The organism is Virgibacillus dokdonensis (genome assembly GCF_900166595.1).
Classification (GTDB): Bacteria; Bacillota; Bacilli; order Bacillales; family Amphibacillaceae; genus Virgibacillus; species Virgibacillus dokdonensis.
Map to the genome: position 1 here is coordinate 865,073 of NZ_LT745763.1, position 115,343 is coordinate 980,415.

General features: G+C 34.6%; 90 protein-coding genes, 3 pseudogenes and 2 riboswitches (1 of these 95 cut by a window edge). Of the genes and pseudogenes, 70 read left to right on the plus strand and 23 right to left on the minus strand.

Translation table 11 applies throughout. The features are described from left to right. The first annotated feature begins 157 nt into the window (after positions 1-157). The 11 genes and pseudogenes from B2C77_RS05825 to drmC all read left to right on the plus strand — a co-directional run bounded on the left by B2C77_RS05825 (position 158) and on the right by drmC (position 19,259). Positions 158-352: a hypothetical protein gene (locus tag B2C77_RS05825; RefSeq protein ID WP_077702781.1), complete on the plus strand. Its 195-nt coding sequence runs from the start codon at positions 158-160 to the stop codon at positions 350-352. After that, positions 349-702 (plus strand): IS66 family insertion sequence element accessory protein TnpB, encoded by a 354-nt coding sequence (gene tnpB / locus B2C77_RS05830; protein ID WP_077702782.1) that lies wholly within the window; start codon positions 349-351, stop codon positions 700-702. Before B2C77_RS05825 ends, tnpB (B2C77_RS05830) begins: the two co-directional genes overlap by 4 nt. Before the next feature lie 81 nt (positions 703-783). Next, positions 784-2,359: pseudogene (tnpC, locus tag B2C77_RS22635) on the plus strand (IS66 family transposase). A gap of 39 nt (positions 2,360-2,398) precedes the next feature. After that, on the plus strand, positions 2,399-3,058 hold the full coding sequence (locus B2C77_RS05840) for a hypothetical protein (protein ID WP_141130689.1): 660 nt from the start codon (positions 2,399-2,401) through the stop codon (positions 3,056-3,058). 26 nt (positions 3,059-3,084) lie between these two features. Beyond that, complete coding sequence (locus B2C77_RS05845; RefSeq protein ID WP_077702784.1) at positions 3,085-3,630, plus strand: PDDEXK family nuclease; 546 nt, start codon at positions 3,085-3,087, stop codon at positions 3,628-3,630. 688 nt (positions 3,631-4,318) lie between these two features. Further along, positions 4,319-5,452, plus strand: a complete 1,134-nt coding sequence (locus B2C77_RS05850; protein ID WP_254843940.1) for a DNA cytosine methyltransferase — start codon at positions 4,319-4,321, stop codon at positions 5,450-5,452. Next, complete coding sequence (gene drmD / locus B2C77_RS05855) at positions 5,445-8,612, plus strand: DISARM system SNF2-like helicase DrmD (RefSeq protein WP_077702785.1); 3,168 nt, start codon at positions 5,445-5,447, stop codon at positions 8,610-8,612. Before B2C77_RS05850 ends, drmD begins: the two co-directional genes overlap by 8 nt. Further along, a complete protein-coding gene (locus B2C77_RS05860) occupies positions 8,609-12,637 on the plus strand; it encodes an Eco57I restriction-modification methylase domain-containing protein (protein WP_077702786.1) in 4,029 nt (1,342 codons plus the stop codon). Before drmD ends, B2C77_RS05860 begins: the two co-directional genes overlap by 4 nt. Positions 12,638-12,724: 87 nt before the next feature. Beyond that, on the plus strand, positions 12,725-16,660 hold the full coding sequence (gene drmA / locus B2C77_RS05865) for a DISARM system helicase DrmA (protein ID WP_176087280.1): 3,936 nt from the start codon (positions 12,725-12,727) through the stop codon (positions 16,658-16,660). Beyond that, the gene (gene drmB / locus B2C77_RS05870) at positions 16,647-18,482 is read left to right on the plus strand and encodes a DUF1998 domain-containing protein (RefSeq protein ID WP_077702787.1); all 1,836 of its coding nucleotides are present in this window, start codon (positions 16,647-16,649) and stop codon (positions 18,480-18,482) included. The genes drmA and drmB overlap by 14 nt, the downstream gene beginning before the upstream one ends. Then, the gene (drmC, locus tag B2C77_RS05875) at positions 18,483-19,259 is read left to right on the plus strand and encodes a DISARM system phospholipase D-like protein DrmC (protein WP_077702788.1); all 777 of its coding nucleotides are present in this window, start codon (positions 18,483-18,485) and stop codon (positions 19,257-19,259) included. It abuts the gene before it with no gap. Positions 19,260-19,490: 231 nt separating this feature from the next. Here drmC and B2C77_RS21350 read toward each other — a convergent pair. The 5 genes and pseudogenes from B2C77_RS21350 to B2C77_RS05900 all read right to left on the minus strand — a co-directional run. Then, positions 19,491-19,895: pseudogene (locus B2C77_RS21350) on the minus strand (IS66 family transposase); the annotation flags it as partial. Positions 19,896-19,978: 83 nt separating this feature from the next. Further along, positions 19,979-21,547 (minus strand): IS66 family transposase, encoded by a 1,569-nt coding sequence (tnpC, locus tag B2C77_RS05885; protein ID WP_077702790.1) that lies wholly within the window; start codon positions 21,545-21,547, stop codon positions 19,979-19,981. Positions 21,548-21,628: 81 nt separating this feature from the next. Continuing rightward, complete coding sequence (gene tnpB, locus B2C77_RS05890; RefSeq protein WP_077702791.1) at positions 21,629-21,982, minus strand: IS66 family insertion sequence element accessory protein TnpB; 354 nt, start codon at positions 21,980-21,982, stop codon at positions 21,629-21,631. Continuing rightward, a complete protein-coding gene (locus B2C77_RS05895; protein ID WP_077702792.1) occupies positions 21,979-22,173 on the minus strand; it encodes a hypothetical protein in 195 nt (64 codons plus the stop codon). Before B2C77_RS05895 ends, tnpB (B2C77_RS05890) begins: the two co-directional genes overlap by 4 nt. Before the next feature lie 198 nt (positions 22,174-22,371). Continuing rightward, positions 22,372-22,632: a hypothetical protein gene (locus B2C77_RS05900; RefSeq protein ID WP_077702793.1), complete on the minus strand. Its 261-nt coding sequence runs from the start codon at positions 22,630-22,632 to the stop codon at positions 22,372-22,374. A 1,318-nt stretch (positions 22,633-23,950) separates the two neighbouring features. On the opposite strand from B2C77_RS05900, the gene B2C77_RS05910 reads away from it, so the two are divergent. The 8 genes from B2C77_RS05910 (at position 23,951) to B2C77_RS05945 (ending at position 31,310) form a co-directional block, all read left to right on the plus strand. Continuing rightward, entirely contained in the window at positions 23,951-24,583 is a 633-nt protein-coding gene (locus B2C77_RS05910) for a helix-turn-helix domain-containing protein (RefSeq protein WP_176087281.1), read from the plus strand. A gap of 59 nt (positions 24,584-24,642) precedes the next feature. Next, a complete protein-coding gene (locus B2C77_RS05915) occupies positions 24,643-25,389 on the plus strand; it encodes a class I SAM-dependent methyltransferase (RefSeq protein ID WP_176087282.1) in 747 nt (248 codons plus the stop codon). 118 nt (positions 25,390-25,507) lie between these two features. Continuing rightward, positions 25,508-26,029 (plus strand): hypothetical protein, encoded by a 522-nt coding sequence (locus tag B2C77_RS05920; RefSeq protein ID WP_077702797.1) that lies wholly within the window; start codon positions 25,508-25,510, stop codon positions 26,027-26,029. Between the two features lie 57 nt (positions 26,030-26,086). After that, a complete protein-coding gene (locus tag B2C77_RS05925) occupies positions 26,087-27,271 on the plus strand; it encodes an NAD(P)/FAD-dependent oxidoreductase (RefSeq protein WP_077702798.1) in 1,185 nt (394 codons plus the stop codon). Positions 27,272-27,288: 17 nt separating this feature from the next. Next, positions 27,289-28,152, plus strand: coding sequence for a PDZ domain-containing protein (locus tag B2C77_RS05930; RefSeq protein ID WP_077702799.1), 864 nt, complete (start codon positions 27,289-27,291; stop codon positions 28,150-28,152). 61 nt (positions 28,153-28,213) lie between these two features. Continuing rightward, positions 28,214-29,413, plus strand: coding sequence for an MFS transporter (locus B2C77_RS05935; RefSeq protein WP_176087283.1), 1,200 nt, complete (start codon positions 28,214-28,216; stop codon positions 29,411-29,413). A 35-nt stretch (positions 29,414-29,448) separates the two neighbouring features. Beyond that, a complete protein-coding gene (locus B2C77_RS05940) occupies positions 29,449-29,799 on the plus strand; it encodes a VOC family protein (protein ID WP_141130691.1) in 351 nt (116 codons plus the stop codon). A gap of 227 nt (positions 29,800-30,026) precedes the next feature. Continuing rightward, positions 30,027-31,310: an aminotransferase family protein gene (locus B2C77_RS05945; protein ID WP_077702802.1), complete on the plus strand. Its 1,284-nt coding sequence runs from the start codon at positions 30,027-30,029 to the stop codon at positions 31,308-31,310. Positions 31,311-31,502: 192 nt separating this feature from the next. Here B2C77_RS05945 and B2C77_RS05950 read toward each other — a convergent pair whose 3' ends face one another. From B2C77_RS05950 to B2C77_RS21355, 3 genes are all read right to left on the minus strand, one after another. Next, the gene (locus B2C77_RS05950) at positions 31,503-31,862 is read right to left on the minus strand and encodes an IS66 family transposase (RefSeq protein ID WP_077702803.1); all 360 of its coding nucleotides are present in this window, start codon (positions 31,860-31,862) and stop codon (positions 31,503-31,505) included. A gap of 120 nt (positions 31,863-31,982) precedes the next feature. Continuing rightward, positions 31,983-32,210, minus strand: coding sequence for an IS66 family insertion sequence element accessory protein TnpB (tnpB, locus tag B2C77_RS05955; RefSeq protein WP_077702804.1), 228 nt, complete (start codon positions 32,208-32,210; stop codon positions 31,983-31,985). Next, positions 32,200-32,409, minus strand: a complete 210-nt coding sequence (locus B2C77_RS21355) for a hypothetical protein (RefSeq protein WP_141130692.1) — start codon at positions 32,407-32,409, stop codon at positions 32,200-32,202. The genes tnpB (B2C77_RS05955) and B2C77_RS21355 overlap by 11 nt, the downstream gene beginning before the upstream one ends. Before the next feature lie 252 nt (positions 32,410-32,661). Between B2C77_RS21355 and B2C77_RS21840 the strand changes: the two genes are divergently transcribed. From B2C77_RS21840 to B2C77_RS21850, 3 genes are all read left to right on the plus strand, one after another. Further along, the gene (locus tag B2C77_RS21840; protein WP_217697376.1) at positions 32,662-33,042 is read left to right on the plus strand and encodes an IS110 family transposase; all 381 of its coding nucleotides are present in this window, start codon (positions 32,662-32,664) and stop codon (positions 33,040-33,042) included. Between the two features lie 99 nt (positions 33,043-33,141). Further along, on the plus strand, positions 33,142-33,318 hold the full coding sequence (locus B2C77_RS21845) for a hypothetical protein (RefSeq protein ID WP_217697377.1): 177 nt from the start codon (positions 33,142-33,144) through the stop codon (positions 33,316-33,318). Between the two features lie 81 nt (positions 33,319-33,399). Beyond that, complete coding sequence (locus B2C77_RS21850) at positions 33,400-33,942, plus strand: transposase (RefSeq protein WP_217697378.1); 543 nt, start codon at positions 33,400-33,402, stop codon at positions 33,940-33,942. A gap of 248 nt (positions 33,943-34,190) precedes the next feature. Here the strand turns inward: B2C77_RS21850 and B2C77_RS05965 are convergent, their stop codons facing one another. Continuing rightward, positions 34,191-34,523: a cupin domain-containing protein gene (locus tag B2C77_RS05965; RefSeq protein WP_077702805.1), complete on the minus strand. Its 333-nt coding sequence runs from the start codon at positions 34,521-34,523 to the stop codon at positions 34,191-34,193. Between the two features lie 220 nt (positions 34,524-34,743). Here B2C77_RS05965 and B2C77_RS05970 point away from each other — a divergent pair, with 220 nt between their 5' ends. The 3 genes from B2C77_RS05970 to B2C77_RS05980 are packed head-to-tail and all read left to right on the plus strand — an operon-like array spanning position 34,744 to position 36,650. Continuing rightward, entirely contained in the window at positions 34,744-35,382 is a 639-nt protein-coding gene (locus B2C77_RS05970) for a helix-turn-helix domain-containing protein (RefSeq protein WP_176087284.1), read from the plus strand. 30 nt (positions 35,383-35,412) lie between these two features. Further along, positions 35,413-35,646: an acyl carrier protein gene (locus tag B2C77_RS05975; protein WP_077702807.1), complete on the plus strand. Its 234-nt coding sequence runs from the start codon at positions 35,413-35,415 to the stop codon at positions 35,644-35,646. Between the two features lie 14 nt (positions 35,647-35,660). Further along, the gene (locus B2C77_RS05980; protein ID WP_077702808.1) at positions 35,661-36,650 is read left to right on the plus strand and encodes a DUF1702 family protein; all 990 of its coding nucleotides are present in this window, start codon (positions 35,661-35,663) and stop codon (positions 36,648-36,650) included. 702 nt (positions 36,651-37,352) lie between these two features. On the opposite strand, the gene B2C77_RS21855 is transcribed toward B2C77_RS05980, so the two are convergent. Continuing rightward, the gene (locus B2C77_RS21855; protein ID WP_217697379.1) at positions 37,353-37,805 is read right to left on the minus strand and encodes a transposase; all 453 of its coding nucleotides are present in this window, start codon (positions 37,803-37,805) and stop codon (positions 37,353-37,355) included. Beyond that, positions 37,793-38,029 (minus strand): IS110 family transposase, encoded by a 237-nt coding sequence (locus tag B2C77_RS22475; protein WP_217697380.1) that lies wholly within the window; start codon positions 38,027-38,029, stop codon positions 37,793-37,795. Before B2C77_RS22475 ends, B2C77_RS21855 begins: the two co-directional genes overlap by 13 nt. A gap of 794 nt (positions 38,030-38,823) precedes the next feature. On the opposite strand from B2C77_RS22475, the gene B2C77_RS05990 reads away from it, so the two are divergent. The 9 genes from B2C77_RS05990 to B2C77_RS06030 all read left to right on the plus strand — a co-directional run bounded on the left by B2C77_RS05990 (position 38,824) and on the right by B2C77_RS06030 (position 48,226). Continuing rightward, positions 38,824-39,396 carry an NADPH-dependent FMN reductase gene (locus B2C77_RS05990; RefSeq protein WP_077702809.1) on the plus strand — a complete coding sequence of 191 codons (573 nt, stop codon included), beginning with the start codon at positions 38,824-38,826 and terminating at the stop codon, positions 39,394-39,396. A 357-nt stretch (positions 39,397-39,753) separates the two neighbouring features. Then, positions 39,754-40,578, plus strand: a complete 825-nt coding sequence (locus tag B2C77_RS05995) for a hypothetical protein (RefSeq protein WP_077702810.1) — start codon at positions 39,754-39,756, stop codon at positions 40,576-40,578. After that, the gene (locus B2C77_RS06000; protein WP_077702811.1) at positions 40,566-41,747 is read left to right on the plus strand and encodes a beta-ketoacyl-[acyl-carrier-protein] synthase family protein; all 1,182 of its coding nucleotides are present in this window, start codon (positions 40,566-40,568) and stop codon (positions 41,745-41,747) included. The genes B2C77_RS05995 and B2C77_RS06000 overlap by 13 nt, the downstream gene beginning before the upstream one ends. A gap of 5 nt (positions 41,748-41,752) precedes the next feature. Further along, complete coding sequence (locus B2C77_RS06005) at positions 41,753-42,574, plus strand: RnfABCDGE type electron transport complex subunit D (protein WP_077702812.1); 822 nt, start codon at positions 41,753-41,755, stop codon at positions 42,572-42,574. A 2-nt stretch (positions 42,575-42,576) separates the two neighbouring features. Further along, positions 42,577-43,272 (plus strand): beta-ketoacyl synthase N-terminal-like domain-containing protein, encoded by a 696-nt coding sequence (locus B2C77_RS06010; RefSeq protein ID WP_077702813.1) that lies wholly within the window; start codon positions 42,577-42,579, stop codon positions 43,270-43,272. Positions 43,273-43,285: 13 nt separating this feature from the next. After that, positions 43,286-44,530, plus strand: coding sequence for a beta-ketoacyl synthase N-terminal-like domain-containing protein (locus B2C77_RS06015; RefSeq protein ID WP_077702814.1), 1,245 nt, complete (start codon positions 43,286-43,288; stop codon positions 44,528-44,530). Between the two features lie 12 nt (positions 44,531-44,542). After that, positions 44,543-45,286: an SDR family NAD(P)-dependent oxidoreductase gene (locus tag B2C77_RS06020; protein WP_077702815.1), complete on the plus strand. Its 744-nt coding sequence runs from the start codon at positions 44,543-44,545 to the stop codon at positions 45,284-45,286. Between the two features lie 24 nt (positions 45,287-45,310). Beyond that, on the plus strand, positions 45,311-47,074 hold the full coding sequence (locus B2C77_RS06025; protein ID WP_077702816.1) for a CRTAC1 family protein: 1,764 nt from the start codon (positions 45,311-45,313) through the stop codon (positions 47,072-47,074). A gap of 117 nt (positions 47,075-47,191) precedes the next feature. After that, positions 47,192-48,226: a class I SAM-dependent methyltransferase gene (locus B2C77_RS06030; protein WP_077702817.1), complete on the plus strand. Its 1,035-nt coding sequence runs from the start codon at positions 47,192-47,194 to the stop codon at positions 48,224-48,226. 1,530 nt (positions 48,227-49,756) lie between these two features. On the opposite strand, the gene tnpC (B2C77_RS06035) is transcribed toward B2C77_RS06030, so the two are convergent. From tnpC (B2C77_RS06035) to B2C77_RS06045, 3 genes are all read right to left on the minus strand, one after another. Then, on the minus strand, positions 49,757-51,313 hold the full coding sequence (gene tnpC, locus B2C77_RS06035) for an IS66 family transposase (protein ID WP_077706840.1): 1,557 nt from the start codon (positions 51,311-51,313) through the stop codon (positions 49,757-49,759). Between the two features lie 67 nt (positions 51,314-51,380). Then, positions 51,381-51,731 (minus strand): IS66 family insertion sequence element accessory protein TnpB, encoded by a 351-nt coding sequence (tnpB, locus tag B2C77_RS06040; protein WP_077303229.1) that lies wholly within the window; start codon positions 51,729-51,731, stop codon positions 51,381-51,383. 8 nt (positions 51,732-51,739) lie between these two features. Then, positions 51,740-51,997, minus strand: coding sequence for an IS66 family insertion sequence element accessory protein TnpB (locus B2C77_RS06045; RefSeq protein WP_254843941.1), 258 nt, complete (start codon positions 51,995-51,997; stop codon positions 51,740-51,742). A gap of 120 nt (positions 51,998-52,117) precedes the next feature. On the opposite strand from B2C77_RS06045, the gene B2C77_RS06050 reads away from it, so the two are divergent. The 9 genes and pseudogenes from B2C77_RS06050 (at position 52,118) to B2C77_RS06090 (ending at position 60,068) form a co-directional block, all read left to right on the plus strand. Then, positions 52,118-52,450, plus strand: coding sequence for a hypothetical protein (locus B2C77_RS06050; RefSeq protein ID WP_077702818.1), 333 nt, complete (start codon positions 52,118-52,120; stop codon positions 52,448-52,450). A gap of 371 nt (positions 52,451-52,821) precedes the next feature. Next, positions 52,822-53,318, plus strand: a pseudogene (locus B2C77_RS06055) (P-loop nucleotide/nucleoside kinase family protein). Positions 53,319-53,440: 122 nt separating this feature from the next. After that, positions 53,441-53,986 carry a GNAT family N-acetyltransferase gene (locus tag B2C77_RS06060; protein ID WP_073012978.1) on the plus strand — a complete coding sequence of 182 codons (546 nt, stop codon included), beginning with the start codon at positions 53,441-53,443 and terminating at the stop codon, positions 53,984-53,986. A gap of 249 nt (positions 53,987-54,235) precedes the next feature. Beyond that, the gene (locus B2C77_RS21990) at positions 54,236-54,478 is read left to right on the plus strand and encodes a GNAT family N-acetyltransferase (protein WP_367946659.1); all 243 of its coding nucleotides are present in this window, start codon (positions 54,236-54,238) and stop codon (positions 54,476-54,478) included. Between the two features lie 132 nt (positions 54,479-54,610). Then, positions 54,611-54,913 carry a metallophosphoesterase gene (locus B2C77_RS22325; protein WP_141130693.1) on the plus strand — a complete coding sequence of 101 codons (303 nt, stop codon included), beginning with the start codon at positions 54,611-54,613 and terminating at the stop codon, positions 54,911-54,913. 179 nt (positions 54,914-55,092) lie between these two features. Continuing rightward, on the plus strand, positions 55,093-55,719 hold the full coding sequence (plsY, locus tag B2C77_RS06075) for a glycerol-3-phosphate 1-O-acyltransferase PlsY (RefSeq protein WP_077702819.1): 627 nt from the start codon (positions 55,093-55,095) through the stop codon (positions 55,717-55,719). Between the two features lie 624 nt (positions 55,720-56,343). Further along, positions 56,344-56,700: a DUF4372 domain-containing protein gene (locus B2C77_RS06080; protein WP_077702820.1), complete on the plus strand. Its 357-nt coding sequence runs from the start codon at positions 56,344-56,346 to the stop codon at positions 56,698-56,700. A gap of 281 nt (positions 56,701-56,981) precedes the next feature. Further along, entirely contained in the window at positions 56,982-58,598 is a 1,617-nt protein-coding gene (locus tag B2C77_RS06085; protein WP_077702821.1) for an amidohydrolase, read from the plus strand. A 30-nt stretch (positions 58,599-58,628) separates the two neighbouring features. Then, a complete protein-coding gene (locus B2C77_RS06090; protein WP_077702822.1) occupies positions 58,629-60,068 on the plus strand; it encodes a sodium:solute symporter family protein in 1,440 nt (479 codons plus the stop codon). Positions 60,069-60,781: 713 nt separating this feature from the next. On the opposite strand, the gene B2C77_RS06095 is transcribed toward B2C77_RS06090, so the two are convergent. Together B2C77_RS06095 and B2C77_RS06100 are read right to left on the minus strand one after the other, a co-directional pair. Then, a complete protein-coding gene (locus B2C77_RS06095; RefSeq protein WP_077702823.1) occupies positions 60,782-62,023 on the minus strand; it encodes an MFS transporter in 1,242 nt (413 codons plus the stop codon). Positions 62,024-62,316: 293 nt separating this feature from the next. Next, on the minus strand, positions 62,317-64,071 hold the full coding sequence (locus B2C77_RS06100) for an ABC transporter substrate-binding protein (RefSeq protein ID WP_164085472.1): 1,755 nt from the start codon (positions 64,069-64,071) through the stop codon (positions 62,317-62,319). Between the two features lie 222 nt (positions 64,072-64,293). On the opposite strand from B2C77_RS06100, the gene B2C77_RS06105 reads away from it, so the two are divergent. The 11 genes from B2C77_RS06105 to B2C77_RS06155 all read left to right on the plus strand — a co-directional run bounded on the left by B2C77_RS06105 (position 64,294) and on the right by B2C77_RS06155 (position 92,784). Beyond that, on the plus strand, positions 64,294-64,980 hold the full coding sequence (locus B2C77_RS06105) for a 4'-phosphopantetheinyl transferase family protein (RefSeq protein ID WP_077702825.1): 687 nt from the start codon (positions 64,294-64,296) through the stop codon (positions 64,978-64,980). A gap of 17 nt (positions 64,981-64,997) precedes the next feature. Continuing rightward, on the plus strand, positions 64,998-72,398 hold the full coding sequence (locus tag B2C77_RS06110; RefSeq protein WP_077702826.1) for a condensation domain-containing protein: 7,401 nt from the start codon (positions 64,998-65,000) through the stop codon (positions 72,396-72,398). Between the two features lie 434 nt (positions 72,399-72,832). Continuing rightward, on the plus strand, positions 72,833-74,020 hold the full coding sequence (locus B2C77_RS06115) for an IS256 family transposase (RefSeq protein WP_077701816.1): 1,188 nt from the start codon (positions 72,833-72,835) through the stop codon (positions 74,018-74,020). Between the two features lie 318 nt (positions 74,021-74,338). Then, positions 74,339-78,190: a beta-ketoacyl synthase N-terminal-like domain-containing protein gene (locus B2C77_RS06120; protein ID WP_254843942.1), complete on the plus strand. Its 3,852-nt coding sequence runs from the start codon at positions 74,339-74,341 to the stop codon at positions 78,188-78,190. Between the two features lie 14 nt (positions 78,191-78,204). Beyond that, positions 78,205-79,449: an ACP S-malonyltransferase gene (locus B2C77_RS06125; protein WP_254843943.1), complete on the plus strand. Its 1,245-nt coding sequence runs from the start codon at positions 78,205-78,207 to the stop codon at positions 79,447-79,449. Between the two features lie 14 nt (positions 79,450-79,463). Continuing rightward, positions 79,464-84,299, plus strand: coding sequence for a non-ribosomal peptide synthetase (locus B2C77_RS06130; RefSeq protein ID WP_077702827.1), 4,836 nt, complete (start codon positions 79,464-79,466; stop codon positions 84,297-84,299). A gap of 19 nt (positions 84,300-84,318) precedes the next feature. Then, a complete protein-coding gene (locus tag B2C77_RS06135) occupies positions 84,319-87,504 on the plus strand; it encodes a condensation domain-containing protein (RefSeq protein WP_077702828.1) in 3,186 nt (1,061 codons plus the stop codon). Between the two features lie 2 nt (positions 87,505-87,506). Beyond that, positions 87,507-88,280 (plus strand): thioesterase II family protein, encoded by a 774-nt coding sequence (locus B2C77_RS06140; protein ID WP_077706843.1) that lies wholly within the window; start codon positions 87,507-87,509, stop codon positions 88,278-88,280. A 50-nt stretch (positions 88,281-88,330) separates the two neighbouring features. Then, the gene (gene kamA, locus B2C77_RS06145) at positions 88,331-89,731 is read left to right on the plus strand and encodes a lysine 2,3-aminomutase (RefSeq protein ID WP_077702829.1); all 1,401 of its coding nucleotides are present in this window, start codon (positions 88,331-88,333) and stop codon (positions 89,729-89,731) included. Between the two features lie 368 nt (positions 89,732-90,099). Beyond that, positions 90,100-90,855 (plus strand): methyltransferase domain-containing protein, encoded by a 756-nt coding sequence (locus B2C77_RS06150; protein ID WP_077702830.1) that lies wholly within the window; start codon positions 90,100-90,102, stop codon positions 90,853-90,855. 384 nt (positions 90,856-91,239) lie between these two features. Beyond that, positions 91,240-92,784, plus strand: coding sequence for an acyl-CoA carboxylase subunit beta (locus B2C77_RS06155; protein ID WP_077702831.1), 1,545 nt, complete (start codon positions 91,240-91,242; stop codon positions 92,782-92,784). Positions 92,785-93,106: 322 nt separating this feature from the next. On the opposite strand, the gene B2C77_RS06160 is transcribed toward B2C77_RS06155, so the two are convergent. The 3 genes from B2C77_RS06160 to B2C77_RS22480 all read right to left on the minus strand — a co-directional run bounded on the left by B2C77_RS06160 (position 93,107) and on the right by B2C77_RS22480 (position 94,362). Then, positions 93,107-93,460, minus strand: a complete 354-nt coding sequence (locus tag B2C77_RS06160) for a DUF3147 family protein (RefSeq protein WP_077702832.1) — start codon at positions 93,458-93,460, stop codon at positions 93,107-93,109. Beyond that, positions 93,451-93,864 carry a MarR family winged helix-turn-helix transcriptional regulator gene (locus B2C77_RS06165; protein ID WP_077702833.1) on the minus strand — a complete coding sequence of 138 codons (414 nt, stop codon included), beginning with the start codon at positions 93,862-93,864 and terminating at the stop codon, positions 93,451-93,453. The genes B2C77_RS06160 and B2C77_RS06165 overlap by 10 nt, the downstream gene beginning before the upstream one ends. A 369-nt stretch (positions 93,865-94,233) precedes the next feature. Continuing rightward, positions 94,234-94,362 (minus strand): PH domain-containing protein, encoded by a 129-nt coding sequence (locus B2C77_RS22480; RefSeq protein WP_123059368.1) that lies wholly within the window; start codon positions 94,360-94,362, stop codon positions 94,234-94,236. A gap of 441 nt (positions 94,363-94,803) precedes the next feature. Here B2C77_RS22480 and B2C77_RS06170 point away from each other — a divergent pair, with 441 nt between their 5' ends. From B2C77_RS06170 to B2C77_RS06185, 4 genes are all read left to right on the plus strand, one after another. Beyond that, positions 94,804-96,027 (plus strand): YecA family protein, encoded by a 1,224-nt coding sequence (locus B2C77_RS06170; RefSeq protein ID WP_077702834.1) that lies wholly within the window; start codon positions 94,804-94,806, stop codon positions 96,025-96,027. Between the two features lie 206 nt (positions 96,028-96,233). Beyond that, positions 96,234-97,430 carry a DUF4317 domain-containing protein gene (locus B2C77_RS06175; RefSeq protein WP_077702835.1) on the plus strand — a complete coding sequence of 399 codons (1,197 nt, stop codon included), beginning with the start codon at positions 96,234-96,236 and terminating at the stop codon, positions 97,428-97,430. A 427-nt stretch (positions 97,431-97,857) separates the two neighbouring features. After that, on the plus strand, positions 97,858-98,730 hold the full coding sequence (locus B2C77_RS06180; protein ID WP_254843944.1) for a metallophosphoesterase: 873 nt from the start codon (positions 97,858-97,860) through the stop codon (positions 98,728-98,730). Between the two features lie 46 nt (positions 98,731-98,776). Continuing rightward, a complete protein-coding gene (locus tag B2C77_RS06185) occupies positions 98,777-98,953 on the plus strand; it encodes a hypothetical protein (protein ID WP_176087285.1) in 177 nt (58 codons plus the stop codon). A 561-nt stretch (positions 98,954-99,514) separates the two neighbouring features. On the opposite strand, the gene B2C77_RS06190 is transcribed toward B2C77_RS06185, so the two are convergent. After that, positions 99,515-100,420, minus strand: coding sequence for a PhzF family isomerase (locus B2C77_RS06190; RefSeq protein ID WP_077702837.1), 906 nt, complete (start codon positions 100,418-100,420; stop codon positions 99,515-99,517). Positions 100,421-100,912: 492 nt separating this feature from the next. On the opposite strand from B2C77_RS06190, the gene B2C77_RS06195 reads away from it, so the two are divergent. The 6 genes from B2C77_RS06195 to B2C77_RS22330 all read left to right on the plus strand — a co-directional run bounded on the left by B2C77_RS06195 (position 100,913) and on the right by B2C77_RS22330 (position 107,421). Beyond that, on the plus strand, positions 100,913-101,713 hold the full coding sequence (locus B2C77_RS06195) for a GNAT family N-acetyltransferase (protein ID WP_077702838.1): 801 nt from the start codon (positions 100,913-100,915) through the stop codon (positions 101,711-101,713). Positions 101,714-102,167: 454 nt separating this feature from the next. Next, a complete protein-coding gene (gene codB, locus B2C77_RS06200) occupies positions 102,168-103,436 on the plus strand; it encodes a cytosine permease (RefSeq protein WP_077702839.1) in 1,269 nt (422 codons plus the stop codon). Between the two features lie 2 nt (positions 103,437-103,438). Then, positions 103,439-104,707: a cytosine deaminase gene (locus B2C77_RS06205; protein WP_077702840.1), complete on the plus strand. Its 1,269-nt coding sequence runs from the start codon at positions 103,439-103,441 to the stop codon at positions 104,705-104,707. Positions 104,708-104,829: 122 nt separating this feature from the next. Next, positions 104,830-104,940, plus strand: a riboswitch (TPP riboswitch). 337 nt (positions 104,941-105,277) lie between these two features. After that, entirely contained in the window at positions 105,278-106,627 is a 1,350-nt protein-coding gene (locus B2C77_RS06210; RefSeq protein WP_077702841.1) for a PTS galactitol transporter subunit IIC, read from the plus strand. A gap of 1 nt (position 106,628) precedes the next feature. Next, complete coding sequence (locus tag B2C77_RS06215) at positions 106,629-106,913, plus strand: PTS sugar transporter subunit IIB (protein WP_077702842.1); 285 nt, start codon at positions 106,629-106,631, stop codon at positions 106,911-106,913. Positions 106,914-107,295: 382 nt separating this feature from the next. Continuing rightward, the gene (locus B2C77_RS22330) at positions 107,296-107,421 is read left to right on the plus strand and encodes a hypothetical protein (RefSeq protein ID WP_296362231.1); all 126 of its coding nucleotides are present in this window, start codon (positions 107,296-107,298) and stop codon (positions 107,419-107,421) included. Between the two features lie 218 nt (positions 107,422-107,639). Here B2C77_RS22330 and B2C77_RS06220 read toward each other — a convergent pair whose 3' ends face one another. Further along, entirely contained in the window at positions 107,640-108,227 is a 588-nt protein-coding gene (locus B2C77_RS06220; protein ID WP_438272955.1) for an SCO family protein, read from the minus strand. A gap of 460 nt (positions 108,228-108,687) precedes the next feature. Further along, a complete protein-coding gene (locus tag B2C77_RS06225; RefSeq protein WP_077702844.1) occupies positions 108,688-109,353 on the minus strand; it encodes an HAD family hydrolase in 666 nt (221 codons plus the stop codon). A 285-nt stretch (positions 109,354-109,638) separates the two neighbouring features. Here B2C77_RS06225 and B2C77_RS06230 point away from each other — a divergent pair, with 285 nt between their 5' ends. After that, the gene (locus B2C77_RS06230) at positions 109,639-110,538 is read left to right on the plus strand and encodes an acetamidase/formamidase family protein (protein ID WP_077702845.1); all 900 of its coding nucleotides are present in this window, start codon (positions 109,639-109,641) and stop codon (positions 110,536-110,538) included. A 130-nt stretch (positions 110,539-110,668) separates the two neighbouring features. Here the strand turns inward: B2C77_RS06230 and B2C77_RS06235 are convergent, their stop codons facing one another. After that, complete coding sequence (locus B2C77_RS06235) at positions 110,669-111,130, minus strand: DinB family protein (protein ID WP_077702846.1); 462 nt, start codon at positions 111,128-111,130, stop codon at positions 110,669-110,671. Positions 111,131-111,440: 310 nt separating this feature from the next. Continuing rightward, positions 111,441-111,551: riboswitch (TPP riboswitch) on the plus strand. Between the two features lie 181 nt (positions 111,552-111,732). Between B2C77_RS06235 and B2C77_RS06240 the strand changes: the two genes are divergently transcribed. The 5 genes from B2C77_RS06240 to B2C77_RS06260 form a co-directional block, all read left to right on the plus strand. Further along, positions 111,733-112,344: a thiamine phosphate synthase gene (locus B2C77_RS06240; RefSeq protein WP_176087286.1), complete on the plus strand. Its 612-nt coding sequence runs from the start codon at positions 111,733-111,735 to the stop codon at positions 112,342-112,344. After that, on the plus strand, positions 112,328-113,437 hold the full coding sequence (gene thiO / locus B2C77_RS06245; protein ID WP_077702848.1) for a glycine oxidase ThiO: 1,110 nt from the start codon (positions 112,328-112,330) through the stop codon (positions 113,435-113,437). Before B2C77_RS06240 ends, thiO begins: the two co-directional genes overlap by 17 nt. A gap of 166 nt (positions 113,438-113,603) precedes the next feature. Continuing rightward, complete coding sequence (gene thiS, locus B2C77_RS06250; RefSeq protein WP_077702849.1) at positions 113,604-113,807, plus strand: sulfur carrier protein ThiS; 204 nt, start codon at positions 113,604-113,606, stop codon at positions 113,805-113,807. Positions 113,808-113,810: 3 nt separating this feature from the next. After that, complete coding sequence (locus tag B2C77_RS06255; RefSeq protein ID WP_077702850.1) at positions 113,811-114,575, plus strand: thiazole synthase; 765 nt, start codon at positions 113,811-113,813, stop codon at positions 114,573-114,575. Beyond that, a protein-coding gene (locus B2C77_RS06260; protein ID WP_077702851.1) for a ThiF family adenylyltransferase crosses the window boundary here: on the plus strand, positions 114,572-115,343 show its 5' portion. 248 nt of this gene lie beyond the right edge of the window; only the first 772 of its 1,020 coding nucleotides appear in the window; it begins with the start codon at positions 114,572-114,574; its stop codon lies off the right edge, out of view. Before B2C77_RS06255 ends, B2C77_RS06260 begins: the two co-directional genes overlap by 4 nt.

The window sequence follows — 115,343 nt, forward strand, 5'->3', positions numbered from 1 at the left end:
CTATGCATAGAAGGATATATTAAATGAAGGTGGAATTTTAAATGAATTTTAAAGAGTTTATTAAAGATTCTTTGTAAACCCCCATCCAAACCACGCATATAAATTCCCAGCACCCCCTTGGTAAGATATAGAGATCAATAAAAGGAGGTGCTTTTATATGCCTGAACAAAAACTTACCATTGTCCCCGTTACATTACATTCCAAAAATGAAAATAGTACTGCATCCTATCTAGAGGATTCCTCTTCCTATTCAGCTTGCACAATCAAAATAGACAAAGTTGATATTTCCTTCCCTAACGGCGTAGATGAGCACATCATTCAAACCATTATGAGGGAGTTGAAAAACCTATGAAATACGATTATACAAATGTCAAAAATATTTATATCATCTGTGGTAAGACAGATATGAGAAAGGGTATTGATGGACTAGCGACATTGGTTCAGGATTTTTTTGGCCTTGACCCTTACGGAGATTCTATCTTCTTATTTTCCGGCTGGAGTAAGGACCGATATAAATGTTTATATTTTGATGGCAATGGCTTTGCCATGCTGTATAAACGTTTAGATAACGGAAAACTTCAATGGCCCAAAAACGAAAATGAGATGCGAAATCTATCGCAACAAGAACTTCGATGGTTACTCGAAGGTTTATCCATGCAGCAGCCAAAGGCGATTCAACAATCACCAAAAAGTTTGTTCTAAAATTACTACAAATGCTTCACTCTTACGTTCAACATGGTATACTATAACTACCTTAAATTCGAACGGAAAGTGGTGAACTGGATGGTTAATACTTCTTCTAATCATGAGAATCCATCCGATAAATTAATTCGGCTTCTTGAAGAACAATTGGATCTTTCTAATCAACAAAACAAAGAATTATCGGAACAGGTTAAAGTGTTAACCGAGCAAGTTCGCCATTTAACAAAGCTTTTATATGGAGCTAAAACAGAGAAATCGAAATATAATGCGCCTGATGGGCAGACCTCCTTATTTGATGATGATTCAACTTTTACCGATTCTGAGCAGACAGAAGAACAAAGCCAACAGACGATTTCTTATACTGTTGTACGAAAGGTTCAAAAAAAACGAAATGATTCATTACGTGCTGATGTCGAGGTAGAAGTGATCCACCATCATCCAAAAAATACAAACTGTACGTGTTGCAATCGTCAAATGGTTGAGATTGACGGCACCATGGTGCGTGAAGAAGCAACCTTTATTCCTGCGAAAATGAGGAAAGTGCAACACGTAGAACATGCCTATGAATGTAAAAACTGTAAAGGTGATGCATTCCAGCCAGCGCAAATTGAACGTGGCAAAGCACCGCAACCAGTCATTCAGCGAAGTATCGCTAGTCCCAGCGTTCTAGCCAAAGTCATCTATGATAAATTCATGCAATACGTACCCCTTTACCGGCAAGTAAAAGAATGGGAACGTTACGGCCTGAATACAAATGATAAAAATCTTTCTAATTGGGTTATCCGAACATCGCATGATTGGCTATTGCCTATTTATGATCATATGAAGCATAAGATGATGTCTAAATCGATTTTACATGTCGATGAAACGCATGGACGGACAAATCATCAACAGATCCGATGGAAAATCCGGTCAATCCAACGCTTACAATTGGGTTTATCGAACAGTCCCTTGTCAAGGGCCAACCATCGTTTTGTTTCAAAGTGCATTATCACGCGCACGATCTGTTCTTAAAAGCTTCATTGAAGATTATTCAGGGACCATTGTGTGCGATGGTTATTCTGCCTATGACAAAATCGAAGGGGTGACCTTCGCAAATTGTTGGGCACATGTTCGCCGCTATTGGCTAAAAGCAGACAGTGAAAATGGGCGAATTGGTGTAACATATTGTGATGATTTATACCAATTGGAGAGGCAGTTTAAGCACTTATCACCGAGTGAACGGAGAAAAAGACGGAACAAATTCTCAAGACCCATTGTAGATAAGTTTCTGGACTGGGTTTGATAAATCACCATTCTATGGGAAAAGCGCACTCGCCAAAGCTGCCGATTACACGCTAAACCGGATAAATGGACTAAAAGCATTTTTGAAAGATGGTCGTATTGAAATGGATAATAATCCAGCGGAAAACGCCATCCGTCCAAGTGTAATCGGGCGAAAAAATTGGCTTTTTTCCGTGAGTGAGGCTGGCGCCAAAGCCAATGCGATCTGTTTATAAGTATCGCAGAAACGGCTAAGGTAAATGGTATAGATTTCTATCGCTATCTGGTGAAATTACTAACGGATTTGCCAAATTTACATATACATAGAAATCCAGAGGTTTTAAATGAATATATGCCTTGGTCAAAAATGATTCAAGCCGAATGTAGTAAATAACCGTAAATTTGATTTAAAAAATCAAGATTATACGGTTATTTGTCATGCGTACCAACAAGGTGCGTATTTTTTATTTCGGGCTTACTTAAATACAGTCAATACACGGATTTAGATGAGTTAGAAAAAGTGTTCTTTGAAGAATTAGTAGACATTGCCAAGATGAAAACTATAGATGATATTGATGGTTTCAATAAAAGTTTGGGAGCCACTGTAGACAATCATACTAATTATCCAACTAGTAAACAGATAGAAGAATGGCAAGTTCTGTCTCCTACCAAATTTATTGGAGCTGGAAGTTACTATTTGAATAATCAAATTCACCAAAAGTATCGTCAAGACATTGTGGAGAATTGGAAAAAATATATATGGACAAAGCACAGCCCTCAATCTGTTCAAAATATTATATACGGAGATAAAGTCATCTCTAATGTTAATGGTGAAAAGGAATACTGGGATGGTTTAACGGGGAAAGCATATATTGCAAATGGTGAAATTGGCATTATGGTTGATTACCCAGGCCACTATGGCAAAAACGATAGGAATTCTAGTTGGTACAAATTCCGTTTTGGCTCGTTTGAAGGTAAAGTATTCTCCTATACGAAAGCGGATTTTGGTGGTGATAATAGTGACTCTAAGTTAGAACTTGCATATGCTCTTACGTTCACAAATCACAGGGATATAGCTTTGGAAAAACCATAGTAGTCATTAATGGTAAAAGTTCCTTTGTGACGAAAGAACTTTTGTATACTGCATATTCTCGTCAAAAAGAAAAACTAATTATATTAAGTGACTTATCTATTCATGAATTGGTTCAGTATTCGAATGACTGGTATTTGGATACGAAACAACGATATACGGACTTATTTGAAGTTCCAAATATTATTGAAATAGAGTCGAATAAACAAAAACGGTACTTCGAAGAAAAATTGATCCATAAAACGATTCGTGGAGAAATGGTACGATCAAAGTCCGAAGTAATTGTGGCCAATATACTCGATAAGTTGAAAATGGAGTATACCTATGAAGAAAGTTTAAATGTAAATGGTAAAACCTATATTCCTGATTTCACACTCCGCTACAAAGGGAAAACGGCTTATTTAGAGCATCTTGGAATGCTAGGGAAAAAATCATATGAAAAGGATTGGGAGAAGAAAAAAGCAAATTATGAAAGTGTGGATATTTCAGAAGCGCTTGGAAATTTGATAATTACAGAGGATGGATTAGACGGAAGTTTGGATGCAACGTTAATAGAACGTAAGATTCAAACATAAATTGAAAATAGTTGATTCATTCCTACAATCAACATAGTAAAATAGATGAATCCCTCATACCTGTAATCTAATTCATCACCTCATTCTATTGTTGAGCGGTTGGAGTTAGCTTAATGATTTACGAACGGATTTCTAATAGAGGAGTTCGTTTTTTCTTTATTGAGAAACCGATATTAAAGAACTTTAGTAGATTATTCATTTTAAAAAAGCAAGTTTAAAAGTCGGTAATAGAGCCGGTGAACTATGCAATGAGTGCCTGACCCAAATGTGCTAAAGCTTTAGCACATTTGAGTCAGCCCCACTTTCATAGAGGAAAATTGTGAATATTAACATACTTCCTGTTGATTGTCTAGTTAGACAAAAACTTATTTAACGACAAAAAGCACCATATCTAGTAAAATATATAATAGAATTGACATAGAACGGAAAGTTATTTAAGTTATAAGGTTGTGTTAACGTTGATATGTGATTGTGTGGAGAAAATAGAATCTAGCACATATCAATGGATATATCATAGAAAAATGTACTTAATTATATTCGTATTTGTGATGTCGAACGTCTAGAATGTGGCAACGTTTATTATAGTCAGCCTTATGATAGTGGAAGCAAATCTAATGTTGTACGTCAATTAGGAGAGACAGAAGACAATTTAAAGGTGAAGTTTTTTGGAAAATTAGGAGGTCTAATAATGGCAGTAAAAGAATCAAGTCTAAACACAATAATGGGAAGTAGTATGACTCCTAAACGTAAAATTTATGCAATTGATTTGTTCTCTGGGGCAGGTGGATTAACTCATGGACTTGAAAGAGTAGGTGTTGAAGTAAGATTAGGAATTGATATCGATCCTGCGTGTGAATTTCCATATACTCAAAATAATAAGGCAGAATTTCTTTTAAAGTCAGTCGAAGATCTAAAAGGTAGTGAAATTGCTTCTTATTATAGGAAGAATAGTATCAAATTATTGGCAGGTTGTGCGCCATGTCAAACCTTCTCTACATATAATCAAAAAGCAACTCAAGATGATAAACGATGGTGGCTTCTAAAAGAGTTCTCAAGGATTGTTAGAGAGGTTAATCCTGAATTGATAACTATGGAGAATGTATCAAATTTAGAAGGACAAAATGTATTTGAAGAATTTTTAGATGAACTAAAATCCCTAAATTACCATGTTAGTTTCGGGATTGTGAATTGTGCTGTTTATGGGGTACCTCAGCATCGTAATAGGTTAGTTTTACTAGCCTCTAAATTTGCTCCAATCAATTTACTACCGCCAGAGGTATTTTCTAATGGAGTAAAAACTGTACGTGATGCTATTTATGAATTACCACCTATAAAAGCAGGAGAGATTTATAAGGATGATCCGTTACACCAAAGCTCTGAATTAAATGAGCTCAACTTAAGACGGATTAAATCTTCAAGACCGGGTGGCACTTGGAGGGATTGGGATGAAGATTTAATAGCAGATTGTCATAAAAAAGATTCCGGAAAAACTTATCCTAGTGTATACGGTAGAATGTCTTGGGAGTCTCCGGCACCAACTATGACAACACAATTTTTTGGTTTTGGGAATGGGAGGTTTGGACATCCTGAACAAGATAGAGCGATTTCATTAAGAGAAGGAGCAATCTTTCAAAGCTTTCCAAGTGACTATGAATTTGTACCAAAAGGAGAGCCGGTTATTAGAAAGTCCATTGGTAGACTAATTGGTAATGCAGTTCCAGTTAAACTAGGTGAAGTGATTGGATTAAGTTTCCATAAGCATGTAAGAGATAATATTAGAACTATACAGCATTATTTTAGAGGTGAGAAGATAAATGGCTAAGGCTAATAAGGTAAGTGAAGAATTTTATATCCGTTCCGTACCAAAGCCAGGCCAACTTGTAGAAGTTAGAAGACGGCAATGGGTAGTTACACAGGTACAAGGGTCGTTGCTAGAACCTTCTAAAGAGCAACACCTTGTAACGTTAACTTCTATTGATGAGGATTCACATGATGAAGAATTACAAGTTATATGGCAACTAGAACCTGGTGCACAAATCATTGAAAAAGCAGGTCTTCCCAATATATCTGGATGGGATACTTCAGAACAGATAGAAGCATTTCTTGATGCAATTCGTTGGGGCGCATCAACAAATGCAGATAGATCTTTATTGCAATCTCCTTTCCGAAGTGGAATTACGATTGAAGATTATCAGCTGGATCCAGTAGTACGTGCTATAGATATGGCTCGAGTAAATTTATTAATAGCGGATGATGTTGGTCTTGGTAAAACAATTGAAGCGGGATTAGTAATTCAGGAACTTTTAGTTAGACATAGAGCCCGTACTGTTCTAGTGATTTGTCCCTCGTCACTTCAGTTGAAGTGGCAAACTGAGATGCAAGAAAAATTCGGTCTAGATTTTCGCATTGTCGATACGAATTATGTTAAACAACTTAGGAGAGAACGAGGAATACATGCAAATCCATGGACATCATTCCCTCGATTAATTACTTCTATGGATTGGATGAAAAATGGAGAAGGGCTTAGACAAATCAAAGAAATCTTACCACCGCATGTAACCTATCCAAGGAAATTTGATATTTTGGTGTTGGATGAGGCACATAACGTTGCTCCTTCTGCAACATCTAACTATGCAATTGAAAGTCAGAGAACTAAGTTAATTCGTATGCTTTCCCCACATTTTAATCACCGTTTATTCTTGAGTGCTACCCCACATAATGGGTATCAAGAATCTTTCACTTCCTTACTTGAATTACTTGATGACCAACGATTTGCAAGGACCGTAATGCCTGATGACAAAAAACTGCAGCAAGTAATGGTTCGACGTTTAAAAAATGAGATTGTAGATGAGAAGGGGCTACCTGTTTTTCCAGTAAGGAAACTTAAAGCATTAGAAGTGGACTATTCAAAAAAGGAAATTGAAGTATATAGTTTATTACAAAACTATATTGAAATTAGAAATAGAAATTTAGACAACAATCAAGGAAATTACGGGGAAGATTTTATTCATATTTTATTAAAGAAAAGACTATTCTCTTCACCTATGGCATTTGCAGGTACCCTTGCGAAATATCGTACTGGTATAGAAAGTGGACGGAAATCCAAGTTGGATAAAAGCAAATTGGGTAATCGTATACTACGTAATGCAATAATGCGTATCAATGACGATTACTCAGATGATGAATTATTTGAAGAAGAGTTACATGATGCTTTAGATTTAGCTACTAATACCTCTACTCCACTTAGTAAGAAAGAACGTGAAATACTAGATAAGATTTCACAATGGGCAGAGGATGCAAAGGTTAAAATGGATTCGAAAGCGATTGCAATTATAGAGTGGTTAAAAAGTCATCTGAAAAATGGTGGGGAATGGAATAATAAAAGGGTTGTTTTGTTTACAGAGTATCGTGCAACACATACTTGGTTACATCAAATTTTAGCAAGTCATGGCTTTGGTGGTGACCGTTTAATGTTTTTACATGGAAGTATGTTACCAGAAGAGCGTGAGCAAGTAAAAGCAGCATTTCAAACAGATCCAAATGTTTCCCCCGTTCGTATCTTGCTAGCAACTGATGCAGCATCAGAGGGAATAGATTTACAAAATCATTGTAATTATCTAATTCATGTTGAAATACCATGGAATCCCAATGTAATGGAGCAAAGGAATGGACGAATAGATAGGCACGGGCAAAAGGGAAAATGTGTATATATTTGGCACCCGGTTGGTAAAGGGTTTAATCAAGATAATACTACTCAAAATGTAACAAAGGTTATGGGAGATCATGTATTTTTAATGCGTGCAGCTTTGAAGGTTGATCTAATTCGAGAGGATTTAGGAAGTGTTGGTTCAGTTATTGCACATCAAATTGAGGAAGCCATGTTAGGTAATCGAAAAAAGTTAGATACCAGTCTTGCTGAAACAAAGGCTGAAAAGAGTCGTAGGTTGATCCGAGTTGATAGGCAATTAAGGGAAAAGATCAGTAGGTTACATGATCGACTTTTGGATGCTAAGGATAGTTTTCGCCTAGCTCCAGAAAATATTTATAGAGCAGTAAAAGTAGCTTTGGAGTTAGCTGAGAAGCCTGGGTTAAAACCAATAAATTTCTTAGGAATACCTTTTGGAAAAGTATTTGAGGTTCCAATTTTGCCGGGGTCATGGGGACAAGCAACAGTGGGTCTTGAGCACCCTCACACTGGTAAACGCCGTCCGATAACCTTTGACCATGATATAGCCAAAGGGAGAGATGATGTTGTTCTTGTTCACTTAAATCACAAATTAGTTCAAATGAGTTTAAGGCTTTTAAGGGAAGAAATATGGAAATTGGACGATACAAAAAAATTAAATCGTATATCTGTAAGGGTTGTCCCAGATGACATGTTAGATGGTTGTGCACTTATTATCCAATCACGATTAATTGTAACCGGAGGTGACCATCATCGTATACATGAAGAGTTAACATTAGCAGGTGGCTTACTTAAAGATAGAGGATTCTCGAGAATACCCCAGGTTTCTAAGGTTGAATCTCTTATGGAGTCTTCGTTACCAGTTGAGCCTAATCACGATGTATTTTCAGAACTAAAAAATCGGTTTTACATGAGTGAAGAAGCAATACTTGCTACAGTTGAAGCACGATCTCGAGATCGTCTTAAATATCTAGAAAATACAATAGATCGTCGAAGGGAAAGTGAGATAAAGGATATATCTACTTTATTGGATGATTTAAAAAACATTATTGAAAGAGAACTTAAGGATCAACAAACTGAACAGTTACAGTTGTTTGAATGGCCAGAGGATCAACAAAATCAACTTCGTCGAGACTTAAACGCTTTGCGAGATAGGTTATCAAGGTTACCAGCAGAAAAAAAATTAGAAATTGAAACTATTAATAGAAGATATTCTAATTTAACAGACAGAACATTTCCGGTAGCGGTTGTGTTTCTAATGCCTAAGTCTCAATTGTCAGGAGGTGAAAACTATTGAATAATATTTCCAGTCATTATGAATGGCTTTCCTTGATAGAGATATCAGGATCTTTTCTATCTATTCCAGTGTTAGAAAGGGCTTTCCCTCAAGGATTAGATGTTGTTAATTCGTCTATGCGTAAGAACGTTCGTTCAGCTTACGAAGAGTGGCTAGATGCCAAAGATAATGAAGATCCTGACTTCAATGAACTACACAAAGAGTGGATAAGACTTGTACTAACTGAGGTTCTCGATTACGATGATGAGGTTTTGTATCTAAACAATAAAGCTGCTTATATTGTAGAGGGCCAAAATGGATTATCTAGTTTTTCACCAGAATTTATAATTAGAAATAATGAAAACGAGAAACCTCGTTTATTTATATCAATACAAGACCCTCAAACTGATTTATTTTCAAAAGAAAATAAGGATGGTTGGCCAGTATCAGCTTTGGATCGTATGACTATGTTGTTTAAAAATACAGGTGTAAACCTCGGATTACTAACTAATGGTGAGCAATGGATGTTAGTTCATAAATCAATAGATGGTGTCTATGGACATGCAACATGGTACTCTCGTTTATGGTTCCAAGAACCAATTACTCTTAGGGCATTTCAGTCTTTATTAGGTGTTCGTCGAAGTTTTGGCCCTAAAGAAGACAATATTGAGTCATTATTAGCTGAGTCATTAGAGTATCAAGATGATGTTACTGAGACTTTAGGTGAGCAGGTTCGTCGGGCAGTTGAGGTACTCGTTCAGTCATTAGATAGAGCTGATGAAGACAGAAATCGAGAGTTGTTAGAAGGTGTCCCACCTGAAGAACTTTATGAAGCGGGACTAACTGTAATGATGCGACTTGTTTTTTTACTTTGTGCAGAAGAACGAGGACTGCTATTGTTGGGAGACCCAGTCTACGATCAATTTTATTCGATTACGCATTTACGTGGTCAATTGTCAGAGGATTCAAATCAATATGGTCCTGAAGTTTTAGAAAGACGTCATGATGCATGGTCTAGGTTATTAACTTTATTTCGTGCAGTTTATGGAGGGGTTGAACATGAGTCTCTACGACTTCCGGCATTAGGTGGAACTTTATTTGATCCAGACCGTTACCCATTTCTAGAAGGAAGATCAAAAGATACAAGTTGGATTGAAGATATTTCAAACCCGTTACCTATTGATAATCGAGCAGTATTACTGTTATTAGACTCATTGCAGGTACTTGAGCAACGGGGAGGTGCAGTCTTTCTTTCATATAAAGGACTAGACGTTGAACAAATTGGACATGTTTATGAGGGTTTACTCGAATACTCAGTTGTCCGTGTGCCTGAGGTAACAATAGGTTTAATAGGCTCTCAAAAAGCCCAAAACCCGAGTATTTCATTATCTGAACTAGAATTAACTAGAGCTAAAAATGAGGACCTTATGATAGACAAAATTCAGAAGGTAACTGAGAGATCTGAGTCAGCAATTCGAAATGCACTCTCCTCTTCAGGAAACGAAAATGAGTTTTCGGATATTTTAAGAGTTTGTGGAGGAAATATTGAATTAGCAAAACGGATAGCGCCTTTTGGTAAAATGCTAAGAAAAGATGCATGGGGTTCTCCAATTGTATATCAAGAAAAAGCGTTTATAGTAACGTTGGGAACAGGTCGAAGAAAAACCGGAACACATTATACACCAAAAGTTCTTACTGAAAAAATTGTAAAGAACACATTAGAACCTTTAGTTTTTAATGGAATAAAAGATGGTAAGCAAGAAAAGGAATGGGAACTCAAGTCATCTGAGGAATTACTTAATTTAAAATTATGTGATGCAGCTATGGGTTCCGGAGCTTTTTTGGTTCAAGCATGTCGTTGGCTTTCAGAAAAAGTAGTTGAGGCTTGGGCTATTGAAGAATCGAATGGTAATGTTATTACAGTTAACGGGCAAGTTATGAATAATACTTCTAATGAACTTTTGCCAAAACAGGCTGACGATAGATTGCTTATTGCTAGAAGACTTGTAGCAGAGCGTTGTCTTTACGGAGTAGATTTAAATCCGGTAGCAGTGGAATTAGCTAAGCTCTCGATTTGGTTAATAACATTGGCAAAAAATCGACCATTTGGATTTCTTGATCATAATCTTCGTTATGGGGATTCACTAATTGGCATTAGCCACATAAATCAAATAAATAATTTAGATATGGATATGGTTGAGGCTTCAAGCCAAACGCGCTTATTTGGTCAGAACATAGAAAAATCGGTCTTAGATGCATTGAAACTTCGAGGCGACATAAGAACAATAGCGATACGCGATATTAAAGATATAGAGTATGTACAGAGCCTAAACAAAAGGGCTAAAAATAGACTGGAATCAATACATTTGATTGCCGATGCCCTTGTTGCTGAACATCTACAGTATAGTGGAAATAAAACTAAACTTGGACCGGTGCTTAATACACTGGCACAAATTGCAGGAGAATTTTTAAGTGGAAGTACTGACTTGGGTGATAGTATAAGGAGACGAGCAACCAAAATATTTAATTCCTGTTTTATAGATAAAGGTATCAAAAGAAAAACATTTCACTGGCCATTAGAATTCCCAGAGGTGTTTTCTACTGAAAATAGTGGATTTGATGCTATTATTGGCAACCCTCCGTTTCTTTGGGGAAATAGAATTAGTTCAAATCTTGGAGAGAAATACAGAGATTGGTTATTAAACTTGCATCGTGATACACACGGAAATGCTGATCTTAGTGCTCATTTTTTTAGAAAAACTTACGATCTACTTAAAGATGGTGGAAGTTTTGGATTGATTGCGACTAATTCGATAAGTCAGACGGATAATAGAGTATCAGCATTAGTTCCTATTATAAATGATGGAGGTATAATTTATTGGGCTCTTCCAGATATGGAATGGCCAGGGAAAGCTGCCATTTATATATCTGTTGTTGCTATTCATAAAGGTCCTTATGATGGTAGGATACAACTGAATGAAAAAGAAGTTGAAGGAATTTCCAGTTATTTAAATGAAGATCAATTCAAACCGGATCCATTTCGCTTATCTTTTCATAAGAAAAAAAGCTTTAAAGGGGTAGATACTGGTGGACTAGGTTTTGTTCTTACTGATTCTGAAATAGATGAAATTAAGCATTTTGAACCAAGTTCTATGGAAAAAATATGGCCGATGATTAATGGAGATGATTTATTAAGAGACCCTCAACAGAAACCAGCTCGTTTGATAATCAACTTTTCAGGAATGCTAGAAGAAGAAGCGAGACAACACCCAATTTTAATGAGGATAGTTGAAGATAGGGTGTTACCGTACCGTAAAGAAGTAAAAGATAAAGCGAGTCGTGAAAAGTGGTGGCTATATAATAGACCACGACCAGCTCTCTATAGTTCAATTTCTGAGCTTGATAAAGTTTTAGTGAATTGTGTTGTTTCTAAACATATTTGTTTTAGTTTTATGCCTAAAAGAGTTGTTTTTACAAATGCTATTAATGTTTTTGCTTTAAACGAATTTGAGGATTTTGGTCTCTTGCAAAGCACGATCCATGAATCTTGGGCTCGTTATTATGCATCATCACTAAAAACAGATAATCGCTATAATCCAACTGATTGCTTTGAAACATTTCCATTTCCTAAATGTACGAAAAGGTTAGGGGAAGTAGGGAAACAGTATTATGATTTTCGCCAATCAATTATGAAGAATATGGAAATAGGATTGACAGAAACTTATAATATGTTTCATAACCAAGATGTGACTGATAAAGAAATTGTTGAGTTACGGCAAATGCATGCAAATTTAGACGATAAAGTTATTTCTGCTTATGGTTGGGATGACATTAGTCTTAATCATGGTTTTTATGAAACAAAGAATGGAATAAGATACACTATAAGTGATGCTGCACGAACAGATATACTTAATCGTCTTCTTGAACTTAACCATAAACTTTATTTAGAAGAAACTAATAAATCATCAGGTAAGAAAAAGGGGAAAACTAAAAAGAAACTTAGCCAAATGCAAGAAAAATTATCTGGTCAGATGGAACTTTTTTAATATAATAATTGCTAGGCAACTATAAAAATTCTATTGCAATTCATCTAATTTAGTATATGAAAATAGTCTTAGGATGGAGGGGTAAATTTGAGTGAGGAAAGTAGGAAACGCTTTGCCTTAGAAATAAGGGATCCTGAGAAACCAGAAGGAAAAAATGCCTGGTTAGTAAGGGTTGAAAATAAAGAACAAGTGCTTAATTTTTCCTTAATCTTAGATATTCCAGGATCTGAGTGTAAAGGAGTTCATGAAGGTGATCCTTTTTTAATCTTTTGTGAAATGAATAAAAGTCCGGTTCTTATCGCTTTTGCGAGACTATATCGTAAACGCTCCACCTTAACCCAAACAACCTTTTATTTTGATGGTTATTTACCTGTTGAAAATCACAATACACTTGATCTGAAAATTACTAGTAGTGTCCAATCACCAATTAAACGTATTGATTGGGAATTTTTTGAAGAGAAATTTAACGGAATTAATGGTTTTGACTTTTCTTCTTTTCCAATTTTAACTGGGGAATTTTCAAATGAGCAAGCGTATGTTCGTAGTTTGCTTGAAAATGCAGTTATAGATGATTTACTTGGTCCGGCCGATGGTCCTTTTGAAGAGATTATTGGTATGAGTGTTAGAGATCGTTACCTTGTTGGAAGACTTGCTCCAAAAGAAACCATAAAGGAAGAATTTGATGATCCAGTGTTAGCTAAAACAAACGTAAATTCTTCTGGAGCTAGTGGAAGAACAGATGATGAGGAAAACACTGGTGGAACGGACACTTCCACGAACCAATCTCTCGTACCTTCTTCTGTTGGAATTACTTTTTGTGTAGATGGTTCAGTAAAAAAGTTGGAAATCCTAGCTAGTTGGGGACGATATATACGAGGGAAAAGTGATAAAGAGGATAAGAACGGAAAACCATTCCGTGCTTGGAAAAGAGTGCCTTCAGGTGGTAAAAAAGAAATAGTATTAACTGAAGGTAAAATCACCCCTTTTTCTATTGATGGTGAATGCCCTGAAGTCCTTATTCAAGGAACAGTATATCCACGACTTGAAAATGGAGATAGACTAGTTACTCTTTTTCTAGTCAACACTCAATTAAAACCAGAGCAAAACCAAGATACAGCATGGGTTTTCCAGCCAGAACTAGTATTAAGAGACCCTGAGGGGAAGGATATTTTTAGACGTAGACCTATGCTTAAAAATGATGAGGAATCAGATATAGAGCGTAAATCACTTGAGATGGTATATAGAAACCAAGTTGAATTTGCAGTAGGTCATGGTATATCAGTTCATGCTAAAACTACTAAAGATAATAGTAGTCACTCAACAGAAGTTCGAACGAGCGTATTACCAAGTTATGAAATTCCTGTAACTGAGACACCAGGTTCAGAGCCAGAAGATCGTCCAACCATGCAACAAATGGTTGAAAAAGGTTTTCTTGATATGGATAATTTAGCATCTATGGAACAAGATGAACTTTGTGATGCATTGTCAGTATTAACAAACGATTATCAAGACTGGATACAAGAACAACGGGAGAGAATCGGGAATTCAATTAAAGGTTTTGATAATGTTGCACATAATGCTATGGATAGATGTGAGGAAATATTAAGAAGACTTCGTGAAGGAATAACGGTACTTGGTACTGATGTTGATGCCTTAGCTTCATTTAGGTTTGCTAATAAAGCAATGGCTTATCAACGAATTCGGAGTATATACTCATTAAAACGAAGACGTGGAGTAAAAGTAGACTATGAAAGCCTTGATATACGTAAAAATCGATCTTGGCGACCTTTTCAGTTAGCCTTTATGCTCCTATCAATACCATCACTAACAGATCCGGCACATAAGGATAGAACTGATAAAATCGAAGCATATGCTGATTTATTATGGTTTCCGACTGGTGGAGGGAAAACGGAAGCCTATCTAGGAGTAGCTGCTTTTACAATGGCAATTCGAAGACGGCAAGGGAAACTAGGAGGGTTAGATGCTAGTCGTGGGTTATCTGTTGTTATGAGATATACATTGAGGCTATTGACTCTGCAACAATTTCAACGAGCCACTACTCTCCTCTGCTCAATGGAAATTCTAAGGAAAAATAATACTAAAGAGTGGGGGAACAATCCTTTTACAATAGGTTTATGGGTTGGGAAAAAAGTCACTCCTAATACTACTGAACAAAGTCATGAAGCAATTGAAAGTGAACGAGATGGGAAACGTGGGAGTGGCTCTACTCCAGCACAGCTTACGAGCTGTCCATGGTGTGGTAGTGAAATATCACCAGGTCGTGATATACAAATAGATAAAGTTATGGGTAAGACATTTATTTTTTGTGGAGATAAATATGGTCGTTGTGAGTTTAGTCGAGCAAAATCAAGAGAACAAGGACTGCCAGTTCTTGTTGTTGATGAAGAAATTTATCGCAATCCTCCTTCAATGCTAATTGCAACTGTTGATAAATTTGCATTAATGGCCTGGCGTGGTGAAATTAAGACTCTGTTTGGATATGTTACACATGAATGCCCGAGACATGGATTGATATGGTCGGATTCAGATTGTTCAGGACAACATCCCAAAAAAGGGAAGTACCCAGTTACTAATGCACAGCAAGTAGAACGTCTACGACCACCTGATCTAATTATTCAAGATGAGTTTCATTTAATAAGTGGACCTCTAGGAACTATGGTAGGCTTATATGAAACCGCAGTTGATTCTCTTTCAACATGGAGTTACAAAGGGAAAGATGTTAAGCCCAAAGTAATTGCTTCCACCGCAACAGTTAAAAAGGCAGAAGAACAGGTTACGAATGTTTTTTTACGTCATGTGTCAATTTTTCCTCCTCAAGGACTTGATATTGAAGACAATTTCTTTTCAGTTCAGAGGTCCAAAGAACAAAAGCCAGGTCGTCGATATGTTGGTATTTGTTCACCGGGAAGTTCACGGCCTGCTGTATTAATACGAGTATATGTAGCATTACTTACTGCAGCTCAATCATTATATAATCATTTCGGCCAGGTAGCAGATCCTTATATGACCCTTGTAGGATATTTTAATTCTTTACGTGAGTTAGGAGGTATGCGCCGATTAGCAGAAGATGATGTTCAAACACGTTCATATAGAGTTCAAATGAGTGAGATAGATAGACCTGGTTTAAGTCAACGTAAAGTTCAAAATATAGATGAACTCACTTCTAGAACATCAAGTAGGGAAATACCAAAAATCCTTGATAAATTAGAGCTTAATTTTAAACCGAAATGGGGTCAAGGAGAACCACAAGCAATTGATATTGCTCTAGCAACTAACATGCTTTCGGTAGGGGTAGATGTTAACCGTTTAGGGTTGATGGTTGTAAATGGACAACCGAAAGGTACTGCAGAATATATTCAATCCACAAGTCGTGTAGGGCGTTCTTCTCCAGGATTAGTATTTTCTGTTTTGACTTGGTCTAGACCAAGAGACATTTCACATTATGAAACTTTCGAACACTACCATTCAAGTTTTTATAAACATGTAGAAGCACAGTCAGTTACACCATTTGCACCAAGAGCACTAGATAGGGGGCTGACTGGAACAATAGTGAGTCACATAAGACTTAAAAATGATGGTTTAAACCCTAATGTTGGGGCACAGAACTTAGACGATACATCTAATACAGTAGCTGAAATTGTAAGACAAGTAGTTACAAATAGAGCTTGGAATATTAAGAATGATAGGTCAATCGCAGAGAAAGTTGAAGAAATGATAAAAGTTCGAATTGATTCGTGGGTTAAAGAATCAATTAAACCAGGGAGAAAACTTGGGTATGAAGCAGAACGGAAAAAAGGAGACCTTGCTCCATTATTACAAAAACCGGGTATAGTATCTTGGGATAAATTTACTGTACCAATGTCAATGCGAGAAGTTGAGCCAGGTGTTCAATTGATCATGGATGTAGACAAACTTCCAGATGCACCAGAGTGGCAATTAAGGAAAAAGAAAGAGCAGGAAAGAAATAATGACGAGACGGGTGATTTAAATGAGTACACATAAAGTCGGTGATGTCCGTCCTACACAGCTACTTTGGACTTATGGACCAGGTGCACTTATAGACCTTCCGAACCTTTCTGTTATTACTATGGGATTAGAGCGGTGGGATGAAGAACAATGTTCACCTATAGAGGAAGCTAGGTTGTTAGCTGCTGTGAGGAAAAGACTTGGTCCACAAGTTGAAAGGCTTCGAGTTGCTCCTTTTTTAAGAGATGAGAATGCTAGTCCTTTATCAGCAGAAGGAAAGATTGGAGTACCCGTTCGACCATTTCCTAGATGGCTTAGATGCGTTCGGTGTGGTTTATTGGCCGAATATGATTCAGGATTATTTAATGTTAAGGCAAATGCCTTCCGCCCTGAAAAGACACATTTTGTTCACGAAAATTGTGAAAAGGGAGCTAAATCAGAGGCAGTACCTGCTCGCTTTTTACTAGCTTGTAAAAATGGCCACATAGATGATTTTCCCTGGCATTGGTTTGTGCACGGAGGACAAGATGACTGTAGAGGTACTTTACGTTTTTTTGAAAGTGGTGCTTCTTTACAAACACAAAATCTTTGGGTTAAGTGTGATTCTTGTAATAAAAGTAAATCACTTGTACATGCTTTTGGTAAAGATGGACAAGATAATTTACCAGCCTGTCGTGGGCGACATCCACACTTGGATAGTTATGATTCTTCATGTGACCAAGACCCTAGAGCTGTTTTATTGGGAGCTACGAACAGTTGGTTTCCGATTACAATTTCCGCGTTAGCAATTCCTATGGAAAAAAATCCACTGATTCAACTAATAATGGATGGATGGCATTACTTTGAAGATATTGATTCAGAATTGGAGGTTAAGCTGACTATCAAAGCATTATCCAAGAGTGGAGCACTACCTGGAATAGGACAGTATAATGAAAAAGACGTGTGGAAAGCAATTCAAGATAAAAGAGAAGGAGCTTCACAGGAGGAGATTGTTAGTGAAGTAGATATAAAAATACCCGAGTGGGAAGTTCTTACTTCATCTTCTCCACCTAGAGACTGGCCACATTTCCTTAGTAGAACAGTAGAACCTCCAGCTAATTTTGAATCTGAAATTGATAATGTACTACTTCTTGAGCGGCTAAGGGAAGTAAATGCTTTAATAGGCTATACAAGGGTAGAGGCAATTGAAGAGTTTATGGATGATGAAGAACGACCTACAATGGCAAAACTCACCAAAAGGAGTACTAAATGGGTTCCAGCTAGTGAGGTTCATGGTGAAGGAATATTTATTCAATTTAAGGAAGAGGAAATTAAAAAATGGGAAAGAATCTCTGCAGTTAAGGAACGAAATAAAATGCTTGAGAACGGGCATCATGGTTGGCGAAATGCACGTAAATTGGATCCAAGTGAAGGGTATCCAGGAATAAGGTTTACTATGTTACACACATTTGCACATTTATTAATTCGCGAGTTAGCTTTAGAATGTGGGTATAATGAAGCAAGTATTCGAGAACGGATATATGCTAATGATGAAGCATCAATGGCCGGAGTTTTACTTTATACTGCGGCAGCTGATTCTGATGGTACACTCGGTGGTCTGGTAGAGCTGGGTAATCCTCAAAATCTAGGTAGGTTAATTGAACAGGCACTTTCAAGAGCTGCTATCTGTTCTTCAGATCCTATGTGCTCAGAACACGATCCTAGTGAGGATAGGTCACTTCATGCTGCATCTTGTCATGCGTGTTCTTTCGTTGCGGAAACATCGTGTGAAAGAGGAAATCGCTATTTGGATAGGGCCCTCTTAGTAAATACATTAGAAAACAAAGATACGGCATTTTTTTCACGGGACTTATGTTAGATGAAAAATCTTTGGGAAGTTATTGCTAATATATGGATTGAATTGCACCCAGATAGAATTGAATATATGGCGAAGAAAATCATGAAAATTAATACTGCTCAAGATCTAATAAGTACATCATTCAAACAAGGATTGAATGTTAAAAATGAGTTGCTTCTTAAGTTAAAGAATGCTTGGGAAGATGAACCTAAGATATCGCCAAATGAAATAGCAGCTGCTTTAAGAACAGCAAGTATAACCTCATATAATTCAATAAAGCGTCAGGGGTTAATTGAATTAGTATGGTCTGGACCTTCTACTGACTTAGTATCCATAAGACATACAGAACAAGTTCTTAAAGAAGTAATAGATTCAGCACGAAAACGCCTTTTTATAGTAAGCTTTGTTGCTTATGAATTGCCTTCTATAGTTAGCTCGTTAAATAATGCAATAAGTAGAAAGGTGAAAATAGATATACTTTTAGAAGTTTCACATGAACAAGGTGGAAGAGTAAACAATGATTCCATTAAAGTTATGAAGGAAATAATTCCCTCTCTAAATATATACGTGTGGGATCAATATGAGAATAAACCAACTGATCAATTCTTAGGGGCAGTACACCCAAAGTGTGCAGTTTCTGATGGAGAAGTTGCTTTTATTATTAGTGCGAATTTAACCAAAGCTGCTATGGAACAGAATATGGAATTGGGTGTACTTATTAAAGATGGAAAAGTTCCCGAAAAACTAGACCTGCATTTAGATGCGCTAATAACGATTGGTATCATTAAAAAAGTATGAGTGATTAAACGTTAGAGAAGAGTAATGTAAACCTGAAATTGCGGTTACTTTACTCTTTTTTAGGTGCGCCCTGCATGGGCGAAAACTTGGTGGTGAAAGTCCACTACAGGCATGGCAGTAGGAACTGTTAGCGAAAGACAAGGTGGCTATCGCGAGGTAGTGGCTGAAGGAAGTCGGACGCAAACTCCTGAACTGACGAACAGAAACTAGATAGAAGGCTGAATTAGGTCNACTCACGGAAAAAAGCCAATTTTTTCGCCCGATTACACTTGGGCGGATGGCGTTTTCCGCTGGATTATTATCCATTTCAATACGACCATCTTTCAAAAATGCTTTTAGTCCATTTATCCGGTTTAGCGTGTAATCGGCAGCTTTGGCGAGTGCGCTTTTCCCATAGAATGGTGATTTATCAACCCAGTCCAGAAACTTATCTACAATGGGTCTTGAGAATTTGTTCCGTCTTTTTCTCCGTTCACTCGGTGATAAGTGCTTAAACTGCCTCTCCAATTGGTATAAATCATCACAATATGTTACACCAATTCGCCCATTTTTACTGTCTGCTTTTAGCCAATAGCGGCGAACATGTGCCCAACAATTTGCGAAGGTCACCCCTTCGATTTTGTCATAGGCAGAATANAGCCCGAAATAAAAAATGCGCACCTTTTTGGTACGCATGACAAATAACCGTATAATCTTGATTTTTTAAATCAAATTTACGGTTATTTACTACATTCGGCTTGAATCATTTTTGACCAAGGCATATATTCATTTAAAACCTCTGGATTTCTATGTATATGTAAATTTGGCAAATCCGTTAGTAATTTCACCAGATAGCGATAGAAATCTATACCATTTACCTTAGCCGTTTCTGCGATACTTAAACAGATCGCATTGGCTTTGGCGCCAGCCTCACTCACGGAAAAAAGCCAATTTTTTCGCCCGATTACACTTGGGCGGATGGCGTTTTCCGCTGGATTATTATCCATTTCAATACGACCATCTTTCAAAAATGCTTTTAGTCCATTTATCCGGTTTAGCGTGTAATCGGCAGCTTTGGCGAGTGCGCTTTTCCCATAGAATGGTGATTTATCAACCCAGTCCAGAAACTTATCTACAATGGGTCTTGAGAATTTGTTCCGTCTTTTTCTCCGTTCACTCGGTGATAAGTGCTTAAACTGCCTCTCCAATTGGTATAAATCATCACAATATGTTACACCAATTCGCCCATTTTTACTGTCTGCTTTTAGCCAATAGCGGCGAACATGTGCCCAACAATTTGCGAAGGTCACCCCTTCGATTTTGTCATAGGCAGAATAACCATCGCACACAATGGTCCCTGAATAATCTTCAATGAAGCTTTTAAGAACAGATCGTGCGCGTGATAATGCACTTTGAAACAAAACGATGGTTGGCCCTTGACAAGGGACTGTTCGATAAACCCAATTGTAAGCGTTGGATTGACCGGATTTTCCATCGGATCGGTTGATGATTTGTCCATGCGTTTCATCGACATGTAAAATCGATTTAGACATCATCTTATGCTTCATATGGTCATAAATAAGCAATAGCCAATCATGCGATGTTCGGATAACCCAATTAGAAAGATTTTTATCATTTGTATTCAGGCCGTAACGTTCCCATTCTTTTACTTGCCGGTAAAGGGGTACGTATTGCATGAATTTATCATAGATGACTTTGGCTAGAACGCTGGGACTAGCGATACTTCGCTGAATGACTGGTTGCGGTGCTTTGCCACGTTCAATTTGCGCTGGCTGGAATGCATCACCTTTACAGTTTTTACATTCATAGGCATGTTCTACGTGTTGCACTTTCCTCATTTTCGCAGGAATAAAGGTTGCTTCTTCACGCACCATGGTGCCGTCAATCTCAACCATTTGACGATTGCAACACGTACAGTTTGTATTTTTTGGATGATGGTGGATCACTTCTACCTCGACATCAGCACGTAATGAATCATTTCGTTTTTTTTGAACCTTTCGTACAACAGTATAAGAAATCGTCTGTTGGCTTTGTTCTTCTGTCTGCTCAGAATCGGTAAAAGTTGAATCATCATCAAATAAGGAGGTCTGCCCATCAGGCGCATTATATTTCGATTTCTCTGTTTTAGCTCCATATAAAAGCTTTGTTAAATGGCGAACTTGCTCGGTTAACACTTTAACCTGTTCCGATAATTCTTTGTTTTGTTGATTAGAAAGATCCAATTGTTCTTCAAGAAGCCGAATTAATTTATCGGATGGATTCTCATGATTAGAAGAAGTATTAACCATCCAGTTCACCACTTTCCGTTCGAATTTAAGGTAGTTATAGTATACCATGTTGAACGTAAGAGTGAAGCATTTGTAGTAATTTTAGAACAAACTTTTTGGTGATTGTTGAATCGCCTTTGGCTGCTGCATGGATAAACCTTCGAGTAACCATCGAAGTTCTTGTTGCGATAGATTTCGCATCTCATTTTCGTTTTTGGGCCATTGAAGTTTTCCGTTATCTAAACGTTTATACAGCATGGCAAAGCCATTGCCATCAAAATATAAACATTTATATCGGTCCTTACTCCAGCCGGAAAATAAGAAGATAGAATCTCCGTAAGGGTCAAGGTCAAAAGAATCCTGAACCAACGTCGCTAGTCCATCAATGCCCTTTCTCATATCTGTCTTACCACAGATGATGTAAATATTTTTGACATTTGTATAATCGTATTTCATAGGTTTTTCAACTCCCTCATAATGGTTTGAATGATGTGCTCATCTACGCCGTTAGAGAAGGAAATATCAACTTTGCCCATTTTGATTGTGCAAGTTGAATAGAAAGAGGGCCCCTCTGGATAGGATGCCGTACTATTTTCATTTTTGGAATGTAATGTAACGGGGACAATGGTAAGTTTTTGTTCAGGCATATAAAAGCACCTCCTTTTATTGATATCTATATCTTACCAAGGAGGTGCTGGGATTTTATATGCGTGGTTTGAATGGGGGTTTACTTCATAAAAGAATACTTCCATCTTTTCTTGATGTTCACCCTATATGAAGATGTAATACGTTGAAATACATCGTGATAACCCTCCTGCAGATGAGCAATCGCTTGATTTGATTTTTCAATAGTTATCATACGTTTGTTGTACTTGCGTCATTTGTTGTGTGATTTTTTGTAATGCTAGCCCTTTCTTTTGCTCCATCAACTGTTCCCTCCCAACCATAATATATTGGGAAGATGTCATAAGCTTACTAATTTCTTGATCGGCAGCTTCGAATTCTTCAGCTGCAAGTTGGAGATTCTCTCCAGAATGACGAATGACTTCAACAATATTTTTGACGAGCATGTAATGCTGTGTCAATTGCTTCATATGCCGATTCATTCCCAGCCACCGTTGTGCCTATATACTTCGTTACGATACCATTTTCATAGACTTAGAAATAGTATAGGAGTTTGATATAAATCATAAATCAGTTAATTCTCTTGACTTGTTGGAGCGCCTTCAAATGATAATAACTCTAAATACATATTGTTCAATAAAAAAGCATTATTTCTCACAATAAAATCCCAGTAATTAGATTCCTTCTATTTTATAATTTTTGTAATGAAAAAGTAATAAGGAGGGATAGCGCTATAGTAGTGGTTATTTCACATGAATAAGTCCATGGATTCACAAGAAGAGGTCTTCTAGTATTCAATTGGGGTTCATTAATCCTCAATCAAAGTCCACTTATGACAATAATGATTTATATTACTGGAGTATGACTATTTTTAACCACAGTTTTAACTGCTTGTTCTTTACCGTCGTGTCAATTTTTGGTGATCGTTGGAAGAAAGGAGACTCTCGCCAGTAGAGCTTAGAATGGATTGTCCGTAGTACACTATTAATGCGGATAAAGCCATAAAAGTCTTCTTTTTTCTATTTGAGTACGGCGAATGATTTTTACCACTTGTGCGGTCTTTTTTACCACCTTTTGCGAAGAAATGTACCACCCATTGCGGAGCTTTTTACCATCTGTACAGAGTTTAGACATGGGAGCTAATCTAGTAGTTTCATTCTTGATATAGCAACAATCCCACCACCCTTGACCTTGTTTGTGTCTGTGGTGATAGTGAACTTTGTAGCGGATAGCAAAAAAGAAGCCTTTTATGGCTCCATCCGCATCAATAGCGTACCACGGACAATCACTTCTAAGTTCCGCTGGCGGGGCCCCGACCCCTTCCAACGATCACTAAGAAGTGGCATGGCGGTAAAGGGCAAGCAGTTAACACTGTGGTTAATAAGTGCTTATTCTTCAGTGGTAAAGCTTTCCGCAATAGGTGGTAAAATCCCCCGCATTTAGTGGTAAAAAAGATTGCAAGGCTGGTACATATTGAATGCCATACTCATTCTATTCGCTAAAAAATTCACTATCACGGACACAAACAAGGTCAAGGATGGTGGGGTATTGCTCTATTTCTAAGCTGAAACAACGAGCTAATTTTATCTCAGTTTTTTGGTGGACTTGAACTATGAAACAGTGGACTCTATGTGCATATTCAATTTTAGTACAAACGAACCTTATTGGAAAACACGATGGACTCGATATGGATATTGGTGGATCTGTTTATGTGAAATAATCAATTAGCTTCAGAAAAGTAAATGATATGAAAAATTGATGTGTGTTTTCGATAATAGTTGTTTTTCGAGGAGGTTAACAATGAAAATAGTAACCTTTTTATATGATCCATCAAATAGTATAAGAATTAAACAAGATTTTATATTAAAGTTAAAAGAGGTTAAAGATGTAGATTTTATTAAAAATACAGAAATGATAATAGTTTTCTCCGAAGAAAAAGAAATTCCAAATATTTATTTAAATTTTCTTTCCAAAATTAAGATACCGATTATTTATTTCTTGGGGATTGAGAAGTTAACAGAATCTAGTATTAAGCACATGGTGGATTTTGTGGAGTCAGGTAATATATTTTCTATATTTATTGAAAGTAATAGTAATATATTCAAAGACTCACTAACATTTATACATGAAAATATGTTTAACTATGATTTTAAAATTACAGATGTTGGTAATGAGTTTCACATTTCTCCAACATATTATTCTAAATTATTTAAAGAAAATGTGGGAATGGGATTTAAATTATATGTAACAAAAAAAAGAATTGAACAAGCTAGGCTTCTTTTAGAAAAAGATTATTCTGTAACTGAAGTTAGTAACGAGGTTGGTTATTCAAATCTATCTCACTTTATAAAGATATTTAAAAAGAGAGTTGGACTTACACCTACTCAATATAAAAAGAAAACAATCATTAATGGTTTTACAAATAATTTATAAGTTGCTTTTTTGGTGATAAGAAATTTATTTTAAATAAAAAATGTAATGAGGTGACTATATTGAAAGAAGAATATCCCTGGAAAACGTTCTTTGGAGAAAAATATTTGAATTTTTCTCCTTATATACTTAATAAGACAAGAACAGTTGAGGAAATTGAAGGAATAAAAAAATTATTATGTATGTCAGAGAAATCGGTCATATTAGATTTAGGATCTGGAAATGGAAGAATAGCAATGCCATTAGCTAAAGAAGGGCATAATTTATTCTGTTTAGATGGTTCTAAAACAGCAATTGAGTCAGGAAAGACAATATCAGCTCAGCAAAACATGAATAATATTAACTGGATATTATCTGAAATGGCTGATATGTCATTTAATAATGATATGTTTGATTTTATTATTAATATTTCAACTGCTCTTGGTTATGTTTCTGAATATGAAGATAGAATTGCTTTAAAAAAGGTATTCAAATATTTAAAACAAGGAGGAAAATTATTAATAGAAACTGAGAATAGAGATTATAAAATCAAAAATTTCAATCCTAAGTTGTGGAACTTTATGGGAGATCAGCCTGTATTCTCCACAAGACATTTTAATTCTGTTAGTGGAAGATGGAAAGAAGTCACCATGTGGTATGAGAAAGATAAAATGGAGGAAGCTGTACTTGACATAAGATTATATACAGCTACTGAATTAAGAGGCATTTTACAAAGTATAGGTTTTAAGAATATAGAAATATATGGAGGATGGAATAATGAGAAACTGACAATCGATTCCCCTAGAATGTTAATAATTGCAGATAAATAAGCAGAATAATATAAAAACAGTAATTTTAATTATAAAAAAACAAGGATTATACTAAAAAATACGATAAATTTAAAGTATCTTGATCAAGATATCTTAATTTTAAAGGAGGAGCAAGCTTATGATTAAAAGTTTAGTAAGAAGTGTTGAGATGACATTGCCTAATTCAAAAAGTAGCACAATTTTAGAGTTAGAAAATGGTAAAACAGAAGAATTATTCTTTACCCAAGTCGAGCCGACTAAATTTAAAGTTTTAGATGCAGACTACTCTAGAAAAAGTGGGATTTCAGTAGATATTGATATAGATAATGTTTATCTGAAAACCACGTCAAAAGTATTATGGCCAGGAGAATCAATTATTGTTCGAGGAGGGCTTCGAGCAAATGAAGAGCCAATGAGGGCGTCCTTTAATATTCCAAAAGGAAAAAAACTAAAGGACGGAGTACCAGGGGAAAGCTGGTTGTACTGGTCTATTGAAACACCTGCAGGGACTTTCAAAAATTTAGTTCCTATTCATATGAAAGGAACTATTACTAGCTTACCACCAAAAGATACTACTTTTACAAGCGCAGTTGCAGTAGATCTATATGATTTAGAAGGAAAACAAAAAGCAAAAATTTATAACTGTGCACAGACTAATTAAAAGTTGGAGAGGGCAAAAATATTTTTGCCCTCTTTATTAAAAGAAAGGAAAATATGAATGTTTGATGTAATCATTATTGGGTCAAGATGTGCAGGAAGTTCTCTTGCTGTAAGATTAGCTAAATTGGATTGTAGAATATTGATAATTGATAAGGCTGATTTTCCTAGTGATACAAATTCAACACATATTTTTGGTGAGACAGATTTTTTTCTTGAAAACAACTTGGTAAGTTCCTTTAATCAAATAAATTCTCCTCAAATAAAACGAATGCGTATTAATATCAATAGGTCATCATTTGAATCGAATATAACTATGACTGAAAGATTATCTGCAATGGATAGATATAGTCTAGATAATTTACTTATAAATAAATTAGATGATTATCACAACGTAATATTCAGAAAAAAAAGTAAACTGGTAAGTGTTCAAGAAAATGATGATGGCTATACAGTAAGATATCAGTATGAAGATAAAATTCATATTGTTTCATGTAAAGTATTAATTGGTGCCGATGGTAAAAACTCTACAGTTGCAAGAAAAGTAAAAGCGTCTATGGCTAAGGAGACTGATAAAACGTATCCATGCTTGTACGGGTATTTTGAAAATGTATTCCCATTGATGCCACATTGCCTTGAATGGCATTATAACTCGGGTGATATCATAATCTGTGCTCCAACAAACGATAAGCTGCATGTAGTCTTATTAATACCAATGGATAATAGGGAGTTAACTAAATATAACAAAGTAGAAGCCTTCATAAATAGAATCACTTCATTTCCCTGTATTGAAGACAGATTTAAAAATGCTAATTTAGTTGGAAAATTAAAAGGGATTGGTGATCAGAATATGTTTATTAGAAAGCCATTTGGAAAAAGGTGGGCACTGGTAGGTGATGCATGCAGTTGGGTTCATCCAATATCTGGAAGTGGTATTGATGATGCATTTGAAGGTTCAAGGCTATTAGCGAAATATTTAGAAGGTTATTTAAAAGGAGAAGAAAGCTGGGAAAGTTCTATGAACAAGTATTCTATTGCAATAGAGGGTTATATGGAAAATCAAATTAGTAGAGTATTATCAACTTTTGATAATTTCAATGTAGACTTACCTAATTATAATGAAGAAATATTACAGCTTTTTTGTACATTTCCAAGTTTAATATATAGTTTTGCATTTAAAGCAGAGCAAATATTAAAAGAATTTGATGGAAATCATTTGAATTTTTTAAAAACTATAGTAAAATAGATAAGGAGATATCACTTATGCAAAATAAATATATTCTTAAAACAGTTAATAAAATATATATTGAGGCCCCTATTGATGAAGTATGGTGGTTGATAGTTAGTCCAGAAGGTTCAAATTTATATCAAAGTGATTTTTGTGAGTCTACAGGTGACCCAATTAATCCTAAAGAAGGAGATAGGTATCATTATTTATATGGTGATATAGAAAACCACGCAGTTGTGCTGGAATCAATCAAAAATGAAATGTTCTTATTGAAAGACGAATACAAGTCTCTTTTACCTGATGGAAAGGAAATCGTTTACAATCTTCAAACTTCCTATTTCTTAGAAAAAATAGATAATCAATTTATTAAATTAACTATTGAAATAAGAGGATATGAAAATAATCCTCTCGGTTTATGGATTAAAGATTGTATGGAGCACAGCTGGAGAAGAGCTATGATGAATATAAAAACTGTACTTGAATTAGGACAAGATTTACAAAAAAAATTCTTCACTTATCCAAAAATTGGAGCTACTATTGCAACAAATAATGCATTATATAGTAATAATGTAGATGGAGGTGTTGTAATTAGAGAATGTTTCAAAGAAGGACCAGCGTACAAAGCTGGATTACGAGAAGGGGATGTTATTTTAAAACTATCTGAAACAGAAGTTAATAGTTATGAAGAATTTGTTAAAACAATTTGCTTACTTCAATCAAAAGGTGAAAATCAAGCTACAATTGGATTCAATAATGGAACACTTAATAAAGAAGTTACTATTTCATTTTCATACGATTCCTTATTTACTGGGATAGTAAATGTCGATTCACCCGAGTCATATGAATTATTAAGAAGGAAGCGAAAAAAGTCTAGACAAAGTACTCATAATAATGAATGATTCATATGCATTATTTTGTTATGCTGCTTAGTTGTAAATTAGAAAGGAGATTTAATGTATAGTGAATAAAAAAATAATATCATTATATGTTACTGGTATTGGTTTTTCAGAGATAGGTAAGTGGGTTTTTTTGGTTGCAATAAATTTAAAAGTCTTAGCAATATCAAATTCTCCTTTCTCTATAGCAATACTTTATTCTTTAACACCACTAAGTAGTTTATTAACAAACATATGGAGTGGAAGAGTTATAGATAGAATTGATAAAAAAATCATTCTCATGACAATTAATGTTTTGAGATCAATATTAATAATTATGGTGTTTTTCACAGATAATATTTATTTAATTTATTTATTCGTTTTTTTTGTAGGAGTGGCGGGCGCGTTTTTTGGGCCGACATCTAATGTTTTCATCACAAATAACGTTCCTCAAGATTTTAGAAAGAAATTTAACAGTATACTCTCCAGTGTAACTACTGGAGCTTTAATGACAGGACCCGCTTTGGCAGGAATTATTATAGCTGGTTACAATATTGACTTTGCAATATTTATAACTAGCTTATTATTTTTAGTTTGTTCATTCTTTATATTTTTAATTCCAAACAATGAATCAAGGAAGGAAATAGAAAGAGTAGCATCAAGTAAACTAGCAATTTTGTTAAGTGATTTTAGGACAGTAAGAGGGTATTTTATTGAAAACAAATATTTATTAAAAATTATTGTTTTGTTCAATGTGTCAATGGTATTAATTTTCTCCTTAGATTCTCAAGAGGCCACTTATATAAAGAATAATTTGCTTGCTACTGAAAGAGATTATGGATTATTGATGAGTTTAGCTGGAATAGGATCAGTAGTCGGATCGATTGTTAGTACCTATACACCAAATAGTATAAGTATTAAACATTACTTAGGGATAGGTAGTATGCTAGGCTCTATAGGATATATATTATTTTACAGCTCCCCTAATATTATAATAGCTGGAATCAGTTTTGTTGTTTTAGGTTTCTTTTTAGCATATGCTTCAATTGGATATATGACCTTCTTTCAAAATAATATTCCTAAAGAAGTAATGGGAAGAGTAGGAAGTGTTATTGCAATGATACAAGGAGCTTTTCAAATAATTATTACATTTATTATTGGTGTATTTTCTACGTTGATTTCTTTAAAGGTAACTACAGTTTTATTTTCATTAGTTGCATTAATTATAGCTATTAAACTATATTCTATTATCATGAATAGAAGTAATAAAGGTGTTATTTTTTGAATATAAATAAGAAAAATCAAAAGGGAGTGTATTTAATGAATCCACTAGTAAAAAAAATTGATACAGTATTTATTCAAGTAGATAATTTGGAAAATTCATTGAACTGGTACGAAAAAATTTTTAATCTTGAAATCGATTTTAGAGAAGATTACTATCTAGCATTAAAAGTTGGCGAAACTCCACTTACATTAATCGAAACAGAAAACGTTACAACAAACAAATTAGATCATGCAATACTATACTTTTATTCGAAAAATATAGAAGACATATTTGATATTATAAAAAAGAATACGGAACATTATACGGAAATTAAATTTGAAGACGGAGTTTCTTTTTTTGAATTTAAAGATAACAGTGGTAATCCCTTGGGAATATGCTCATATTAGTGGTTTCATTTTTTTCTAGCTTACTGATAGTTACAATTAATTTTTGCTTTTTAATTAGGCGAGATTAATTGTAACTATCAGTATTTTTTTTGAGTATGAAATTATACTTTTTTGAGTGGATTAAGAATACCAAGAAATTACTGATATTAATCAAAAAAACAATATAATATATTGTTTGATTAACCTATAATTGATTTAAATATAATTAAAAGGAGAAGGTGATTTTTTTGGATTATCATGTTTTACATCCATTTACATTGATGCCTGATATAACTAATTTAAGCGAGAAGGAAATAAATAACAAATTAATAATATCAGAATCTTCAACTAGTTCGTGGATAAAGGATAAGAAAGGGGAGTTTTATTATAATATCAGTAATGCTGCTTTATCTTTAGGTTCTGGACAGGAAGATATAATAAATGCTGCTATTAAACAGTATAAAAAACTGTCAACAGGTACTTTATTTGCGCAAGGACATGATAAGGCTAATGAATTAGCAAGAAAATTAGTAGAAAAAATGCCAGATTATAATATGGCATTTTATTCAATTGATGGTACAGGAACAACTGAAACGGCTTTAAAAATTGCTAGGCAACATTTTTTATCCAAAGGTAAAACAAGAAAGAAAAAATATATTAGTCTAAATGGGGGATTTCATGGGAATAGCTATGGAAGTTTATCAGTAACAAATGTTGGACTCCATGATCTATTTGGGCCAATCCTTAAAGGGATGCTTTCAGTTAACCCGCCAGTTTTTAATAGTGACGAGCAAGATTTAGAAATCGAGAAAAAGTGTAAAGAGTTACAAGACTTAATAGAGGATGAGAATTCAGAAACAATTGCAGCTATGATAATAGAACCGATTCAAGGTGTATCAGGTGTTCAAGTAATTCCAAAAAAATATCTACAAAAAGTTAGGGAACTAACAAAAAAACACGATATTTTATTAATTGTTGATGAAGTAACAACTGGTATTGGTAGGTTAGGGGATTGGAGCGCGAATGAATTAATGAATATTAATGGGGATATCGTAACGTTCTCAAAGAGTTTAACATCTGGATATTTTCCATTAGGAGTTACAATGATGAAACAAAATATTGCTGAGTCTTTTCTAGGTGAAAAAAATGGTGGCTTTCCTCATGGGTCTACTTTAAGTGGACATCCAGTAGGATGTGCAATAGGATTAGCAGTTATCAATAAGATTGATGAGGAAAATCTGTTAGACAATGTACTCAAATATGAATACATTCTTAAATCAGAGTTGAAAAATAAGTTGGCACAAACTTCAAGTTTTAAAGAAATTAGAGGAAAAGGGCTAATGATAGGAATTGAGTTTTTTTCTGATAGTACTTTTTCTGAAAAATTTGTAAAGAATCTTTTAAATGAAGGATTATTAGGAACTTATGGTAATGGTACATTAATTATTTATCCCCCATTTAACTTAACTGAATTAGATGCTGAATTTATTATTGACTCAATTACGAAAGCAGCAATATCAGCAAGTAATTGATATCATAGTAAATCTATAATTGATTGCTATTATATTAATAACCTTTAACTTTGCAATTTTCAAAAGTAAGCGGGAAATAATATGACGCCATGACAAATAGCCCTAAAAGGAGTAAACTTTTCGTAAAGATGCTCTATTAGGGCTATTATGCTCGTTTTATATATTTTGAAAGTGGCTTCACCTTGGCAATAATCACTGGCTTTCCAGCTGGCGTTGTTGTAACCGTTCCTTTGGAGATAAAGTTTTCCATTTTCTTTCCAGCTTAAAAAGCTGGTCACAGTAATGGACGCCAACGGCGCCTTGTCTGTTTGGATCATTGGTCTCTAAAAACTTTCTCCGAACATGTTCCCAACACGTTTGAAGCTGCCCTTTAAGAAAGGTTTCTGCTATTTCAAACCGGCGTGTCTCGGAAGAATGATAAAGAGTAATGGGATGTTTTGCGGTTGCTGCTGTGCGAAATAACCATATTCTTTCATCGGTTATAGCTAGCTTTTTGTCTACCCGGCGTAATTTTGTAGGTCGTTTCATCAGCTTCTTTTCCAATTCTGTCAACGCATTAACCCCAGTGTCTAAACAATTTCTTTTATCGTACTACATTTTATTAAAAAGGGAAGAAAAATAAAAAAAGATTTCTCTCCTCCATGATTAAGTGAGGACACCTAATTTGGCAGGTTAAATTTTTTGTTTTTGATAGATGTAGAATCCATCGAATAGCCACTCGATTTGTTTTGATGTCAGTTTTTCAACTCTTCTCCCGCAGAATAAGAAAACAGATTCGTCTAAAAGATCCAATTGAAATTGACTGGTGATTACGGAAGCCAGACCATCAATGCCTTTGCGAAGATCTGTATAGCCACAGACTAAATAACAATTTTTCATCTGGGAGAAGTCAACGAGCATGGCGGCACACCTCCTTTATCAAGGCTACTGCCAAAGATTCCTGACAACCTTCCAAAATCGTTACATGCAGAGCGTGGCAAGAAACTTCTGCCACAGGATTTGCAGGTATAGAAGAAGGTGTTGTTGGGATTGTTACGAGAACAATCGGGTTTTCCTTCATAAAAACCTCCATCTCGACTCGCTCCGCTCCTCGAGTCAAATAGTAATGAAAACGAATGCGGATTTTCGTTTATAATAGAGTTAGGAGAGGCACACTACAAAGCACGGTGAGGTGAGTTGTAAGAAACCTCGAATGTTTGAACCAGCATAAAAACCAGTGTAAGGTTGGGGCTCTCAAGCGCAAATGAGTGGATTAGAGTCCGCACACTAATCATTGTTTTAACAAATCCTGTTAAATGCTGCCCCGATCAGTCACTGCCTCTTCGCTACCTATAGAAAGGAGCGAAGTCCCATGAAAGTCGTGTATCCCGTTTGTTGTGGTATTGATGTGCACAAACGCTTCTTAATTGCGACCATCATTACCACCAAAGCTGATGAGTTAACACCACACTATCAAAGGAAACGATTTTCAACGTTTAATAACCAGATTCTAGCATTGAAAAACTGGTTATTGGAACACAACTGTTACGATGTCTGTATGGAAAGTACCGGGAAATATTGGGTCCCCGTTTCCAATTTACTTGAAGGTGAGATGAATATTACCATTGCGAATCCAAAATGGGTTCGTGCAGTAAAAGGAAATAAAGATGATAAAAAGGACTCCAAATGGATTGCCGAACTTTTCCGTATGGGTTTAGTCAGAGGCAGCTTTATTCCCACGAAAGATATTTGAGTATTTCGAGAATTTACACGCTACCGCACTCGCTTAATTAGCCATCGTTCCAGTGAGAAGAATCGACTCCAAAACGCATTTACCGTTGGGAATGTTGCGATGGACTCCGTCGTTTCTGATATGTTTGGTGTTAGCTCGAAGAAAGTCCGAGATTACCTCATTTCAACCGATAAATTTAATCCTGATCACGTCCTTTCTTTACTTCACAGTCGTATGCAATCAAAAGGACAAGAATTAATTGAATCCATTGAGGGTTACAGCTTTACACCAGAATAAATTATACGGATTCAACTCATCGAAAGACACAAAACATATCTCGATTATTCCATTGAGCTTCTAGATTATCAGCTGGATGAGATGATTAAACCATATAACCCAGCTGTTCAGCTTTTAGAAACGATCCCAGGAATTCGTCGTCAATCAGCGATTCAGATTATCTCAGAAATCGGTGTGGACATGTCGCAATTTTCCTCTTCCAAAAGACTCTGTTCTTGGGCTGGACTTGCCCCAAGCAGTAATGAATCGGCTGGAAAAAAGAAATCAGTCAAAATTTCACGAGCAGGTGTTTATCTCAAACCAGCACTTGTCCAGTGTGCTCATGCGGCAGTTAAATCAACGGAAAACCAGCCATATTACCGCAAGAAATATGAACGCATCTACAAACGGCGTGGGAAGAAACGTGCCATTATTGCGATTGCCCGTATGATACTCACGGCAATCTACCATATGCTTTCCACAGGTGAAATATGGAATCCAACTGATTTGTACAAAATGGATATGCCAGTCAATTTAGTGCAGAAACAGAAGGAAAAAGCAATCAAACAGGCGACAAGACTATTAATTGTAGAAGGGTTCTTACCTAAAGATTTTGCCAAGGAAGAACAGTCATCTACAGGTTAATAAACAGATAATCACCATAAAAAGTGCATTTTTTTTATGGTTTATTTGGTGTGCCTTCTGAAATATTTTACATAGAAGTTTCCACTGATTTTGTTTTCACACTAAAACTACCTCTTGTTACTGGGTAACTCCAAGTATAGAGGTAGTTCCGTTATAATAAAATTCGGTCTATTATTTTCCTGCTTACTTATTAAAAGGCGATTCTCAAAAAAAGAATCGCCTTTTACAAATAATACATCTATTTAATTTTAATCTTCACCAATTATTTCAATATCATTTTCTATAATACTTAAGAAAGTTACCCCTGTTTTAGTTGATACAGTGTGTATTTCTCCTGAACCAGCAGTTAGAAAGTCTCCTTTTACTAATTTTTTACCATCTACAATCATTTCCCCTTCTAACACATAAGCGTATTCTCGTCCTGGATGATCATGTTTAGGAATATAACCGTTAGGACCGAAACGTACAATAATAGCTTGTTTATGGGTGGATTCAGTTTTTTCATTCCAAAGAAATCTATATTCCGAGTTTTTGAAACCTCCTTCTTTCCATTCTGTGTCCTCTTTATGAATAATTGGCATTTATCATATCCTCCAATCTAAATTTTATAAAACAATTTTATAATTATTTCGCCTATTAAACTCGGGTAATATTGATTTATTTTGACAATTTTATACGAATTATTCAAAAAAATAAAAAAAAGCATAGGATATGTAAATAAAACCCGTAGTCATATTTATATGTAGATTTATACTTATTATATAAATAAAAAATCTTAAAATGTGCTTGAGGAGGATGTTTATGGATATTCTGGTTGGTATTCATCAGTATAGTTCCACTACTTATGCTAATGATTTAATGCATGAGGACATTCCAGATAACGCTAAAACGAAGAAAATAAGTGATTTTAAAACTCTTCTTATGTACACAAAAGAAAAGGTATACGATTTAATTGTAATTCTTACTAAGCAAGCCTCTTTACCTTGTAATTGGAATTTAGAAAAAATACATCCAGAATCTCCACCCTCAATTATGATTATAACTAATTTCAATTGTAATAGTTCAATTCTCATTGAATCTTTTCTACAATCCATTTTTGGTTTTGGATTTATAGAAGAAAAAAACTCAATAGTAAAAGACTCATTGAAGTATATATCTGAGAACTTATGTGAAAGTGAACTATCATTAGAAAAAGTAGCAAGTAAATTTTATTTAAATAAATCTCATTACTCAAGAGTATTTAAAGAGAAAGTAGGGGTAGGTTTTAAAACTTATGTAATTCAAAAAAGGATTGAGAAGGCTAAAATACTATTACAACATAATTATTCAGTAACAGATGTTTGTTTTACAATTGGGTATAATGATCTTACACATTTTTCTAGAACATTTAAAAAAATTGTAGGAATTAGTCCGTCAGAATATCGACGTAGAGCCAGATAAACTAAAATGATATAGTGGGAGGAATAACTAATGGTAATGGAAAATAAAAAGAACGCAATCGTTAGTTTAGTACAGGAGTTTGTGGAGTTTCGAATTGAAGAAAGTCATTTTAATGAACCTTTTGATAGTTTAGGTGTTGATTCATTGATGATGTTAGAAGTAGCGGTGGATATTGAGAGAGATTTTGACATTCATATTTCTGATGAAGATTTATCAGAAATTTCTACTCTATCTGATTTGATAGAGATAATAAATAAAGGATAAACCTTATATAAATTATGGTAAAAAAACTATTATTTTATAAAATCATTATTTTGACAATTATATTTTCAATTTTTTATTTTATTTCAAGAGGAGGAAGATTAAAACTTCGCTATTTATTTTTAATTCGATATTGGAAAATACTTTATTCATTCTTTTCTGGAGTTGTATTAACTTTGAAAGTAAAAGACATGAATAAACTAAATGTAAAGTTGAATACAAAATTCTCTCCATTTTATAGAGGGTTCGCCTTTGAAGGAGCTGGTCTTGGAATAGCAATTCTTGCATTTAGTTTGGAGAAAGGAAAAAGCTTTGAAGAAATGACTAAACAGCTCTCTAAAAAGTCAATATATCAGTATTATGTAGGATTAGGATGGTTTTTATGGTTTCTATATGGAAGAAAAAAAGGGAAATATGAATTATGGTTAAAACAAATAGATTTAAGACATGGAATAATTCTATTTGATGGAGTTGGTTTTAGTTCTTGTTTTAAATTATATAAAAGTAATCCTCAAGTTATCAACAACTTTAAAAACTTTAATAATAATCAACAAAGGGTTTGTTACCAAGGTTTTGGTAGAAGTTTATGGTTTATTTCAAGATTTGATATCATTTATGTTAATAAAGAAATTGAAAAAGTAGATTTACAGTTTCAAGAAGATGTTTATAGCGGAGTTGGAATTGCAGTAGCTTATAGTTGGTTTGATAGAATTGAACAAGCTTTTATGCTGTTAGATAAAGTTCCGGAAGAATTTAAAGGTCCTTTTTGTCAAGGTATGGCTTTTGGATATGAGGCAAGAAGATTACAAGATGAAGCGCTATGGAATAAGCACATAAAAGCAATAAATAAGTCGACTAGACAAACAATCTTAAAATGGCTTTTTGTTTTAAAACATACTGAAATAACTGTTGCTAATGAAAAAGAAAAAGATAATTTCTATCTAGAATGGGTAGATCTTTTAAGAGAAAATATATATATAAAAAGATTCAATAGTAAGAAAAATTGAGATATTGAATGGGAACGTTAGAGTGAGCAGCTGCAGTAAGGAGAGCTGTGATTATTTTCCTATTATCCAGAGTAAATATCTTGGTCTGCACCATTGAATCTCTAGATTTTTTATTAACTTCTGGATTGATAGATCAATTTATTTGCATAAATAGAAAAGTATTGGATATGGAGAAATAGGTATGGTTTAGAATTTCATATTAGTATTAGTGATGTTTAATTTTAATACCTAGTTGAAGTCGTTATTTGAAGTTTTAAAAAATTGGTAGCTTATAGAGAAAATCTAATTACACTCTATAAGCTTTTTTGCTGATAAGTACCTTAAGAAGAGTAGCGGTATAATGTCAAGCACTGATAAAAAAACTTGCTGCCTTAGCTTCAATACAGTTAAAAAAGACAATAGAAAACTAAACCCACCCTAATTAGTTTATATTTAATTCCATTTAAACTAATTAATAAGTGAAGAGAAAGCGTGATAAAAATCTATTTATGATTTTGTGGCATCCCTCCTTCTGGTTGATAAATTTGGTTGTTCTTCAGCAGATAAAAAATCAACCTCATAAGTTTTCGAGCTGTAAGCGCAAGGGCAAACTCTTTCGGTTCTGCCCGCTTTTTGGCATAGTACTGGGCAAAAACAGGGGCGTGCCCCCCGAACACTGCTTGCGGCCTCAAAGAGATAGTACTTGAGATAGCGGTTTACCGATTAAATTAGCCGGGTTCGCTTGGCAGTAAAGTCACCGGATTGATCCTGATTCCAGGCAATCCCTCCGAATTGAGCCAGCTGCTGCTGTTTTTGAAATTGATGAATGTCTACTTCAGCCAGAATACCGGATGTGAAGATGGGACCAATGCTAGGAACGGAATCCAACGTTTGTGGAATGGTTTCTAAATGATTCATAATCGCTTTTTTCAGGACTTTTAATTCCTGTTGAATGGTGCGAATCACCTGAATACTGGAAGCCATCGCCAAGTTTACGGAATCTGCCATGGAATCAGATAGACGGTAAGAAGATCGTGCTGCCTTTTTTAAGGAACGGGCAGCAGCTTCGGTATTATCAAAACGATTTTTGCCATGGTACATTAGGAAGTCAATGAGCTCGTCCAAAGACACATCAACCACCTCTTCGACAGATGCAAATTCTTCTATGACTGCCATGGATGTCGCACCGAGCTTGTTTTTTGAAATTGTCCGGTGATGGTATATTCGCTGAACTTTAAATATAAGTTGGTCAGGAGAAAGTTACTCTCTTGTGTTAAATCCTGCACCAAGTGATACCGTGCACGTGTAAGCCGTTGTAAAGCCATTTGTGGTTCACTCCACGTATAAGGATGCGGTAAATTGGCTGCACGGAGTTTCGCAGCGATATACCGGGCATCCACCCGGTCATTCTTGGGAGCATAGAGAAAATTAGCTTTTTAAATTCTTTGATGAGGCCGGGCTCAATGCATAAACCAGTTTATCCGATACGCCAAAATCCAGGTGCTGCCGAAGATAGATTGCCGTGTGTGTCGAGTAACTTCCGGTGTGTTCCAGACCGAATAAAACCTGTTCAAACCCATGTTTTTTGACGAGTTTGGAGATGAGGTCTTTCAACTCTTGAATTCCGGGACGATTGTTGGTAATAGTAAATGGGCTCAGAGCTCGTTTCGCTTTGTCCCGGGTTAAGTAACAGACGACGTTATGCACGTCAATTCCGACGAACAAGGAGAAGTCATGGTTTGGTGTAAGGAAATAGCGCCTACGATGCTGAGGTGCCCCTGGGAAACCTATGAACGACAGCCTTGCGAGCTATTGGAATATACCAGGAGTCAGTCAACGTGTAGGTCTATAACATAGGGCCAGGGCAACACTCTTTTTTTGGAAGACACTCAAGTGTTTGCTTGGGGCAACGAGAGGAATTGGAACAATCCCTTGGTAGGAAAGCTACCTATGGCTATTTTCCCAAAGACAGATCAGCATTGTAAACACTTTTGTTTGAGGGCTACCGCGCTGGTGCTTACTTCTTTCTAATTCGCGGTATACTTGTCTTGGCAAGCATACGCTCATTACGAAGCTGCGCCCTCCAACAATGAATAAAGTAACTAACTATTATTATTTCATTTTTAAGGTACAAGTGAATGCCTAAAATCTATTTATTATTAGGCTTAAACATAATATACAAGGAGGATTAGTAATGAGAGTTCTTGGTATTATAGGAACAACAACTGGAACAAAAACTAAGCTTACAATGAATTATATAAATAATCTATTATTAAAGCAGTTTTCAAAATCCAATATAGAGATTATAGATTTAAGTGAGTTAAATATATCGTATAGTGATGGAAGAAATTATATAGATTATGTAGGAGATACCAGGTATGTTGCAGAATTAATCATGTCTGCAGACATAATTATTATTGGAACTTCTATATTCCAAGCTTCTATACCCGGAGTTTTAAAAAATGTTTTTGATTTACTACCTTCAAATGCTTTTTATGGAAAAATTGTTGGAACTTATATAACTGCAGGTACTAGTAAACATTTTCTAGTGATTGAACAACAACTAAAACCTATCTTATCTTTTATGCAAGCTGCAATTGTACCAACTTACGTTTTTATAGAAAATCAAGACTTCTTTAATAATAAAATTATAAGTTCAGATGTATTAACACGATTAGATAAGATGGTCGAAGAAATTGCTCAGATTATTAAATATCAATATGCTTTCGACGATGATAATAAAAAAAGGGTTGTACACAAGGATTAGATATGAAAAGGGCTAATTTTGGGGGTTAATTTTTTCCTTGAACCTTAAAGACCAATAAATGATTTGCTGGAATATCAGTCTTGAACTGAATCTATTCCAGCATTTTTATTATTTGTTTTAGAAGAAAAATTACAAGTTTTAAAATATAAAATGAAAATTAAGTTCTATAATTTTATATCTTCAAAATTCAAAAGCACATATAACTGTTGGATTCTCCAATAAATAAAATCAGTCACATATAATCTTTTGATAATTAATTAAAAAAGATTATAAAAACCAACTATAGTAATCAAAAAAAGCAGAGTTAGTTTTTTAACTAAAGTACATAATTAGGATTAAGAAAGGAAGGAGATAATAATGAGTATTAAGAAAGTAATGATATTTGGAAGTATAATAATAGCTTTACTAATATTATTTTACTGTATTTGGTTCTTTTTCATCAATATTAAGTATGAATTACCAGAAATTGATTCATCTTTGACAGAAGAAGAATTAGGAATTAATTTTAGCGAAGAAATTTCTACCAGTATTAGTAATAATACTGAAAATGAATTAAAACAATTAGTCGAAAGTAGCCCTAAAAATATGAAATATTTAAATGATCTTCGTTTGGTAATGAAAGATGAATTGGATGAGTATATTAACTATCTGGAAGAATTAGAAATTAATAATGAGGAAATTCATTTACAAAAAGCGTTAGCTTACGTAGACAAATTACAAGATCCACAATTAGGAACAGGGAGATTAGGACAGATATCTAATTTATCAATTAATGAATTACAGGAAGTACTAAGTATTAATGAAAATAATTGGTTTGCTTACTATGCTAGGGGCCTAAATAATCTATATTGGCCAATTGGGTTAAAAAGAATTGATAATGCTATCCAAGAACTTGCATTCTGTGTGTCAATTTCAATTGAATATAACCATATTGACAATCCCCTATGGCCAGATGCGTATGTGGCTTATGGTGATGCGTTAATTAAGAAAGGAGAAATTGAAGAAGGTATTCAAGTCTGGAAAGATGGTTTAAATAGATTTCCAAATCATGAAGAATTGCTGAATAGAGAAAATTTAGATAGTGATCAAGCTTACTCTTTAGTGAAATCAGAAAGAGGAATAGATTCTTTCCAAAGGCCAAAAGAGCATATTACAGATTTAGGGATACTATGGGGAAATTAGGAGGAGATGAAATGAGAGAAATAGCTATATCAGGTCTTGGTTTAATTTCATCAATAGGTACTGATTTGAATAGTAGCTGGAACAATATTTTGGAAGGAGCCAGTGGTGCTGATAAGGTGAAAAAATTTTCAGAAACCCCTTTTCATAATTATAATGCTTGCGAAATTAAAAAGTTGACATCAATAGTTAGTAAGAATAGCTACATGGGGAGTGCAACGTCCCTTTTTTTTGAAACAGTGAAACAAGCTTTAGAAGACGCCTCTCTTTCTATAAATAATACAATGAGTGTAGGAATATCTATTGGTACAACTATGGGAGAGATTGATAGTCTAGAAAATCATTTATTAAATAATTCAAAGTGGAAAGGAAAAGCGGGACCCAATGTAATTGCTGATCAAATATACGAAAAGTTGAATTTACAAGGACCTAAATGGACTATAACAAACGCTTGTGCTGCTGGTAATATTGCTATTTCAAGAGCTATGGAAGACATAATAAAAGGAAATGCGGATGTGATGATAGCTGGTGGAGTTGATATTCTTTCTTGGGTGGCACTTTCTGGATTTAATAGTTTAAAAGCGTTGAGTCCGGACCAATGTAGACCCTTTGATAAGAACAGAAGAGGACTATTATTAGGAGAAGGTTCCGGTGTTGTGATTTTAGAAAGTAAAGAACATTTAAGAAAAAGGGCTAAAAAAAGAAAGGCTCTTCTTGTAGGATATGGATTAAGTTCAGATGCTCATCATATTACTCAACCAGATCCAGAGGGAGATGGGGCATCATTGGCAATGAAAAAAGCTATTGAGATGGGGAATATATCTAAAGAGGATATTGGTTATATCAGTGCACATGGTACTGGTACAGTAGCAAATGATTTAATGGAAAATGTAGCAATTAAAAAAGTTTTTGGAACTAATAATCCTTTAGTAAGCTCAATAAAGGGACATATTGGTCATACTTTAGGAGCTGCAAGTGCTATCGAGGCGATTATATCAGTGAAAATCTTGAATACAGGAATGATTCCTCATACACTAAATTTAAAAAAAGTTGATCCAAATATAAATTTAAATTTAGTAAAAGGGGCTCCATTTAAAAAAAGTATAGACTATGTTTTGTCGAATTCTTATGCCTTTGGAGGCGTAAATTCCTCATTATTAATTAGGAGGTAAAGTAAGTGACAAAATTTAAAGCAGTTATAGACTGGGGAGATTATAAAATTGACCCCAGATATTGCATAATATTATTTTTAGGTGCTTTTATTATTGCTGGACAAACATATTTAAACTTTCAACAAGGAATTCCTCAAGTTATTGCATCAATTGTTACAACAGTAACCACAGAGATTATTTTAGGGAAACTCATTTTGAAAAAATGGATATATCCATTAAGTCCTTTAATAACAGGTATGGGATTAAGTTTATTATTAAGTTCTAATTTAATTTGGCCATATATATTAGCAGGATTTCTTTCAATTGTTTTTAAATATGTACTAAGGTTTAAGGGGAGTCATATATTTAATCCTAATAATATAGCAGTTGTTTTCATGATTACCCTTCTACCATCGTATGTGTTAATTTCACCTAAACAGTGGTCAAATGGTTATTTGATGATGTTTATTATTCTTATATTAGGAATAATCGTAGTAATTATAGCTAAAAGATTAGCGATCACTCTAACATTTATAATTTCTTTCATGATTATTGGTATTTTAAGGCACTTTATTTTTGGAGCACCTTTATTGGTAGCATTAGGACCAATTATGGGAGCATCAATGCAATTGTTCTTTTTCTTCATGGTGACAGATCCAAAAACTACTCCAAATTCTAGAAAAGATCAAATATATTTTGGAATAGTTGTGGCAATTTTAGATGGAGTGCTTCGTTTATATAGAATACCTTTTGCTCCTTTCTATGCTTTATTTTTAACTAGCATTGTGTTCATGATTCCATATCGTTATTTGATTAATCGAAGAGTGTTAAAAGAAGGAGAGATATAATTATGCAACCAATAACTATAAGTGGATATGATGTGATGACACCTTATGGTGATGTTAAATCATTACCAGGTAAGACCGTTTATGATTTTATAGATTCTAATAAAATCTATATCACACCTAACTCTATCGTTGAAATAGCTAAATTAAGAAGAGTACCCAAGGAAATTAGATTACCATGTATTTCAATGTATAAAGCATTGAAAAAGGCAAAGGTAAAGATTGAAGAAACCGAAAAAAATCCCAATATTAGTATTGTAGTAGGATCTTCTTTTTCAAACTTACAAGCAATTTCAGAACTTTATTTAGACGCTGAAAAATACGGACATGATAAGTTGAATCCCAAATTTTTCCCTAATACTGTTCTAAATTCAATCAGTGGGTATGCTTCAATTGTTTTGAATTGTGTTGGAGCAAACATTACTATTTCACAGGGGCGTGAATCGGGGAAGAAAGCATTAGAATTTGCAACAGATTTACTTGAAGGGAACAAAACTCACAAAGTTGTATTATGTGAAGTGAATTTGAACGTTCCTGATGCTTTTCAAGATGTTATAGATAGTGATATTAAACCTGAAAGTATAAGCAGTTTGGTATTAGAATTGGGTGGGAATGGAGACAAATTAGCCTCTCTAACTAGTCAACAATTTTATACATTGCTTGATTTAATTTATCAATTAAAAACAATAAATAGTATATAGAGTGGTGATTTATATGAAAACGTTAATTACTGGGTCAAGTATATTATGTTCAGCTGGAATCAGTATGGAGGAAGCTTGGTCATCTTTTTTAAATCAAAAAAATACTATGAGTAGGCGCTATTATAATTTAGGAACAGAATACACTCAAAATTTTCCTGTATACCCAATTAGAGAATTAGATTTATCGACTTGGTTTAGTAGTAAAGAATTAAATTTAATAAAGAAAATTCCTTTTTTTAACGACAAAGACTTTCAATTCTTATTAGTAGCAATTAAACAATTAATAATTGAATCAAATTTAGAAGTTAGCAATAATAACAGAATTAGTTTAGTTATTGCTCATGAAAATCCAGGTGTGAATAATTTAACTGATTCATTACTGAAAGAAGATTTTTATAATAAGAATCTAAAAGAATCATTTCAAAATTATCAAGAGGATTTTTTCCATATACAAACCTTTCCGCATATATTTTATTTAGCAAAAATTTTTGGGTTTAAAGGTCAAAATTATATTGTTAATAATGCCTGTGCATCTGGAAGTTACGGATTAGATTTAGCTAATTCATTAATTAAAAGCAAAAAATCTGATATAGCTATTGTAGTTTCATCTGATTATGCACATCCAACTGAATTTCTTTGGTTGAATAAAAAAGGTTTTTGTTCTAATAAAGAGACAATATTGCCATTTTCACTTTCGGGAGATGGAACCGTTCTAGGTGATGGTGCATCAGCAATTTTGTTAGAGTCAGAAGAACACGCTTTTAATCGAACAGCTAATGTAAAGTGTGAATACGTAGGGGGGGCTTTCCAGCAAGAGACATGGAGAATGACATTGCCAAATGTAAAGGAAAATTCTTATTCACAAGTTATTGATCAAGTTATTAAGGATTCTAAGGTAAATACTATTGATTTAATTATCCCCCATGGAACGGGTAATTACCTTTGGGATAAATATGAGATGAAGGAAATTATAAAATCTTTCAGTGGAAAACAACAACCATTTATAAGTGGATTTAAACAGTATATAGGGCATACTTTGGGAGCAAGCAGTTTATTAGAAATTACAATTTTAATAGAATGTTTGTGTAAAAATATTATTTTACCAATTCATTATAAAGTAAGAGATGAGAGTTCTCCAAAATTCATGACAAAGAATATTATAAAGCAAAAAGTTAGACAAGAAAATTTAAAAACAGTAATGAAAACAGTTTCTGCGTATGGAGGTTTTACATCAGCTTCCATTTTCAAAAAAGTTTAGGAGGAGGTTATAATGAATGATTTTTCATTTGATTTTAAAGGTAAAACAGCATTGGTTACTGGAGGAACAAGAGGTATAGGTGAGCAATTAGTATATGATTTGGTTGAATCAGGATGTAATGTGATATTCACTTATTCGCAAAGCAAAAGTAAAGCAATAGAAATGGTTCTAGAATTAACCAAAACTACAGCAGTATCTATTAGATGTTTAAAAGTTGATTTTACGAAAAATACAGAAATTGACGAGCTAATGATTTTTTTGAAAAGTATAGATAAAATTGATTTTCTTGTTAATAATGTTGGGGTTATACATGACAAACCTCTCATGTATCTTTCTAATTCAGATTGGAATAATGTTCTTGCTGTAAATTTAACGATTCCATTTATTCTAAGTAGAGAGTTAAGTAGAAAATTAGCAGTTAATAAAGGCGCCATTGTCAATTTATCATCTATTTCTGGAGTAATGGGTAAAGAAGGTCAATCTAATTATGCAGCTTCAAAAGCTGGAATAATTGGTTTTACCAAAAGCATTAGCAAAGAGTTGGGACCGATGGGTGTACGAGTAAATTCAGTAGCTCCGGGATATATTTTAACTGAGATGACAGAAGATAAAATTAAAGATCGTGTAATTAAAGAAATTTCTCTTAGGAGAATAGGACATACTCATGAAATATCATCTATTATAATGTTTTTGTTATCCAGTGCATCGTCTTATATAACAGGCAAAGTAATAGTCCCTGATGGGGGAATTATTTAAGCTAGTAAAGGAGAGTGAGTAAGCATGAAATTTAGATATATATTGATTGTTTTAGTAGTATTATGTGTTGGCTGCAGTAGTAATGAAAAATCGAACACATTAGGAAAATCTGATACAAAAAATAAGCACGATATCTCTTTTAAATATGCAGATATAACAGAAGAAGCAGGTGTTAAATTTCAGCACACAAAACCTCAGTTTGATTCTAAGGTAGATAATATTATGCCATGGATAGCTTCAATTGGGTCATCTGTTGCTGTTGTTGATTACAACCAAGATGGGTATTATGATTTATATTTTACTAATTCTGAAATTGGAACTGAGAATGCTTTATTTGAAAATGATGGGAATGGTAGTTTTAAAAAGGTTGAGAGTGAAATAAATAATATTAATCAAGATGGTATTTCTACTACTGCTCTATTTTTTGATTATGATAATGATGGATTTCCAGATTTATTTGTTGGTAGCTGGGGACATAGTAAGTTATTTAAAAACAATGGAGATGGATCATTTACCGATGTAACCGAGGAATCAGGTATTAATGAATTTGGGTATCCAGCTAAAGCTATTGCTATAGATTATAATCAAGATGGTTATTTGGATATATATGTTGGCAACTATTTCAGAAGTGAAAATAACTTATGGGATCTTGATACAACAAAAATAATGCATGATGATTTTGAGACAGCTTTGAATGGCGGAGATAATTATCTTTATAGAAATAATGGAGATGGTACATTCACTGAAGTAGCTAATGAAATGAGTGTAGATGATACTGGTTGGACTTTAGCTACGGGGTCAGTTGATTTAAATGGTGATGGGTATCCAGATATATATAATGCTAATGACTTTGGTCCGGACTCAATATATATTAATCAGGAAGGGGAAGGATTTGAAAAAATTACTCAATCAAATAACTTTGGAAATGATACTCACAAAGGAATGAATGTTGATTTTGCCGATATTTTTCATGAAGGGGAATATGGAATATATGTAAGTAATGTTAGCAAAGAGTCTTATATAATTGAAGGAAATGATTTTTGGTATCCCAAAGAAAATGGAGAGTATGAAAACATAGCAGATAAGCTTAATATTAACTATGCTGGTTTTTCATGGGGAGCGAAATTTTTTGATGTAGACAATTCTGGAGAATTTAGTTTAATAGTCACAAATGGATTCATAACTGGTGAGAGTAGTGAAGATTATTGGTTTGATTTAGGAACTCTTGTAACTACGCCAGGAAATGTAGTAGAGGATACTAAAAATTGGCCTACTATTGGAGATAAAGATTTGTCAGGAGATGAAAGCAAATTTTTATTTTTAAATCAAGGAGATAATAAAGAATTTATAGATGTTGCAGAGGAAGCAGGGATTAATTTTACTTATGATGGTAGAGGAGTATCCCCAATAGATATAGACAACTCAGGAGAATTAGATTTGGTTTTCGCTAATCAAAATGCTCCAGCAAAGGTTTATAAAAATGAAATTAGTAATGATAATAATTGGATAAATATTGAACTCGAAGGTAGTTTTCCAAGTAACATAGATGCAATTGGAGCAAAAGTAACTATCACTACTGAAAATAAAGAAACTCTAATTGAAAAGGATGGTGGAAATGGTTTTGGAGGACAAAGTGATCCACGTATTCATTTTGGAACAGGGTCTGAAGAAATAATTAATGAGATAAAAATAGAATGGCCAAGCGGTAGAACACAATCATTAGAAGATGTAAAAACAAATCAATTTCTTTATATTAAAGAAGACTCTTCTCTCACTTTAAAGAATTAAGTATTCAATAAATATGATATAAGTAATTTATCGGGTATTGGGTAATTTACTTATATCATTAATTTGTAAGTCAAGAATAAATTATTGGATTATATAGAAAGGAAGTGTTGAATTAAAGTGGCAGAAAATACTCTCTTTTCACAAGAATACCATCAAGCATATAAATATGCATCATACTATACAGGAAAAAAGATAATGAAGATTTTCAATCAATTGGGTTTATTTACTAAAACAAATGATTGGATTACTATTAACGAAGTATTAAATAGAATAAATTGTGATTATTCTTTTGTGCCCAGTGTTAAGTGGGCATTAGAATTCGTAGTTCAAGAAGGTTTTATTAGAAAAAATAAAATAGAATACTCGTTGATTAACAATAAGACATCTATTAAAAAACCTACAAATTTTAATTTAAAGGTATCTCTAAATACAATAGATTTTATTAGCAAGAACTGGTTAGATGTTGTGAGAGGAAATATTTCTCCATTACATTTACTTTTCAGAAATAATAATGGTGAAATCTGGAGAACATATTTTGGGCAAAGTAATTCTTTATATAAAGTTCATAATGAATGGATAGCAAATTATCTCTCTGGACAGAAACTGGCAAGCAATATGACTATTTTAGAGCTGGGTGCTGGTTATGGTTCTGGGACAAGAGAAGCTATTAATAAAATATTAGATAAAAAAATAAACTATCTTGCTTCTGATTTAAGTAATGCTATGTGTAAATTTATCAAAGATAAAACTTCGTATGATTATCTAGATACTTTAATTGTTAATTTTGATAAAGATATAGCTCTGCAAGTTAATAATCGAGAGTTTGATTACATTTTAGCTATAAATGCTTTGCATTGTTCTAAAGATATTTTAGCTACTTTGAATAGCATTAAAAAATCTTTGAAAAAAGGTGGGTCACTTATTTTATCAGAATGTATAAGGGACTTTCGTTCACCATTAATGCATCAAGAGTTTATTTTTAATTTATTACCAGGGTACACTCAAAAACGAAATAATGAATACTTTATTCAAGGTTTTTATTATGAGGATGATTGGATTAATGTTCTAAAAGATGCTGGATTTATAGATATTAATATTGATTTGAATTCCGGCCCCAAAAAACTAGGAGCTATTATTAAGGGGACTATATAATTTTGTAAAAGTTCTATGTGGTTTTTATGATATGATAAACTATACTATTACAATCAGTATAATCTTTAGTATAGTAAAAAAGACAGTCAAATAATTTGTATAATTTATGCTGAATGCGTTTAAAACATGCTCATTCAAATAATCTTAAAAAGAAATTGATTCACGGAATAGTGGCTTTTTGTAAGTGACAAATTTAAAAAATGTATTTGATTATAATTTTCTATCGATATGATTCTATCAGGAATCATTAGTAATACATGCTGATAGTGAGTGACCTGCGGCAAGCTTAATTCTATCAATGTAATCAATCTGCTGTTTAGTCAACAGGATGGGATTATAACAATGGATAAAAAGAAATTCTTAAAGAATATTTATTACAAACATTTCAAAAAATACGCTATTATCAATACAGTAACCGTAGCCTGCATTCACGCTGCAGTTTAATATTGTTTATTTCCTATCTATTATTTGGCTATTCTTGAATTCATTTAAAAATCAAAAAATATATAATTTTCAACTGTTTACTACTACTTTTGATTACGACATTCAATATGTACCAGCTTTCAATCTTTTTTACTACCTGTTGTGGTGCGGAAGGCTTTACCATTGAAGGAGAAGCATTTATCAACCACGGTTTTAACTGCTCGCTCTTTACCGCCATGTCAATTCTTAGTGAATGCTGGGAGGGTAAGAGGCCCCGCCAGCAGAGCTTAGAATGGATTGTCCGTGGTACGTTATTGATGCGGATAGAGCCATAAAAGTCTTCTTTTTTCTATTCGCTAAAAAATTCACTATCACGGACACAAACAAGGTTAAGGATGGTGGGGTATTGCTCTATTTCTAAGCTGAAACAACGAGCTAATTTTATCTCAGTTTTTTGGTGGACTTGAACTATGAAACAGTGGACTCTATGTGCATATTCAATTTTAGTACAGACGAACCTTATTGGAAAACACGATAGACTCGATATGGATATTGGTGGATCTGTTTATGTGATATAATCACTTGGCCGTAATTTTTAGTATTAATTGTATTTTTCTTTATACTTTCAGTAAAACGACATATTGATTTGATTCAATCATTTTCTTTTCACTCTACAAAGATATTATTTTACAATATTACATTTAGATTTCTGATGGGTATTTGATAAAACTAATTGTTTGAAAATTACTTGACATTTACGGGTCATTTGTTACTATGAAGATATATTTATCTAATTTATTAGTTGCTTTCTAAGCAGAAGTCGTTACACCTTCATCTACTAGAAGGAGATTCGACATAAAGAGTTATTACCCTTGTATTCCTTAAAAAGGTTATGTTGGGTGGACGTCATGTCACAAAAGGGCAGTCATGCCTATTATATAGTATATTTAAAGCCAATTTATCTCATAATTATGGGGTTAGTTGGCTTTTTATTTGAAATTTAAATAGTTATTTTAAAAGGCAATAGCTTATCAGATTAAAATGGTGCTGCTATGTAAGCGTTAAACAGCCCACACCTATTATGTAGATGTGGGCCTATGTTAAGATTTACTTAGATTTCGTAGGAACGCGACACTCTTGAGGCATCGTGGTTGACCACGGTAAGAGTTGGGCTAGTTGTTCCCTATCTGTTGTATCTATATTGGGAAGTCGTTCAAATAAGTAGCTAAGATAATGGAATGGATTTAATCCGTTTTCCTTGGCTGTTTCCACTATGCTATAAACAGTGGCGCTGGATGTAGCTCCTTTGGCGGTATTACTAAAAAGCCAAGCTTTTCTTCCGATCACAAAAGGCTTGATCGACCGCTCTGCGCAGTTGTTGTCTATCTCCAATCTTCCATCCTTTAAAAATCCTTCTAAGCGATCCCATTGTTTACGGCAATAGGTAACAGCTTTGCCTAGTTTACTCTTCGGAAGAACACGCGGCGTTTGCTGTTTTAGCCATGCTGAAAAAGCATCCAGCACGGGCTGACTGCGCTCCAAACGTTGTTCATAACGTTCCTGTGGGCTAACGCTCTTTAGGTCGCGTTCGATATCGAATAATTGATTACAAAAGTCTAAGCCTTCTTTCGCTTTTACCGCTGTAGTGGTCGAAGATTCGGGAAGCGATTGTAATGCTTCTGTGAATTTACGACGTGCATGCGCCCAGCAACCAATCAGAACGACATTCTTTATTCCATTATAACCAGGGTAACCGTCTACTGTTAAGTAGCCCTGATATCCCTGTAGGAATCGTCGTGGATGTTTGGATGCTCTTGTTTGCTGGTACTCATACAAAATGATTGGCACATCCGTGTGTCCAGAGCGATACAGCCACATATACGAATTGGAAGTAGCTTTTCTACCTGGTTCAGATAAAACTTGTACAACTGTTTCATCTGCATGTATGGTATCCAATTCTAATAGGGCGGTATGCATCTCTTTGTAAATGAGTGTAAGCCAAGTGGTCGCACCATATATGACCCAATTAGCTAGTGTTTGACGTGGAATAAAGACGCCAAATCGTTCGAATTGCTTCTCTTGGCGATACAACGGCATTCCTTCCACGTATTTTTGCGACATCGTATAGGCCATGGCGGAAGGAGAGGCTAAACTCCCTGGAAACACAGGCGCTGGCATTTTAGCTGTTTGAATAGGCGTTTGTATCTCATGTTGTTCACAATGGCGACAGCTATAGACGTACTGGACATGTTCCACCACTTTCACCTGCGCAGGAATAACCTTTAATTCTTTACGCACTTGCGTGCTCATTTCATGCAGTTCACCAGCGCAACACGAACACACCTGTTCCTCAGCAGGTAAACGGTATTCTACCGTTTCCGTAGGCAGGTTGTCTAATTGCTTCTTGCGTTTATATGTAATCGTCTCCACCGTAGGCTCTTCATGGTTGGAATCCGAAGTGTCCTCTACCTCGTTAAAAAGAGACAGTTGGTCAGAATTGGTCTTCTCGCTAGAAGAGCCGAATTTTTGTTGTTGAAGCAATCTAAATTGTTCTTCATACCATTTTAATTTTGCTTCTAGCTCTTCTTTTTCCAACTCTAGCTTTTCGTTGAGCTCTTGATAATATTCCATTGTGTTCTTGTTTGTTTCCGCTGTTTTATCCATAAAATTAGTATACGAAAAAGAACCCGACTTGCCTAGTCGAATTCCCGTATTTCTATATTTCAATTTTTTATAGAATGGTGCGCGCTAGTACTTCTCTGTGTGCTTGGTGCTGGTTCATCGACATACCATCCAACAACCAGCGAAATTGACGTGGGCTAATAGATATAGGCGTTGTGTCTTTATCGGATGGCCATTGAAATGTTCCTTTTTCAAGCCGACGATAATACAGCCAAAATCCGTTGACTTCCCATTGCAGTATTTTTAACTTATCACGCTTTCGGTTACAAAATACAAACAGGCAAGGAGAAAAAGGGTCTAAATCGAAGCATTCTATCACAATGGCAGCAAGTCCATCAATCGATTTACGCATATCTGTGCTACCGCAAGCTAAATACACTTTTTCAAATGTCATATTCATGAACGTGATTACTTCCCTAAAACATGAATAATATCCGAGAGTAAGTTCATATCCGTTCCTGATCGCACTTCAATGGAGGTAGAACCAACGTGAATAAAGATCGGTTCTTTCTCGTGAGGTGGTACAAGTGGAGAATCACCCATTTGAACGGTTAGCCATTGTGTTTCCCTGGATGTGCTTTTCTTTATGGAGGTTTTGTCGTGCTCACGAAATTGTTGCACCCAATAATACATCTGATGCGTTTTAATTCTTTCCCCCGGTACCATTCAGATATACTTTGTCCGCTTTCCTTCCAGGCATCATACCGCGCTTTCCATTCTATTCGCTTGTCTTTTAGGGTCATCGCATAATCTCCTAATTTATTTTCTAAGAAGATTATCACATAGATGCCCTGTGATTGTTATGTGTATTTTATTTTACGCTTACCTTTAGAAGAGCAAAGAACATATTTTCTTGAGGCGTTAAAATACGGATTTGCTGCTAAGGAAGAATTGCTATTATTTTTAGAAGAACCTGAACAATATGGGTTAAAACTTGAAGAAGACTCTTACATTTATGAGTTTCTAGATGGGGTAATTAATAATATTAATCATAATCTAGAATATGATGCTAATGATATTGATTTTAGTATAGATATATCAAGTGGAGAAGATGATGATGTAGATTATTACTTGTATTCAGTAGTTGAAAAAGTTAATAAGAGGTTAAATGAAAAGTAATTTGCATCTCGTTGATTTTAATAAATTAGTATTTTTTAGTGATAATACATTAAAGAATCATTGATTATTTATTGAAAAGATTAATATATTCGGTAGTTAGGCAATAACTTTACATTGGAAACTCAATGGTTATTCATTTCCGGGTAAATAATTCTATATCAGCCATAATCTATTTTTATCATGTAACAAAAATAGGTTATGGCTTTAATTATAAGTTATTTATTTAGAATAAAGTTTATTGCAATAATTGCGAAATATTATGATATAATAAGATTGATAAGAGTATTATGAAACAATTCAACAATCGGGCCATATTGTAGAATGACATATCTGGGCAACAAGGCCTAAACTAAACTTGTGGGGTTAAAAATATGAAACAAAGTGGGAATTTATACTTTTTCTGCGGAAAAATGGGTGCAGGAAAATCAACTAAATCAAAAGAAATAGCAGTAATAAAAATGCGGTACTGTTATCTGAGGATAAATGGCTTTCATCCCTTTATCCCAATCAAATCGAATCATTTGAGGATTATCTAAAATTTTCGGCACAGATCAAGCCGTTGGTAAAAAAGCATGTCCAAAACATATTAAGTGTCGGTACAGATGTAGTAATGGATTTTCCAGCTAATACTCAAGGGCAGCGAAAATGGTTTTTGGAATTAGCTTTAGATGTCAATTCAAGCCATCAACTAATTTACCTTAATTTAACTAACGAGTAATGCTTACGTCAAATTGCATAAAGACTAATAGAACAACCCGAAAGAGCAGAGTTTGACACGGAAGAGATGTTTACTCATGTTACTAACTTTTTTGAAGCACCTGAAGTATCAGAGGGTTTAAATATTTTAGAGTTCAGTGGAAAAGAATAACAAGGAGTTCGACATAAAAATGTCGCATCTTCATCAATCGGGCGCAGTTGTGGAGGAAGCACTGTGCTTGTATCGGGCGAGATTGTTTAAATAAATAAAACAAATAAAGGATGGGGGAACGGATGAGAATTGATCAGCAAGAATTTATTGTAAGCGATACAACCTATGTAATTAGATCTGCTAAAAATATAGACGCAAAGGAATTGTCTGAAATCAGATTGCAAATCGATGGAGAGACTGAAAACCTTGACAGAGAAAAAGGTGAAGCATTTATAGACATTCAAGGTTTTGAAGAACTAATTAAAACAGATACAGAAAATAAGAAGAACCTTTTTTTAGTTGCTGTAATTCATGACAAGATTGTCGGCTTTTCAAGATGCGAAGGCAATCGTTTGAAAAGGTTTGCACACAAAGTAGAGTTTGGGGTTTGTATCCTAAAAGATTATTGGGGTTATGGAATTGGTAAGAATCTACTAAAAGAATCAATTGCCTGGGCTGACTCAAACGGAATAAAAAAAATAACCTTAAATGTTCTTGAGACAAATGAGAAAGCAATAAATCTCTATGAGAATTTCGGCTTCAAAACCGAAGGGATTTTGAAAAATGACAAACTTTTATCGGATAAAGAATACTACAATACCATTGTAATGGGAAGATTTAATGGATGATGCCTATGCGCTGTTCCGTAAAAGGAAGCAGTTGTAGAAGAAGCATTGAGCTTGAATTAGGCCATTTTGTGGAAAAACACTTGGAGTGAGCAGTGTATGCGGGGATAGGAGATAAGAAAAATTATTAATCTGTTTTTAAATTTTAGACACTTTAGTAGAGCAAAGCAAAGAAGAAGGTTTTCCTTTGTAGAACGGTTATTGAATGATTAAAAAAATGGTATTAATACGTTTAGCCATTTTGGAGAAGGGATCTTTGGTGTATTTAATGAAAAAGGTTTAGTTATCTCTATTGGCAAACTAAACAAGGACCCGTTTTCTAATGAACAACATATAGGCAGACTGAAAAGGTTTTATGTTGATATGGATTATAGAAGGAATGGCATCGGTAGTATTCTTGTAACAAATATAATTAACGAAGCCAGAAAGCATTATAAAATTTTAGTGCTTCATACAGATACAAAGCAAGCGGATAAATTTTACAACTCAATCTAAAAGGGCGATATTTATCCAAAACCAAGTCACTTTATGGAGCTTTAAAGCAAAAGTATTTATTAAGCTGTCGAAGATATTTAAGGTTGAGTTTCATCAAATAGGCCATTCAGTTGAACATTGGAAGGAGAAGTTATGTCTAAGAATATTGCTGTACTAACGGATATACATGGGAACAGTTCTGCACTTAATGCCGTACTTAAAGATATAGATGAACAAGGAAATATAGAGCATATCTATTGCTTAGGAGATTTGATTGCCATTGGACATGAGATGTTCACCGTTGAAGACATTGACGAAATGGTGGCCAAACTTACTAAGTATGGTGCCCAGCTCGTAGGCGAAGTGGTTCAGTACGAGAACTCGTATCGGCTCTGTTACATTCGTGGAACCGAAGGACTTTTAATCGGTTTGGCGGAACAACTCGGTAACAAATAAGTGAGTGACGTTTTATAAGTATACTGAAATGTTATATGCCAATTCGTCTCGATTTGAAAAAAATTCTTATTCAATAAAAGGGCGCAAATCTAGAATAAAATCATTTTTGAATCAGAAAATCACTTTGGAAATTAAAGGAGCATTTGGAAGATATTTTAATTATATAGAGGGAGGAAGTAATGACTAATATCATACTGCTATTTTCTTCTTTAGCCTCTAGTTATTTTTTAGGTAGCCTTAACTCTGCTGTCATTGTTGGTAAATTATATGGGAAGGACATAAGGAACTGTGGAAGTAGAAGCGCGGGGCTAACCAATACGTTGAGGGTATTAGGTAAAACCGCTGCGGTATTTGTTCTTGTCGGAGATGTATTAAAAGGGATAATTGCTTGTTTTATAGGTCTAATTTTCTTTGAAGTTTACTTCTATACGGGAGATGCTCAAGATAGTTTAAGCCTTTTAGTCGCAGGTTTAGGAGCAGTTATTGGGCATAACTGGCCTTTATTTTTTAAATTTAGAGGGGGGAAGGGAGCATTAACAGCAGTGTCTGTGCTGTTTATGGTTAATTGGATTCTGGCTCTTTTATGCATTGCTTTTTTTATATTAATTGTAGCTATGACACGGTATGTATCTTTAGGAACAATTAGTGCTACTGGACTTATTCCAGTTGTCTCATTTATTTCTGTTTTTGGACATACCTTTTATTTTAATATATTTGCTTGTTTAATGGCTGCCATTATTATTATTAAACACAGAGAAAATATACAAAGGTTACTTTCAGGCACAGAAAATAAACTTATATTTTGATTTTAATGGTAGTGGATTTACCATTAAGGTTATAGTTTTGGGTGAGTGCTATTGGGAGTTGAAATACATGTAACGTAACGAAATGTGCATGCTTTTCGAGAAAGAACTTCGCAACCTTTAAAGATTCTATTGGAATTGTTTTATAAGTTGATAAAATTTTAAACATGGATATTACGTTTTGGTGGGCTAAAATAAAGGCGTACTGCTGGTGGCATCCCATTAAGTGATAAAAGTAGGGATAATGTAAATATTTAAATGATACAGAAATAGGTTGACTAAAGAAAGAATATTTGTTAAATTATAAAAAATTCAACATTTTAGAGCTGCTTAATCTAATAGACTCTATTCCAGAAATAGAGCATTCCTTAGATAAAACCAGTAATAAAAATGGAGGTATATTATTTTATACTCCTTTTTATTACTGGTTTTAATTTTTATTAGAGAAGGTAGCGATTCCATAACTAAGATTTTAATTATAAGAGGTCACTAGCATTGCATTAAATAAACCTGATGATTCAAAATACTGAAAATGTTCAATAATTACGTGTTCATGAAACAAAAAAATCCTTTACAATGGAAGTACAGGTGGTTCCTGCCCAAATCCAAAAGTAAAGGATAATCCGTATGGACAAGAATACACTAAAATCATCATTTGGTAAATGGGTTTCACCTATAAATACGAAAAAACTATTTGAACAAGTAGAAGAAAATAAACAAGATTACTACACAAAAAAGCTAACAACTGCAGCGTATATAAAGCTTATGTTACTTGCCCAACTGCAAGGATTCGAGAGCTTGGAAGAAATGAGCGATGCCCTAATAGATGATGGACTTCAAAAAGCACTGGGGTTTGAATCGATTAGTACATCTCAGCTATCAAGGAAGAATAATGAAATGAATCCAATGATCCTTTCCCATTTATTCTTGGACGAGGTAAAAGTTTTACAAAATAAAACATTTCATTTTCTTAATCAGCAGTAAATCAGCTTTTCTCCTTGTTGGTAAATACATACAAAGTAAGCAGAATCGCGTAGAATATGATTTACGAAAATCTATGTATTATCGTGGTACATCACCATCTAACAACGATACAACAGACTTATTGGAAACTTACTTGTCCTTGGCAGTTAAGATGTTATTGAGCTTATTCAAATTATTAACAAACGTTTTCTTCAGATCAAATGTGCCATCCACGGGCGCTAAATGAGTGCACGTAACGCCTATATAGTTTTAGTATATATTAAACGAAAGGAAGAAATAAAATGAGATATTATTTGGAAGCGGATACAATTATTATGAATGCGAGAGTTTTTACCATGGATGACCTGCAACCGAGAGCTGAGGCAATAGCAATTAAAGATGGAAACATTGCCTACGTTGGATCTGAGGAAGAGGCTTTTTCTTGGAAAGGTGAGAATACTCAAATTGTAGATGTGAATGGAAAAACGGTATTACCAGGATTTATTGAAAGTCATACACATCCGGTTGAATACGGATTAAATTTACTTAAATTAGACTGTCGCCCTAACGAAACTCCATCCATAGGAGCTATCCTAAAAAAAGTTAAAGAAAAAGCGGATCGATTGCCAGAAGGTGAATGGATTAGAGGGTGGGGGTGGGATGACAGTAGAATGAAAGAAAAGCGAAATCCAACACGACGGGATTTAGATAAAGTTGCTCCAAACCATCCGGTTATTTTAGAGAGAACCTGTAAACATATGGCTGTATGTAATTCAAAAGCGCTAGAAATTAGTGGTGTTTCTGAAAATACTTCAAGTCCTGATGGTGGGCATATAGAACGTGAAAAAGATACTGGGAAATTAACAGGCCTGGTTCAAGAAAAAGCTCAAGGAATGATAGCTGTCCCTCAATACAAAGTGAAAGATATCATAAAAGGAATGAAATTAGCGCAAAAAGATTTTGCTAAATGGGGAATAACAACCGCCCATGAAATGGGTACACAGGCTAACTACTTTAGGGCTTATCAGGAAATGGATATGAATAAAGACTTACAAGTAAGAATTAGGCCATGGTTTTGGGCGATCGATCAAAATGGATTTCAAGGTTATTTTGATGAAGTTTTAGCCTTGGGTATTCAAAGTGGTTTGGGTGACGATATGATAAAAGTTCAAGGCATGAAGTTCATGCTTGATGGTAGTGTAGGGGGGAAAACGGCAGCAGTAGAAATGCCCTATGAAAATGAAGAGAACCGCGGCATCCTGTATGATAATGCAGATCACTTTTCCCCTTTTGTGAAACAAGCCTTAGAAGCTGGATTAAGAGTGGCGATACATGGAATTGGAGAAAGAGCAATAGAAGTAGCTATTACTGCGTTTGAACGAGCAAGTACATCTGTTGATATCAAGAAAATGAAAAATCGTATTGAACATTGTGGTCTTCCAACTCATGATCATTTAAGGAGGATGAATAATCTTGAATTAATAGCTGCTTCCTCCATAGGTTTTGTTTATTATTTGGGTGATAGTTATTTGAAAAACCTTGGAGAAGAAAGAGTAAAACGGGTTTATCCTCATCGTTACTTTAAGGAGTATAACATTGTTGCACCAGGAAATTCAGACTTGCCTGTTACTGGTGGCAATCCATGGACGGGGATTTATGCAGCGGTAAACAGAAAAACAATATCTGGTCAAGTACTTGATGAAACGCAAAACATTACTATACACGATGCGATTAAAGCATACACAGCCGATGCAGCATATAGTTCAGGGGAAGAACATTTAATTGGTGTAATTAGACCTTCCGCAAAAGCAGATATTATTGTTGTTTCTGAGAATCCGTACGAAATAGATGTAGAGAACCTAATAGATATCAATGTGGAATATACGTTTTTAAATGGAAAATTAATCTACAATCAATAAAAAATAAACAATAGAAGGGTAGGACCATGAATGTTCCCGGAAGAACAAAAAATGGTATTAGGTTCCATAGTGATTCTTTATTTCTTCTTTTTATTCGCCCTTTCTGTTTACATTAATAAAAGTTCGATTAAAACATATGATGATTACAATTTGGCAAGCAGAAATGTATCATTATTTCCTATTATCCTAACTTTTGTTGGGACTGCTGTTGGGGGATCGACATTACTCGGTTTTATGGAAAATGGAAATGTTTTAGGGATGGGACAGCAATGGTTGAACATTAGCTTATTAGTAGTGGGAATACTTATGGCCTTCTTTCTAGTAAAAAAGATTAGAAAGATAGGAAGTAAACATAGAATGGTTACCATTGGTGACTTTACAGCACTTCGATACGGTGAATCCGCACGTATTCCTACTGTTATAAGTATATTGATTGCCTATTGCGCAATTACAGGTATGCAATTTACTGCTATTGCCACTATATTAAATTTGACGATTGGCCTTAGCATGACCACAGGGGTTGTAATTAGTTGGGTTCTATTAACCATCAAGACATATTACGGGGGATTAAAATCTGTTATATGGCAGGATGCTGTTCATGGGACTATACAGACAGTTGGTGTATTCTTACTATTCTTTGCCACTTTAATTGTTGCAGGAGATTTTAGTACTATTTCACAAAATGCTCAGGCAATAAACGAAGGAAGCCACTTAAATGTTTTTGGAATACCGACAACAGAAGTTTTAATATATACTGTTACAATTGGAGGTTATCAGTTTGTTCGGCAAGATTTATGGCAAAGGTATTGGGCAGCCAGTAGTGATAGAGTAGCTCTTCGTGGATACTGGGCTTCCATCATCCTTGGTTGTTTAATTGGAGCATTTGTAATTGCTATTGGAGTCTTGGGAAAATATGGTTTACAACTTAATATGGAAAATTCAGCGTTAATTTATTATGAAGTTATTACAAACGTTTTTCATTTCCCAATAATTATAATCATGATTACCGCGTTAATGGCAACCGTTATTTCAACTGCTGATTCCTTTTTTATGGCAAGTTCTTCTTCCGTTATCAATGATTTAATTAAACCTAGAATGAAGAATAGGGATGATACAAAGTTATTGAAATACAGTCGCTTATCCGTAATTTTAGTTTCAGTCTTTGCATTATTGCTTTCCCTGTATATTCCACAATTAGTAAATCTATGGGTAACTGGTACAGCCATGTTGGTATCGGGCTTATTGGCACCTGTTGTTTTTGGGCTATTTTGGAAAGGTGCAACTAAACAAGCAGGTATTTCATCCATGTGGTTAGGGCTCGTTGTTGCGGTTACATGGCAAATTTCAGGTCATCCTTTTGGAGTACATCCGGTATTTCTCGGATTGCCTATTTCTATTCTAACGTTGCTTATTGTTTCATTCCTGACAAAGGACAAGGAGCAAGATAACTCTATAGATATAGCAAATTAATTATTATTGGGAGGCGGTGATCACTTTGTTTTTGAAAATAACGAAAGATAGTAATACGAATTAGATAAAAAACATATCCGAATACTTGTCGTAAATCTTCTATAATTTACATAAATGAAGTATGTCCTAAAACATATTTGCTTCCTCGCTTTTAGTTTTCGTCTAATGTTTCATACTGCTGTCTATATTAAACCTTCAGCTTATAGTGGTTGTTATCGTACGGGAGAGCGTCCGAAAGTCAATGCTTCAAAACTAGTTGCAGATCGTATCAATGCCAATTAAAATTCTTAAGTCATTGTATTTGTTTAAGAGTAATTAAGAACCACTTAACAGTTTATTTTAAAAGATAAGAAAGTATAAAATTTGATGCTATGGCGTAACCAAATAACCGAATGGGCCCCGTCCGGCTCCAGCACCAACAACTAGGCGACTTCACTCCATTGCCCTACGATAAGTCATCATCGGTTCGGTCTAAATAGGAAGGCCGGCTAAAGACGGGCTTGCCGGAGGGCGCCGGCACACTCCTGTTGCAGGAGCATGATTCCTAAAACTTTAGTTGATTCGTTCTAGTCGCTACGTTGCTAAACGGGCGCTTGCGCCTTTGTTCATAGTTTTCAGTATGTTCAAGCTTATTTCATTTTAATTAGCTAAGAGGCAGAAAATAATATAAAAACACTTTTTGTATATGTCAATTTGTACTAGTCTTTAAAGTTCTACGCAATATCTTTTTTTGTTTTTAATCTATAATCCTGAACGGTCCATAAGAAACCCAGTATCCCAAGGCCGCCTATCAACAAAAACAGAGCTGTCATCATAGCATTCGATAATAAAGCACTAATCATTAGGCCTAAACTACCTAATATTTGTCCTGCATCCATGGATAATCCGCTCACTGCTATATAAGAGCCTCTTGCATCTTTATTTGCTAATTGTGCTACATAGGTTGAACGAATAGGCTGGAAAAGAATTTCTCCTACAGTAGCTACTGCGATTGCAACTGTCAACAGGACTATCACGTTATTCCATGCTAAGAAGCTGTAACCCAATACGTACATAAACAAGCCTACGAACAAAGTAGTATTCATATTTATTTTCTGAGCTATGTTTCCAACTATACCCGATGCTAAAATTACAATCATCGTATTAGTAACAATTAGAATGCTTAACATTTTGGGACCATCAATGATGATTCCGAAAATCGAAGTATGAATATCTTCATTTAGACGAACAGCGATAAAGCCATATAGCTGAAATTCTAACGATAGAATGAGTAGTGTTGATACGCAAAGGACCATGAAACGAGCGTCTTTTAATACTTTTATATAATCGGAAATAAAGCCTAAAATAACACCATTCTTCTTATCATTTTTTGGCACATAATCATCTTGAATCCATCCCACTGTTAACAAGAATGTAAAGATTGAGAGGATGGCAAATCCTAAAAATAGCTCAAATTTATGAGTTTGGAAGAATAATCCACCGAGGATGATCCCCATTGAGAATGCAAGATTGCTAGACCAATAGACAAATCGATACATCAAGGGCTGTTCTTCCTCTGAACTAACGTCTATTAGGAGTGCTTCTGAGGCAGGATCGATAAATCTGCTGGTAATACTTAATAGAAAAAACATAAAAAAAGTAAGCCAGACAGATTCAAACCATGGAGAATTAGCAAGAGCAATAATGACAAATGAAATTGTTTGAATTATACTTCCTGCTACCATGACTTTTTTTCTTCCAAACCGATCTGCAAAAGAACCTCCATACATACCAAAGATGATCGATACAACGGTTGTCAATGTTAAAATTGCTCCAGCCCAAGCCATTCCTAGATTACTGGAAAAATAAATGGCCATAAAGGGAAATATACTCATTTCCGCTATATCCGAAACAAATGAAACAACCATGCGAATTTTAATATTCAAATGAAATTGTTTAAAATCAGATAAATTCATTGCTTTTCTTCTCCTTCCCCAATTAATATTGTATATTGGAAATTAAGAAGGAAAAAGTGCAATGTATGTTTTTATATTTCACATTTTTTAGAGAATTTGTTTTTCTAAATGAGAAAAGTCCAACAGTAAAAAATAAAGCAGTCCATATTCTAACCTACTAGCTATAATTATTATTAAAGGGTTATCATATATTAATTATACAATTTCTTCTTTAACTCTACCTTAATTTATATAACTTCTTTCAAAAAAACTCTTCTGAAAATCATTTTATTAGCTATTTATAAAGTATAAACTTATTCTTTTTTTAACCATAACTTCCGAAATATTGGCCAGCCATATCCACTTATATGAATTCCTTGTAAATTTGATTGGAAGGTATCCTGTTCAGATGCATGAACGGTAAAAATAATGGTGCCATCTTCTTTTAATTTTTCTTCAACTGCTTGAAATGCTAGAAGAAACCCCTCATAATGGGGCTGTTTTATTATGGCATTGAAACCTTTGTCTAATTCGTCAAGTTGAGAAGGACTAAGAAATCTACGAATTCCATATTCATTGCGAAGGAGTATTAGAATCGCTAACTCTATATTATCTTCAAAACCTTCTCCTGTGTAAACGGCATCAAAAGATAACATGAAGTCTTCATTGTAGATATCCGCCAACTCAATTGGGTGAACCTTAACCTTAATGCCGATCTCCTTTAGTTTGTGTGCCATCCAATTGGCATCCTCTAAAAAATCTTCAAAACGTAATGCAGCTAAATGGATAATTTCACCTTTGTATTTCGATTTATTAAGAAGTTGTTTTGCCTTCATAGTCGAATGCTTCATGTTCTTGTAATTGCTCTTACTTGGAATAAAACTTGTGGAAGGTGCTTCTCTTGCTCCCCCCAAGTCCTGTACCATTTTTCGAGAATCAATCATTTCACTCACTGCTTGTTTAAAGAAACAACTTTGGTGGGCACCTGACTTTTTCATGTTAAATATTAAGTAATTACTTCCATTATCATAAATGGTATAAGTTAAGCCTTTCGTTTTATCTTTTCCTAGATTATCATGGGTAAAAAAATTCAATGGATTAAGGTTAGTTTCAGGTAGTTTCCACATTTGAATTTGGTCTAAAAAAGGTCTTCCTTGAAAATGATATTCAAAAGCCTTTAAAACAATTTTTTTATCATTAACAAAGTCAATTTTGAAAGGTCCGGTTCCTATAAGAATGGAGTTATTAATATCATATCCTATAGGGATAATGGATGTGAAAATAGCACTTAAAAAATTGGAAAATACACGATTCCCATCTTTTAAGTGAAATGAGATGATGTATTTGTTTTGAATCGTAATATCTTGTATCCCCTCCAACAACCATTTATTTGGAATATCTATGCCACTATTTATAAGTGATTGAAATGTCCATTGAACGTCTTTACTAGTTAAAGTTTTTCCATCATGAAATCGAACCCCTTTGCGAATATAAAAGGTCCAAATGGAGTAGTCCTCGTTAACTTCCCATCCATGTGCAAGATGGGGTTCGATCGTTTTGCTAACAGCATTATAACGAACCAGTGTGTCAAAGACCTCATTAAGGATATGAGCCTCTGTAGCAATTGTTACAAAAAAAGGGTTCATATTATACATACTGTGTTGGAATGGCATATGTAAAATATCATTCATTTCCTCTTGTTTTTCTATATGTTGAATACCAAATGCATTTTTTATGGTAGATAAAAGATTCTCTTTTAGGCTAGAGGAAAAATTACTTTGTATTGCAAAGTTTACTGCTTCTTTCACTTTCTCCTTTTTAACCAAATTTTCAACATGAAGAAGTGCTGCTTCGTCGAAAGACTTTAAAAATGTTAAGGTTGATTTTTTGCCACGACCACGTTGACCTTTCCAAGCAACATACCCTTTTTCAATCCATTTTTGCAATATATAGTGAGCATTTCTAGAAGAACAGAAAAGAATATCTGCTATTTCTTGTTTGGATATAAGTATTTTGTCCGCCTGTTGATATTTAAATTTTAAATCAATATAATACTCTAAAACCTCCATTTGAAAACAAACTCCTTCAAAATATGAAAAATAAAATTTCATATTTCACTTTTTTCTTATTATTTTCCAATATACAATAAAACATAGATAATGAAAAGGAAAAAAATTACTTTCATAGCATGATTATACTATAATATAGGAAATTACAAATTTTTTATAGTTCTATTATATTAAGGGATTGATTTTAGTTTTTAATAGTTATTAAAAAGTAGGGTGTGATATATGTTAGATATTTATCTAATAAAGTTGCCGAAAAAAATACATAATTTTTCTCGTTTATTAAATATTATTGATTTAGATAAAAAAGAAAAAATTAGATCTTTTGCTAGAATATCCGATTCTTATAGAACATTGATTTCTGATTTGTTAGTTAGATATATATTGTCAAAAAGGTTACATGTCAGCTACAATGATTTAACTTTTGGGTTAGGGGAATTTGGTAAACCTTTTTGTTCTTCTCACCATGTTCATTATAATGTTTCACACTCCGGTGATTGGGTAGTTATGGCAGTTGGAGAATACGGGATAGGAATTGATATAGAAAAAGTGAATAGATGTGATTTTGACGATATAGTACTAACATTTTTTTCAAGCATGGAGATACAATATTATCTTCGAACGCCTGCTGCAGAGAGGAAAGAAACTTTTTTTGAAATATGGACATTGAAGGAATCTTTTGTTAAAAATATGGGACTAGGGTTAAATTTGCCTTTAGATCGGTTTTCAATATGGAAATACAAGGAAGATATATATATTAAACAAGATTTTGATGATAATCAGTACTATTTTAAACAATATGATGCTGTAGCTAACTATAAATTATCAGTTTGTTATAGAGATGATTCTTTTCCAAAAGAGTGCCAACTAAACGAAGTTAATATAGGCTTGCTAGAAAATTTTTTTGTTTAATGATAGGAGGTCATTGAATGAGCAAATTAAAACCGTTAATCTTAAATCTTCTGAAAGAGAAAGAAATTTCAAAGAATGCTGCTAAAGAAATTATTCAATCTGTAAATGAAATATCGGAAACAACCGTTCAAAATGTAGACAGGAAGGTTGCAATTATTGGAATCTCATCTGAATTACCAGGAGCGAAAACATTTGATGATTTTTGGGAAGTTTTAATGAATCAGGACGATAAAATAACGGAATTAAACGATTCAAGAAAGTCCCTATGTAATAATTTCATTAAGAATAATCAGGAAAGATTAGAAATCTCTTCCGCAAAACCTTTTTGGGATGCAGCTTGGTTAGATGATATAGAAAAATTTGAACCTGAATTTTTTGGTATCTCAGAAGCTGAGGCAAAAGTTATGGATCCTCAACAAAGAAGGTTTCTTCAAATTGCTTACAACTGTTTTGAAGATGCAGGGTATGCTGGTGATAGAATGAAGGGATCTAATACTGGAGTGTATTTGTCTGCGGCAATGACGAATTACGCTGAATCCTTCCTAGAATATACGCCACTTAGTGTTCCTGGAAATGTCCCTGCATTTATTGCATCTCGATTATCCTATATTTTTGATTTAAAAGGACCTTCTTATGTTATAAATTCTACATGTGCTTCTTCTATGTTGGCAATTCACGAAGCGTGCGTTGGATTGATGAATAATGATTGTGACACAGCTTTAGTTGGAGGAGTAAATATATTTCCTTTTCCAATTAATAGCAACAAACTATTTATGAATGCAGCGGGTATTATGTCCGAACAACAAAAGAGCAAGCCTTTTGATAATTCAGCTAATGGAATCGGGAGAGGGGAAGGAGTTATATCACTTCTGTTAAAGCCTTTAGATAAAGCGTTAGATGATCGGGATCATATTCATGCTGTTATCTCTGCATCGAAAGTAAACAATGATGGAACTTCAGCTGGGATTACAGCACCTAACCCAAAAGCACATGCTGATTTATTGCAAGAAGCTTGGAAGTTAGCAGGGATAACTCCAGAACAACTTGACTATATTGAAACACATGGTACCGGTACATATCTTGGAGACCCAATTGAAATAAAAGGTATCGAAGAAGTAATTGAGCGGTATACAGATCGTAAACAATTTATTCCTATTGGATCAGTTAAAGGTAATATTGGGCACTTATTAGATGGTGCGGCTGGCCTATCCGGCATTATAAAAGCTATTCACGTTATGAAAAGAGGTGTGGTTCCTCCAACAGTTAATATGCTGGAACCAAATGAACATATTGATTTTGTTGATTCCCCAGTTTTTATTCCTACGACACCCTACTATCTGAGAGAAAATAAATATGATGAAGCTCCAATTAGAACTGGAATAAGTTGTTTTGGTTTTAATGGTACAAATGTTCATATTGTTTTAGAGGAGCCACCTAACATAGATTATAACATCCAACAAATAACAGAAGGGCATAAAAAATATGTATTACCAATTTCCGCAAAAACGACCGAGTCATTAGAAAAGATTATTAATCGTTACGCGTTTATAGATGAATCTGAGTATTATTTACAGAACATTGCTTTTACATTATGTACAGGTAGAGAACACCATGTTCATCGATTAGCTATTATTGCAAGCAATACAAAAGAATTTGTGAAAATTTGTAAAGATTTATCAACTACCAACTTTGAAAATTGGACAAAAATTATATGTGAGGTAAACGTAGAAGATGATTTACTTCAACTAGCAAAGTCCTATGTAGACGGAGGTAAATGTAGTTGGCATAAACAATTTGGTAACATTACAATAAATAAGGTTTCATTACCGACCTATTCTTTTTATGAAAAATCTTATTGGACAAATAATTTAATAAATCATAAACACGATCATGATACTCACCAAAGGTCTAATCTGGAAGAAATTATTCATGTAGCTGAAAATATTTTGGAAATTACACATATCAAAAAAGAAGATAGTTTCATATCTGTAGGAGGGAACTCCCTATCAGGATTACAATTTATTTCCCGATTAAAATCTAAGTTTAATAGTGAAGTAGAAATGGAAGATTTATTTACTTCTTTTGCAGAAATAGAGAAGAAAATCTTTAAAACAGATGTTATATCCATGAAAGATATTCCCAAAGTGATGGTGAATGAGGATAAATTATTCCCTGTGTCTTATGGTCAAAAAAGGTTAAGTATTATTGATCAAATAACAGAACAGAAAATGGTGTATAATACGCCATTTGTCTTTAAAGTAGCTGGTCCTATTAACAATAATAAGTTAAAGAAAACTTTCGATTTATTATCAATAAGGCACGAAATGCTAAGAACTATTTTTGTAAGAAGTGAATCGGAAACAAAACAGAAGGTATTGGACAAACCAAATTATTTATATGAGTTTAAAGACTTTGCATTATATAACGATGCGGAAGCAAATGCTTTTGCTCAAATTGATAAGTGGAAAGAAACTCCTTATGACTTGGAAAAGGGTCCACTAATTAGAGTATTAGTCTATAAAATTTCAGATACTGAAACCATTTTCTCACTTATGATGCACCATATCATTATGGATGGGTGGTCGCTAGCTATATTATCAGATGAATTATTCACTTTATATAATAGTGATAATAAAATAATGGATGAACTACAGAAAATAGAATACACATATATTGATTACACGATATGGCAACATCAACTTTTAGCAAGTGAGACCTTTGAAGAGCATGAAAAATATTGGTTAAATAAATTTACTGATGATCTTCCCGTTACAGAAATTGTAGGGGATAAAATCAGACCGAATATTTTTGAATTTACTGGAAAAATAAAAAAGTTCTCTTTTAGTTCTAGTCAGGCAAGAAGATTACGAGAGTATGCTAGTAAAGAAGAAAGCACACTCTATATGCTATTGGTTTCTAGTATATTTAAGTTAATTAATAGTATGACAGGACAAGAGGATATGGTGATTGGTTCTCCAATTTCTGGTAGATTTAACGAAGCTTTGGAGAAAATAGTTGGTCTATTTACAAATACAATTCCGGTAAGGGTTAACTATAATTCTAAAGATGATTTTTGTACGCTTTTATCAAGCGTAAAAGAAGTTTTACTAGAGGATTTTCAGCACCAGGATTATCCATTTAATTTATTAGTTGAAAAACTACAGTTACCAAGAGATGCAAGTCGATCGCCAATTTTTAATATAAATGTCGCACTACAGAACTTTAAATTCAAGAATACGGAAACCCATCTTAATAGTTATGAATTAACACCAATACTGACAGCACACAAAACAACGAAATGGGATTTAGAATTTGAATTTGTAGAAATGCCAGATGGTGAATTGATTTGTAATATAGAATATTACGATAAAATATATTCTGATGAATTTATCGATACATTAATTAACAATTATCATACTATATTGGATGATATTCTAAATGGAGAGCAAATAATAGACCATAACATTGTGGATAATGGAAACAGTATAATTGGAGAAACGGTTCATACAAAATATTCCTTTATTGAAATGATTCAAGAGAGTGCTAACAAATATCCAAATCATGTTGCAATTGAAGATGAGAATGGTACCGTATCTTATCAAGAACTTTTACATATAAGTATGGGAATAGCTAGCGAACTTCAAAACATGGATTATCCTATTACTAGTACTTTGATCATAACTGATAATAATCGTTACACAATAATGAGCATTTTAGCAAGTTTGTTAGCTAATGTTACCTTTGTACCTATTTCTCCTAATACCCCTAAATCTAAAATTGAATCGATTGTTGAGCAAACAAATGCAGAATGTATTTTAACAGTGGAAAATTTCTACTCTCTAACTAACAAAATTTTATATGAAAGTAAAGATATAAGAGTAGTGAAGGTCCTTGACTCAGATAAGCTAGAAGAATCCGCTATAGGTGAAAAAAGTGAATTGATGGACGAGTCACTATGGAACTTTTTTGCCGAGGAACAAAAGACCGATATAGGGGCAAGTGGCTGGAATAGTAGTTATACAGGGGAACCATTTAGTGATTTAGAAATGGATGAATACGTGACTAACGCAGTGAGTAAAATACTTGATCTCTTACCAAATCATTCAAAGGTACTTGAAATTGGCTGTGGTTCAGGGTTGACAACATTTTCGTTAGCTGCACATGTAGATTCATATATAGCAACAGATTTATCCCCTTCTATTATTAATAGAAATAAGAATAAAGCAAAAGAAGAGGATATTAATCATATAGATTTTCGAGTAGCTAAAGCACACGAAATTAATTATAAAGGCAAGGATTTAGACGCTGTTATTATCAATAGTGTTGTACATTGTTTTCCAAATTATGATTACTTGAAAATAGTATTAAAAAATGCAGTAGAGTCCTTAAAAGAAGGTGGGTTTGTTTTTTTAGGAGATCTACTACATTTAGATAAAAATAAGGATTTCCTAAGTTCATTAAGAACATATAAAGAAAATCATCCAAATAGGAACACAAAGCTAGATTGGGAAACAGATTTATTTGTAAATGATTTTATATTAGAAAATATCGTAAAAGATATTGAAGCAGATGTGGAATTAATAAGTTCAAATAAAACTTACACAATTCCAAATGAACTTAATCAGTATAGATTTGATGTGATCATAAAGATTAGAAAGAAAAATACTGGCGTAAAGGGAAATTCCTTAAATAGAATGTTAGGAAAAACCTCTGTACTAGAAAGTAATGCTAGTAGTTTGGATAAGACAGTAAGTGGCAAACCAGCGTATGTATTATTTACATCCGGAAGCACTGGGATACCTAAAGGGGTAGTAATCTCAAGGAAAAATCTCAATAACTACCTTACTTGGGCAAAACGTTATTATTCTAATGAAAGACTATTAAATATGCCACTCTTTACATCTATTTCGGTTGATTTAACGATAACATCGATGTTTTTACCATTACTTACTGGCGGAAAAATAATATCTTGTGAAGGTGAGATTGACCAAAAGTTTGAAAAGCTCACGAATATTAGGGAAAAGATATCGATTAAAGGAACGCCTAAGCAAATAAAACTTCTAATAGAGAATAAAAAGGAATTACCAGATATACAGAACTTTATTCTTGGAGGAGAAGCATTAGATGTATCCTTATGCAGAGAAATATATTCTAGATTTCCCAATTCCAGAATATTTAATGAATATGGCCCCACTGAAGCCACGGTGGGTACGATTATTCGTGAAGTAACTAAAGAGGATTTCGTCTCTAGTTACATTCCAATCGGGATTCCAATCCAGAATACATCTATTTATATCGTTGATAATCAGGGTAATCTAGCTCCACCTCATGCAATTGGAGAGATCGTGTTATCTGGGGAAAGTGTAGCGTTAGGTTACTTAGGTAACAGAAATTTAACTAGAGAAAAATTTGTTCCAAATACAATAGAGTACTTGCAACCTGGTTATATCTATAAAACAGGCGATATAGGCCAAATCTTGCCAAATGGTGAAGTGGTTTGTTTTGGGCGAAAAGATAATATGGTCAAGCTACGCGGACATCGAGTGGAATTAGAGGAAATAGAGAGGTACTTACGTGATTTACCAACGGTTCAAGATGCTGCTGTTCGTCTTCATACGAATAGCAATCAAGACGAAAGGTTATGTGCTTATCTTGTAACGAATAGAGAGATCAATCAAACAGAGATTGATAAACTACTTCTACAAAATATACCAGAAACCTTGTTGCCATCTCATTATGAAAGATTGGATTCGATTCCAGTTACTACAAGCGGAAAAGTTGACAGAGCTTCGTTACCTAAACCTAGAATAAAGAAGTTTTCCGATGATACTGAATATGATTTAGAGTTAACGAATTTGGAAAAAGAATTGTTAGAAATTATGAAAAGTATTTTGGGAGATGAAGAGGTTGGTGTTAATTCCGATTTCTTTAGAGTTGGTGGGGACTCCATAAAAGCACTAAGACTAATATCAAGGGCTAAAGAAAGAAATATCCCTATTCGAATTAACCAAATCTTCAACTTAAGGACTGTTCGAAAAATTGCGAAGGAGTCTAGCAAGCAGTATCTTCAATCCGAGAACAGACATATAGAAGCTAAAGAGATTCATCTAGCGCCAATGCAGAAATGGTTCTTTGAACAATCCTTTATACACCCACACTATTGGAACTTACTAATGACAGTAGAATTACCAAAGGATGTTAATCTAGAAACTTTACAAAACGCTTTTAGATGGATCATTTCTAAAAATGAAAGTTTAGTTACGTGGTTCGACCTGACTGATCATGAACCTAGAGCATTTGTAGAACCTGATCTTGCTAACAATTTTCAATTAGTTTTGAAGGATTTTAGAACAATATCCAAGGAGAAGTTGAATAAAGAGATGGAGAAGGTGCAATTCACTTTACAACATGAATTCAAATTTGGAAAGGAATTACCTATAAAAGGACTCGTTTCATTAACAAATTCTCAGCCATTATTAACTTTATTCGTACATCACTTAGTTGTAGATGGTATTTCTTGGAGGGTATTAATGGACGAATTAGAGAGAACATACTCCGATATGCTTGCTGGAAAAGAAATCAATCGTGTATTCGTAGAGCCTTTTTCTGGTTGGGTTAATCGCCTAAGGAATATAAACGTAAGCAAAGAAGATACGGCCTATTGGGATAACCTGAACATTGATCATGTGCACCCTCTATGCGTTACTCCAGTGAGAGAGGATTATATTTTTAGTGAGAGATATCATACTATTAGTAAAATAGATCGTGATAAAACGACATTAATTCTGGGAGCAAAAAATATAAATGAGGATTTCCGTACAGATGCCATGATAGTAACTGCGTTCTCAAAAGCATTTATGAAAGTCTTCGGGGAAAGAGACATATTATTTAATTTTGAAGGACATGGTCGTAATGATACAAAAATAGATTTAGATTTAAGTAACACGATTGGATGGTTTACAACGATGTATCCACTTCTTGTATCATCTAATTCTGAGTCTATATCGTTACTAAAATCTGTTAATGAGTCAATAGCGAATACTGGAAGCGGTATAAGTTATATGGTTGCTAGATGGTTTCAAGAAAAGGAAAGTTTGAAAAAAATAAATTCTAATATTTTGGTGAATTACTTGGGTGAGTTTGATAATGATATTGGCACACATACCAATATATCAAACGAAAAAGAAAGACTGTTTAAATATGCGGAAGATCTTCCACAAGCACCTGCAATTCATCCAGATAATAAATTGAATTACTTATTGGAGATAAACATTTATGTGCTAAATGGACAATTCACTATAAGTCTAGAGGCTGACCAAAAGAAAATTAGTAAAAGTGAAGTTGATTTGCTAATTGCAAATTTCAGGGAATATATGGATGAACTTGTAGATGGAGTAAAGAATGTTCAGAGAGTATGACCATGGATCGTTTTCAGCTTAGAAGTGTAGAGATAAAAAATAGTATTTGTCTCATTGAATCTAGCAGTACATGTTAAAGTTTAATACAAATATAAATTTCTAGATTTTATCAAGGATATAAGGTGCTGTAAGATTCCCACTTCAAGAATTGGGAGTTAGCTAACAAGTCTAAGCGGGAGATAACAGCACAAATTCCTTTTCGGAAAAGGACTTTAGGTCATATCCTTTAGTACTAACAATCAGTGGAGGATGATAGAATTTGAAGATTCACTTTATATATGTATCTTTATGTTAGCTTATTAAATTGGAGGGAGTCTTAGCAGATTGAGAGTATAAAATATTTTGTGTAAATGATTTTTAGAACATAGAAAAAGGAAGACCCTTTTTGTAGAATTAAGTTAGCCGACAAAATTCACAGAAAAGAGGTCTTCCCTATGAACCATGTTACTACAGATTTAATTGAAGCTCTAGTCCAAAAACAGGATATCCAAGAAGTTTTTCGCCAACATCTTGAGTCAGCAGTCAATCAATTACTCAAAAATGAATTGACAGCTTTCTTAGATTATGAACCTTATGATCGAAAAGGTTTTAATTCTGGCAATTCACGTAATGGCACTTACCCTCGTTCAATTAAAACGGAATATGGGGAATTAAATATTGATATTCCACGCGATCGTAACGGTGAATTTAAGCAACAAACTCTGGGCTCTTATAATCGCACGAATGATACTCTTGAAAGTTATATCATTCATATGTATCAAAAAGGCATCACGACAGACGAAATCGTTCAACTTATTGAGCGAATGTACGGCCATCACTATACGAAACAGACCATTTCCAATATCACTCAGCGTGTATCAGAGGATTTAGAAGCGTTCCACAGCCGAAGGCTCAACGAGCGCTATGTTTGTGTCTATTTAGATGCTACGCATATTCCAATTAGACGCGATACTGTCCAAAAAGAAGCTGTCTATATATCGATTGGCATTACCGAAGATGGCACAAAGGAAGTTTTGGATTATACGATTGCCCCAACGGAATCAGCTCACGTTTGGGAAGAGATGCTTTCGTCCCTTCGTGAACGAGGCGTTAAAAACGTTCTGTTGTTTGTCTCTGATGGGCTTAAAGGAATGACCGATTCGATTCATCGTGTTTACTCTAAAGCGAAACATCAGGTTTGCTGCGTACATGTTTCTCGAAATATTTCTAAAAAAGTACGCGTCAGCGATCGTGAAGACATCTCTAATGACTTTAAAAAGGTATATCAAGCTGAAAATCGTACTGAAGCTGAATCTCAACTCGAACAATTTCGGGAGAAATGGCAAAAGCTTTATCCATCTGTCATTAAAAATGTGATGGGGCATGAACAACTCCTAACGTTTTTTGATTTTCCGGCTTCTATTCGAAGAAGTATTTACTCCACGAATTTAATAGAGTCTTTTAATAAGCAAATCAAACGCCATATCAAAGCCAAAGAGCAATTTCCGAATGAGGAATCGCTCAAACGTTATTTAGTCACGCAATTCCATCATTATATTGAAAAACATAGTATGCGATGTCATAGAGGGTTTGAAAAAGCTAAACCAGAACTACTTAAAATGTTTGAAGCTATCGAAACTTAATCTTCTTCAGTTTTGGAAGTTTAGCTGGTTCTCACCAAGCATCAAGCCAAATACGCTTGACCCTTGGTGAGAACCAGCTATGGGGTTAGTAACTGAAGAAGAAAGTCACAGTCCGACCTGCAAGGTCGTTTATAATAAATAACTAGCTTAATTCTTACAAAAGGGCTTAGTGTCATTTACACAAAATTATTGACACTCCCAGCAGATTAATTAGTAATGCATTATATGATTGAATTTTCTTTTAAGAAATAATATTACTGAATAATCGCAACATATTTCCTTAATAAGAACATCATTAAAACTTTGGGAGTGATAACCTTGAAACAAAGTAATATATCACGGAAAATACTGAGTCTGGTGGGTGACGAAAAACTGGATACCCAAATAGCACATGACTTATTAAATGAAGTAGAACAATTCCAATCTGAACCAATTGCAATAGTCGGAATGTCGTTAAAATTCCCGAATACTAACAATGTTGATGAACTATGGGATGGTCTTACTGAAAAGCAAGATTATATAACAAAATTTCCTCGAGAACGCTTTGATCTTGTTATGAACTCAAACAAAAAGCTTAGAAATAAGTATAGTCATATAGCTGATGATATCGAGGGAGACAGCAGGTCATATGGATCCTGGTTAACTGATATAGAGCAGTTTGACCCTGACTATTTTGATTTGAGTGAGCACGAGGCTAAATTTATGGGACCATCCGAGCGGTTATTTTTACAAACTGCAATAGAGTCCCTTAAAAGAGCAGGGTATGGAGAAGAGGATTTAAAAGGTTCCAATACAGGAGTATACGTTGCACATACCCCGCACCCTGCTTTTGACTATTTACGACTGTTCAACGATGTTGATGAACGTGCATTTTTATCCAATATCCCAGCAAATCTTGGTTATCATCTGTCATATGCCCTAGATTTAAGGGGACCAGTTATGGCAGTCAATACAACATGCTCCTCTTCTTTAACGGCAATTCACACGGCCAAAAATGCCTTGCGACAAGGAGATTGTGATTTAGCAGTAGTAAGTGGTGTTAATTTAGACTTATTTCCTTATTGGGAAAAGGAAGCCCCTGATTATGTGGTCAGAAGTAATAACTATCGCTGTAAACCTTTCGATAAGGACGCGGATGGAATTATTGGGGGCGAGGGTATTGCTGTTGTTGTAGTAAAGAGGTTATCTGATGCGATTCGTGAAGGAAACCATATTCATAGTGTAATAAAAGGCTCTAGTGTTAGTAGTGATGGCATGTCAAACGGTATGCAAGTACCTAATCCAGATGCGCAGTCAAAAGCCATAGTTGCTGCTTTGGATGAAGCAGGATTAACATTTGACCAAATTAACTTTGTGGAAGCACATGGAGCTGGTACACAAGTGGGTGATTTAATAGAAGTTGAGGGGTTAAATAAAGCATATACAAAGAGGGCGAAAAAGAAGAAAGATTGCTACTTAGGTTCTATAAAATCTAATTTCGGTCATATGGGCGATGCAGCCGGAATTTCTGGACTAATTAAAGCTGCACTTTCTATTGAAAAACGGATGATACCAGGGGTGAATCATTTTAAAGAAGTGAATCCAAAGATTGACTTAAATAAAACAGCTTTTAAAGTGAGTGCTGATAATCAAGTTATTTCAGAGGCAGGTATATTAAGAGCGGGTGTTAATTCGATTGGAATAAGTGGAACGAATGTTCATGTTGTAATAGAAGAGTATAGGGATGACGACCTTCGTCAGGATATTCAAGTTGAACAAGAATTACCTTTATTAATCTCTAGTAAAACAAGACGTGCACTTTGGGAGCAATTAGGAGTTCTTTCAAAACACCTTCAAAATAATAAGCACTACGCCATAGGAAGTTTAGCATATACGCTCAATAATTGTAGAAATCATGAGAAATCAAGGGTATGTATTTTTGCAAAAGGGATTGAAGATCTAATAGAGAAAATTGGAAGGGTACTACATGTTAGAACCTTTGAGAAAGTCCCTCTTAACTTTTATCAACAGGGAATCTTCTTAGCTGACGAAGAAGAGACCCAGTTAGAAAGCATCAGGAACCTGGATCACTTTCTTCAGCAAGAAGATTCGTATACAGGATTAGTGAAGAAATACCTTGATGGAGATTGTGTGGATGATATATGTAAAGAACTTTTTACGCACCAAAAAATAGCTCCATTGCCAGTAAGTATTTTCAATACAAAACGGATTTGGCCAGCAGATAAAGAGGTTTTGCAGGAACAGACGAAAGAATTATTTTATGAGAAGAAGTGGATTTACCATTACCTTGATTCAGGAAAAGATAATGTAAACATAAATGGAAAATGGTTAATTTTAATGAATGAAAATGATCCAATTCTTCTTGAATTAAAGAATATCCTTATAGAAAATGGGGCAGAAGTTATCGAAATTAATAAAGATAATAATTTCAGGAAAAAATCATCTGCTCAATATGGTATTAATATTCAATCAGAAGATGACTTTCAGCATCTATTTGAGGATATAGGTGCAGACGTACTCAAAGAATTAAAGGGAATAGTTCATGGTTTTACTTTAAAACCATTTGATAAAACAATGAATGATAAAGAAGATATAGAGTTAACGCAAGAGGAGGGAGTATTTTCTCTTTTCAATCTAACAAAGATTTTATTTAGGTTTGATGTTACGCATCCAATCCAAATTAATACACTTTCTTCCTTCACTGAACAAGTGAATGAAAATGAAGAAGTTATTCCAGCAAGGGTTACATTATTTGGTTTAGCGAAAGTAATTTCACAGGAACAGCCAACGATTAGTTCCTTCCTAATTGATCATGATTTAAAAGGAGATCCTATAGAAATCGCTAAACAGTTAGTAGAGGAATTACGTACACCAAAAGAAGTAAGACCAGAGTTAATAGCTTATCGAACAAATCAAAGATATACGAAAGTAATTGAAAGACAACGTGAGAATATAAAGGCTAATCCAATTACATTGAGAGAAAACGGGAACTATGTCATTGCAGGAGGTACTGGTTATTTAGGAGTACAGCTAGGAAGCTTTTTGAGTGAAAAAAATAAAGTGAATATTATTTTGTTAGCTAGAAATTTACTGCCTAACCGTTCTGAATGGGATGAAATTATTAATAGAAATAATGCGGATGATGAAATGCTCATTTATAAAATAAAGATGATCCGATCGATTGAGCAAAATGGTTCCAAAGTAAATATAATGAAATGTGATGTTACAGACGAACTTGCCGTTAAGAATACATTTACAATAATTAAAAATAAATACGGAGATATTAACGGAGCTTTTATGTTAGCGAAGCAGCTGTACCATTTATGGATAAAGGAGCTAAATATTAATCAGTTCAAAAAAGGGATTTACAATAGAGTTTTGAGCACTCATTTTATTGAAAGAGAGTTAGATACGAATACATTGGATTTCTTTATTTTATTCTCATCCATTTCTTCTTTAATGGGTACTAAATCGGCGAGTGAATGTTGTGCTGTAAATCAATATTTGGACTCTATGGCAGGTTATTTAAACCATAAAGGGATTAACGGTAATACAATTAATCTTACATTGATTTTAGATGATAAGAAAGATTTTGGAAATGATACAGCAATTCCTCCAATAGATTTTGTTGAATTCCAGAATGCACTAAAGTGTTTTTTTCAGAATGGTTACCAATGGAGCTTGGTTTCTAAATTTGATTTAGAGCAAGTTCATTATTTGAAACCAGTGTTAAAGATTCCGTTTGGAGAAACGTTTTGGAAAGAAGTCGATGATTATCATTACGACAAGCAAAAGGTGAATATGGATGTTCAAATAGAGGACGAAAGTATACAGAAAGAATTAAATAAGGAAGAGATCGAATTAATATTATATGATATTTGGGATAAAGTCTTGGGAGTAGTTGATGTTGGAGAAAGTGATAATTTCTTTAGTAGCGGAGGGAGTTCACTCAGTGCCTTGAGATTTGTGCAACTGATGAATCAGAATTTCAAAGGAATAAATTTTGAGGTGCCTGATTTGTATAGTAACCCTACTTTTGAAAATCAGCTATCCTATTGTGACCGTTTCTTCAACGGTACTGATAAAGATGAATTAGACGATATACTTGAAGCTCTAACAAATGATGACATTTCCTCAGAGGAAGCACTTCATTTATTAAATAGGAAATGAAGGAGTGAAAAAAATTGAAAACAGCAATCGTATTTCCTGGACAAGGATCTCAATACACTAACATGGGAAGGTTTTTATATGAAAATCATAAGATTGCTAGAAGATTATATGACGAAGCTAGTGAGATACTTGGTTATAATCTTTTAGTAGCATGTGAAAATAAATCTGGGGAGTTAAATGATACTAATATTACTCAACCTGCAATACTAGTTTATAGTATTGCAAGTTGGGAGATATTTAAAGAGTTAAATCAAGTTGAGGAAATTTATTTTTCTGGCCATAGTTTGGGAGAATTAACTGCTGCTGTTTGCGGTGAGGCTATTTCATTCTCAGAAGCAGTTAAATTAGTACAATTAAGAGCAAAATTAATGAGCCAATGTGGAGCAGATGGAGGAATGATGGTTTGTTTTGGTCTTAATTACACGGAAGTGGAGTCTATTTGTAAAGAAGTAAGTACAAATAACAACCATGTAACTATCGCAAATTATAATATGAAGGACCAGCTGGTGTTAAGTGGTCATCAAGATGCATTGTATAGAGTGGCTGAAATACTTAATGGGCAAGGTGCTGTTACCAAGAAATTGGATGTTAGTGTACCTGCGCATAGTCAATTAATGCTGCCTGCAAAGGACGGTTTTCGTGAAGCATTAAGAAAAATTCAGAAGAAAGATAGTAAGTACCCCATATACTCATGTATTACCGGCGAACCTTACATACATTCAAACGACATTGTTAATCAATTAAGCGAGCAATTAACAGAAGGTGTGCAATGGCCTGTAGTTATGGATGAATTGATTCGTGAAGGTGTTCGTCATTTTATAGAAATTGGCCCTAAAACTGTATTAACCAAGATCATTGAAGCTGAATATCCAAATGTGTTTGTTTCCCCTTACAACGAAATAAATGGGTATTATACCTTATTTCATTCAGAAACGCAATCCTACTCTATGAACGATATTATTTCGTTCTTACAAGCTAGTTTAAGAATCATAGTTGGGACCCCTATTAAAATAAAGATAGAGCAGTCGAAATTTGAAAAAAAAATACATGCCCCATTCATAGAATTGAGGCAGGAGTTAGGGAAATTAAAGAAAAATAATCGACCTCAAATTGATTCTATTTATTCGAAAAAATTATCTAACCAGTTCTTTTCTATTCTATTTAATAAGGGCTTTAATAGGGAAGAAACAGTGGACCTATTAAAATCATCTATTAGGGATAAAAATATCCTTGCAAGAATTCATAAACTATATATTTAATAAGGGGGTAGAAAATGTTTTGTGAAGAAATGGTAAAAGTGGAGCAAAATTATTATGAGAAACAATGCTTATGGTTTAATAAAACGAAATATTTATTAAAAGATTTAGAGAAAAAGGCATTTCAGCTTGCAATACTTTTTAGAGAGCAAGGGATAGAACATAAAAAAGAGCAAAAGGTGCTAATCATGTTGAGGAGATCACCTGCACTCTTTGTTGCACACTATGCGACATTTTTAGCAGGAGGAGTAATTGTATCCATCGATCCAGATACACCTGAGGAACGGCTAAATACAATTATTGAAGAAACGAATCCTAATGTGATCTTGGTCCATACCAATCAGTCCTTGAATGATAAGAGCAAAATTATTTATTTAGACGATGAATTAGAAATGTTAGATGGATCGGATGCATTTCAATTAAGTGGGAATGAGAATTTTTCATTAAATGCAGCTGCATATATTGTCTTTACTTCAGGGACAACGGGTAAACCTAAGGGTGTAATTGTAGAATGGAAGTCCTTAATGAAACTAATTGAATGGCATACTAAAACCTTTCAAGTAGGCTCCGATTCAATTGTGTCATTAACAGCTTCCCCGGGATTTGATGCGTCTATATGGGAAATCTGGAGCGCTATTGGTGCAAAAGCTTCCATTCATATTACATCAGATGCACAAAGATTACTTCCAAATGAATTACAAAAAGAATGGGCAATACATAAGGTAACACATTCTTTTGTTTCTACTCCTATTGCTGAAAGATTGCTAGATTTGCCTTGGAAAAATCATGAAACTACATTGAAACACATGCTAGTAGGGGGAGATAAATTAACAAAATTCCCATTAGATAGTGTTCCGTTTAATTTAGTTAATAATTACGGGCCAAGTGAAGCAACTGTTGTCAGTACATCTGGTACCATTCAACCAAAGAGAGACGGAGGTAATGAATTTCCTCATATTGGAAAGCCACTACCTTATATGGATTGTTTTATCCTAGATGAACACGGGAATGAAATTTCAGAAGTTGGAGAACAAGGAACACTTTGGCTTTCTGGCGTTGCATTAGCAAGGGGATACTTAAACACTAAAATAGAAACTGATAAAAAGTTCAGAAAAATAAAGGTTAGAGGGGAATTAATCAGAGCCTATAATACAGGTGACATTGTCAGTAAAGGTAAAGATGGAAATTTTTATTTTCATGGTAGGAAAGATTTTCAGGTGAGTATTAACGGGGTCAGAATTGAGTTAGGTGAGATTGAAAAAGTATTACAAACACATGCAAAAGTTTTACATGCTATTGTGTTACCAATAGAATTTCATTCAAAGAAATTGATTGTAGCTTCTGTTGTATTAGAGAAGAATTCGATGTTTATAGAAGAAGAAATAAAAGCATACATAAGTAAAAAACTTACAAAAAGTTTAGTCCCAATTCAAATACTTTATCATGATCAAATCCCGTTAACGGATAACGGGAAAATAGACAGAAAAAGGTTAACTGTTTTACATGAAGAACATTTACAAAACAAGCAAAAATCGAAAAACAACACTTATTTGGAAGATGTTAATGATAGCGTGATGACTCAAATTACAAAGGTCTACTCTGATGTCCTACAAATTCAATGTTATCCTAATACAGATATATTTGAGATGGGCGGAAATTCGATGGACGCTGCTCGAATAGCTGCAACCTTGTCAAATTTGTTTAGGGTGAAATGTACCCCTCATTTTATTCAAAAGGTTAGAACACCAATAAATGTATATCATCAAATTAGGAAACCTTTGCAAAATACATTAGATGGGCAACGTAAGGAATCTCCAGTCATAAATAGAGATGAATGGATTCGAGTAACAAGCATGAAAAAAGGATTATGGTATTTATGGAAAACAAATGAGAATAACACTTTTTATAATATTGGAGCCACTTTTCATCTGAAAGATACGATAGATATTCCTTTATTGTCGGAAATAATTGTTACTATTATCGAACGTGAACCAACGTTTTCTACTATATTTCGGGAAAATGTAAAAGGAGAAATTGAGAGAAAATATCAAAGGAAATTTGATACTACGGAATGGTTCTATCAAATGAAAGTTGATTCCAAAGAAGAGGCACTAATTCATGCTAATTCCATTTACAATACGAACTTTGATTTGGAGAAAGATTTGCTCATTAGAGGTGCATTAATTCAAACGAATAATGATGGGACTGTTTTTGTACTAGCTACGCATCATATTGTATGCGATGGATTGTCTTTACAAAAAATATTACGTGACATTTCTACTGCATATAACGATAGAAGCTTAAATACTAGTACAAAAGAGAACATATATAGTACCGAGTATATAGCTTCAAGTGAAGAACAACTGTCAACATATTGGAAAGAAAAGGCAGGCCATTTTCATTTAGCGCAGGTATCAATGAAGGAAAATGCCGAATCTTTATTAGCTAAAGGGGAAATATACGAATGTAAAAGTAGATTAAATGTCGGCAAATCAATAGATCAATTGGCGAAAAAGCATAAAATAAGTAAGTTTATTATTTTATTAACGGGTTGGGCTATTAATCTAACAAAATACTTTAGACAAGAAACTATCACAATTGGAATTCCTTATCATGGTAGGGGGGATATTGATTTTTCCAAGGTAGGGATGTTTGTTAATTTAATACCGGTTACAATTACTATCTCAAAAGAAAAAACATTCATCGATTTATTAACTGAGATAAATGAATTGATGCAGGAACATATGGAACATGGGGATTTTTCCATTGTTGATATTGCTTCACTAACAGAAAATAGGAAGCAATTTGATATCGTTAATAATACATTTAGTGAAAAAATCCATTTAGATGTAGAGTTAGGAAATAAACGAGCAGAGTTCATTGAGCAAGATACAGGTGGAGCTAGATTCCCAATTAGCGGTTTTTTTCATGTGCAAGATGAAGAAATAGCGGGGCATGTTGAGTTCTCATATGCCAACTTTGACACATCAGAAATTAAATTACTAACGGATAGCTATTTTAATCTAATGGATTCTCTTGTGCGTTACCCTGATCAACAGTGGCAGAGTGCTTTTAAGAAGACATCTGTCATAGAGGCACAGGAATATTACAATTTGATGAAAGAAAGTAAACCACTACACCAATTATTCGAGGATTCTGTCGCAAAGCATAAAGACTTTATTGCTGTTGAAGATCATACAAGTGCATTTACGTATGGAGAATTAAATCAACATGCAAACCGATTTGCTTCATTACTGCATTCCAAAGGTATCAGAAAGGGGGATTATGTTCCTGTTTTCATGGTGCGAAATAAGGAACTGCTTGTTGTTATTTTAGGGATTTTAAAAATAGGTGCAATCTATGTTCCTTTAGATGTGGAGCATCCAAAAGAAAGAATAAAAAATATATTAAACAGAATAGAACCTCGAGTTTTAATATCTAACAAAAAAGTTAATTATATAAGCACGGGAAGATGGGAACTAATCTATACAAATGATATGGAAACATGTCAGCAACTGCCTATATTCAAAATGGAACACATTAAAACAGAAGATCCAGCTTATTTGATGTTCACATCAGGCTCGACTGGAAACCCAAAAGGGGTGTTATGTCCTCACCTAGGGGCAAGTCTTCGAGTGTTATGGCAAAAAAATCAACAACACTTGAAGCCGAATAATCGAATTTTATTTAAAACGCCTTATACATTTGACGTATCAATATGGGAAATATTTTATACACTCTCTGTTGGTGCTACTTTAGTTATCGGAGCAAATGATTTGCATAAGGATCCTGAGAAAATATATGAGTTTATTAAAAATAAATCCATAAATTATTGTCATTTTGTCCCATCTGTTTTTCAACGAGTGTTAGATTATTTTGAAGAACTAAGTACGAATACACTCTCATTAAAATACTTGCATTTAAGCGGTGAAGCATTGTCAAAACAACTAGCCAAAAAGATACAAGAAATCTTGCCCAATACAAACATTTTAAATTTATACGGACCTACTGAAACAGGTATTGAAGTAACTGTACAGGAAGTCAGTAATGGAAACTACAATATTGGAAAACCTCTTCCATATGTTTCTTTACAAGTTATCGATGAGGATGAAAATCCAGTACCAATAGGTTATCCTGGAGAATTATTAATTGGTGGGCCATCTTTGGCGTTAGGGTATTTTAAAGATGAGAATGAAACACAGAAGTCTTTCATTATAAAAGATTCACAACGCTTTTATAAAACAGGTGATTTAGTAAGGATTACGAGTAATGGAAGTATCGACTTTCTTGGAAGAAAAGATGATCAAGTGAAGGTGAATGGAATTCGCATCGAAACGGAAGAAATTGAAAGATGTGTAATGAATTTGGCAAACGTGAAAGATGCCACAGTCGTTTTAGCTGAAGGGATGAGGGAAAAACAATTAGTTTGCTTCTACACCTCTGTAAATGAACATGAAGCTAACGATATTGAAGTGAAAAAGCAGGTATCGAATAATCTCCCTGTATCGTACATTCCATCAGCATTTATTGAATTATCTGATCTACCTATTACACAAAACGGGAAAAGAGATAGAAAACGATTAGGTGAAATGGCGTATGAATATCTAAATAAGAAAGTGGAATCTAATTTTATTGAAGCCAAGACAGAACTTCAGAAATCCATTGTAAAGGTATGGAGTGATGTCTTAAAAATAAATAGAGTTGGTTTGGGTGATAACTTCTTTGAGCTAGGAGGAGATTCTATTAAATCTTTACAAATTGTTTCGAAATTACGTGCAGAAGGAGTTAACCTTACTCCAAGGGATTTTCTTAAATATCCGACTATATTAGAGTTAACTGCTATTTTAAAATAAATAAAGGTAGGTTGATAGAATGAATCAGAACATAAAGAAGCTTCCACTTACTCCTTTACAGACTGTTATGTTAATGGAAAACTTAAAGAATCCTTCTTCTGAGGCCTATTGGCAAGTTGTTTCCTATGAGATTCCAAGTTATCATACGGAAGATGATGTAACTAATTCATGGACAAAAGTAATAAAGGCAAATCCTGCTTTAAGAACGAAGATAGATTGGAATAATGGTTCTGAACCTATGCAAGTTATTGATAGCACTTGTGTGGCATCTATTACTACAATTCATTATGAACAGTTAATTAGAGCATGTGGAAGCTTTGAAAATTGGTTGAATCATGAATTACAAACTTTTCAACAATCATCCTTAGATACATTACAAAAATTGTATTTGGTTGAACATTGGAAGGATGGCAAGCACTTATTAGTTTGGCTACATCACCATATTCTTGTTGATGGATGGTCTATGTCGCAAATTTTAGATGACTTTTTTAATGTTCTAAATCACGACTACTACATGTTAAAGGAACGACCTGATGTTGAAGCATATTTAGAATTTATGCAGCAATCGGATTATAAAGAACAGAGTGAAGCCTATTGGTTGAATGTATTACGTGAAGCAAAAGCGGCAGAGCGGCTATCTTTTGAATGTTCCTCTTCTGAAAGTAAGGAAGAAAAATTCGAAATATTTGATAGAAAATTAAGTCAAAAGGCTTGCAGAAATATTCATTCGTACAGTGTTCAAAATAAAGTTACTGTATCGAGTATTGTGATGTCTTTTTGGGGCTTATTACTAAATAGATATCAACTAACGAACCAACTTTTTGTTGGTTCTACATTTGCTTTAAGGCCGTATCAATTAAGAGAGTCGCATGAAATGAACGGAATGCTAATTAATACGTTACCAGTAAAGCTAGATTTGAAACCTGATATCTCTATTAAAGAGTATTTCTTAAATACCATGGATACGATTCAAGATGTATCGGAGTATAGCGGGGTTCCGTATTCTAAGCTTTTGCAACTAAGCAATTTACCGGGAGACACCGAACTGTTTAAGTCTTCTGTTATATTCCAAAATTATCAAGGTGGCTTACACTTTGAAGACGCTGAACTAGTTCATCAAAAAGGAACGAGTTCTGATCCTTTGTCTTTAACCATCAGCTTAAACCGTGATAACGGTGAATGGAGATTAGGTTGGGATGCTAGTAAATATCAGAAACAAGATTTACTAGAGCTTATGGAATCATTAGAACATATATTTGAAGAAATAGAAGTTTATGGAGATAAATTGATAAAAGAATTTAATTTAACTACCTTGGAAAATGAAAAATTGAAAATCTGCTTAGAAAATGAATTACCGATAAATCAAATTACCTATTCAATTGATTCTATGGTCGATTGGTCGAGTGATAAATTAGCACTGTCCGATGGAAAAACGGAGTTATCTTATAAGCAAGTAAGAACCTATATAGAACAGGTGTCGAATTATTTATCACAACAAGATGTTAAAAGTGGGGACACAGTTGCCCTGAATGGAGAAAAAGGTATTGAAGTTGCAATTGGTATGTTCGCTTGCTGGAGAATTGGTGCTAGGTGGTGCAACTTAGATAGACGCGTACCAAAAACAAGAAATGATCAAATAATAAAAGTATTAAATCCCAAAATTATTTTAAACCTAGAGGAAATGAAAGGGCTTTTAAAAGACAATGTATGTCAGAATGAATTGGAATTAAATTCCTATGCATTTAAGGAAGAGGACTTAGCATATTTTATCTCCACTTCTGGGAGTACAGGCAAACCAAAACTTGTCTCCTTAGGAATAAAAGGTGTTTTTCAAATTATCGAAAGTTGGAAAAAATTCTATTGTTTTAAAGAGAACCAACATATTCTACAACTCGGAAGCTGGACTTCCGATGTTTATTTGGGTGATTTACTTAAGGCATGGTCCACTGGAGGTTCACTAATCGTATGTGATGAGAATAGAAGAGTGGATATGGATTATTTATATGTTCTTTCTAAAGAATATAAAATATCTTTTGTTGAGTCAACACCTCACTTAATCAGGGAATTCATAAAGTATTTGTATGATAAAAATCTGATACTAGAACATTTGAAAACGATAGTAGTAGGATCTGATGTTTTTCGTCTTGAAGAGAAAAATGAGATTTGTAACATGCTTTGGAAAGGTGTGGATTTTTATAATGGATATGGATTGAGTGAATGTACAATTGAATCTGTTGTCTACCACTGCAATGATAATATGGACCAATTGTCCGTTTCAGGTATGTGTCCAATTGGTCAGCCTTTGCCAGGGACATTATTACGAATTGTAGATGAAACAGGAAATTCAGTAGCACCAGGGATGATAGGGGAGTTACATATTGGTGGTGATCAAGTTATGAATGGATATGTAACTATGGATAGTATGGATACGTCAAAGATTTATGAACATAACCATATAAAGTATTTTATGACCGGAGATAACGTGCGTTTAAATACAAATGGAATGATCGAATTCTATGGAAGGGAAGATCAACAAGTTAAGATACGTGGATTTAGAGTGGAATTAGGAGAAATAGAAAATGCTTTCCTAAGTTTGGAGACAGGTATGGAATGTTTTGTCACATATTCATCAATGGAGGGGGAGAAGGAATTAGTAGTTTTTCTAAGTGGGACAGAGGATTCTGAAGATGTGATTCGAGAAAAGATTAGTAATAGAATCCCTTATTATGCGATTCCTCGTTTTATTGTGCTACTTAATTGTCTCCCACGCAATTCCAATGGGAAAATTGACCGTCCACTACTCATGGAGGAATCAGAAAAAATAGTTAATCAATCACAAAAGGTTGTTTCGGTTGCATCTAATGAGATAGAAGACATTGTAAGGAATGAGTGGGAAGTGGTATTAGGTAGAAAAGTATTTACGAATAAAACATTTTTTGATCAAGGAGGTCATTCTCTCATTGTATTAAAACTATTTAACCAGCTGCGGCAGAGATTACCTGATTATGAATTTGTAATTGGAGATTTGTTTCGATACCCAACCATAGATAGATTTGTTGAGCAATTATCGCATCGAATTGATAATAATTCTTCAACCAATGGTCAAACAGAGTCTGTCAATAAGATCGAGTTATTGGAAAAAGTTAAACAGGGTGATGTATCAATAGATGAAGCTATGTATATATTAGGTGGTAATAACACGTGAAGATGGAACAACGTGAAGGCTATATCATATTTAATCCAAACAAAAAAGCAAAAGTAAAATTAATGTGTTTTCATCACGCTGGGGGTTCCGCTTTATCATTTATACCTTTAGTGAGAACTTTACCTAAAGATGTTGAGGCCTACCTATTTGAGTTACCTGGGAGAGGAATATCGGCGAATCAAAAATTTGTTGCTAATTTTTCAGAGGCTATGGCATATTTTCTTCCTAAAGTAATAGATTGTATGGACAGGCCAACCGTATTTCTTGGGCATAGTTTAGGAGGACTTTTTTCATATGCTATATCTGGTAGTTTAAGTAAGAAACAGAATTATATTGAAAAAGTTATCATCTCAGCAGCTAAATCTCCCCAAACAGTTCTTGAATATGCGATACATCCTGAAAAACCATTTATTGTAAGATCAAGAGATAGTGTGAAAATGGATATAGAAGCTTTAGGAGGAATACCAGTAGATGTGGATGATTCTTTATTGCATTCCATTATTAATATTACTGGAAATGACTTTCACTTATTGGATACATTTACTTTAGATGGCGTAGTAAAATCATCTTTTCCATTCGAATTATGGTTAGGAAAATATGATACGGCTGTTCATGAACGAGAGATCTATAAGTGGCGCGAGGAGATTCAAGGAGAATTTTGTTATCGATATTTTAATGGAGGCCATTTTTTTATAAGTGAAAGTACTGAGCCGGCTGATCTATTAAAGGAAACTTTGTTAAATATTATGATAAATATTGAAAATAAAATAGTTTAGGAGTTTAGCTATAAATAGTATGCATTATACAAAAACGGAGGGAAATTAAAATGTTTAATAACGCAGATTTATACAAGCCGGCTAGAAATTGGAAAGATATTGAACTATGGAAAGATGTCACAGAGGAACAATGGAATGATTGGCTGTGGCAGTTAAGAAATACAATTAAAACCTTGGAGGATCTCAAAAAAGTAATTAATTTAACCCCAGAAGAAGAAGCGGGGGTTAAGATTTCAATTAAGACTATACCACTTAATATTACACCATATTTTGCATCTTTAATGAATCCAGATAATCCACGATGTCCGATTCGTATGCAATCTGTTCCAATTTCTGAAGAGATTTATAAAACAAAATACGATTTAGAAGACCCTTTAGATGAAGACGAAGATTCTCCAGTTCCCGGTATAACACACCGATATCCTGACCGAGTATTATTCTTAGTAACTAATCAATGCTCTATGTATTGTAGGTATTGTACAAGACGGCGTTTTTCAGGTCAAATTGGAATGGGGATTGCCAAAAACTTGCTTGATAATGCAATAGAATATATTAGACAAACACCTGAAGTTCGCGATGTGCTCATATCTGGAGGAGACGGGTTACTAATTAATGATACTGTATTGGAATATATAATAAAAAATCTCAGAGCTATCAAACATGTAGAAATTATACGTATTGGTACCAGAGCACCAGTAGTATTCCCGCAACGAATTACGAATGAATTATGTGAGATTTTAAAGAAGTACCATCCAATCTGGCTCAATACTCATTTTAATAGTTCAATAGAAATAACGGAGGAATCTAAGCGCGCATGTGAAATGCTTGTTAACGCGGGTGTTCCAGTAGGAAACCAAGCGGTAATTTTGGCGGGTATTAATGACAGTGTTCCGATTATGAAAAAGTTGAATCACGATCTGGTTAAAATGCGAGTACGTCCATACTATATTTATCAATGTGATCTATCCGAAGGAATTGGGCATTTTAGAGCGCCTATCTCAAAAGGATTAGAGATAATAGAAGGGTTGCAAGGACATACGTCAGGTTATGCAGTACCTAAATTTGTCGTTGATGCTCCAGGTGGTGGTGGTAAAATTGTTGTCCAACCTAATTATATTATTTCCCAAAGCGCTGATAAGGTAGTACTTCGAAATTTTGAAGGTGTTATTACCACATATCCAGAGCCGAATAATTATGTATCCGGGCAAGCAGATGATTATTTTAAAACAATTTATCCTGATATGGAAGAATATCAATCGAAAATAGGAATATCATCATTGATTAATGAATCAGAATTTAATCTCGTTCCAAAAGATTTAAAACGTACCAATCGTCGTCTAGAATATAATCAAGATCAAAAACATTCTACTATAAAGGATAGAAGAGAAAAAAGAGATCAATTAAAAGAAAAGAAATATCAAAAACAACAAGCTATATCGTCTAAAAATTAAACTTACTTTTTTATAAAACCCTTTGGTCAGCAGAAAGGAAAGATTCGCAAAGTGTAAAAAGGGTAATTTAATAACAAAATAACAAATAAGTCATAAATGACCAATTAATAAATTATAGGGCGTATTGATTTTTGAGGTGTGATGTTAATAATGAAACAATTTTGATTTTACTGCCTGTTTAATTCTAAAACCAATAATAAATTTAGCATTTTCCTCTTCGTTAAATCATAAATTGACCGCATCCAATGTAAAGCTGGTAGCTTTTCAAATGAAGTAATTGTGGACGAATGACGAATGACATCAAATTACTAGTGATAACTTTGGCTTAATTAAATTTTTTGAGTACGGTGAAAGGAGTGGATATAGGAATGAATAGTATATATGGAAAATTATCTTCGGAGGTTTATGAAATTGATAAGTACATTGGTAAATCTTTCGGTGATTTGGAGTACTACCAAGATCGATTAAAAGGAATAGAAGGGAAAGTATTAGAGCCTGCGGTTGGAAATGGGCGTATATTAATTCCTTTACTAGAAAACGGTTTAGATATAGAGGGGATAGATTCTTCAAATAATATGTTGGAATTATTCAACAAAAATTGCAATGAAAGAGGTATTCATACTAGCTGTTATAAACAAGATATGTCCAATTTCACTATTAATCAAAAGTATGAGGCTATTATTGTACCAACGGGTTCATTTTTACTTTTGCATCAATTAGAAGAGGCAATTAGCTCTTTGAAATGTTTTTATGAACACTTAGAGAAAAATGGAAGATTAATTTTAGATATTTTTCTACCCGAAAACACCAAAGAAGGTTTTGTATCAAAACGAGGATTTACCAATCCACAAGGAGATACAATTATGTTAGAGGAAACATTGGTTAAAATTGACCAAATCAATCAATTTGCTGTCTATCATAATCGCTATGAAAAATGGAGACAAGGAAAGTTAATAGATTCTGAACTTGAAATATTTCCATTAAAGTGGTATGGAGTGGAAGAATTTCGATTGATATTAGAAAAAATAGGATTTACATCGATAGTGATTTCTTCAGACTATAAATATAATCAATATCCAACGAAAGCCTCTCAAATTATTACGTTTGAAGCTACAAAATACTAAAAGTGGCTCTTTTCGCTATCTAGTGTGAAACCAAAATAATTAGTGAGGTGTGAGCCCTTACTGATTGAAGATTCTCTTTATTGAAAAAGGGAAGGTGTTTACCATATTGGGTTAAGTGGTTGACAGTAATAAGAGGATGAAAAAGGTATAGAAAGGTGATCTTAACCATTGACAGGATAGCAAACAAAGGCATAATGAATAGTCTTACATCCTTTATTCATCTCAAAGCACAAGGGAGTTTTTGTTGATTTATATCATCGTAAAGAGTAGAAGTGCGGTAGGAAAAATATATCACACTTCTAACCGCTCCCCCTAAATGAGAAATTATAAGAAATCAAGAGCATGTGGAAGATATTTTGGATGATTGTGGGAGGATGAATAAAGATGAGTATTATCGATAAAATTAATGAATTATACGATAAACGTCACCAAGTGGAGCTTGGTGGTGGTGAAGAACGAATAGACAAACAACATATTAAAGGAAAGATGACGGCTCGTGAGAGAATTGATTATTTACTAGATAAAGAGACGTTTGTAGAATTGAATCCTTTTATGAAAAGCAGATCTTTTTCTTACGATGAAGATATGTACAATGGTGAAGGGGTAGTGACTGGATTTGGAAAAATAAATGGGAAAAAAGTATATTTATTTGCGCAGGATTTCACTGTTTATGGTGGAACGTTGGGCGAAGTGCATGGTCTGAAAATTGCTAAAGTAATGGACTTGGCAGCTAAGAATAAAGTTCCTTTTATTGGTTTAAATGATTCTGGTGGTGCACGTATCCAAGAAGGTGTTTCTTCATTGGATGGATACGGACAAGTATTTTACCGAAACGTTATATATTCTGGTGTCATTCCGCAAATTTCTGTCATTATGGGCCCTAGTGCTGGTGGAGCTGTCTATTCACCAGCACTCACAGATTTTGTCGTCATGGTGGAGAAAAGCTCTCAAATGTTTATTACCGGACCAAAGGTGATAGAAGCTGTAACTGGAGAGAATATATCAGTAGAAGAATTAGGAGGAGCACATGTCCACAATTCGAAAAGTGGTAGTGCTCATATGCAGGCTAAGACAGAAGAAGAAGCACTAGATATGGTCAAAGAATTATTAAATTATTTACCCTCAAATTATACTGAATTTCCAACGACATATGCTTATGAAATGATGATCAATGAAGAGAGACCTGCTTTAGCAGATATTGTACCATTTGATTCTATAAGACCCTATGATGTCAAAAAAGTGATTAAAGAGGTAGTCGATGAAAGTAGTTTTTTTGAAATTCATGCTGGATTTGCTAAAAATATAGTAGTTGGGTTTGCTCGTATAGGAGGTAGAAGTATTGGTCTTGTATGTAATCAGCCCAAATATATGGCAGGTGGATTAGATATTGATTCTTCAGACAAAGCTAGTCGCTTTATTCGCTTTTGTGATTGTTTTAATATTCCGGTTATTACTTTAGAAGATGTTACAGGTTTTCTTCCTGGAATCAAGCAAGAATATGGCGGTATCATTAGACATGGGGCTAAAATTCTATACGCGTATTCAGAAGCTACGGTTCCAAAAATTACTGTCATTATGAGAAAAGCATATGGAGGTGCATATGTAGCTTTAAACAGCAAATCAATTGGTGCAGATTTAGTATATGCATGGCCTAATGCTGAAATTGCTGTCATGGGACCTGAAGGAGCAGCGAATATCATTTATCAAAAGGAAATTAGCATGAGCGAGCACCCGTCTCAAACGAGAAGAGAGAAAATTGATATGTTTCGTAAAAAGTTTACAAATCCTTATATTGCTGCTGGTCTTGGAATGGTTGATACAGTTATCGACCCGAGAGAAACACGTATAAAGTTATTACAGTCTTTAGAGATGCTAGAAAATAAGCAGGAAGAAAGACCTAAAAAGAAACATGGGAATATTTCTTTATGAATAATCAATTGAAAATAAAGAATTGAAATCGATAAGTACATGGAAATTTTCACCATAAGTTTAGTTCCTTTTTAATTAATCATCCCCTCTGAAGATAAAATTCTTCAAGGGGATATTTTTGGTACGAAAAGTGTAAAGGGTATACTGTCAAACTGCTGTGTTTTTTAATTTCCCCTCTAAAGTTGGTTGAATGCAGTAATCCATGATTTTGCGTCAATCTTCTAGAATGTGAAACTCTGTTCCTTCTTTGAGGACGTAAGATAGCTAGTTATTTACAGAGATACTACACCTTCTTTTTATTGATGAATAGATTGTACTGACTTTAGCTGAAAAACGATAATTTTAATGTCTTTAATAAATAATCTTGCAAGAATAAACATATTAACCAAACAAACATGCCCACCCCAATTGATATAAACAGCGGAGTTGAGTTCTTAAGTAAAAAGTATACAATTAATAGTAATACGGCTGTTGCAGGGAATCCCCACAAAACGCCTAATGCAAATTTACTTAATGTGTGATTTTGTTCTCCTTGAAAATATAGCCAGATTATACTTAACAAACTTACTAATGGTAACGCAGCTACTACACCGCCGTATGTTGGAAACCTTCTAGCTACTTCAGTTACTATTCCTATAACTATTGCAGAAATTATTACCTTCATGATTACGTACACTTTTTAACACCCTCACTTAATGTTTTAAACCCCAACTCTATTATTGCTCTTTCTTTTGAACTAAGACAATTTAACACTTTTTTTAATTTCAATTCATCCAGACTAGTGTTGCGATAAAGAACTTCTTCCCCAGTTTCTGTTAAGCAAAGTGTTACTTTCCTTTCATCTAATGAATCCCTTTGCTTTTTAAGATAACCTTTTTGAATTATTCTTTTAACATTTTCCGAGGCTGTGTTATGAGAAACATTTAGAAAGGTAGCTACTTCCCCAATTCCAATCCCTTTATTTTTTTCAATATGCTGTAGTATTCTTATAACTTGGTGAGTTATTTTATCTTTATGAGAAAAATGTAAATGATAATAAACGTCTGTCCAATACTTGTTTAACTTTGATACTTTATTCATCCTATCCCTCCATTACATCTTACTTTACGATTACATCTATATATACGATATAAATTGTACAATATTCATATATATTTTTCAAATTGTATTCTTAAATAATAAGATATTATGTTCTAAAATTAGTTGAAAAAGTTCGATATAGTCAAGATTTTCTCATAGAAATCTTTAACAAAGTGCATATTTTTGTGCATTTATAGGTAACACGACAGATAGGAGATTCCTCTAAAAGTATCCCCCCCCATGAGTATTTATTTCTTATCGAGTTGAAAATAAGAGTTCTAGCCTTCTTTCTTGCATGCAATATTCGATTGAATTTCTTTTAACTGCTTTATAAATGCACTTTCCTCTTTCGGTGAAATTTGTACTGTTTTATATAATCATAAGTAATTTCAATTCTGCGGATAGAAAGTGAGCTACAAAAGGGTTCGTTTTCGTAGTTTTTCTAATGGATCTAATATCTTTTATATTTATTGTTTGCTTCATCCAACCGTATCGCATAATCAATAGTTATGCTATAAACTATTACTCATACGATGCGGTTGAAATTGAACTGCATTGCGAAAATGATAGCTGATAAAGCAAATGTTCAACTTAATGATGGTAGAGAATTTATTGCCAATCATAATCCACTTGAGACATTTATTATGAAAAAACTTCCTTTATAATGTTTAAATTCTTAAAATACTGTCTAAATAGATAAGTGTGATTTTATCTCGGTTATAAGTGCTGTACGACTTATCTTCAAGAATTGGAAGGTGTGAGCTGAAAAAGTCTAAGCTGGAGATAACAGAATCTAACCCCTTTTCTTAAGAGGGCTTCAGGTCATACCCTTCCGTGTGAGATAAAAGACTCCCCTCTAATGATCGAATACTCAGGTTATTGTTTTTGTTGGATACAAGCAAATCATCCTTTATAATGATAAATGAAGAGGTGTATGTAATGAACAAAGATGATAAACATATCGATCAGATAATAGAAGAAGTAACGAAAGAAGAAATAGCGAGAATGCAAAAACAAGCACAGAAACAATGGCGAGAAATCCCATTTCCTTTGTCATTGCATGACGCTTTAAACAGATATACAAAGGCTGATTTAGACGCTATTAGAAAATATTTAGAGATCAAAAATGCAAGCAATTTAAGGAAAGCTGAACTCACTTGTCTGTTAGAACAAAATATTCCAGATCATTTATATCCGTCCGTTCTTTTATGGGATATGGAACGTTTTAATATGCTATTAAAAATCGCCGAAAATAACGGGAAAATAATGGCTCCAGATCTAGAAATGGATGAAATAGAGTATCTACGTCATACCGGGTTCATTTATACTGGAATTTGGGAAGGAAATAAGATTTTTGTCTTGCCAAATGAACTGTACGACCCTGTTCTAGCTTTGAAGCATGATCTACATGTACGAGCTACGATAAAACGAAATACAAAGTGGGTAAAGCTAACGCGTGGCTTATTATATTATTACGGCGTATTAGACCCTATGCGGTTAATCCAGATGGTAGAAAAATATATGAAAGAACCTATTGACGTTACAATGTATTTCAAAGTTATTGCAGATTCGATACGTTTTTGTCCGGAAATAACTGTTGACATGGATTCATTTTCATATATAGATGTGTTGGAACCGAAAGAAGTGAAGCGAGAACATTCACTGAGAAAAAGCATTCCTTACTATGATTTTACAGAAAAACAACTTCTTGAAGCTGGAGAACCAGGCTTTGTGGAAAGAAATGCTAGTTATCAGCAATTCGTTCATTTTTTAACGCAAAACTTTGACATGGATAAAGAAGCTGCAGATATGATCGTAGAAGAGTGTACGTATGCGATAAAATCTGGCGACAGTCCAAATCAAGTCATTTCCCATTTATCTCAGATGTTAGAGTTCGATAGCGAAAAATTAGTGCAAGCTGTAATGGATAAAGTAATTCATTTGATGAATAACACAAGGGAATGGGTATTAAAAGGGTATACTCCCGATGAAATATTTGCATTGGAGAAAAAACATCTTCAACCGATGCCAAGAACGAAATCTGATTCCAAGGTAAGTGGAAAGACTCATTCTAACCGTAGCCAAAAGGTTGTCAAAATTGGTAGAAATCAGCCTTGTCCATGTGGTAGCGGAAAAAAACATAAAAAATGCTGTGGCAAATAAATGATTAAGGTGTGCATTTAGACTAAACTCTCACAAATATTGCTAAGCGCAAGCATGTGAGAGTTTTTGAATGTGGTTAGTAGTATAGAAAGAAACGAACATAGTTCTCATCCACCATGATGAAAATATAATAAGCGCATCTATGTTATGATGAAAAGTGCATACATGATCCATATGCTGATTACCAATGTAGGAGTGAAACGAGATTGAATAAGAAGGACATCGCAAATATCCGGAAACAATTTAAATTAAATAATGATCTTTTAAAAATCCATGAGATTTTTAACGTATATATCATGAAAGAGTCAAGTGAAGTATATCATCATCAGAGTACACCATTTGAGTTATTAGAGGACGAACAGAAAGAGCTCTTTATGGCCAATTTTAAAAAAGTATTAACTGGCCAGCTTGATCAGAAATTATTTGAGTTAAAATTTCAACGTGAAGCAGAAGATAATAGTCAGCTTATTCTGCATCAAGGATTACTGAGTAGCGACACCGAAGAATGGAAAGCGCATATGCTTCGACTTGTAGAAAAAATGCTAAAAGATAAGCAATATGAGATGGACATTGTCGTTACTTTTATTCGTGGGGAATACCTGAAACCAATGAAACGACAGCGTGAAGAAGCAGAAGCAGAAGAAAATGAACGGGACACGGTACATTCTCATTCATTTATTTTATGCAGTATGAATAAAACGCAAGATCCTAAAAAAGAGCTATTATTTGATTATGTGGAAAAGGAATTTAAATATAATATTGTTGTTGATCCAATTATTAACTTAAAAGCACCGATATCTGGATTTCTGTTTCCTTGCTTTACCGACAATGCTGCAGATGTGAATCATGTTCTTTATTCAGCAGGAAAAGCAAATGAATTAAATTACCATTTTATTGAAGAAGTATTGAATGCTGAGGAAATTATGACGGCTGAAGAAGATAAAATAGTCTTTGAAGAAATTGTAAAGAAAGTAGCAGGCGAGCGTATAAATACGTCGACTCTTTCCAATGTGTATGATGAAATCTATCATGTTATCGAAGAAAGTGAGGAAGAAGAGGTACCGAAACTAGACTATAAAGATGTAGAAAGAGTTCTAAAGAGCAGTGGTGTAAAAGATGTGGATACGGAAAAGGTAGAAGAGGCATTCAAGACAGTTATTGATGATGAAAAGTTCGAATTAAAAGCGAATAATATTGTGCCGAAACCGACGTCAAAGTCAATTAAAATAAAGACAAAAGTAGCGGATATTTCCATTAGCCCACAAGACCTAAGATATGTGCGTCAAATTCATTTCGGAGGGAAATTAAGCCTGATGATTGAAGTAGAAGAAAATACGATGATTGAAGGTTTTGAATTGATTCCAGAAGTGTTGTTTGAAAAAGTAGAAGGAGAAGAGGAGTAATTCGTATTGCCATGTTTGTATTATCATGTTAACTGGGACAATGAAAGAAAGGAAAGGATTGGTATTATTCTCCATTAATATACAAAGGGAGGGGTTTTTTGTATTCTGATGAACAGGCAAAACCGATTACTACGAATAGGTTATAATTAAGACTATTTCAAAAAGAAGATGCAGCCGAAGTTGTCATAAAGTGTTTGCTCGCTGTTTTTTGTCAGTAAAGTTTTGCAAAAAATCGGCATGGAAAAAGAAGGAGTATTGAAGGAGCATGTAAAAAAAGAAGATCTTGTATACTATGGAGTGATTAACAAGCGAAAGTAAAAATGATGTTGAGTTTACTATAATAGAATTGGAATGGCTACCCAAAAGTTTTTAGATGACAGAAAAAAGGATCATAGGAACCATTAGTGTGAACAGGAGAGGGTTGATTTTGTTACAACAACAAGCCGAAATGAATAAGCGTCCTAGGAAAAAATTTGTAACGAAGAGGAAAATATTGCTGTTTACCATGGTAACGGCTGTTCTCCTTATTATCGTAAAAGTATACCTTGATACAAACACGTTTAAAGTGAATAAGCTCCAATTTTATAGCAATAAAATCCCCGTTGATAAAGCCGTTCATATTTTGCAAATTACGGATGTGCATAACAAAGTGTTTGGGGAAAACAACGAAGCCCTCATTCAATCAATAGAAGATTTAAATCCCGATATGATTGTTCTTACAGGAGATTTAATAGATCGAAAGACTACAGAGTTTCATCATATGTTAGCACTAGTTGAAGAGCTAACATCTTTGCAGGAGCATGTCTTTTTTGTAACTGGTAATCATGAATGGGAAAATCCAAATAAGGAGGGGTTTTTAAAAGGGCTTGAAGAACGTGGCGTGAAAATGTTAAACAATGAAAATAGCGAACTGACTATCAATCAAGTTAAGTTAAATCTTGTTGGGATTGATGATAGTTCTACGAATCATGACAACGTCAAGGAAGCTTTTGCTGGATTAAACAATGATCGTTATACGATATTGCTTTCTCATTCACCTACTATCGTAGAAAAAGAGCGTAGTCTTGCTGCTGACTTAATTTTGAGTGGTCATACGCATGGTGGGCAAGTAAGACTTCCTTTACTTGGGGCACTCGTATCTCCTGATGAAGGGTTATTCCCAACGTATGATAAAGGCACTTATTCCATGCACCCAAATCAATTTCTATATATTGATAGTGGTTTAGGGACAAGCGTTGCTCCAATACGTTTTTTGAATCAGGCACAAATGAGTATGATTAGGCTTTCCTATGGTAAATAAATTTGCGCGCGAAAGTAAAGGAGTAGGAATTACGATGCATAAGAAAATGAATGTTACGCAAGCTTTGTTCGCAAGTGGTTTTGTCGGTTTTATTCTATGTATGTATTATTTCTTTGTGCCAGATTTTTCTTATAAGGGTCTTGTTGGGATTGTGGTAAGCGCATTGGCAGCTTTTGTTGGAGCACTTATTGCTTTTCAATGGATCTCTGGTAATGAGAATTGACGATTAAGTTTATTCTATAAAATATGGAGGAGTTTTCAACGGAAAGTATAAAAAATCAATCTATGATTACAGCAGCAGATTATTCTGTAAAGCTTAGTTAGGATTTTATAACATTTTTGAACTATGTAGCTAGTAAAGATATGAAATTAACGAAAGAGCGTGGGTATATTACTAGAAAAGACTTATAAGCTATTTATGCACAACTCTCGCTGCATATACCAGCTATCTCGATATTAAGATAATATCCCTTGTTTTCATCTATTTTATTATGCTAAAAGAATGAAGAAGGAGTGGGAAATTTATCATAAAATGAATGACAGATTGAATTTTAGATTGGTTCGTTTTCACTTTCCTTGGAAAACGGTTCTCCTCTTTTCTGCATGAGAATAGTTACAAAAGCCTATAATGGTGCTCGTGTATCTTTAATGAAATGAGGATTTTATACTAAGTTCGTCAACGTCCTGTGGTCAAGGTAGAAGTTAGTATAACCTGTAAGGGCTGCTACTCGAAACTTCACCGCTTCAAACTTCTCGATCTATCTTACGACTTATTAACAGGCATTTATAACATGAGTTCGGTTTTAAATACTTCTACGGCATTTCCAGCAATTTTTACTTTAATGGGGTTATTATCTTCTATATAAACTTGTACTTCAATAATACCGGGTCTCCCCATAGCTTCTCCTTGTTTAGCTTTAAACGTAAATAATGAATTATTATGCTGCACTAAATTATGATGAACAAGGTATGCCCCTAAAGGCCCGTTAGCATTACCAGTTACAGGGTCTTCTTTTATGCCTATTGCAGGAGCAAACATGCGCCCATGTATTAAAGCATCACTGTCATCTGTAGCTGTTGTAAAAACATAATATCCATTACAATGAACAGTTTTACTTAGTTTGGAAAGGGCAGTATAGTCTGGTTTTATACCATTTAAAGTGATAATATCTTTTACGCCAATCATAACTTTGGAGTGTCCTGTTGATACGATCTGTATATCACACCCCTCTAATAAATCATCGGAATGTAAGTTTAATGCTGTTAATAAATCATTTTTATTTTCCCCTTCTATTATATCCCTAAATTCAATTTCACCCTGGGTCATAACAATTTTATAGTCTTCTTTTTCTTTTATTATATCGACAGGAAGTATTCCAGCACCTGTTTTATGATACACTGTTGAACTCCCTAAATGTTTTTCATTAGCTCTTGCATAATGAGCTGCAATTGTAGCATGGCCACAGATGGGGACCTCATGTGTTGGTGTGAAAAAACGGACATGTACATCATAATTAGAATTATTTGCAGGAAAGATAAACGCAGTCTCTGAATTGTTAAGCTCTTTAGCTATCTTTTGCATTTGATCTGTTGTCAACCCATTCGCATTTGTTATAACACCGGCTGGGTTTCCTGTAAACTTTTGCTGTGTAAACGAGTCAATTTGATATAGTTTATATTTTCTTTGCATACGCATAACTTCCTTTCATTTTCACTTTATTCACAAAAATGTCTGTAGGTACTTCACTGATTTTTATATTATTAAGGATTTATGGTGCTAAGTCAACTGCTGAGTTGGAAAAGCAACACGTACCTATTTTGTATATTGCCTACTTTTATGCTCAAAGACGCGTCACTTGTAATAGAAGAAACCATGTGCAAAACGAGTACATAAGGATGAATGTTTTCACCTCAATGGTTTCTCTAGAATCCTTCTATATATGATAGAGCTATGCTAGAAAGTATGTCAAACAAATCACTTAAGAGAAATTTATATATGTTCTACTAAAAAACGTTATTCCTTAACTCTGCTAATTACTTATTGATGAAACAATGGTATTGTGGTAAATTAAGTTCTAACTAAGTTATGGTAAGATGATTTGAGGTTGGTCGATTCTATTATAATATTGATGCAATGAACAATTAATAAGTGGAAATATGAAAATGCGGAGGAGTGTCGAGCATGCTCGATAACGTCATTATTAAACAACTAACATCTCTAGAAGAATTATATGAAATGCAAACATTGGAAAAATCCGTATGGAGTATTACGCCAACTCCAATCCCTCAAACGTATACAACTTTAAATCATGGTGGTATTTTACTTGGTGCATATAAGGAAAAACAAATGGTTGGTTTTATTTACAGTTTTCCAGGGTTTGATGGGAAGGACAATTATCTTTGCTCGCATATGCTCGGAATTTTACCTGCGTATCGAAAATCAGGATTGGGAGTAAAAATGAAGCTTCGCCAAGCTGAAATTGCTAAGGAACATGGCTATACGATGATGACGTGGACGTTTGACCCTTTAGAAAGTGTCAATGCTTATTTGAACCTTCATAAACTTGGTGCTAGAGGTATGAAATATAAAGAAAATCATTATGGAGATATTGGTGGCAAGTTAAACCACGGATTACCAACAGATCGTATTCAAGTAGAATGGCATTTTAATGAACAACGAGCTACTTGTACCCCATCTCTCAAAGAAGAATACGTACTTCTGCAATCTTCACAAGATGCTGAACCGCTTGTGACGCAGCCTTTGTCCCAAATTGAAAAAAGTAGAAAGCGTGGTTACTTTGTTGCTGTACCAGTAAATTTTCAAACTCTGAAACAAAAAGACTACCCACTTGCTTTAAAGTGGCGCTTACAATCGAGAAAGGTTTTTCAAACCTTGTTTGCAGATGGCTTTGTAGCAAAAGATTTGCTTCGTTTTAATGACACTATCAACTATTATTACTTTGCGAAAGGTGGAGCGCTATAAGACGATGAAGTGTCATTCTATTTGAGTTAGATTTACTCGAATGTTTATTTTAAACTGATGTAGGAAGGCTTGGTGTGGTAGTTATTTCTTAATGGGGTCTAATATGATATAAGCATGCTTCATATTGAGAAAACTTTTATTGGTATAAACAAGTGATAGAAACAAATGGAGAAGTATTGAGAGGTGAACAAAAATAATCGTTACTAGCTTTGCTTGACGAAGTCTCTATTTTTTGTCATAATAAAGCTAATCAAATATGGTACCTTTAATTCAGTCCTGTGAGGCTGACAAGGAAAGCGGATCTGTTGATAGAGTTATGAACAAGTGGCAATACAACTCCTTTATGGGACAGCTTGTATTAAACCTATTAACGGAAAAGGCTTCTTGTCACATTGACAGGGAGCCTTTTTTCAGTTCCTTTCTGTTCTTGGTACCAAACCAGGAGGAAAAGAGAATGAAAAACATCGACACAGAATTTTCACTAACAGCAGTACCTTCATCTTATCGCAATGGTTTTTGGAAAACACTTGTTGTTATGTTAGGACTTACTTTTTTCTCGGCAAGCATGTGGTCTGGTGGAGAATTAGGTCAAGGTCTTTCTTTCATACAGTTTATGGCAATTGTTCTTGCTGGGAATCTTATTCTTGGAGCATATACTGGGTTACTAGCTTATATGGCAGCAAAAACAGGCTTATCTACACATCTGCTTGCTCGGTATGCCTTTGGGGAGAAAGGATCTTATCTTGCTTCTTTTTTATTAGCCTTTACACAAATTGGTTGGTTCGGTGTTGGAACAGCGATGTTTGCCATACCTGTACAAAAAGTTACAGGAATTGATATCTATATTCTTATTGGTATTGCGGGTATCTTGATGACTTTTACCGCTTTTTTCGGCATGAAGGCTTTGGCTATTATTAGCTTTATTGCGGTACCGCTAATCGCTCTTCTCGGAGGAACTTCCGTATTAAAAGCAACAGAAAGTTTAGGTGGAGTACAAGGTTTATTGCAATACGAACCAGCTGAAACGATGAGTTTGGCCGTCGCACTTACGATCTGCATTGGTTCTTTTATAAGCGCAGGAACTTTAACACCTGATTTCACAAGATTTGCTCGAAAAAAACGTTCGGCAGTAGTTGCTACTGTGGTTGCTTTTTTCATCGGGAACACATTCATGTTTTTATTTGGAGCTGTAGGTTCTGTGGCAACGGGGCAAGCAGATATTTCTGAAGTTATGTTTATGCAAAATCTTATTTTACCTGCCATTATTGTTTTAGGGTTAAATATATGGACAACGAATGATAATGCCTTGTATGCATCAGGGCTTGGACTTTCTAACATTACGAAAATAGCAAAGCATAAAATTGTCATTTTTAATGGGATTATTGGTACATTAGGGGCCATGTGGTTATACAACAATTTTGTTGGCTTCTTAACGATTCTCGGTTCTGCTTTACCACCAATTGGAGCCATTTTATTAGCTGATTTTTTCATTCTTCGCCGCGGCCATTATCGAGCTTTCCATGAAATGACATTTACCGCTATCAATTGGATTGCCCTTTTTGCTTGGGGAACAGGAATTGCTGCAGCAACTTTATTACCAGGTATCCCACCAATTAATGCGTTAATAGGTGCTGCAGTTACCCATGTTGTTGTTACGAAGCTTGTTGCTAGTGCAAAGGAAAAAGAAGTTATTCTAACCAATACAGAAAAGGTGGGGCAGTAAAAGTGATTATAAAAAATGCTAGATTACGCAATACATCTGGGTTATGGGATATTACTGTGACAGAAAAAAAAATTACATCTATTTCCCCTGCTAATCAGCAACAGCAGGTAGGAGAAATACTCGATGTCGCTGGCTCTTTAGTATTACCTCCATTTATCGAGCCTCATATTCATCTTGATACAACATTAACTGCAGGAGAGCCAAAATGGAATGAGAGTGGCACGTTATTTGAAGGCATTCAACGTTGGTCAGAGAGGAAGCAATCGTTAACGTATGAAGATGTGAAAGATAGAGCTACGCAAGCTTTGAAATGGCAAATTGCCCAAGGTATTCAGCATGTTCGCACCCATGTCGATGTAACTGATCCAAAGCTAACAGCACTACGAGCATTGCTAGAATTGAAGGAAGAAATGGCGGATTTTGTGAGCTTGCAACTTGTCGCTTTCCCACAAGAAGGTATTTTATCCTATCCGAAAGGGAAAGAATTGTTGGAAGAAGCTTTGAAGTTAGGTGCAGATGTAGTCGGAGGGATTCCGCATTTTGAATTCACTAGGGAATATGGTGTGGAGTCGTTAAAAATTGCCTTCGATCTTGCAGAAAAATATGAACGGTTGATGGACATTCATTGTGATGAAATTGATGATGAGCAATCTCGATTTGTGGAAGTAGTGGCGAAAGAAGCCTATGAGCGAGGGCTAGGGTCCAGAGTAACTGCCAGTCATACAACAGCAATGGGATCTTATAATGATGCGTATGCTTATAAATTATTTCGTTTGTTAGAGATGTCGGAGATCAACTTTGTATCCAATCCACTTGTTAATATCCATTTGCAAGGGCGGTTTGACTCTTACCCAAAACGGCGTGGTTTAACTAGAGTGGAGGAGTTACTAGAAGCGGGTATGAACGTATGTTTCGGTCATGATGATATCTTTGATCCTTGGTATCCGCTTGGCACAGGAAACATGCTTCAAGTACTTCATATGGGGATACACGTCGCTCAATTATTAGGGTACGAGCAAATTGTAGATTCAATGAACCTCATTACAACAAACAGTGCTAAAGCAATGAGTCTTGAACAAGCGTATGGAATAGAAGTCGGAAAACCAGCTAACTTCATCGTTTTGGATGCAGAGAGTACGTATGAAGCGATTCGGAAACAAGCTATTGTCATGTATTCCATTCGCAATGGGAAGGTTATAGCAAAAACGAAGCCAAGTGAAACAACGATACAAGTAGGAACTGAGGAATATGTGGATTTTACTAGAAAATAAACAAGATGAAATGGAAAAGCCTGCTGGACGAATCCAGCAGGCTTTTTAAATGCGCATTGCTATAAAAACCTTGACACTTGCACGTGCCAACCGATATATTATCTATACAATTAAAAATGAAAATAGTTCACTAGGGGTGCCGCATTTGTGGCTGAGATCAACGTGTGACGTTGGGACTCTTGGAACCTGATCTGGCGTTATAAACCAGCGGAGGGAAGTGGCAGAAACTTTGATTCTAATATGGATTGGAGCAAATTGATTAGCTTAGAATTCGAATGCGATGTCACTTTTCCTCAGGGAAAAAAGTGGCATTTTTTATGCACAAAAATTTTAGGCTTTAAAGTCTAAGCAAAATGTAATCCTTTCGCTATGGAAATTTGTGGATAACTAAGCTTTCTATTCATGAAATCGTCTTAGCTCATATTGAGCAAAACTCGTCATCTCATAAAATTCACTTTTACCATTGGTAGAATGCTACTGTTATGGAATTCAGCTAGGTGAAAAGTTACGATGTTAATACGTTATCGATGTCGTACATGCAATGAGATATTGGTATGAGGGGGAGAAACAATGTCTGTTTTACAGTGGTTTGTTGACTTGGGAGCTAGTGTTATGCTCCCATTTGTAATTTTTATTTTTGCATGGATTTTGCGCACAAAGGTGAGCAAAGCTGTTCGCTCTGGGTTAATCGTTGGTATTGGTTTTATTGGTATTAATCTTGTTATCGGTCTATTAGGTGACAGCTTAGGGCCTGCAATTGAAGCTATGGTTGACAAATATGGTTTAGAGCTCACCATTATTGATGTTGGTTGGCCAGCAGCTGCAGCTATATCATATGGAACCGTTCTAGGAAGTTTGACGATTCCGATAGGTATTGCTATCAATTTACTTTTATTATCGATCGGATTTACTCGGACACTAAATATTGATATATGGAATTTTTGGCATACTTCTTTTACAGCCTCATTAGTTTTGGCGTTGACCAATCATTTCGCTATGGCTGTTGGAGTAATGATTGTTCATCATATAGTATTGCTTTTGCTTGGTGACTGGATTCAGAAGGATATCCAATCCTACTATGGATTTAAACAGATTACTTTCCCGCATGGGGCTTCTGCTCCATCTTATATCGTAGCCAAACCTTTAAATTACGTATTTGATCGGATTCCTAAATTTAATAAGCTACAGGCAAATCAAGCTTCCATTCAAAAACATCTGGGTGTGTTTGGTGATAAGACAGTAATGGGGGTGGTCATCGGTTTATTTATTGGTGTACTGGCAGGATATGACCTTAAAAATACGTTAATTTTAGCAATGCAGACAGGGGCAGTGCTTGTCTTATTACCACGTATGGTTGCTTTATTAATGGAAGGACTTGCACCTGTTTCAGAAGCCGCTGGAAATTATATGAAGCAACGTTTTCCAGAGAGGAATTTATATATTGGAATGGATAGTGCTTTAGCGGTGGGGCATCCAGCCGTTTTATCAGCTTCTTTGTTATTAGTGCCCATCACTCTGTTTTTAGCCGTGATATTACCAGGTAATAAAGTGTTACCTTTTACAGACTTAGCGACGATTCCTTTTCTTATCGCTTTAATGGTACCTGTTTTTAAAGGTAATATAATTCGGACAGTTATTGGTGGAGCTTTTTATATTGGCATTGGTCTTTATATTGCAACTTGGGTAGCTCCTTTAGTAACAACGACAGCAATGAGTGCCGGTTTTAATATGGGAAATTATGGGGCGATTTCTTCGCTTGTAGATGGTGCAGTGTGGACAACTTTTCCTTTCATTTGGCTAACAGGAAGGATGCATTGGTTTAGTTTTATAGTTTTTGGGTCATTTATAATGGGTTTATTCTTCTATGTTAACAGACGAAAGAGACGCAAACATAAAAATAATTCCTATTGGAGGAAATAAAATGATTAAAATACTCGTAATTTGTGGTACTGGGGTTGCAACTTCTACAATGGTGAAAGAAAAAATACGTGAATGGCTAGAAAAAGAAAAGCTGATACATCAAGTATCGCTTTTTCAATCTAGTGTAGCAGAAGCAGTAAATCAATATGATATGTATGATTTTGTTATCTCAACGACTATTGTACCTGATGAAATGAAAGATTATGTGATTGACGGTACGCCATTCATATCGGGAATAGGGGTAGAGGAAATGTATCAAATAATTCGTGAAAAAGTATTTAGCTGAGAATAGAAATAGATATAATCTGCTGAATGATCGTACAGTTTATCGTACAAGCAGAACTACGGCTTACGTGATGAGAATGGGCTATCAGTCTTGTCTTTCTCAGGCTTTAAACAAACGATGCGGTTGGAAGGAAGTCTCATGTATTGAATACTCCCCTCCGAACATATATCATAGTTTGACGATAAAAAATTCCCACTACTATCATTATTGTAGAAGTGGGAATTTTGTTGCTCCTATTACGCAAATAACTCTTTTACAAATTAGGAGCCTTACGATTTTTTGTCTTTTGTTCATAAGCGTAGCCAATTTGAAATAGATCTTGTTCTAGAAAAGGTTTGCCGATAAAAGTAGCTCCAACTGGTTCACCGTTATCGTCGAATGAATGATAGAATTCTTGCAATTGAAATTTATTATTGGTAGTTCGTTGTTAGGTTTTTTGGTAGCGCATTTCCTATTTAGAAGCGATCAAGAAGTTGGGGAGGAGCAAAGTGAAATCTATGCAGAATAAAAATGCTGAATTAAAATAATTATCATTCGTTTTTTGGCGATCTGTTTCTGATAGCGGGAAACTTAAGATGTGATTTATTATGACAACTTTGCACAAGGATGCAACAGAGTATGCTACTTTCTGAATGAATTGCGGAAAAATGTATTATTGAACGAGGGATGGTAAATCATTTAGAGAGCCTAATATCATCCTATACTAGGCTCTCTCCCCTATCCATATTATAAACCTAATTCTTTTAGATCATTAACCATGGTGTCGATACTATCAGCTTGTACACCGTTGTATTTTTTAAAGACTTCTCCTTCAGGGTTAACTAAGAAAAAGCTCGTACCATGTGTTACTTGATCGTTGCCTTCAGGAGGGGGAGCGACCATGCTCTTAAATGATTTGATAGAAAACTCTTTGATCTTCTCAAAATCATAGCCTGTTAGAAAGGTCCAGTTATCTAAATTTGCTTGGTATTCTTTAGCGTATTCTTTTAATACGTCAGGTGTATCATATTCTGGATCGACACTGAAAGAGACAAATTGAATATCTATATTTTCTTCATTTGTCTTTTGTTGTAACTTTGCTAAATTAGATGTCATCGGTAAGCATACGGTTGTACAATTTGTAAAAATAAAATCAGCAATCCAATAGTTCCCCTTCAAGTCCTCTAAGGAAAGTTCTTCGTTATCTTGCGTAGTATACGTAAAGTCCATTACTTCTTCTGACATATTTGGTTCAATCTTTTCTTCTGCTCCACCACAAGCTGTTAGAAAAGCAGCTAATACTAGTAAAGCAACCCCTATAAACTTTTTCATCATCAACTTCCTTCCCGTCTTGTTACCCCCACGTATATTTGATGTTTAAAAGGTTATTTTAGAGCTTCAAATTCAAGTAATTTGTCTCTCCGTTCAAGAGTTGGAGGTCTGCTGAGCACGAGTGTAATTAGATGATAGCAGCACCTACATCCCCTGATTCAGAGGGGTTGGTTCTGATCATACCTTTGTAGTACGAACGATCCTAAAGTGATGAGAAAACTTCCAACAATGAAGATCATGACATTCTTTCCCACTTTTAACTCTTCAAAAACCCTTCTAACATCTGTTAACAATATAAAACATAGTTTAACAAAATTGTACCAAGTAAACACTTCCATCGCAATATGGATATGTGAAGGAAAAATGACAACTTGTAATAGATTTTGATATGGACAGCTCGGTTCATTTGTAACGTATATTTCAGTTATCTATTATTTCGTTACAGCAATTCCTGCAGTATCTTTTACACCGATTCTTGTGCAGTGAGTAGATCGCAGACTTCTACTAAACTATCTACTACTCGATACGTTTTGATGTACATTTCTTCATCAGGTTCGACTAAATCAGGTACTACTATACAATTTATGCCTGCTTGATAAGCAGCTCTTAAACCATTTGGAGAGTCTTCTAGCACCATTGCCAATTCGGGGGTTACATTTGCGCGCTTACATGCTTCAAGGAAAATATCAGGATGAGGTTTTCCGCGTGTTACTTCATCCCCACTCATATAAAAGTCAAATCTAGCTTTCAAATTTGTCATCGTCAAATAGCGATCAATCGTTTCTAATGAACTAGAAGAGGCAACACATTTTTTAATCTTTCGTTCATCTAACATATTGAGAAGTTCTGGAACACCTTTCATTATTTTTAAGCCATCGTTTTTTAATACTTTCTCAGATTCATAGAGATAGTCTTCCACTATGAGGTTAAAGGAAAATTTTTCCCCGTATACGCTTTTTAATATTTTCTCATCTTCTTGGTTTCCAGCACCAATAATCTTACGGTATATGTCTAGTGTTAGGTTATACCCAGCATTTTTCATCGCCTTTTTTAAGGCTTGGAAGGCAATCCGTTCCGTATCAAATAGTAAACCGTCCATATCAAAAATCATTAATTTTAGTTGATTCATTGTATATCCTCCTAAATGAATGTAAAATGTTTGTACTTTATTAGTACTGTTCTTAGTTAGTAATGAAAATACACAGACGGAACTTCTGTAGAAAGTGCGTGTATTAATCTTTCAGGTTGATTATTAACGCACTTCAAGTTTAGAAAATCCATGTTTATTATAGCAATGATTAGAGCAACTAGCTAACATTTGGGTGAAAGGGAGGGGGTGAATAGTAGTATAATAAACATAGCTAACATAGAAGAGATGTCACAAATGATGCTGTGAATTAGGAGGTATACGTAAGTGAAAAAAATTGCGAAGGAAAACTATATTTTGTCAATGTCACCAAAGAACAAGCCTGTTGAAACAGTTTTTTCAGAAGAAACAATTCTATTTGAAACGTACGATTGTTTTAGTAATGAAATGAAAAGCGAAGACGATTTATTCCACACAGTCGGGTGGGATAAAATTAATCCAGCGACAGGACCGTTGTTTGTAGAAGACGCCAGACTAGGAGATACATTAAAAGTGGATATATTGGATATTCAAATCGCTAACCAAGGCGTAATGTCCATCACGCCAGAAATGGGGGCTTTAGCAGGTAGTTTTACTGATGAAAAAACAAAAATTATTCCGATAAATGATGGGAAAGCTATTTTTAATGAAACTTTACATTTACCGATAAAACCTATGATTGGGGTTATTGGAACTGCTCCACTTGATGAAGATGTGCCAACAGGAACGCCAAAAGATCACGGTGGAAATATGGATTGTAAACGAATTGGAATAGGATCTTCCCTTTATTTACCGGTAAATGTAGAAGGGGCTCTTTTGGCAATGGGAGATGTACACGCAGTTATGGGAGATGGTGAGGTAGTTATTTGTGGATTAGAGATTGCTGCTGAAATTACAGTTAAAGTTAGCTTGATTAAAGGACAACCTTATCCACTTCCGTTTTTAGCTGATGACAAACATGTGATGACGATAGCGTCTCGTGAAACGCTAGATGAAGCTTCTAAACAAGCAACGAAACATATGCATACTTTTCTTGTGAATGTACTGAAAATGGAAGCGCATGAAGCAGCAATGTTTCTATCTGTGGGAGCAGATTTAAAAATTTGCCAAATTGTTGATCCGTTCATGACATCGCGAATGGAACTTCCGGTGTGGGTGCTGGATAAATACGGTTACCAACTACTGTAGAGAATAATTTTTCATGATTTTTATGTGAAGAAGAGGTAGAGAAAAGGAAAAAATAAGCTTACAAAAATTAATGGGTCTTCTTGAGAGAAATCGTAGGGGGAAAACTCCCTAATCCCCCTACAAGTGCAAGTTATTTTCTTTTTGCAGCGATTAAATGAATCGTATGTAACTGACCAGTATGATGGGCTTCATGGAATGTAGCAACTTTTGCTAGTCCGCCGATTGTATCTTGCCCTAGAAAAGGTTTTTCCAATGGGATAGCAAAATATTCCGTGTCCAGTTTCATAGCACGCTCCATTTGTTCTTGCAGTTTTTCTCTTAATTCTGCAAGGGATGGGACATTTTCTGGCCAATCAGCAGGTTTTGTACCGTTTCCAAATAGAGAAATAAATTCCTCTGGTAAATGCTTTGTTTGGTTTGGGAAACCAAATAGAAATTGCTCCGCGACAGTTAAAATATGTCCGATATGCCAATGTACCGTATTATTTAGTTCGTCTAATTGTTCGTCAATTAGTGATTCATCTAGTTTATCTAGCTCCATAAACAGCATGTTACGATTCAACGCAAATTGTTCAATTAAATCTTTACTCATTTTTCATCCCCCTAATTGCTCAATTTGAGATTAGTATAACAGAGAAGTTACAAGATGAATAGTTTTATACCTATATATGTATAAGAAATATTGTTTTAATTTTTTACATTGATTTCATTGTTAATCCCTAAAGTGAATTTAGTAGAAATATAATACTAAATAGTAGCTCGAGGATTTGACACTTAGAGTTATTAGACATGTTTCCAGTCTTGAACAGAAGTTTTATGTACCTTAAAGGTAATGGAAGGAAATTGCTGGACATATGGTTTTATGTGCTGTAAGGTAGAAGATAATAAAAATGATGAATATTTGAAATCGCTAGGGGTGCCATTTTTAATGGCTGAGATCAACGTACAACGTTGGGACTCTTTGAACCTGAACTGGCTAACAAACCAGCGGAGGAAAGTGACTGTAAGGCTATTTTACTGTACATAGTCTTACTTCTATATATGTGCATACATGTCACTTTTTCCGATGTTGGAGAAAGTGACATTTTTTGTTCTACCTTTCATGAAAAGCATTCGCTTTTCATGTTAAGATGTGTTGTATAAAAAGACTTCAATTTCTCCATAAAACTGTTTAAACGAATGGGAGGGGACCTAATGCAATTATATGCGGTAACGAATGGAGAAACGGAAGAGACAAAATTAATCAATACAATACTAGCAATTGCTCCTTTCGTAGATCACATCATTTTAAGAGAAAAACAGAAATCGAGATTTGAATATTCGCAATTTGTGCAGGAATTAATAAACAGCGGTGCTCCAAAAGAAGTACTTTGTGTTCATACGCATGTTAAAATTCCGTTTTTAACGGGAGTAAATCAATTGCATATGCCTGAATACTGCACAAATATAGGGGAGATAAAGCGCTTATTTCCCTCTTTAAGAGTGGGGCGTTCTGTTCACTCTTTGGAAGCGGCAAAATATGCTGAAAATAATGGGGCTGACTATGTGATGTTTGGACATATTTATCAAACAGATAGTAAACCAGGTATAAAACCAAGAGGATTATACCAATTGGAACAGATCATTCATGCAATTACAATTCCAGTCATTGCAATTGGTGGGATTACAGGAGATAGAGTATCCGACTTTAAAGATATTGGGGTAACAGGTGTTGCTGTCATGTCGGGGATTTTTAGTGCATCTTGTCCAAAGACAGCTGCTATGAGCCTACGTAAGGAGGTAGAGAAAATTGAAGGATCATTATGAAGTTGTCGTTGTTGGCGGTGGAATTATTGGTCATGCTATTTCGTATCACTTAAATAAAAATAATGTAACTACCCTTGTTGTTGAAAAACAGCAAAGTGGAAGAAAGGCGACAAATGCAGCCGCCGGAATGTTAGGTGTACATACGGAGAATAGTAATGCAAATGAGTTTTATAAATTTTGTCAATCTAGTAGAGATATGTATCAGGAATTAAATTGGGAATTGTATCAACTAACATCTATCGATATTCAGTTAGCTTCTGGAGGCATGGTGGAGCTTGCTTTTTATGAACAGGAAAAACAAGCAATGGAATTAAAGCGACAAGCTTTCCCGAATTTAGAATGGGTGGACCCAAGGCAACTGAAAGCATGGTTTCCCATGTTAGGTAAAGAAGCGATTGCTGGCATTTACATGGAGACGGATGGGCATGTGGAACCCTCACGAGTTTGTGAAGCTTTTAAACAGGGGGCTATCGCAAAAGGTGGCAAGGAGAGAGAGGATTGCCATGTGTGGAACATAAACCACGTAGCCAAAACTTTTCACTTGGATACAGATGAAGGTTTGATAACAGCTGAGCGCGTAGTAATTGCCACAGGGGCTGAGAGTGGGCGATGGTTTACAGCAATGGGGCTAGTTAATCCAATGATACCAGTAAAGGGGGAATGTTTATCAGTTATTTCTAGCGGTATTCAGTTAAAACAGACACTCTTTTGTAAGGATTTTTACCTTGTACCAAAACGAGATGGTCGCTATGTTATTGGCGCAACTTCCGAACGCTATAATCAATCGTCCTATGTTTCTGTGGGAGGAATTGAATCTTTGCTAACACATTTTAATACTATTTTTCCATCTTTTCGAAATGCTAGGATAGATTCTTTTTTAACAGGTGTGCGACCTGGAACAGAAGATGGGATACCTGTTATTGGAGAGCATCCTTCCTTACCAGGTCTTTATTATGCTACTGGGCATTATCGAAATGGGGTATTGTTGGCGCCTGCTACTGCGCAATTAATTGGTGACCTAATAATGAATCAAAACCAAAAAGTTATAGAAAACCTAGTGTCTCCCCAGCGTTTAGCGATGGTTAATAGCTAAAACCAGAAAAATATTTCCGAAGATACGCACTATTAAGGCGAAGATGTATTTTATAAAAAACTAGCTTCTGGTCAAGTTTTTTTATGGGGAGTCTACATTTTGCTAGAATGATGATTCCATAGCTTTATCGTTTTCTATATTGTTAAAAAAGAGAGGAGGATATGGTATGGAACTGCATGTGAATGGAGAGACATTGCATTTTGCCAAAGAGACGATGACAATGCTTGATTTGTTGGAAGCTTATGACATACAAGAAAAAGTAGCAGCAGTAGAAAAAAATAAAGAAATTATTGGCAAAAAAGATTATCCACAGACGATTTTGGAAGACGGAGATAGAATTGAAATTGTTCATTTTGTAGGAGGAGGTTAACCAATGTTACAAATCGGAGAGCGAACATTTGCATCTAGATTATTGTTAGGTACGGGAAAATATCCAAGTTTCCAAGTACAAAAAGAAGCCGTAAATATATCAAAAGCAGAAATTCTAACCTTTGCTGTTAGAAGAATGAATATTTTTGACACAAAAGAACCAAATTTATTGGAAGAATTAGATTTAAAGAAATATACCTTATTGCCGAATACAGCTGGAGCTAAAACGGCAGAAGAAGCAGTGCGGATCGCACGTTTAGCAAAAGCATCTGAACTCTGTGATATGATTAAGGTAGAGATAATTGGATGTGATAAAACATTATTACCAGACCCATTTGAAACAATGAAAGCATCTAAGCTGTTACTTGAGGAAGGTTTTACCGTTTTAACGTACACATCGGATGATGTCGTATTAGCAAGACAGTTAGAAGAAGCTGGTGTACACGCAATCATGCCTGGCGCTTCTCCAATTGGCTCTGGGCAAGGAGTAATAAATCCGCTAAATTTGCAATTTATTATTGAGCAATCGAATGTTCCTGTTATTGTTGATGCGGGGATTGGAGCAGCAAGTGATGCTAGTTATGCCATGGAATTAGGCGCTGACGGAATATTATTAAATACGGCTGTATCTGGAGCGGATGATCCGGTTAAAATGGCAAAGGCGATGAAACTTGCGGTTGAATCAGGGCGATTAAGTTATGAAGCAGGAAGAATACCGAAAAAAACATATGCAACCAAAAGTAGTCCAGATACGGCGATGATAGAATGATAAAACAGCGTTATTCACGACAAGAGTTATTTGCTCCAATTGGAACAGAGGGCCAACAAAAACTAGCTAATAAGCATGTCGTTATTGTTGGAGCTGGTGCATTAGGAAGTGCAAATGGGGAAATGTTAGCTCGTGCTGGTGTTGGGAAAATCACCATCATTGACCGCGATTATGTGGAGTGGAGTAATTTAAGTAGACAACAGTTGTTTACAGAAGAAGATGCAGCGCACGCTCATACGAAAGCTAAAGCGGCATCTAGGCGGTTACAAGCAATTAACGGATCCATTAGGATTGAAGGGGTTGTTGAAGAATTTGCAGCCGAAACCGCAGAAGCACTCATGGAGTATGCTGATTTTGTAATTGATGGAACGGATAATTTCAATACGCGGTTTATTATTAATGATGCTTGTGCCAAATGGCGTGTACCTTGGGTATATGGAGGATGTTTAACGAGTTATGGCATTGTTTTAGCCATTATGCCTGGGAAATCGCCTTGTCTACAATGTTTAATTGATCAAATTCCGCAGCAAGGGAGAACCTGTGATACGGTGGGAGTGATTGCTCCGGCTGTTCAAATTACCGCGGCATATCAAACGGCAGAATGCTTGAAATATTTAACCGGACACGAAATGTCGCAAGAACTGCTTAATTTTGATGTTTGGGAACGAAAGCATGTATCAGTGAATGTAAGTTCGTTAATCAATCCGCATTGTCCGTCTTGCTCAACGAAGGCAACGTACCCATTTTTAATGAAACAACAAGGAATAC

Coding starts and splice junctions, on each gene's coding strand:
- B2C77_RS21850 (WP_217697378.1), top strand. CDS start 33,400: ATGATTAAACCATATAACCCAGCTGTTCAGCTTTTAGAAACGATCCCA.
- tnpC (WP_077702790.1), bottom strand. CDS start 21,547: ATGGTTAATACTTCTTCTAATCATGAGAATCCATCCGATAAATTAATT.
- B2C77_RS06000 (WP_077702811.1), top strand. CDS start 40,566: ATGGGGAAATTAGGAGGAGATGAAATGAGAGAAATAGCTATATCAGGT.
- B2C77_RS05825 (WP_077702781.1), top strand. CDS start 158: ATGCCTGAACAAAAACTTACCATTGTCCCCGTTACATTACATTCCAAA.
- B2C77_RS05900 (WP_077702793.1), bottom strand. CDS start 22,632: ATGAATCGGCATATGAAGCAATTGACACAGCATTACATGCTCGTCAAA.
- kamA (WP_077702829.1), top strand. CDS start 88,331: ATGTTTAATAACGCAGATTTATACAAGCCGGCTAGAAATTGGAAAGAT.
- plsY (WP_077702819.1), top strand. CDS start 55,093: ATGACTAATATCATACTGCTATTTTCTTCTTTAGCCTCTAGTTATTTT.
- tnpB (WP_077303229.1), bottom strand. CDS start 51,731: ATGAATATGACATTTGAAAAAGTGTATTTAGCTTGCGGTAGCACAGAT.
- B2C77_RS06255 (WP_077702850.1), top strand. CDS start 113,811: ATGTTACAAATCGGAGAGCGAACATTTGCATCTAGATTATTGTTAGGT.
- B2C77_RS21855 (WP_217697379.1), bottom strand. CDS start 37,805: ATGGCAGTCATAGAAGAATTTGCATCTGTCGAAGAGGTGGTTGATGTG.
- B2C77_RS06080 (WP_077702820.1), top strand. CDS start 56,344: ATGGACAAGAATACACTAAAATCATCATTTGGTAAATGGGTTTCACCT.
- tnpB (WP_077702782.1), top strand. CDS start 349: ATGAAATACGATTATACAAATGTCAAAAATATTTATATCATCTGTGGT.
- B2C77_RS06150 (WP_077702830.1), top strand. CDS start 90,100: ATGAATAGTATATATGGAAAATTATCTTCGGAGGTTTATGAAATTGAT.
- B2C77_RS05920 (WP_077702797.1), top strand. CDS start 25,508: ATGATTAAAAGTTTAGTAAGAAGTGTTGAGATGACATTGCCTAATTCA.
- B2C77_RS06140 (WP_077706843.1), top strand. CDS start 87,507: ATGGAACAACGTGAAGGCTATATCATATTTAATCCAAACAAAAAAGCA.
- B2C77_RS06110 (WP_077702826.1), top strand. CDS start 64,998: ATGAGCAAATTAAAACCGTTAATCTTAAATCTTCTGAAAGAGAAAGAA.
- B2C77_RS22325 (WP_141130693.1), top strand. CDS start 54,611: ATGTCTAAGAATATTGCTGTACTAACGGATATACATGGGAACAGTTCT.
- B2C77_RS06170 (WP_077702834.1), top strand. CDS start 94,804: ATGAACAAAGATGATAAACATATCGATCAGATAATAGAAGAAGTAACG.
- B2C77_RS06210 (WP_077702841.1), top strand. CDS start 105,278: ATGTCTGTTTTACAGTGGTTTGTTGACTTGGGAGCTAGTGTTATGCTC.
- B2C77_RS06100 (WP_164085472.1), bottom strand. CDS start 64,071: ATGGAGGTTTTAGAGTATTATATTGATTTAAAATTTAAATATCAACAG.
- B2C77_RS05990 (WP_077702809.1), top strand. CDS start 38,824: ATGAGAGTTCTTGGTATTATAGGAACAACAACTGGAACAAAAACTAAG.
- B2C77_RS06105 (WP_077702825.1), top strand. CDS start 64,294: ATGTTAGATATTTATCTAATAAAGTTGCCGAAAAAAATACATAATTTT.
- B2C77_RS05940 (WP_141130691.1), top strand. CDS start 29,449: ATGAATCCACTAGTAAAAAAAATTGATACAGTATTTATTCAAGTAGAT.
- B2C77_RS05925 (WP_077702798.1), top strand. CDS start 26,087: ATGTTTGATGTAATCATTATTGGGTCAAGATGTGCAGGAAGTTCTCTT.
- B2C77_RS05975 (WP_077702807.1), top strand. CDS start 35,413: ATGGTAATGGAAAATAAAAAGAACGCAATCGTTAGTTTAGTACAGGAG.
- drmC (WP_077702788.1), top strand. CDS start 18,483: ATGAAAAATCTTTGGGAAGTTATTGCTAATATATGGATTGAATTGCAC.
- B2C77_RS06015 (WP_077702814.1), top strand. CDS start 43,286: ATGAAAACGTTAATTACTGGGTCAAGTATATTATGTTCAGCTGGAATC.
- B2C77_RS06240 (WP_176087286.1), top strand. CDS start 111,733: ATGCAATTATATGCGGTAACGAATGGAGAAACGGAAGAGACAAAATTA.
- B2C77_RS06095 (WP_077702823.1), bottom strand. CDS start 62,023: ATGAATTTATCTGATTTTAAACAATTTCATTTGAATATTAAAATTCGC.
- B2C77_RS06050 (WP_077702818.1), top strand. CDS start 52,118: ATGCCCTGTGATTGTTATGTGTATTTTATTTTACGCTTACCTTTAGAA.
- B2C77_RS06190 (WP_077702837.1), bottom strand. CDS start 100,420: ATGCAAAGAAAATATAAACTATATCAAATTGACTCGTTTACACAGCAA.
- B2C77_RS06085 (WP_077702821.1), top strand. CDS start 56,982: ATGAGATATTATTTGGAAGCGGATACAATTATTATGAATGCGAGAGTT.
- B2C77_RS05995 (WP_077702810.1), top strand. CDS start 39,754: ATGAGTATTAAGAAAGTAATGATATTTGGAAGTATAATAATAGCTTTA.
- B2C77_RS06165 (WP_077702833.1), bottom strand. CDS start 93,864: ATGAATAAAGTATCAAAGTTAAACAAGTATTGGACAGACGTTTATTAT.
- B2C77_RS06215 (WP_077702842.1), top strand. CDS start 106,629: ATGATTAAAATACTCGTAATTTGTGGTACTGGGGTTGCAACTTCTACA.
- B2C77_RS05930 (WP_077702799.1), top strand. CDS start 27,289: ATGCAAAATAAATATATTCTTAAAACAGTTAATAAAATATATATTGAG.
- B2C77_RS06135 (WP_077702828.1), top strand. CDS start 84,319: ATGAATCAGAACATAAAGAAGCTTCCACTTACTCCTTTACAGACTGTT.
- B2C77_RS05970 (WP_176087284.1), top strand. CDS start 34,744: ATGGATATTCTGGTTGGTATTCATCAGTATAGTTCCACTACTTATGCT.
- B2C77_RS21845 (WP_217697377.1), top strand. CDS start 33,142: ATGGACTCCGTCGTTTCTGATATGTTTGGTGTTAGCTCGAAGAAAGTC.
- drmB (WP_077702787.1), top strand. CDS start 16,647: ATGAGTACACATAAAGTCGGTGATGTCCGTCCTACACAGCTACTTTGG.
- tnpC (WP_077706840.1), bottom strand. CDS start 51,313: ATGGATAAAACAGCGGAAACAAACAAGAACACAATGGAATATTATCAA.
- B2C77_RS06185 (WP_176087285.1), top strand. CDS start 98,777: ATGAATGTTACGCAAGCTTTGTTCGCAAGTGGTTTTGTCGGTTTTATT.
- tnpB (WP_077702791.1), bottom strand. CDS start 21,982: ATGAAATACGATTATACAAATGTCAAAAATATTTACATCATCTGTGGT.
- B2C77_RS05895 (WP_077702792.1), bottom strand. CDS start 22,173: ATGCCTGAACAAAAACTTACCATTGTCCCCGTTACATTACATTCCAAA.
- B2C77_RS06060 (WP_073012978.1), top strand. CDS start 53,441: ATGAGAATTGATCAGCAAGAATTTATTGTAAGCGATACAACCTATGTA.
- B2C77_RS05910 (WP_176087281.1), top strand. CDS start 23,951: ATGAAAATAGTAACCTTTTTATATGATCCATCAAATAGTATAAGAATT.
- codB (WP_077702839.1), top strand. CDS start 102,168: ATGAAAAACATCGACACAGAATTTTCACTAACAGCAGTACCTTCATCT.
- B2C77_RS06020 (WP_077702815.1), top strand. CDS start 44,543: ATGAATGATTTTTCATTTGATTTTAAAGGTAAAACAGCATTGGTTACT.
- B2C77_RS22480 (WP_123059368.1), bottom strand. CDS start 94,362: ATGCGATACGGTTGGATGAAGCAAACAATAAATATAAAAGATATTAGA.
- B2C77_RS06025 (WP_077702816.1), top strand. CDS start 45,311: ATGAAATTTAGATATATATTGATTGTTTTAGTAGTATTATGTGTTGGC.
- B2C77_RS06130 (WP_077702827.1), top strand. CDS start 79,464: ATGTTTTGTGAAGAAATGGTAAAAGTGGAGCAAAATTATTATGAGAAA.
- B2C77_RS06155 (WP_077702831.1), top strand. CDS start 91,240: ATGAGTATTATCGATAAAATTAATGAATTATACGATAAACGTCACCAA.
- drmD (WP_077702785.1), top strand. CDS start 5,445: ATGGCTAAGGCTAATAAGGTAAGTGAAGAATTTTATATCCGTTCCGTA.
- B2C77_RS06235 (WP_077702846.1), bottom strand. CDS start 111,130: ATGAGTAAAGATTTAATTGAACAATTTGCGTTGAATCGTAACATGCTG.
- B2C77_RS05980 (WP_077702808.1), top strand. CDS start 35,661: ATGGTAAAAAAACTATTATTTTATAAAATCATTATTTTGACAATTATA.
- B2C77_RS06220 (WP_438272955.1), bottom strand. CDS start 108,227: ATGATGAAAAAGTTTATAGGGGTTGCTTTACTAGTATTAGCTGCTTTT.
- tnpB (WP_077702804.1), bottom strand. CDS start 32,210: ATGCTCGTTGACTTCTCCCAGATGAAAAATTGTTATTTAGTCTGTGGC.
- B2C77_RS06195 (WP_077702838.1), top strand. CDS start 100,913: ATGCTCGATAACGTCATTATTAAACAACTAACATCTCTAGAAGAATTA.
- B2C77_RS06010 (WP_077702813.1), top strand. CDS start 42,577: ATGCAACCAATAACTATAAGTGGATATGATGTGATGACACCTTATGGT.
- B2C77_RS05850 (WP_254843940.1), top strand. CDS start 4,319: ATGGCAGTAAAAGAATCAAGTCTAAACACAATAATGGGAAGTAGTATG.
- B2C77_RS21840 (WP_217697376.1), top strand. CDS start 32,662: ATGAAAGTCGTGTATCCCGTTTGTTGTGGTATTGATGTGCACAAACGC.
- thiS (WP_077702849.1), top strand. CDS start 113,604: ATGGAACTGCATGTGAATGGAGAGACATTGCATTTTGCCAAAGAGACG.
- B2C77_RS06045 (WP_254843941.1), bottom strand. CDS start 51,997: ATGGTACCGGGGGAAAGAATTAAAACGCATCAGATGTATTATTGGGTG.
- B2C77_RS06115 (WP_077701816.1), top strand. CDS start 72,833: ATGAACCATGTTACTACAGATTTAATTGAAGCTCTAGTCCAAAAACAG.
- B2C77_RS06090 (WP_077702822.1), top strand. CDS start 58,629: ATGTTCCCGGAAGAACAAAAAATGGTATTAGGTTCCATAGTGATTCTT.
- B2C77_RS05965 (WP_077702805.1), bottom strand. CDS start 34,523: ATGCCAATTATTCATAAAGAGGACACAGAATGGAAAGAAGGAGGTTTC.
- B2C77_RS22330 (WP_296362231.1), top strand. CDS start 107,296: ATGATAGAATTCTTGCAATTGAAATTTATTATTGGTAGTTCGTTGTTA.
- B2C77_RS06225 (WP_077702844.1), bottom strand. CDS start 109,353: ATGAATCAACTAAAATTAATGATTTTTGATATGGACGGTTTACTATTT.